We start from the raw sequence: 115,343 nt of genomic DNA, 5'->3' as shown, positions 1-115,343 counted from the left end.
TTCGGTCATCGTCGCTTCCTCGTCGAATACTCGTCGCGACACTGTATCCCGCCAGTGTCGCAGTGACCCGCATCACAGCGCAGCCAATTGCGGACGATCGTCCTCAGTTATAGTGTGACGACGCACGTCATCACTTACGAGGACAAGGAGGTCCGCTGTGGCGAATCGCGTATTTGTGGTCGGCGTCGGCATGACCAAATTCGAAAAGCCGGGCGCACGTGAATGGGATTACCCGGATATGGCGCGCGAATCGGGAACGAAAGCGCTGGAAGACGCCGGTATCGACTATCGCGAGGTCGAGCAGGGCTACGTCGGCTACGTCTATGGCGAGTCGACCTCCGGGCAGCGAGCGCTGTACGAACTGGGCATGACCGGCATTCCGATCGTCAACGTCAACAACAACTGTTCGACGGGATCGACCGCGTTGTTCTTGGCCGCGCAGGCCATTCGCGGCGGTCTCGCGGACTGCACGATTGCCCTCGGATTCGAGAAGATGCAGCCGGGTTCGTTGGGCGCGACCTACAACGACCGCGAGCAGCCGATGGAAAAGCACATGATGCTGCTCGCCGAAATCTCTGAAGTGCTCTTCCCGCCCGCACCGTGGATGTTCGGTGCTGCCGGCCGTGAGCACATGGAGAAATACGGCACTACTGCAGAGCATTTCGCGAAAATCGGGTACAAGAACCACAAGCACTCGGTCAACAATCCGTACGCGCAGTTCCAGACCGAATACTCGCTCGACGACATTCTTGGTTCGCGGATGATCTACGACCCGCTGACCAAGTTGCAATGCTCACCGACCTCGGACGGTTCGGGTGCTGCGATTCTCGCCAGTGAGGACTTCGTCGACAAGCACGGTCTCGCCGGTCAGGCTGTCGAAATCGTCGGTCAGGCAATGACCACGGACTTCCAATCCAGCTTCGACCGGACGTGCAAGAACCTGATCGGCTACGACATGAACGTCCAAGCCGCACGCAAGGTGTACGACCAATCCGGTTTGGGCGCAGACGACTTCCAGGTCATCGAATTGCACGACTGCTTCTCCGCCAACGAACTGCTGCTGTACGAAGCACTCGGACTGTGCGGCGAGGGTGAAGCTGGAAAGTTGATCGACAACGACCAGACCACCTACGGCGGCAAGTGGGTCGTCAACCCGTCGGGCGGCCTCATCTCGAAGGGGCATCCGCTGGGTGCGACGGGCCTCGCGCAGTGCTCCGAGCTCACCTGGCAGCTCCGCGGCACAGCCGACAAGCGCCAGGTCGACGGCGTGACGGCTGCCCTCCAGCACAACATCGGTCTCGGCGGCGCCGCCGTCGTGACCGCATACCAGCGCGCAGACCGCTAGCTAGATCAAAAACCAGCTACGCCAACAACTCTCGACAACAAGGAGACACATCATGGGTCACATCGAAGCTTCGAAGGAACTGTCCGCAACGCCCGACGCACTCTGGGCAGTGGTGTCGGATCCCCAGACCTGGGACAAGTGGTTCACCATCCACGAGAAGTGGATGCAGGAGCCCCCGGCCGTTCTGACCACCGGCGCCACGCTTGTCGCGAAGATCGTCATGCTCGGCATGGCCAACAAGATGGAATGGGTGGTCGGCGACGTCGACGCGCCACGTTCGCTGGCGCTGGCAGGCACCGGCATGGCAGGTGTGAAGTGTGAGTTCACCTTCACCATCGAACCGGCCGACGCGGGCTCGAAGCTCACTGTCGCAGGCGATTTCGAAGGTGCCCTCATCAAGGGCGCGCTCGGCAAGGCTGTCGAGAAGGACGGCACCAAGCAGATCGACCAGACGCTCGAGAAGTTGGACGCGCTCGCAACCGCGGCGGCCTGACATGACGCTGCAGGTAATGGAATTCGACGATTCCGGGCTCGACACCTGGACCGACGAGGACCGCTTCGAGGTCACTGCCGAGCGAATCGCCGAATACGCTGCGGCGACCAACGATCCGATCGAGGCGCACCGCAACGGCAGCATCGCGCCACCGGTGTTCGGGATCGTTCCCGTCTTCGAATCGCTGATGACCCCGGCGGTCGATGTGCTGCCGATCGAGTCGATTCCGCGGATTGTCCACGGCGAGCAGGACTTCCACTTTCACCGCCCGATCAGGCCCGGTGACACGCTGGTCTCGCGCGGCAAGATGATCGGCTACGAAAGTCTCGACAACGGCACTCGCGCAGCGATTTTGCTCGAATGCCGGACCGAGGACGGCGAGCTCGTCAACGAACAGTACGTCACGACGTTCGTCCGTGGGATGAGTGCTGGCAGGACGGTCGGTGAGTTGAGTCCGACGCACAAGTTCGATGCCGCACTGCGCGATGCAGCGCCGGTGGCGAAGGTTGTGCAGCACGTCGACCTCGACCAGACGTTCCGGTATTCGCCGGCGTCGGGCGACCCGATGCCGATTCACCTCGACGAGGAGGTCGCGAAGTCGGCGGGCCTGCCGGGGATCATCGCGCACGGACTGTGCACTATGGCGTTCACGTCATGGGCGGTACTGACCGAGGTTGGTGGCTCGGATGTCAACCGGCTGAAGCGATTTGCCGTCAGATTCTCGAAGATGGTGATTCCAGGCGACGACCTGGAAACCCGTATCTGGCGCAAAGGTTCGGCAGACGGCATTACGTCCTACGCATTCGAGACCGCACGAGGCGAGGACTTCGTCATCACCGACGGCCTCGCCGAAATCAGAGACTAAGGCAAGGGAGCCATAGAAATGGGAGCACTGGACGGCCGCATTGCCGTCATCACAGGCGCTGGGCGCGGCATCGGCCGCGAACATGCGTTGTTGTTCGCACAGCAGGGCGCCAGCGTCGTCGTCAACGACCTCGGTGGCAGCAATTCCGGCGAGGGTGCCGACGCAGGCCCCGCGCAGGAGGTAGTGAACGAGATCGTCGCGGCAGGTGGCAAGGCTGTCGCCAACACCGACAACGTCGCCACCTGGGACGGAGCGAAAGGGCTTGTCGATCAGGCAATCTCGGAGTTCGGCGGGTTGGACATCGTCGTCAACAACGCGGGCATTCTGCGCGACAGCTTCATCGCAGGTCTTGACGAGGCGCAGTGGGATTCCGTCATCGCGGTGCACCTCAAGGGTCATGCCGCGGTCCTCCATCACGCCGCCGCGTATTGGAAGTCGCAGTCGAAGGCAGGCGACCAGCCGAACGCGGCCGTGATCAACACGGCCTCGGCGTCGGGTGTCACTGTGCCCAACGCAGGCCAGGCGAACTACGGTGCTGCCAAAGCGGGTATCGCCGCACTGACCCTGGTCGCGGCAGATGAGTTGGAGCGCTACGGAGTTCGCGTGAACGCGATCGCGCCGATCGCTCGCACTCGGCTCACGCTGGCAACGCCGGGCATGGGCGCCATTCTCGGTGCAGCCGTGGAAGAGGGCGAGTTCGACGCGTTCAGCCCGGCGAACATCTCGCCGGTCGTCGCCTATCTCGCGACCGAGAAGTGCCCTATCACCGGCAAGGTTTTCGCGGTGCAAGGTGGTGCGATTTCCGAGCTGGCGGGTTGGCACGACATCAAGACCATCGAGACCGAAGGTCCGTGGGAAATCGACGACATTGCGAGCAGGTTGCCATGATCGAGTGGTCCGAAACTGATCTCCTGATCCAGGGCGCAGTCCGCGAGTTCATCGACAAAGAGATCCGTCCGCACACGGACGCTCTGGAGTCCGGTGAAATGTCGCCGTACCCACTGATTCGAAAGTTGTTCGCCTCCTTCGGTATCGACGAGTTGGCGCGAGAAGCGCTGGACAAATACCTCGCGAAGGAAGCTGCGCGCGCGGATGGCGCTCCCAAGGAGGCCAAGAAGTCCGGCGGCGGGTTCGAGATGAGCGGTCAGGAGGGGATGGCGATAATCCTGGTCAAGGAACTGTCCGCCGTCAGCCTCGGCTTGGTCGCCAGCGTCGGGGTGAGCCTCGGCCTCGGTGCCGCGACGATTCTCCAGCGCGGCACTCTCGACCAGAAGAAGCGTTGGCTGCCCGATCTGGTGACGTTCGACAAGGTCGCCGCCTGGGCATTGACCGAGCCGGACTCCGGTTCGGACGCCTTCGGCGGCATGAAGTCCTCCGTGAAACGCGACGGTGAGGATTACATCCTCAACGGGCAGAAGACGTTCATCACGAACAGCCCGGACGCAGACACCATCGTGGTCTACGCAAAGCTGGACGAGGGGAATTCGGCGGTCGACAAGCGTGACCGTAAGGTACTCACCTTCGTGCTCGACAAGGGTATGGAAGGCCTTACCCAGCCGCCTGCATTCAAGAAGATGGGCATGAACTCCTCGCCCACCGGCGAATTGTTCTTCGACAACGTTCGCGTCGGCAAGGACCGTTTGCTCGGCGAGACGGAGGATCACAAGTCCGGCGACGGGCGCGACAGCGCGAAGTCCGGCTTCGTCGCCGAGCGCCTCGGTGTCGGAGCGCTCGCGCTCGGCATCATCGAAGAATGCCTTCGGCTTTCGACGGACTATGCCAAGAACCGCAAGTTGTGGGGTCAGGAGATCGGCCGCTTCCAGTTGATCCAGCTGAAGCTGGCGAAGATGGAAGTCGCGCGAATCAACGTGCAGAACATGGTGTTCCGCACGATCGAGATGGCTCGGGCGGGCAAGGTGCCGAGTCTCGCGGAATCGTCGGCCGTCAAGTGGTACGCGTCGGAAGCGGCTACCGAGGTCGCGATGGAGGCCGTGCAATTGTTCGGTGGTAACGGCTATATGCGCGAGTACCGTGTGGAACAGCTTGCGCGCGATGCGAAGTCGTTGATGATCTACGCAGGCAGCAACGAAATTCAGATCACGCACGTCGCGAAAGGACTGCTGGCAGGATGACGGAATCGAACGAGGCGCCACCCTTCGTGGACATCATCAACGGTGCAATGGAATTCACCATTCCAGCCGCAGCGAAGATGGGTGTCCAAGCGGTCGAGGTGCGGCGCGGCTTCGCCGCCACGACCGTTCCCATCGAGGGCAACGGTAACCACTTCGGGGTGATCTATGCCGGGGTGCTGTTCACCGTCGCCGAGGTTCTCGGTGGAGCGATCGCCATCGCCTCGTTCGATACCTCCGCGTACTACCCGCTGGTCAAGGAGCTGACGATCAAGTTCACCCGTCCTGCCAAGACGGATGTCCGTGCGCAAGCACAGGTTTCGGACGACGAGCTCGACCGTATCGCGAACGAGGCCGCCGAGAAGGGCAAGGCCGATTTCGAGCTGGAGGCGGTCGTCACCGACGCGAGCGGTGAGACGGTCGCGGTGACCAAGGGGCTCTATCAAATACGAGCGATCGGACGTTGACGATGGGGCCGTTGTCCGGAGTTCGCGTAGTCGAGATGGCAGGACTGGCACCGGTGCCTTTCGGCGGGATGATCCTCGCCGATCTCGGTGCCGACGTAGTGCGGATCGACCGCCCGGGTGGCAGCGCAATAACGCCGCCACCCGGTCCGGTCGATCGTGGAAAGCGAAGCCTGACCATCGATCTCAAGGATCCAGCAGGCTTGGCGTCGGTCCGTGCTCTTGCCGAGAAGGCCGACGTGTTCGTCGAAGGCTTTCGTCCGGGCGTCGCAGAGAAGGTCGGTATCGGTCCGGCTGACCTGACTGCGGCGAATCCGCAACTCGTCTACGTGCGAGTGACCGGTTGGGGGCAAGAGGGTCCGCTTGCTCCGCGCGCAGGCCACGACATCAACTACATCGGGCTCACCGGCGCACTCAGCCTGATCGGCAGAGCGGGCGAGCGCCCAGTGCCACCCGGAGTTCTGCTGGGCGACTTGGCAAGTGGCGGCATGCTGATGGCGATGGGCGTCATGGCGGCGCTGTACGAGCGCGAACGGTCCGGTGTCGGTCAAGTCATCGATTCGGCGATCATCGACGGTGCGTCGATGATGATGGCGTTCTACCACGGTCTGCGAGAGGGTGGTTTGTACGAAAACCCCCGTGGTGAAAACCTTTTGGATGGTGGCAGGTCCTTCTACGACACCTACGAGACCGCCGATGGGCAGTACGTCTCCGTCGGGCCGATCGAACCGCAATTCCACGCCCAACTGGTGGCGGCGTTGGAGATCGACGACGAGGATCTGTCCGTCTACCTGGATCCGGCGGGCGACAAGGCGTGGCGAGATGTGCTCACGGCCAAGTTTCTGACGAAGACCCGCGACGAGTGGTCAGAGGTGTTCGACGGTGTGGATGCCTGTGTAGCACCAGTGCTTTCGCCGTGGGAAGCGCACGAGCATCCGCACAATGTCGCGCGCAACAGTCACATCGACGTGGGCGGACTGGTGCAGCCGGCACCCGCGCCGCGTTTCACCCGGACTCCGGCCGACACGCCGAAGCCACTCGGCGATTGCGGCAGCGACGCCGCAGCAGTCGTGGCCGGCTGGGCTTAGCCCGGTAGTGTTCTTGGGCGTGACGGTTGCCTTGAAAACAGTGAATCAACGTATTGCCGAAGAGCTCGAAGTCAGAGAAGAGCAGGTCAAAGCCGCGGTCGATCTGCTCGATGCGGGGTCCACGGTGCCGTTCATCGCGCGGTACCGCAAAGAGGTCACCGGCGGCTTGGACGACGCGCAGTTGCGGCTGCTCGACGAGCGGCTCCGGTACTTGCGTGAACTCGACGAGCGCCGCGAGGCGATCCTCGAATCGATCGAGTCCCAGGGCAAGCTCGACGACGCGCTGCGCGATCGGATCATGCTCGCGGACACGAAAGCTCGGCTGGAAGACATCTACCTGCCGTTCAAGCCGAAGCGCCGAACCAAGGCGCAGATCGCGCGCGAAGCCGGTCACGAGCCGGTGGCCGATGCGCTGTTCAACGACCCGACCACCGACCCCGCAACGTTTACCGCCGAGCAACTCGATGGTGCACGCGCGATCCTGGTCGAACGATTCGCCGAAGACGCGGACCTGGTCGGTGAGTTGCGCGAGACGATGTGGAAGCGCGGTCAGGTCAAGTCCGGCGTGCGCAAGGGTAAGGAAGTCGAGGGCGCCAAGTTCAAGGACTACTTCGAATTCTCGGAGCCGTTCGAATCGCTGCCGTCGCACCGGATCCTTGCCGTCCTGCGCGGTGAGAAGGAGGAGATCCTCACCCTCAGCATCGATCCGGAGCGCGAAGAGCCGGTGCCGGGGGAGCGGTCGGTCTACGAGGGCCGGATCGCGCGGCAATTCGGCATCGCCGATCGTGGTCGTCCCGCTGACGCCTGGTTGCTCGACACGGTGCGCTGGGCGTGGAAGACGAAGCTGCAGGTCACGCTGGGAATCGACACGAGGATGCGGCTGCGGCAGCTGGCCGAGAAGGACGCCGTCGACATCTTCGCCTCCAACCTGCGCGACCTGCTGCTGGCCGCACCCGCAGGCACGCGGACCACGATGGGCCTGGACCCGGGCTTCCGCACCGGCGTGAAGGTCGCCGTCGTCGACAACACCGGCAAAGTGGTGGCGACCGAGGTCATCTATCCACACAAGCCGCAGGGACAGACTGATCGCGCGCTCGCCGTCCTCGGCGCCCTGGTCGCACGATTCGGTGTCGAGCTGATCGCGATCGGCAACGGCACGGCGTCTCGCGAGACGGACGCGCTTGCCGCCGAGCTCATTTCCCGTATTCCGGAGAACAAGCCCACCAAGGTCGTCGTCTCGGAGGCGGGGGCGTCGGTCTACTCTGCATCGGCGTATGCCTCGGCCGAACTTCCCGACATGGACGTGTCTCTTCGTGGTGCGGTGTCCATTGCGCGGCGTCTGCAGGATCCGCTCGCCGAGCTGGTCAAGATCGATCCGAAGTCGATCGGAGTCGGGCAGTATCAGCACGACATCTCCGAGACGCTGCTCGCCCGCTCGCTCGGGGCGGTCGTCGAAGACGCCGTGAACGCTGTCGGCGTCGACGTCAATACGGCGTCGATCCCGCTGTTGTCCCGCGTCTCCGGCATTACCGGGTCGCTTGCGGATGCCATCGTCACCCAACGCGACAAATGCGGACCGTTCCGCAGCCGCAAGGCGCTCAAAGAATTGCCACGGCTGGGTCCGAAGGCGTTCGAACAGTGCGCGGGGTTCCTCCGGATCGGTGGTGGCGACGACCCCCTCGATTCCTCGGCGGTCCACCCGGAGGCCTACCCGGTCGTCCGCCGGATCATGGAACGGACCGGCAAGGGAGTTGCTGAACTCATCGGCAACACCGCCGTGCTGTCCAGCATTCGGCCTGCGGACTTCGTCGACGACAAGTTCGGCCTACCAACCGTCACCGACATCATCGCCGAGCTGGAGAAGCCGGGCCGCGACCCGCGCCCCGAATTCAAGACTGCGACCTTCGCGGCCGGTGTAGAGAAGGTCGCCGACTTGAAACCGGGCATGACTCTGGAAGGTGTCGTGACCAACGTTGCCGCGTTCGGTGCCTTCGTCGACGTTGGCGTCCATCAGGACGGCCTGGTCCACGTGTCCGCTATGTCGCATAATTTCGTCAAAGACCCCCGCGAAGTCGTCAAGTCTGGTGACGTCGTACGGGTGAAGGTGCTCGAGGTGGATACCGAGAGGCAACGGATTGCGCTTACGCTCCGGCTCGACGACGAGATCGGCGGCAAACCTGCGCGTGCGAAGCAACCACCCAGGCAGCCACAGTCACCCCGGCAGCAGTCGCCTCGCAAGGCTCCCGATGCGGGTAAGCAACGCTCACGGCCGCAATCGGCGCCGAGCGGATCGATGGCCGACGCGCTACGTCAGGCCGGCTTCGGGCGGTAGGCGAACAACGGATGCGTAGATGGCTCGACGAGGAGATCATCGCCCACGGGCGGTTGCCGCTCCTCTTCTTCCTGATCGGGTTCATTGTCGGTTTTCTACTCATTCGGCTCAGCGTGCGGTTGATTCGCGCGAAGGTCCGTTGGTGGCCGGGCAACGTTGTCACGGGCGGCCACCACGTTCACCACGTGGTGTTCGGCGTAGTGGCGATGCTGATTTCGGGTGTATCGATGATCGCGATCTATGTCGACGGCACTCAGACGAGTGGGGCGTGGCTCGCTGCGCTCTTCGGCGCGGGGGCGGCGTTGGTGCTGGACGAGTTCGCGTTGATCCTGCATCTGGAGGACGTCTATTGGGAGGAGGAAGGCCGTGTTTCCGTCGACGCGGTCTTCGTCGCGCTCGCCGTCACGGGCCTCTTGCTGCTTGGTCTGCGCCCCTTGGAGTTGATCAACGCCACGGACTTTCGCAAGGATCCGAATCCGTGGGCTCGCGGTCTGATCGTCGTCTCCTCGATCTTCAATCTCGGGCTCGCGGCGATCGTGCTGGCGAAAGGCAAGATTTGGACCGGCTTGGTCGGCCTCTTCGTGGTGCCGCTGCTCCTGATCGGCGCAATTCGGTTGAGCAGGCCTGGGGCGCCGTGGGCGCGCTGGCGTTATACGACGCGGCCGAAGCGAATGCAGCGTGCGTTGAACCGTGAGCGGCGCCTGCGACGGCCGCTGATCCGGGCAAAGATCTACGTGCAGGATCTCATCGCAGGCAAGCCGAGCATCGCTCATGCCCGCACCGAAGCGGAGGAGGAGCTGGCGCGCATCATCCACGCAGCACCGCCGCCGCCGAGCGCGATTTCATTACAGGGTGCCGCGTCTGGCACAATTGACGGGTTGCCTACTGGCGACCTGACCTGACCTGGGTACGAACCATTCGAGCTATTGCCGTTAGGTTCCTCTGCTCTCGCGAACGCAAGGATGACGTAACCACATGAACACCCTGGATTTCCTGGACGAAAAGTCTCTCCGCGACGACATCCCAGAGTTTCGCCCCGGCGACACCCTCAATGTCCACGTGAAGGTCATCGAAGGCTCGAAGGAGCGCGTCCAGATCTTCAAGGGCGTCGTCATTCGACGTCAGGGTGGTGGCATTCGCGAGACCTTCACCGTTCGTAAGGTCTCGTTCGGTGTCGGCGTGGAGCGCACGTTCCCGGTGCACAGCCCCAACATCGATCACATCGACGTCGTCACCCGCGGTGATGTCCGTCGCGCCAAGCTGTACTACCTCCGTGACCTGCGCGGTAAGGCCGCGAAGATCAAAGAGAAGCGCTGAGCGACTCGCAGGTAGTTCCAAGCCGGTGCTGTTATCGCCGAGCGGGCTAACCTGTCTGACGTGGCGGACGAAGAGAACGTGACTGACGACAAAGACTCTGGGGCAAGCGAAACCCCAAAAAAGAAGAAGAAGCAGGCAGGTAAGCAGCGGTCGTTCCTTCGGGAACTTCCGGTGCTTATTGTCGTCGCGTTGGTGCTGAGTTTCTTGCTCCAAACGTTCGTTGCGCGCGTGTATCTGATTCCGTCCGAGTCGATGGAACCGACGTTGCACGGCTGCGACGGGTGTACGGGTGATCGCATCGTCGTCGAAAAGATCGGTTATCGGTTCGGTGACCCGAAACAGGGCGATGTCATCGTGTTCCTCGGTCCCGATTCGTGGAACGAGCGCTATAAATCGATCCGGTCGTCCAACGCCGTCATCCGCGGATTGCAGAATGTCGGTTCATTGATCGGCGTGGTCCCGCCGGACGAGAACGACCTGGTCAAGCGCGTGATCGCCACTGGCGGTCAGAAGGTCGAGTGCTGCGACGACCAAGGTCGCGTCCTGGTCGACGGCAAGCCACTCGACGAGCCGTATGTCATCAACGATTTCACGTTCACGCCCGGCACTCTGACCTGCACCACGCCGCAGCAGTCCCGGCGTTGCTTTGCGCCGGTGACCGTTCCCGATGGGAATCTGTGGATGATGGGCGACAATCGGTGCAATTCGGCCGATTCCCGCTTCCACGTGCAGGACGAGCGTCAGGGGACGATCCCGATCGACAATGTGCGTGGGCGTGCCATCTTCATCGCTTTGCCGCTGAGCCGCATCGGACTGATCAGAACCCCTGACGATCCACCAAAATTGCGCTGCCCAGGCCAATGACGCGTTGGCCGCCACGAGCCGTCATCCGTCGATCCGGTGGCTTGCGAACTCTCGAATCGGCCTTGGTCCGTAGTGGGCTAGGTCCGGTCGCGGGTGTCGACGAGGCTGGTCGTGGCTGCTGCGCGGGCCCGCTGGTTGTTGCGGCGTGTGTGTTGGCGCCGAAGCCGCATCCGGCACTCGACGGTCTCGACGATTCGAAAAAGCTGACCGAGCGTGCGCGTGAGCAGCTGTATCCGGTGATCACGCGGTTGGCACTGGCCTGGAAAGTCGTGTCGATTCCAGCATGGGAGATCGACTCGATCGGCATCCATGTCGCGAACATCGAAGGGATGCGCCGCGCGGTTGCCGGACTGTCGGTGCAGCCTGGGTACGTGCTCACCGACGGCTTCCGTGTCCCGGGAATTCCCGCGCCGGCGTTACCGGTGATCGGCGGTGACGCGAACGCCGCGTGTATCGCGGCGGCGAGCATCATCGCCAAGGTCACGCGCGACCGGATGATGGTCGAGATGGACAGCAAATTCCCTGGTTACGGCTTTGCCGCACACAAGGGTTACAACACGCCCGTGCATATGGCCGCGCTCGCAGCCTTGGGTCCGAGCAGCGAACACCGGACGTCGTGGCGCAACGTGCCCCCGGCTTCGCTGGTCGATGGCACCGAATTGGACCCTGTGGCTCTCGACGTCGGCGAATGCGACATGATGACTGTTCATAGCAGATCAGGAGGATCTCCCACCCGATGAGTGCCGAGGATCTCGAGAAGTACGAAACCGAGATGGAACTCTCGCTGTATCGCGAGTACAAGGACATCGTCGGCCAGTTCTCGTATGTCGTCGAGACCGAGCGACGCTTCTATCTAGCGAACTCGGTCGAACTGTTGCCGCAGAACGCCGACGGCGAGATCTATTTCGAGGTTCGGATGACCGACGCCTGGGTGTGGGACATGTACCGCCCCGCGCGCTTCGTCAAACAGGTCCGCGTCATTACGTTCAAGGACGTCAATATCGAAGAGCTGGACAAGCCGGATCTGCGCCTGCCCGAGTAGTTTCCAGGCGCAGGGTCGTCCTGGGCGGTCCCAGGACTCTTCGTGCGCAAAATTTCTGCGAGATCGCGATCTCATGGTAGGCCCCGTGTCAGACACCTTGGACTAATGCTTCGGCGTGTCCCTTCGCTGCTACGGCGTGTTGTCCACAGCCCTGAATTCATCCACAGGGCAATCCGTTTGCCCAGGTCGCGGCGCTGAGCTGTCGGATCGGTCCGGTTGAGTGGAATTCGTGGCACACAACTTGACGCTCGGCGCTCGCGGGGAAGACCTCGCAGCGCAATACCTGACCGCGGCCGGCATGACGGTCATCTGCCGAAACTGGCGGTGCCGATACGGCGAACTCGACTTGATCGTGCGTGAGGGCGACACGGTGGTGTTCGTCGAAGTAAAGACGCGCACGGGTCTGCGGTTCGGTCTTCCCGCCGAAGCTGTCACTTTTGCCAAACAGGTCAGGATCAGGCGACTGGCCGCGATCTGGCTGGCCGAACAACCCGGAGCGTGGGCGCCGATCAGATTCGACGTGGTGGCGGTGTTGATCGAGCGTGGAGCAGATCCCGTAATCGAGCACCTGCCGGCGGTGTTCTGATGGCGCTCGGTCGGGCGCACTCGGTGGCAGTGTGCGGCGTCGACGGCACCCTGGTCGAGATCGAGGCGGATATCGGCAGGGGACTGCCAGGCGTTCACCTCGTCGGCTTGCCGGACACCGCGCTGCAAGAATCTCGCGACCGGGTCCGGGCGGCGGTGACCAATTCGGACGAGAAATGGCCCGATTCTCGCGTGATCCTGGCGTTGTCACCTGCCACATTGCCGAAGGTCGGGTCCGTCTACGATCTCGCTCTGGCTCTCAGCGTGCTCGACGCTGCGCGCGAAGTCCCGCGGGACAAATTGGAAAAGACCGTACTGCTAGGCGAATTGGCGCTCGACGGTCGGCTCCGGCGTGTTCGAGGCATCCTTCCTGCGGTGCTCGCTGCGAAGAAAGAAGGGTGGCCGCGGGTAGTCGTACCCGCGGCCGGGCTTGCCGAAGCAGGGCTGGTCGACGGTATCGAGGTGTTCGGCGCGACCTGCTTACGCGACGTCGTGCTGTGGCTGCGCGGTGAGGTGATGCTGTCCGAACCTAGCGGTCGCGCTATCGGAGCCGATGTCTCCTATGGCGACCTCAGCGAAGTATCGGGCCAGGTCGAAGCGCGGTGGGCTTTGGAGGTCGCCGCCGCTGGTGCACACCATCTCATGCTCACCGGCCCGCCAGGCATCGGCAAAACTATGCTTGCGCAACGGCTTCCAGGGTTACTGCCAAAGCTGTCCGAGCAGGAGTCACTGGAGGTGACAGCCATTCATTCCGTTGCAGGGTCGCTGGCGGACGACAACCCGTTGATCACGGCGGCGCCATTCATCGCGCCGCATCACACGACGTCGGTGACGGCGCTGGTCGGGGGAGGGGCAGGTATGGCGCGCCCGGGCGCAATCAGCCGCGCGCACCGCGGTGTCTTGTTCCTCGACGAATATCCAGAGCTTGGCACGAAAGCCTTGGAAGCCTTGCGAACTCCGCTGGAGGAAGGTGAAGTACGCATCGCTCGACGTGACGGAGTCGCGAAGTATCCGGCGAGATTTCAGCTCGTGCTCGCAGCAAATCCGTGCCCATGTGCACCGGCACGAGAGGTTGATTGCGTGTGTGCCCCGATCGCTCGGCGGCGCTACCTCGGCAAGCTTTCGGGTCCGCTCGTGGACCGGGTCGATGTGCGGATCAAGATGCAGGCGATGTCGACCGGAGCGTTCGATACGCAGGCTGGGGAGGGCAGCGCAGTCGTGGCCGAGCGGGTGGCGGCGGCTCGGTCGGCTGCGGCGCAGCGCTGGGCCGAGTATGGCTTCACGACTAACGGGGAGGTGCCAGGCTGGCTCGTGCGGAGCACAGTTCGGCTGCCTTACAAAGTAATTGCGCCGATCGACCTCGCTCTGCGGCATGGCCAGCTCACTGCACGCGGTGCGGACCGAACCATCCGCGTCGCATGGACGTTGGCCGACTTGCGCGGTGCACACCTGCCCAGTCGCGCCGATGTCGAACAGGCGCTCGCATACCGGAACGAGATTCACGCATGAACGACGATTCGAGCAGGTCCGCCTGGGCCTACCTCTCCAGTGTGGCGCAGGGTCCGTGCGGGCCGTTGAGCGATCTGGTGGCGGCAGTCGGCGCTGACGACGCCGCCCGTGCGGTCCGGGAGTGGGACCTACCGCCCGCCTTGCAGAAGGTCACGCAGTCTCGCCGCCATCTCGACACTGCCGCAGACGATCTGGAGCTGATCGAGAGTCTCGGCGGACGGTTCGTGACGCCGGACGACGCGGAATGGCCGAGCTGGCGCATGCTCGCGTTCGACGGCTGCGATAGCGGACGCGAATCCGAACTTGTTGCGCCACTCGGCCTGTGGGTCCTGGGTACCGCGTCGCTGGCCGAACTCACCGACCGTGCGATCGGTGTGGTCGGGACGCGCGCGCCGAGCAACTATGGCACCAGCGTCACCGCAGACATCGCGAGCGATCTCGCGGCACAGGGTTGGACGATCGTCTCCGGCGCGGCATTCGGCGTCGACGCGGCGGCGCACCGAGCCGCGTTGGCGGTCGAAGGAGCGTCGATAGCGGTGTTGGCATGCGGGGTCGATCGCGCCTATCCGGCTGCGCACCAAGCCCTCCTGCGACGGATCGCCGAGGACGGACTGGTGGTGAGCGAGTACGCGCCGAACACGACTCCGCAACGGCATCGCTTCCTAGAGCGGAACCGGCTCATCGCCGTGTTGTCGGATGCTGTCGCGGTCATCGAGGCAGGTCGGCGCAGCGGAGCGCGCAACACGGCGAAATGGGCACGGCGGCTGGGTAGGCCGGCGTTGGCTGTCCCCGGCTCGGTCAACTCGACCACCTCGGTCGGGTGCAATCAGATGATTCGGGAGGGTGAAGCGATCTTGGTAGCAAATGCGAGCGACGTGCTGGTCGAGGCTGGACCGCTGCGGTTACCCGTGGACGAAGTCACGCTCGACCAGCGCGTGACCGATGGCTTGGTCGGCGACCAACTGCTGGTCTACGAAGCGTTGCCTGTCGTCGGCGGGCTCGCGCCTCAGCAACTGGCCGAAGCGTCGGGGCTGCCGATCGGCAATGTGCGCGCGGCGCTGCCGATGCTCGAGCTCGCCGGCTTCGTGGTCTCCGACGAGTCCGGGTGGCACCGGGTTCGGCAGCGGCGGGCGAGCTGATGCCTTTCCAATCGCGCTGCGCACAACTCGTGGATGAGGCGGCAGAGTGGGCGACGATTCGAACCATGACATCGACTGCCCCGAAGCTTGTGTCCGACACCGAACTGGATGAGATCTTTGCGCCGATCTTCGAGCGAATCGCAGCCGGCGCCGTCGAGCGCGAAATCGACCGCAGGCTCCCGTACGACGAGGTCGGCTGGTTGAAGGATGCGAAGTTCGGCGCGCTGCGCGTTCCCGTCGAGCACGGCGGCTACGGCGTCAGTGTGCGGCAACTCTTTCGCCTGCTCATCGATCTCGCGGCGGCGGAATCCAACCTCCCGCAGGCCCTTCGCGTGCACTTCGTGTTCGTCGAAGATCAGCTGCTCGCCGAACACGGTTCGGCGCGTGACGGTTGGCTGAGTGCGGTCAGCGAGGGCACGCTGGTCGGCAATGCGATCACCGAACCCGGAGTCGGCGCAGTGGACCGGTATCGCACTACGCTCACCAAGGCTGGGGAGGAGTGGGCGCTCAACGGTGTGAAGTACTACAGCACCGGCTCGCTGTATGCGGACCACATCTTGGTCGCCGCGGATCGTGACGGGGAGCGCCTCGGCGTTCTGGTCGATGCGAACGCCGACGGGGTCCGGCAACACGACGACTGGGACGGCTTCGGTCAACGACTGACTGCCAGTGGCACAACCGAATTCACCGACGTCGCCGTCACCGAGGACCGCATCCTCGGGCCCGGCTACGGCGGTCCGGGCGCGACGTATTCGACCTCCTACCTGCAGCTCTTCCAGCTCGCCGTGTTGGCGGGTATTGCCCAGCGCGCCGAGCGCGATGCTCGCGAATACGTCGCCGCCCGCACCCGGACCTACACCCACGCCGCCGCCGACCTGCCACGGCAGGATCCACTGGTTCAGCAGGTCATCGGCCGGCTTTCCGCCGCGACCTTCGCCGCGCGGGCAAGCGTGCTGGCGGTTGCCGATGTTCTCGACCAGGTGCTCGCTGGTGATGCGAAGGACGAAAAGCTGCTCGTCGCAGCAGAACTGGCTGCCGGGCAAGCGCAGTTGAGCATCATCGACACTGTCCTCGCCGCGACCACCCAACTCTTCGAACTCGGGGGTGCCTCGATCGTGTCGGAGCGACTGCGTCTGGATCGCCACTGGCGCAACGCCCGCACGATCTCGGTGCACAACCCTGCGATCTTCAAGGCGCGCTCGATCGGTGACTACCTGCTGAACGGCACGGACCTCCCCTTCGCCTGGAGTGCAGGAGAACGCAAGACCACGCAGGAATCCACCCGATGACCCGCCGAATCCGGTTCAACGCGTTCGACATGAACTGTGTCGCACATCAATCACCGGGCCTGTGGCGCCACCCCGACGACCAGTCGCATCGCTACAAGGATCTCGACTACTGGACCGAACTCGCAAAGCTGTTGGAGCACGGTCGATTCGATGGGATCTTCATCGCGGACGTGCTCGGCACGTACGACGTCTACGGCGGCGACGACGTCGCAGCGTTGCGCCAGGGCGCGCAGATTCCGGTCGCCGACCCGCTGCTCCTCGTATCGGCGATGGCGGCAGTAACCGAGAACCTCGGCTTCGGCATCACGACCGGCACCGGCTTCGAACATCCGTATCCGTTTGCTCGTCGGCTGTCGACGCTCGACCATCTGACGAAAGGACGTATCGGCTGGAACGTCGTGACCGGCTATCTGCCCTCGGCGGCACGGAATTTCGGCGCCGATGATCAGCTCGATCACGACACCCGCTACGACCACGCTGATGAGTACCTCGAGGTGCTGTACAAACTGTGGGAAGGATCGTGGGAGGACGACGCTGTCGTCCGTGATGCGGAGAACGGCATCTATGTCGATCCGGCCAAGGTTCACCACATCGGCCACCAGGGAACGCATTTCACCGTTCCGGGCGTCCACTTGTCCGAGCCGTCGCCGCAGCGCACGCCGACGATCTATCAGGCAGGCGCGTCGACTCGCGGCGTGAAGTTCGCTGCGGAGAACGCTGAGGCGATCTTTGTTGCGGGGCCGTCCAAGCGGATCCTCGCGCAGACTGTGTCGCGCATCCGTGACGCGTTGGAAGCCGCAGGTCGAGGCCGATATTCGGCGCGGATCTACGCCTTGGCCACCATCGTGACCGACGCGACAGACGACGCCGCCAGGCGCAAACACGAGGAATACCTGTCCTACGCGAGCGTCGAAGGTGGCCTCGTGTTCATGTCAGGCTGGATGGGGATCGACCTGTCTCGCTACGACTTGGACGATCCGATCGGGCAGGTCGAGAGCAACGCGATCCAGTCCGCTGTCGCCGCGTTCCAGGAGTTCGACGACGACGGTCGCGAGTGGACCGTGCGCGATATCGGACGTTGGGCTGGAATCGGCGGGATGGGTCCGGTGTTCGTCGGGTCCGGCGTCACAGTCGCCGATGAACTGCAGGACTGGGTCGAGGCGACCGACCTCGATGGCTTCAATCTCGCGTACGCGATCACGCCCGGATCGTTCGAAGACATTGTCACGCATATTGTTCCGGTGCTCACCGAACGCGGCGTCTACGCCTCCGAGTACGCGCCCGGCACGCTCCGCAACAAGCTACTCGATGCGGGGGATCGCCTACCGGCGAGCCATCGCGGCGCGAACTACCGGCTCGGTGCGCCAGGCTCGACCGCGTTGCCGGACTCCGAAGTACGCGCGAGTGTGGTAACTGTCTGAGTCAGGAGCGATCGCCGAGGGTTCGAAGGTATATCTCGGCGATCGCTTCCAAACCGGCTCGATCCGTCTCGTCGAATCGGCCCGGCAGCGGGCTGTCGAGGTCCAGCACGCCGATCAGCTCGCCCGCATGCACAAGTGGGACAACGATTTCCGATCGGCTGTCCGCGTCGCACGCAATATGTCCGTCGAATGCGTGAACGTCCGGGACGAGCTGCGTTTGCCGCGTCGTCGCAGCTGTCCCGCATACCCCTCGACCGAGTGCGATTCGGACGCATGCGGGCTTGCCCTGAAACGGGCCGACGACCAGTTCGCGTCCGTCGTAGAAATAGAAGCCGACCCAGTTGACGTCCTGCAACGCGTTGAATAGAAGCGCAGAGATGTTCGCGGCGTTGGCAATTCGGTCGGATTCGCCGACAACCAAGGCCTCCGCCTGTTCGCTGAGCTCACGATACTGTTCGGACATGCTGCAATCCTATGCAGTTGGCAACCGTCGGCACGGCATCGATTCGCGGTGATCGGAACTCTGCTGAAACACCCACGGCGCAGCAACAATTCGAAGTATGACAACACAGAACACCCCATCCACCCGCAAAGCCGCAGTGATCGGCGCCGGCCAGACCGGTGTGACCGCTGCTTTCGGCCTCCTCGACGCCGGATTCGAGGTCACCCTCTACAGCGACCGCGACCAGCGATCGTTACGCAACGATGTGCCCGCCACGGGAACCGCGCTCGAGTTCGGTGAAACACAGCAGGCCGAGGTCGCGCTGGGCCTCGACACCTACACCGCGCGTGCCCCTCGCCACTCCGGTTTGAGCGTTCGCATTGCAGGCGAAGCGAACGCCGAACTGATCGGCTTCGACGGCAACTTCGACGGCTATGTCGGTGTCGCGGTCGATACTCGCCTCAAGGCTGACGAGCGGCTCACGGCCTTCCTCGAGCGCGGTGGCAAGTTCGTCGTCGAGCCCGTCACGCCCGAGTCGCTGGACGGCATCGCGGCAGCCAACGACCTGACGCTCGTCGCCACGGGTCGCGCCGGGTTGTCCGACCTCTTCGCCATCGACACCGACCGCACCGTCTACGACGCCCCGCAGCGCAAGCTGCTGACCGTCACGGTCAAGGGCCTCGGCTTCGACGAGGGCGTCTTCGCGCACCGCAGCCCCGCGGGCGGCGCGCACAGCCTCTTCTCCATCTTCGCCGAGCAGGGTGAAGCGTGGTGGGGGCCGTACCTGCACAAGGACGCCGGTCCCACCTGGGCATTCCTCGGTTGGGCGCGGCCGGGCAGCGACTGGGAAACCCGTTTCGACGCAGCCGATTCCGCCGAGTCCGCGCTGAACATCGTCAAGGATTTGTACCGCGATTACATCGACTGGGACCTGCCCGAGGTGGAGGCCACCGAGGTCATCACCGAGGATCCGCACTCGTGGTTGAAGGGCGCCGTCAAGCCCGTCGTCCGCGCGGGCATCGGCCACACTGCGAGCGGTCACGTCGTCGGCTCGCTCGGCGATACGTCGGTGGCATACGACCCGATCGCCGGGCAGGGTGCGCAGAGTGGCCTCATCCAAGCGCAACGCCTCGTGGCGGCCGCGGCAGTCCACGACGGCGCATTCGACGAGGCATGGTTGGCGGAGCAGTACTCGTCGTTCCTCGCTGCACGGTCCGACGCAGCGAACAAGGTCACCCGCCTGTTCCTGAGCGATCCCGCATTCGCCGACATCGGCGGCCAGTTCTTTGCGACGGCCGCAGTCGATCCGAAGTTCGCCGCCGCGCTGGTCGGCTTGCTGCATCGGCCGCAGCCGTTCCTCGGTATCAATTCCGTCGAGGATGCCGGCGCGTACATCGCGCAGGTCACCGGACAGGACCCGGCCGAGTTGTTGGCACGCTTTACACCCGCAGGCAGGTTCGAACGCTCCACGTTCGCTCCCGCGCTGGTCTGATACGGCTTGGCCAGCTACCCGGACCCACGGGTAGCTGGCCTAGAAGCCGGCGGCTCGGATGACGTTGGCCGCGAAGTCGGCGATCTCGTCACATTTCGCGTTGACCCTGATGGTGGGGTAGACGATGCCGTCCTCTGTTCTGTCCTTGCCTGGCAGGTTGAGGTCGATCTCGTCGTCGGTCGAGTAGAAGGCGACACAGGTGCCATCGGTGTCGTGGTTGTCGACGACGTTCAATTCGAAGCCGTCTTTGTGCACCACGGTGAAGCCGGTGCCGGTGGAGTCCGCTTTCCTCCTGGATCCGAACCAGACGGCCCGCTCGTTCGTCTCATGATCGATGGTGCATTCGAAGGGGCTGTTCGATTCGACGGTCGTGGCACCGACCGCATGCGGCAGGACTCGGGCCACCGCGCAGGGGTGCGCGTTCGCAAGTCTCGTCCAGGGATCCGCGGGGTCGCGAGCGGGAAGGGACTTCGCGTAGTCGATCGGCTTCTTCAAAATTTGCCGCGCGATGTCGCACGGATCGACGCCGACCGCGTCGCTGACCGACGCCGAGATGACGGGTTTCGACTTGTGCCCGCTGGCGGGTTTGTAATGCTCTTTCAGCGGCAGCTCGATCGGAAAGGCATAGGAGCAATCCGTGCTGGTCGAATGGCCCTTGTAGACCGTGGCACCGCGGACCTTTTCCTTGTCCTCCTCATCGAGATAGGTCGACGTGTCGAAGCTCAAGCGGATCAGGGTGTTGTTGAGTGGGGCGGGGTTGGAGCCGACGGCGACCGTGCAGTCTGCAAGGTCGTAGAGCGGCGCGGGCTCGAGCCGGAGCTCGCCGAGTTTGGTCGCAACGTCTGGGTCGACGAGTGCGCACGGATCGAGTTCACGCAGTTCCGAGGCGATTTCGAGTTCGCTGACCGTCTTCTGGTCGAGGGTGAGCCCGAAAGTCTCGATGGTCGGTTTTGGAGTTCCGACGACGCTGGAGCATCCCGCAAGCAGCAGGACCGCCGCGACCGACCAGTTGCGCATTCTCATGCGTCGAACCTCCTCGCCGCGTCGAGCGCAAGTTGTTGCGCGTAATCACATTGCGGCGAATCGACGGCGACAGCCGACTGATATTCGTAGATTTCGCTCCCGGTCGGCGGGTCTTTCGATCCGGGATAGACGTTGTCGAACGTGCGCTTGAAGTATGCAGTCACCCCGCACGAGCTGCCGCTCTTGTCGATGACCAACTGCCGCCCGTCCTTTTCGATCGGCTCAGGGTCGGAGCTGTCCGAACTGCGTTCGAGCACCAGCTTGGTGACGAATCGGACCGTCGTCCGGGTATCGATGTCGCCAGTCGAGAAGCTGCACGAGTACGGGGAGTAGGTGCTGATGTCCCAGGTTTTCACCTCAGGCGACAAAGGCGCGATGTCGATGACTTCGCATGGGCTGTGGCCCAGCAGCGACGACTTCGCCTTGACCGTGTCGTGTTGCGGCAGGCCCCTTTTCAGCGTCGTGTTCGCCGATCGAATCAGATCCGCAGCAAGCGGACACGAGTCCTGTTCCTCGCCGTACTCCCGCACCTGCACGGAAAGGAAAGGCTCGATACTGGCGTCGGCTAGCACGGCAGGAACGGGCAGCGGGAGCGGGAGGTAGTAGCCGCAGCCGCCGCGTCCGTTGGGCTGGGTCGCGAAAGTGTCGATGAGCACGGAAATGCCGTCCAGCGTCGTCGGAGTATCGGACTGCGACGGTCCGAGCAGGTCGACCTCCACTATCACGCTCGACGACGAATACGATTTCGTTCCCGACCGAGTGAAACGCGCTGAACAACTGGACAAGTCGTATTCCGGTCCCAGTGTCTTGACGTCTCCGACTTTGGTGACTGCCGTGGTGTCGAGCAACGCGCACGGGTCGGTCCGGAGGATCTGCTGGGTTAGTTCGACCTGGGCCTTTTCCTTCGCGTCGAGGTCGAATCCGTGGGTGTTCAGCACAGCTGGATCGGACGGCACGTTCGCAGTTGGGCGCGCATGCCCGCCGACCGAGCATGCGGACAGCATTGCTGCTCCGACGACTGCTCCCACTGCCACACGCAGCGATTTCCCCATGAACCCCACCCCCCCAGGCACCAACAATACTGGCCGACCTTGGAAAACCCTTGGGGCGGCCTTGCAGTCGCGATGATCGAAATTCTTTCGTGCCATGGCCGTCGCCGGAAGGATTGTCTTATGCGAATTGCGACTGTAGCCGGAATTGCGTTGCTCGCGTCGCTCGGCAGCACAACCCTCGCGCAGGCTGACACGATCGACTACGCGGTGCCGCCGAACGGTCAGTGGGTCGCCGGCGAGGAGAAGGGCGCCGACGTGACACCGGCATTCAGCCCGATCCAAGTTCCGGCTCCGGAGGTGACGGCAAACCAGATCGAGGTCTACCCCTACCTCTCGCCGTGGCTGCACAACGTGATCGCGGCCGTGCTTCCTGCCGGTCGGACTCTCGAGATCCAGGGCGCAATTCACGCCGCGTTGCCGGATAAGCCGGTATCGCTGAACGGTCACTGTCTGGTCGGCGACGAGAATGCTCGCGCAGGCGCGCAAACGACTCTCGTTCATGTCGACGCCGGACCGATTTCTGGGGACTTTCGGCCGACCTACGGCTGATAGGGCAACGCCGATCGGCGCGGCTCGTTGCGCTCGGGCCGCCTGACAGCGACTGTGGGCGTATGGAAACCGAGCTGCCGGACCGATTGGTGGCGCATCTCGACGCCTACGCGGAGCACCTTCGGCTCGAACGCGGGCGTTCCGAGCACACGATTCGCGCTTACGTGACCGACGCGTCTTCGTTGCTTACCCATCTGACGACGCAGTCGCCCGACGCACAGCTGACCGATATCGACCTCCGCTTGCTGCGGTCGTGGCTGGCGAAGCAGTCGAATGCGGGAGCCGCGCGGACCACGATGGCTCGGCGCACGTCGTCGGCGCGAACCTTCACTGCGTGGCTGCTACGGACCGAGCGCATCCCGACCGATCCCGGCACGCGCTTGGCCTCGGCGAAAGCTCGCCGGACCTTGCCCCAGGTGCTGCGGCAGAAGCAAGCGGCAGAGGCGATGGATGCCGCAGAATCCGGTGCCGCACAACACGACCCGCTGGCGCTTCGCGACCGGCTCATTGTCGAGTTGCTGTACTCCACCGGCATCCGGGTCGGCGAGCTATGTGGCCTCGACCTCGACGACGTCGATCGCGACCGGCAACTCGTCCGCGTGATCGGCAAGGGCAACAAGGAACGGTCCGTGCCGTTCGGTCGACCCGCTGCCGAGGCAGTCGAGCTGTGGGTGCGGCATGGCAGACCTGAAATCGCCAACGAAGAATCGGGAAAGGCGCTACTCCTTGGCCGGCGCGGCAAGCGACTCGATCAGCGGCAGGCCCGGACCGTTGTGCACGAGACTATGTCGGCCATACCCGGTGCACCCGACATCGGACCGCACGGGTTACGCCACTCTGCGGCAACGCATTTGCTCGAAGGTGGTGCTGACTTACGCGTTGTCCAAGAACTCCTGGGCCACGCGAGCATGGCGACTACCCAGCTCTACACCCACGTATCGGTGGCGCGGTTGCGCGCGGTCCACGATCAAGCCCACCCGAGAGCTTAGGGAGGCGCGACCGGCTTCAGCCGTATGGGCACGGCGTGGATGAGCCCGAGCGGATCGAGATAGTCTCGGCCCCTTCGTAATCCCCAATGCAGACATGCCGCGACCGGGCAGCCGAGGTGGCCGGCTTGCAGCGTGCCGATGACAGCGCCCCGCTCGACCCGACGTCCGACTTCGACGGACGCCTCGACCGGCTCGTAGGTCGTTCGCAAGCCACCAGGGTGGTCCACGGACACAACGGGTTTGCCCGCGACGTCACCGGTGAACACGACGACGCCTGCTCCAGCCGACAGCACGGACTGACCAGGGCTTCCTGCCAGATCGACGCCGCGATGCCCGGGAAGCCAGTTGTGACTTGGCTTGTCGAACCGACGGACCACGCTGGGCCGGGGTTGCAGCGGCCAGTCGTATTCGCTCGTTGCAGCGTCGGCAGGCACGGCGACCAGCACGACGCACACCATTGCAACCACCGTCCAAATCCATCGCATCACACGACTCTGGCGCAGAAAAGTGCACGGCGGGAACGAGGTTCAGTGAATGTGGATAACTTTCTACTTATCCACAGGCCTGATCACAGCTTCGCGATGATGTCGTCCGCGAACCGCTTGATCCCGTCCTTCTTCGCTTCCAGTGTGCCGTCGAAGCCGACGCCGTAGAAGAGCCATGGCACGACGACTGCGTCGGTGACGCCGATCGCGGCCTGATCGCGGTACCCGTCGAGACCGAATCGGTCGACGCAGACGGCCTGAATCTCGAAAGGCACGTCGCTGCGACCGTAGTCGGCGCGCAGCGCGTCCAGTCGCTCGATGACGCTCTGCAATTCGTCGAACTTGATCATCGCCGACGTCCAGCCGTCGCACATCCTGGCGGCGCGGCGCAGTCCGGGTTCGGTGTGGCTGCCGTAGTAGATCGGCATCGGTTCGGTCGGGGCAGGGCTCATCAACATTTTGTCGAACGAATAGAACTCGCCGTGGTATTCGACCATTCCGCCACCGAGGATGAGCCGAAAGATCTCGATCGACTCCTCGCATCGTTTGCCGCGATTGTCGAACGGCGCACCGCACCATTCGGATTCCTCCAGCATCCAACCGAGGCCGACGCCGAGACCGAAGCGGTTGTTCGTCATCCAGGCCACCGACTGTAGTTGTCGTGCAAGCAATACCGGGTTCCGCGGATTGAGCTTGAGCACCTGGGTGTAGAAGCGCAGGTGCGTGGTGACCGACGCCATTGCCGCCGCCGCGATGAACGGATCCACCCAGGGTGTGCCTTCGTTCCAGAACCGGTTTCCATCAGCGGTGTACATGTACGTGCCGGTGGGATTTTCGGGATAGAGGATCGAGTCCGGCAAAGCGACGGAGGAAAACCCGTTCTCCTCAGCAGTTCTCGCCAACTCGGTCAGCTCGTCGAGCGGGCTCATCGCGATCGACATGGTGAATTTCATGCTGTTGCTGCCTTTCGTCCTGCTCGGCGCCCGAAGAACGAGCTTTCCCCGATGCATGTTCCGCTCGAGTAGCCGGTGCTGTCCTGAGCGATGTTCGACGCACACGCGCCTGCGGCGAACAGTCCCGGAATCGCGACGCCTGCAGCGTCCAGCACCTCTGCGTCGATCGACGTGGTCAGGCCGCCGAGCGTGAAGCCGACGTACATCGCCTTGCCGATCGTCAAATCAAAAGCGGCCCATGGGCCCTGCTCGAGCGGGGCGACCCAATCCGGGTGCTTGTGGAACTCGGGATCGTCGCCGTCGGCGGCGTACTTGTTGTACTCGTCCAGGGTCGTCTGAACCGAACCGGCAGCAAGGTTCAAGCCATGTTCGAGTTCGGCGATCGTGTCCCACCCATCTATGAAGGGTGTCAACGGAATCTCCGGCCTACCGAAGTTGGGTTCGTCGATGATCAGATATGCGACGCGATCCGGTTGCTGCACAACGTAACCGCCGGTCCGACCGTGATAGGAATCTTCCGCGACGAATCGTTTGCCGTGCTTGTTGACGATGATCCCCTTGAGGAGCGAACCAGGCGGGTAGAACGGTGCGCTGATGAAGGCGCCGTCCATGTGTATCGGCACGCCACCCGCCGACTGGCCCAACCGACTTCCCAGGCCATCGTCGTTCGGCGTGCCGAGTTCGATGAAGCCGCCGGACAGTTGCGGCGTGTATTGCGCGAGCATCGCCTTGTTCATTACATAGCCGCCCGCCGCGAGGACGACACCGCGCCGGGCGCGCACATGTGCGACTGCACCGAACGAGTTCGTCCGAACGCCGATAACGCGTCCTTCGTCCATGACCAGTGCGACGACTCCGGTGTCGTATTGCACTCGCGCGCTGAGTGCTTCGATGCGCTCGGTCAGCGCGCGGATGGCCTCGCGACCGCCGGTCTCCGCGGGCGCGGCGACTTTGTGGCCACGCGGTGCAGGTGCGGCTTTGTCGCGGAACGGCCAGACTTTCTCGTTACCCGTGTACATGACGCCCTCGGTCCCGGGCTGGAACACGGCCTTGCCTGCGTAGTAGGTCCGCTCGAACTTCACGCCCTGAGCTTCGAGCCACCCGAAATGCTCCACGCTCTGCTCGCAGTAGAGGCGGATCTTGTCGAGATCCGGATCGGGTGTCACGGCCTCGAGATAGGCGAACATCGCGTCGACGGTGTCGTTGTGGCCCGTTGCGACCTGCGTGGGCGTTCCGCCGCCGAGATAGACCTGACCCGCCGCCAGCGCTGTCGTTCCGCCTGCGGCACCGGCCTTTTCGAGCACCAGGACGTCTGCACCGGCGCCGACGGCGTCGATCGCCGCGCAACACCCCGCCATTCCCATCCCGGCGACGACAACGTCGGCGGAGTCGGTCCACGCGTCGACGTCATCGAGCGAAAGCACCTGAGGTATCGACGCATCCATCACACGCTCGCCTTCGACGCGGCGCACATCGAATCGAAGAACGCGCGCATGTTCGGCCCGAGTTGCATCAGTTCGACGTAGGGGGCGCCACCGGCGCTGAAGTCGAGGTAGGCAAATTTCATCTCTTCGCCGAAGTCGCCCTGCTGGTTCACGGGAATATCTGCTGCAGCAGCAATTTTCAGCGTCTCGACGAGGTTGTCGACCAGCCACGCCGTGTGGTGCAGCCCGCCGCCACCGTTGCGGTCGAGAAACTCGGTGTACAGGTTGGTGCCGGATACGGGTTGGATCAGCTCGATTTGCTGGTCGCCGAGGTAGCCGAGAGAGACGTGAATGACGTAGTCGGCAGGTTGGCCGCGATAGCTCGCCGTCTCGGGTGTAAACGCAACGTTGGGCATTCGATTCCATCGCATTACGCCCAGTTGCTCGGTGAACACCCGCTCGGACGTCTCGATGTCTTCGACGACCCACGCGACCTGGTAGATCGGTCCGGCGACGATGCTCACAGGTCCGACATTAAGCACGCCGTCTTAAAGAGTCAATGTCAGTGCCTTAATGTGGGGCTAGACTCCGCCTGTGGACGGTTCGGATACTCGGTCGCTGTTACTCGCCGCGGCCGAGCGAATGATCGCTGAGCACGGAATCGATGTCCCGTTGCGAGACGTCGCGGCAGCGGCAGGTCAACGAAACAATTCCGCCGTGCAGTACCACTTCGGCTCGCGCGACGGGTTGATCGAAGCGATCGTCGAGCGACGCATGGTCGCATTGGAGCGAGCGCGGCTCGAGCTGCTGGCCGAAGACGAGGCGAATGGCGCAAGTACGGACCCGGCGGCCTTCGTGACAATGCTCGTCGCCCCGCTGCTCGACGTCCCCTACCGCGATGGCGCGACCCACTACGCGCGTTTTCTCGAACAGACCCGCAGGCACCCCGCAGTCATCGATCCGACGCGACTCGACACCGAAAGTTGGGTCGCTGCTCGCATCATCATCACGCGGTTGGAGCGCTCGCTGCGCCACCTCGGTCCAGAGGTTCGGCGAAAGCGACTCGGATCGATGACGACCGCAATGTTCGCCCTGCTGGCCGATTTCGAAGGCGAGATGTCCGACGTCGATGCGGCCGGTCGTGACGTGTTGGCCAGGGAGATCGTCGACATGCTCGTAGGAATGCTGATGGTGCCGCAGCGCTGACGGCCCCCGATGTCACGGCAGTCGCGACACCGCCTCGACGAACAGGACCTGTAGCTCGCCGACAGCGAATCCGAGCAGGGCGCCGCAGGCGATGACGATCGGTTCTTGCTCCTTGATGATCGGACGTAGCAAGTGTTCGAATTCTTCGTTGGTGAGGTTGTCGAGCTTCGCCAGAACGCTGGTTTTCACGTCGATCACATCCGTGGCGTACTGCTCGACGTGCTTGATCGACTGCGGTGCCATGTCGAACGCCTTCTGCGCGACAAGCACTTTCATCTTCTGGAATTCTTCGCTACCGACCTGCAGAATATCGAGAGCTTTGAGCGGGTTGCGCAATTGCAATCCGCCGACGGCGAGGACCGCAAGTGGTTTGGCGATGCTGAGCTGTTCGTCGATTGCAGTGGCGACGTGACGCTGGACCATCAGGAAGAGATTGTTCGACGTGGGGCCCGCGAGAACGATTTCGAGTACGTTCGCGGGCGTCAGGATCTCGTCGGCGATCAAACCGGCGTAGTCGCGCGCTATTTCCCGACGTCGCTTGATGAAGAGGCCCTGGAATTCGAATACGCCGAAGAACTTCCTCGGATTATGTGGACGAAAGATCATGTTCAGCGCAATCCAGTCGGTCACAAAGCCGCAGGCGAGGCCGAATATCGGCATGATGATCGGGTCGTGAACTACTGCCCAGCAAAGCATTTGGATGACGCCGATCGCAGCGCCGAAGTAGATGCCCGAGTTGGCCATGAAGCGAAATTCTGGCGCAGAGATCTTGCGGACCAGGCGGACGAGGAGCGCCTTGTCCCGGGTCAATGCGGTGACGACAACGTCCTTGATGTCGACGACTTCCTCGAAGTCGCGTTTGACGTCGGCCATCATCCGGTCGAGGTATTTGGGTGCTTCGGCCAGTACGCGGGCACTGACGAGTCGACGGGCTTCCGCCGGCATCATCTCCCACAATGCCGGTTGAATTTCGCGAGCAATGTCGTCGACCATCTCCTCGACGACAGCGTTGAGCGGTCCACGCAGGTCGGTGATCAACCGGCCCATATCGAGCTTGTCGGCCAGTTCGCGCGGATCGATGACCTTGGGCACGAGTACATCGACGGCGATCGCTGCGATCCTTCCCGCCATCGCCGGGAGAACACCCTGCCAACCGAGCGGGATCGGCCCAAGCCTGACGCCGCGGAAATTCAGCGGCCGAAAGATCATCTCGATTGCGAGCAACTTCGTGGTGTATCCAATGAATGCTGCGATGAGCGGCATCGAGAGATACACGTACCAGTTGAGTTGGAAGTCTGCGGTGATCTCCGACCAGTTTCGGAGAGCGACGACGTCGATCATCGATATGTCTGTTACTTGACCGGTAGTGCGCCGGCCATCCCGCCGACGTCGGTGATCTTCCAATCGGCATTCGTATCGATCGTGATGTTGTAGGTGACCGTCGTCTGGCCACCTTGTGGTGTCTGCGCGCTGGTGGACGTCACGTTGAGAAACACGTCGACTTGGTAGAGGCCACCGTTCTCGGACATAACTTTCGCCGCGATGGGCGTGGCCGTCGAGGTCCACTGCAACGGTGTCAGGATTTCCTGCAGTTTCGGCGCGGTGGCGTCGAATTTGTTCGACAGCGTCGGCGCCGTGTTGGCTTTGAGTTTGCCGAGCCAGGTGGGGAAGTCCTTGAAGTCGATGGTGGACGCGCCGAGGGCATAGTCGGTGGCGATTTGCTCGGCGCGTTGGTTGTCAGCTGTGGCGGCATCTCTTGCGCGCGCATCCGCGTTCGCAGTGTGCAGCTGCCACGCCAGAACACATGCGATGACGACGAGTGCCGTCGCAATCAGCGCAGTCAGGACGGTCGACAGTCGCAGCGAGATCGTCCGGTCGCGCGCGGCCGGGGAGGTGGCATCGTCGTCTGCCGTCTTGGAATCTTGCATTTCGAGTGTCATGTTGTGCTCCAATATCTTTCGAGGTAGGTCGCGTCAATTGACGTTGACGTAGAGGTGCAACGCGGAGTCACCGGTGGCGTCGAGTGCTTGCGCGATGAGTGCACTGAGATCGATCCGTCCCAGCGAGGTTTCCGCCTCGGCGGCAAGGGGTTGCAGGACTGGGACCAAAGGCGCCAGGTCTGGGCCGACGCGGTCGATCCACGCTGACAGGCTTTGCAGGAACGGCAGCAGTCCGGTGCCCTCGGTGTAGCTGTCCGGCATGCCAGGAGTACGCGCAAGTTCTGCGAAAGCGGCGACGACCTTGTCGATGAGGCGGCCCATCTCGGTCCACGTCGGCGCGGCGTCCGTGAGCGACGGGCCGACCCACTCCATGTCCGAGGCGATGGTCTGCATGTCTATGAGCGCACTGTTTATCTGGGGGGTGCGGCTGAGCAGGGTGGCCGCGAGCAGGCTCGTCGATCTGGCGAGGGTGGGCACCACTGAAGCTGTGCCCGACAACGCCTGCGTGAAAGTGTCGACGATGGACGAGACCGCGTCGGGGTCGAGTTGGCCGAGCAGGTCGGTGACGGTGCGGGCCATCTCCGGAATCGACAGCGGCACTTGAATTGCTGCGGTGTCGATGTGTTGACCGTTCTCGAGGAACCGCCCATCGTCGCGCACGGGCTTGAACTCGACATAGGGCTCGCCCAGTGCAGACAGGATCTCGATCGAGACTTCACTCGCCACCGGAATCCGATAGTCGTCGGAGACTCGGAACGCCACCTCGACGCCAGTTTCGGTGTTCTCCACAGTGGTCACTTCGCCGACACGCAGGCCGGAAAGCAGTACGGGAGAGCGTGGGACCAGGCCGCCGGAATTCGGGAGCGTCATCGTGGCGGTCGTGTAGTTCTTGAACCAATCGACGTGTACTACATCGAAAGTCAGGTAAGCGCTGCCGACAACGAACACGGTGGCGATCGCTGAGAGGGAAAGGGCAGAACTCGGTTTCATCGGACTGCTCCGATCATCCGCAGGGTCCCGACGATGCGGTCGACCTGTTCGGTGGGAGGCACCGACGGCGCATTTCCGGTGTCGATGCCGACGACGTTCACTTTCGGCCCGCGTTCGACGAACGGAATGATCCGATCGCGGATCAGAGCGACAAGTGCGTTCAGGTTCGACGGAGCGGAGAGATCGAATGGTCTCGACGTGAAAATCAACGGCACGAATGCGGCTGCGGCGGCATCGCCGGCAGTGACGAGTGGGGCGATCCATTCCAGCGCATGCGCGATCTTGCCGATTTCGCCGAGTACGCCGACCGCCTCGACCAGTGAGCCGGCCGCCGAAACCACATGGTTCGCGGTCTCTTCGGTGAGTAGGTTGCTCACGGTGTCGCCTCGCTCGCGTAACAGCGCGACAAGGTCCTCGGTGGCGCGGCCGAATTGCGAAACCTGGTCCAGGTGGTTGGCGACGTCGGTGAGATCTGTTGTGAGTGTCCCGAAGATCCGCTCTGTCTCCTTCGGGTCCGCCGGCAGTACCGCGTTCATGCGGTTCACGATTTCTTGGAACTCGTGCACCACGCCGCCTTGAACGAAGGTCGCCATCCCCGCCATCGTGTCTTCGATCTGCAGGGCCGGCCTCGTTTGGCTCAGCGGGATCGTCCCGTCCGCCGGGATGGTCTTGTCGAACCCGTCGGGTGGGGTGATCAGCCCGATGTACAGGTCGCCGAGGATGGTGCTTTGTTGTAGTTGCGCAATGGTTTTCGTCGGTAGCGGCACCGTTTCGGCGATGTCGACGTCGGCGACGATGTAGCCGCCACCGTCGAGGCCGGGATTGACGATTGTGACCTTATCGAGGGTGCCGACGCGGATACCGTTGGCCATGACCTTCGCTTTGGCCGGCAGGTTCAACGCGTTCGTGAACTGGATATGGACCGGGTAGCTGGGACCCGGCACTGAACTACCCGGCACCGGGATGGACGCCGGGTCGAAGCCGCAGCCACCGAGCGAGAGGATCGCCCCGAGCACCATTGCGAACACGGTTGCTGCCCTCATCGCGCGCCTGCCAGTCCGAGTACGAGCGGGATCAGGTCGATATCGGTCATACCGTTGGTCGCCGTTGCGCAGCGGCCGGGTGTCAACACATTGACGGCCGTGCACACTTGCTGTGCATCCTGTTGTGTCAGTGCAACTTTCGGTGGTGCGTAGCTGAGGGCGGGTCTGCCGCTGGTCGGATCGACGGAGTGGGTGAATGCGGTGACGATGGGCGGGATCATGTTGATGATTTCCTGCAGGGTGCCGACGTTGGCGCCAACGAAGCGGATGAAAGGGATGGTTGCATCGAGCCCGCCGAGTATGGGTCCGCCGAATTCGCGAGTGATGTCGTTGAACCACGGCAGGATCACTCGCAAGGAATTGACGACGTCGATGACCGGCAGCCACACATCGGTGTTGACCTGGGTGAAGAGGTCGTCCAACCGGGGCAGGAAGTCCTTGATGTCGGCCCAGTTGGTCGAGACACTCGCACTCAACGAACTTAGGGCGGTGATCAGCTCACCGACGTGGCCGACAGCCGCATCCGGCGATTTCATGGCCGCACCGAGTTTGGTGATCATCGCGTTCAGCCGCGGACCGGTACCCGACGTTGCGTCGGCGATGGCGGCGACCCCGCCTCGGATTCGGTCCTGCTCGGCGGGATCACTGCTGCCGCCGAGTTCGCCGGTGATCTTCTGGATCGCGCGCAGCGTCTCGGTCATGCTCTTCGGGGTCAGCGTGTCCGTCACACATTGCTGGGGATTCCATTCCGCGCCAGAGCTGGTTCCGGACAGGATCGCCAGGTCACGGTCGGCGACCAAGGTATCGGAGACGGTCGTCGCAGACACGTCGCCGCGTAATGGGTGGGTAGCATCGACGGCGAATTCGACTCGCATCGATGTCCCTTGCGGCTCGATGCTGCTCACGGTCCCCACTGCAATTCCGCGGATCGTGACGTGGTTGCCGGTGTAGAGGCCGATCGCGTCGGGCATGATCGCGCAGTAGCTGATCATCTTCTTTCCAGGCTCGAAGACGATGACATAGGCGACAACCACGGCTGCGATCACCGCCAGCACGCCGACGATCGACATGAAACCCCGGGTGGCGAGAAGTCGTTTCATTCTCAGCACGCCCGTCCGGGGAGCGGAATGCACAACTGCGGTAACTCGACAGTCGCAGCTGACTGATCAACCGCGACAACGCCTTGCGGCGTGATCATTGCTTGCAACGATCGACCGATGCCAGCGACATTTGCCAGCACGCCATCGAGCCGCTCGCCGAGGCGTTGCAACTCGGGTATCGCCTCGCCGAACTTCTCCACCAGCGGTCGCAGGGTCTGCTGATAGGACGGCTCGAGGGCGGCGATGCGGGACAAGAGCCGCGCGATGAGAGCGAGCGATGAACGAATTTCTTCCCGCTTGTCTTCCATCGTGGTCTCGAGCGAGCTGATTTTGCGGATCAAATCACCCACAAGCGATTTCGTGCTATTGACCATCGTGAGATATTCGTCGGCGAGTGCCAGTGTGTCGGAAATGTCCTTGTTCTGTCGGTCCAAGACGTCCACGAACGAATCCATCGCACGTCCGATCTCCCGGAGGCCGTCGGGACTTGTTGTGAGCGATGCTTCGAGCGAGGCCAAATTCTGGCGGAAAGTGTTTCCGTCGACCTCGGCGATCGGGGTTGCCGCATCCTGAAACGCCCGCATGAGGCTGTACGGCAAATGGACGTGATCGGCCGGGATCGGCTTGGACCCCAACGGTTTTGTGCCCGAGGGAGTCACGGCGAGATAGTGGCCGCCCGCGGCGGTAAGCATTTTGATGTCGAGAGTTGTTGCATCCCCGATGAATACGTCGTCGTCGACTGTGAACTTCATCGTGACTGTGTCCGAGTCCAGTTCGACAGACTTCACCTCGCCTACGGGGATTCCCGCGATGCGCACGTTGTCGCCCGCCTTGATCGCTCCGGCTTCGGACATATGGGCGATGTAGGTCGATTTCCCAAGTGGGAGAACATAGAACAGACCGGCCGCAGCGAGCAGTGCCGCGACCAGGGCTGCTCCGACGATTCCCATTCGCAACTCGCGACGCTTGGTCTCGGCGGCGTTGGGGATGGGCTTGTTTGTGCCGAATCGACGCCGTGGCCGTTGTGGCTTCATCGATTGCATATCGCCACCCGCTGACCGGCGAGCAGGATTTGCAGACTGCTGGGCACGACGGCTGCACCGTTGGCGCAATTGAGGTCCAGGCCCGAAACCGCAATCGGGAGTAGCGCGTTCAGTGATTGGAGGAGCCCGGGCAACCGCCCGAGGACCTCTATCGCAGTGTCAGGATCGGGAAATGCTGCGCGAACGGCGTTGTCGAAATCGGAGTTCGTACCGGGTGTCAAGCCGAGAGTTGCGGCGATGCTGTCGATCGGCTCGAACACCGGTGGAGCGGTCACCGCGAAGTCGATCAGCCCCTCGACCTTCTGCGCCAGCGACGAGAAGACGTTCGTGACGCCCGAAAGCAGGGTGATCGCCTGCGCTGACCGGCCGGTCAGCTGCTGGGAGATCTCATCGAGATTGTGTACCAGGGTGGAGATGACTGACTGTCGGTCGGTGACGTAGGTGCTCAACTTCGAGATCTCATCGAGCGCCGGACCTACCCCAGAACTGTCGCCGTCGATGATCGCCAGCATGCTTTCGGTGAACCGATTCAGCGCGCTCGGCGAGAATTCGGCAAGCACCGGTTCGAGTCCGTTGAACAACGTCGTGATGTCGAACGAAGGGATCGTACGGTCCGTGCCGATCGTGTCTCCGGACCGCAATTCGCCCGCGGGCTTCTCCGGCTGCCGGATGTCGACGTAGCGCTGACCTGCCAACGTCTGATAGCGAATCGCAAAAGTCGTTGCGGCGTAGATGGGGTGCGCCCGCTGCACCGTGAGCCTGACCTGGGCTTGATTGTCACGAAGGCTGACGGACTCGACCTTGCCGACCTGAACTCCGAACATTCGAACGTCGTCGTTGGTTTTCAGACCGTTCGCATCGGTGAAGATCGCGGTGAAGGTGCTGGTGTCGCCGGTTACCGGGCGTCGAACCGCTGCGACGGTGACTGTCAGCAGCACGAGCATGGCGGCGGTGAACACGGCGAGGCGCAAGAGCACGCCGATGATCGGTTTCATCGCACACCGCCTGGGGTGAGCCCGAGAAGCGGGACTGCGACCGCGGGTACGCCGCGCAAGGTGAGTTCCAGGTCGAGCATCGGCCCGTCGGGGGTGTCGGTGAACGACCGGTCGAGACGGCTGAGAAGTTCACGTAACTGTGCGCTCGACACGGCGGGGGTCGGCACCGACTGTGCAGACGCGGCGAGGAGCGGTGTAAGCACGTCCGCGTAACCAGCGAAATGCTGTTGCAAGGTGTAACCAAGGGTGGTGACTTCGGGAAGTAGTTGGTGCACAAGCATGTTGACTATCGAGTCGAAGAGTTCTGGTTGTGTGCGCAAGATTTCTAGTCGGTCGAGATATTCGATGAAATCGAGGACGCCACCGCCCATAGGTGCGAATCCCGCGACCGCGGACGCGTATTGCTCGATCAAAAACGACGACGGGAAACGCTGTGTGTCGGCGATCGTTCTTGTCAGCGAGACGATTGCTTCCAGCATCGGTGTGAACGCTTCGAGGTTGGTCCCGGCCTCGGTGATCAGGTCGGTGAACTGTGGAGTGAGCACCTTGTCGGTGGTCTGCGTCAACGACCGCATCAGGGCGCCCATCGTCGCATCGGTCACCCGATTTCCGCGTGTGCCAGTCAGGTCGATTTCCGTGCCGTCGACCAGTGTCGATCCGCCTGGGGCGGGCTTCAATTCGACTTCACTGATTCCGAAGAGGTTGGCGGGTGCGTAGTCGACGGTCAGGCGATCGGTCAGTCCGAAGAGCCGAGATCGGTCCAGTGCGAGGGTGATTCGCTGCGTCCCGTGTTGTTCGCTGTCGACACTCGTCACGGAGCCGACCTTCACTCCGTTGAGAGCAACTGTCGTTCCCGCACCGATTCCTGCACCGATCGTCTCGGTAAGCACAGCGACGTGCATGTGGTCGTCTTCACGAAAGTGGTTGTAGCCGAGCCAGACTGCGGTCACGAGGACAGCGACGCCGAATGCGACGAACCCGACCATCTGCGATCCGCGATTTGTGATTGCAACACCGGGCATCCCATAGTTCGGCATGGCGCTATCCCGTGAATTCGATGGGGGAGTTGAAGCCCCAGAGCAGGATGCTCAGCACCATGTCGAGGCCGATGATCGCGACGAAGCTTGCGCGGACCGCTCGCCCGGAGGCAATTCCGACGCCTTCAGGGCCGCCGGTCGCGAAAAACCCTTGGTAGCAATGGATCAGAATCACTGCGGTGCCGAACACCAGCACCTTGATCACCGCGGCGCTGATGTCCCAGCCGCTTACGAACTGGTCGAAGTAGTGGTCGTAGGTTCCGCTGGACTGGCCGTGCAACAGCACGATGACTCCGCCGCACGACGCGTAGCCGAGTATCAATGCAATAAGGAAGGTAGGGACGATCGCGATCGCGCCTGCGATCACTCGTGTCGTGACAACGAACGGAATCGACCGTAGACCGAGAGCTTCCAAGGCATCGATCTCTTCGGAGATTCGCATCGAACCGATCTCCGCCGTCATTCGGCAGCCTGCTTGGGCCGCGAACCCGATTCCCGCGGCGATCGGGGCGAGCTCCCGGGTATTGGCGAACGAGGAAACGATCCCGGTCAGCGGTCCCATGCCGAGCATGTCGAGGGTCGCGAAGGCCTCGATACCGATCCCCGCGCCCATCGCGAAACCCAGCACCATCAGCATCGGCACGGTGCCACCGCCGACTATGATCGACCCCCTTCCCCACGTCATGTCGGTGATCGCACGCATCGTCTGCGACCGATAGTGGGTCAGCGTCAACGGAATCGAGCGAACTACCTCCCAGATGAAGCTCAGGACGAAACCCGTTGTCTCGAAGGGGGCGACGGCTTTGCCGCGAGCTCGGCCGACGCGATACAGCCAACGCAGACCGGTTGGGCCTTCGTACTTCGTCGCTGTCATGCCAACCTCACCGGCATGAACATGGAGGTGACTTGGGTAATCAGCAAGTTCACCAACACGATGGCCACCACGGACAACACGACCGCTGCATTCACACCGTCCGCGACTCCGCGGGGACCGCCCTTGGCCTCGAGGCCGCGTTGGCAGGCAACGATTACCACCAGGAAACCAAAGAGAACAGATTTGCCAAGGGAGACAAAGATATCGGCCGCCACGGTGAACGATCCGAACGTCAACCAGTAGCTTCCGGACGTGACACCTTGGGCGCCGATCGCGACACCGTAACCTGCGAGGACGCCGACGGTGATCATGAGGATGTTCAGCAGGGGAGCGACCAGGATCATCGCGACCATCCGCGGTATCACCAGCCGATGGACCGGGTTGATGCCCATCACTCGCAGTGCGTCGATCTCCTCGCGGACGGTCCGTGCACCGAGATCGGCCGCGATCGCCGCGGCGCCAGCGCCGCCCAACAGCAATCCGGTGGCCATCGGCGCCCCTTGCTTGATGACACCGAGCCCGCCGGTCGCCCCGAGCAGCGAGTCCGCGCCTAGTTGATGGATCAGGTTGCCGACCTGAACCGAGACGATGACGCCGAACGGAATCGCCATGAGAATGGCGGGAAATGCCGTGACCGCGATGAAATACCAAGCCTGAAAGAACATTTCGCGCCATTGGAACTTCCCGCGGACCAGGTCGCTTACCGCTCCGGCGACCGCTTCGAGCGCCATGCTCACCGACCGGCCGAAAGTCCTCAGGCTCGACACGACGGTGTCGGAGAAATTCGTCCTGATGATCTGCCCGGCGGACGGTTCACGGACTGCAGGAGCAGGGAGTGTCTGAACCATTGCTACCAACCACCGATGTCGAGAATTTTCACGTCGTCGTGCTCAGCGATTCGCCAGCGCAAGACGCTTTTCCTCGAGCGTCACGACTGCCTGCTTGTTGTTGAGCGGGATCGACATCATTCGCGCACCGTCGGGAGTGGCATTGCGGCTCAGCATGCGGAGCATTGGTACGACCGCTCGCTGGAGTGTCGCCGATATCTTGATTGCGCGTTCGCTGACGCTCGACGGCGCGATCGGCGCGAGCTGAATCATGGCGAGCACGATGTCCCAGTCCGTGTCGATGTGCGCGATCTTCAATTCGCCGTCGACGCGACGCATGACGTACCGATCGACTCCGATGAAATTCAGGCATCGGCCCGTCGGTGCCATCGTCGCTGAATCGACACCAGGAACCCGCAGCGGTCCGGTCCAGCGGCCGACGCCGCGCCACGGAATCACCAGGCGCAGAGTGTCTTCGAAGTAGTCGACGTAGGGAAGCGATTTGACGCTGCCGTCCTGCGGATAGAAGGCGAAGTCGGGAAAGACTTCGAAGCTGGCGAGGCAACTGTCGACGGTTGCTGCTCCGCCGACGACGTTGCGCTGGAATGTCGAGCTGTCGATGTGGCCGCAGTCTTCGGTGAGGCAGTCGGCGATGAGGTCGATGTTCTGCGTCGACCAGGCGTCGAACCACTTCCTCGCGAACGCGTACAGACCATCCACCGGGACGCCGGCGGCGAGTGCGGTCTCTTCCTGACGACGCACCCGGTCCCAGAATTGTGGAAGCAGCGCTTGGTATTTCGCGTGTTCGGGTGAAGGTCCGAGGTGGGACAGGTTCTTCATGGTTTGCCTTTCTGGCGGGGTGGTGGAGTTAACGGAGCGCAAGCTTGGCGGGTAACCCACCGGCGAGGCCCGTGGACACGCGAATGCGGTGGCGCGGGGTCCATCCGTCGCGGATCTGCACGGTGAACTTCTGCAGAATCGTCGCAAGCGTCAGCAGGCCCTCGATGTAGGCCATGCGGCTGCCCATGCACTTGCGCGGACCGATATTGAACGGAATGAAGGCATTTCGGTTGATCTTGTCCTCGATGAACCGGCGCGGCTCGAACTGCTCGGCGTCGCGCCAGAATCGTGGGTCACGTTGTAGCCCGTACGGCGAGATCACGACATGGGAGCCTGCCGGGATGAAGTAGCCACCGATTTCGTCTTCTTCGGTCGCGGTCCGGACATTAGCGGGCGCTGCCTGAAAACGTTGCGCTTCGTCGAAGCACGCGCGCAGGTAGGGGAGTCGTTCGAGGTGCTCGTATTCGACGCGCCCGCCACCTAGTGCGTCCACCTCCGCATACGCTTCGCCCAAGGCGCGGGGATTGCGCGCGAGGAGCGCGATAGTCCAGGCCAACGCCTCGGCGGTCGTCTCGAATCCGGCAAATACCAGACCCGAGAGTTCTGAGCGCATTCGCGCATATTGCTGGTCGGGCGTTCCGGGGAACTCCATCTCGAGCAAGGTCTGAAAGATGTCGGGCCGTTCGCGGGGCGGTTGTGCCCTGCGCTCGGCCACCCACCGGTCGAGCTCGCCGAACATGATGGTTTTCGCAGCGGCGCCGCGCCTGCCGAACGGGCGCGGAACGAATGCCGGGAACTTGTACATCGCTGCCCGCCCAACGACCCACTGGCCGTAACTCCTTGCACCGTCCACATATTCGTGCAGCTGCTCAGGGCTGAGCGCGAGATCCGCGATGGAGCGCAGCAGGCCGTCCATCACGACCGGGCCGATCTCGTGTTCGAGGTCGACCCAGCCACCGGACCGAGCATGTACCTCCCAGTCAGCAACACGCTCCGCGATCGCCTCGACCATCGGCGTGCTGTTTGCGGCAAGTGCTCGCTCGCTGAAGAAGGGGTTCAGCGGACGGCGTGTGCGCTTCCATTCCTCTCCTTCCAGCAACGGCAATGCCGGCGGCTCGCCCGTTACGAGCTCCGCGGTACCTTCGTGTTTGTGATAGCGCAGGTGGTGGCGCGTCATGATGTGGTCGACGTGGTCGGGGTGGCTGACCAGCGTGACCGTCACTCCGGGCACTGGAACCGGGATGTCGACGACATCTCCGTAGCGCCTCGCGATCTCCGGCAGGAAGGCGTACGGCTCTGTCGAGAACCGCGCCGCGATTGCACTCATGCGCAGCAGGCCAGGGCCTGGTGGCCGGTGAGTCGTGGCGGCGGGCGGCGGGAGTTCGCCGGGAGGTCGCACGGGACAGGCTGTCAGCGTCGTTGGTTCAGCCATAGCGTTTCCTTTGGTGGTGTGACGATGAATCATTTATAGTGCACTGTAACACCAGCGTCAACGGGGTCGACCTGAGCGGACGGATAGGGTGAGCAACGTGCCAGATTTGGGTTTGCAGTTCGCGCAGCTGATGAGCGCCTCGCCGGCTGACGACGACCCTGAGCGGACGCGCATTCTCGATGTCGCGCGCGAGGAGTTCGTCAGCCATGGGTTCCGCCGCACCTCGATCAACGAAATCGCCCGTCGTGCAGGAGTTTCGCGTCCCACGATCTACCGGCGCTGTGGCGACAAGGACGAGATCGTGCTCGCCGTCGTCGTTCGCGAGGTTGTGGAATTCTTCGGCGAGCTCGTCGAAATGTTGTCCGCTGTGGATTCGCCGGGCGAGCGCGCAGTGGAAGCGTTCGTTGCGGGGATGCGGGCAACTCGCACCAATCCGCTCGTCGCGGCCATCAAGGAGTTCGAGCCGGACACGCTCACCTCCCTACTGGCCAATGGGTCGCCGGATGGCGTGGGGCCTGTTCGCATGGCCATCGCCGTCGGAATTGTCGACGAGACGCTGCCGCTGGACGCCGCGATGCGGGCCGCCGAGTTGATGATTCGCATTACCGCTTCGCTACTCATGAGTCCTGCGGACATCATGCCGACCGATACCGATGAGTCAGCGCGATTGTTCGCTCGCACGTTCTTCATCCCGTTGATCGAGGCGTCGTCCCGCTACGAAACCCCCTGACGACGACTACAAGATCGCGGGTCGTCCGGTTCAGATTCTTCTGCAGTCCTCGCTTCGCCAGCGAAGCCAGCGGTCGAGCCAATCCGCCGAGAATTTCCACGCCTACTCGCACCCGGGTGCGTTGGGGCGCAACGGGATCGACGCTGAACGTGAGCCGCGCATCCGCACCGTAGCTACCGTGCGCCAATAGCACGAACCGCTGGTTGGCGGTGTTCTCTGTGACCGTGACGCTGACGGTGTCGTAGATGCCGAGGTGGCCCAACCGCTGCCGAAACTGTGTGCCCTTGTCAAGCGTCGGTGGCGGTCCGTCCGGCCAGCCGCCGTGGAGTGGCAGCCACTGCTCCCAAAGCGGAAAGTCGGTGAGCAACTCCCAGATTCGCGCGACCGGTACGTCAACGATGGTCTCGCTGTGCGCGGCGATCACCGGTGGTCCTCGATGTAGATCGCAGCTGCCGGACAGTTGAAGGATGCGCGCCGAACGGACTCCTCCGCGGTCGGAGCGACGAGCACCTGCGCTGTGGGATCCGCACCGACCAAACCCACGACATCGTCGAAGGTGAACACGGCGGGGACGGCACGCGCACATTGTTCGGACCCCAAACACAGCTCCGCATCGACGCTGACGGTCATCATGACGACACCGCGACTCTCCGGGGGGCGTGCGCAGGCTCGCGCAGCTCGAGTCGAACCGGGAGCCCGCCCTCGATCGTGCATGAGAACGTCGACGCATGTTTAGGCCGCCAGTCGGGGGCGATGTTCACGCGGTAGCGCTGATGAAGCAGCGTGAGAATGAATTGTCCGTTCATGTAACCCATTTGGGAGCCGATGCAGCGGTGTGGTCCGGCGCCGAACGGGATAAACGCGAGCGGCGGACGTGCCGCGACCGCGGCCTTGTCGGAAAAGCGGGTTGGGTCGAATCGGTCCGGGTCGGCCCACCACCTGGGGTCGCGGTGCAGTGCGTACATCGACACACCGACCACCGTGTATTTCGGGATGAAGTAGCCGCCGATGTCGTCGTCGCGGGTCGCGATCCGCGGATGAAAGGGATGTCCCTGCATTCGTTGGCCCTCGTCGAAGCAGGCCTTGACCCAGGTCAGCCGACCCAGGTCCGCGAAAGTCGTTGGCTGCCCGTCCAGTTCGTCGACCTCCGCGAGCAGCTTGGCCTGCGCGTCACGATTTTCCCGCAGCATGGCCAAGGTCCACGATGTCGAGGCGACGACTGTTTCGTATCCGCCCGCGATGAGGATGAAGAGTTCGGCGATGAGGTCCCGTCGGCCGATCGGTGAACCATCCTCGTTTCGGGCGTCGAGCAGAATTTGCAACAGGTCCGAACCGTCGATCGGATTCGCGAGCCGATCCTCGATCTTGCGGTTGATCCACCGGCGGGTCCGGGCGAGCGCCGCAAACACGTTCTTCCCGCCCGGGACCGGCAAGAGTCCCGGTGGGCGATTGAGCATGACGCCAGCGCTGAACAGGCGAAGGACCGTCCGAATATCTTCGTCGAGCACAGTTATTTCTTTGTAGCTCAACCGAATTCCGAACATTGCGCGCATGAACGCGGGCATGGTGAGCCACGCGATTTCGTGTTGGAGATCGACGGTCTTGCCGGTGCCCGCCCATGCGGACCAGGCGTCTATTCGAGTCGTGAATTCGTCGACGATCTCGGTGGCGAGTTCCTCGAGCGACTTGTGCCGGAACATCGGGGTGATCAACCTTCGTCGCCGCTTGAAGGGATCGCCTTCCATGTACGGGATCGAGGCGCCGATCATCGCGTGTGCGGCCGCCTCGAGCGGCCCGACCATGCTGTAGCCGCCCGAGGTGTCGCCCATGATCTGCGCGACGTGGTCGGGGTGATTCACGCAGACCATGTCGACCAGCGGCATCGGCACACGAAAGACGTCACCATAGGTAGCGGCAGACTGGCGCAGAAACGTGAACGGGTCTGCTTGAAATTGGGGGAGTACGCCGATGATGGGGTAGCCGGTCGGGCCGGGCGGGAAGGTCAGGCCGCGGCCACGGGTCCGCAGGGCGAGACTTGCAGCGCGGTAAGGGTTTCGCGTGAAGTGCAGGAGGTCGGTCATGATCGGCTCCCGACCTGTGACGGCTGTTCGACCTTCGCGGGCAGCGACTTTCGGAGCGCGGCGTCGTCGCGGTACTGCTTGGGGATCGGCAAGTACAAAACTGCAAGTGCGACAAGGCCGTTGAGGAAAGTCGATAGTGCGGCGAGCACCCAGAACAGCACAGGTCCGGCTTGACCGTGAATGGCGAGGAAGTTCGGCAGCGTGCACGAAACGACGTAGCCGATGTACAGCATCGGTGGCACGAACGGGACGATCAACCATCGCCAGCCAGAGAGGTGCGGGACGATCATCGCGAGTGCGACACCGATGATCGAGAACATGCCGGCGTTCTGCACGAGCGTCGGGACCGGAACGTCGAAGATCGTCGCGAGGTTGCCGTAGTACCGCATGACCTCGAAGTGTGAGGCGACCATTTCGCCGATGCCTTCGATGACCGACAGTGCGCCGAGGAACAGCACCATGGACCGGACGGATACGCCGGCCACGACCATTCGGTATGTCACATAGCAGGTGAGCGATACCGACGATGCGTACATCAACGGCACCATGATGGCCATCGGACGGCCGAGGATCGTCACAAGTTGGATCGGCAGGTCCGGCGGATACCAGGTGGCCATGATGATGTCGTAGGCCGGCTCGATCGCAAATGGAAAGATTGTCAGCCCGCTGACCAGCAACAACGCGAATAGAGGGCTGCGAGTCCGGCGAGCGTCGTCCACGGCGTAGGCCAGCGCGATGACCAGGCCAACTCCTGTGAACGCCACATAGATCCACGCAACGGTCATGTTCGGGTGCATGTCGGTCGGCGGCGGAAGGACGCCCGAATTCGCAGCGGCGAGAAGGCTCATGTGTAAACACTCCATATCTGGCACGAGGTCGTACCAACTAGCGATCAAGCTATTTCAGGTACGATGCCGTGTCAAGAGTGATCGGAGGGTCGATGGCTGAGCCGGCGGGGTTGCATCGTCCGAGGATGGGTGTGAGTGCCGTTGAACGGCAACGGATTCGCAAGCATGCACTTGTGAGCGCGGGTTTCGACTTGTTCGGAACGCGCGGGATCGCGGCGGTCACCATCGAAGAGGTCTGTCGAAACGCGAAGCTCAACAAGCGGTACTTCTACGAAAGTTTCGAATCGATCGATGCTTTGGCGACAGCCGTCGTGAACAAGACCTTGCGTGACCTCGGCACTGGCCTCATCCCGCACGTCCTCGCAGGCGGCATGGCGAATCCACGCCCCGCCGTCGACTACTTCGTTCGAACTGTCATGTCCGATCCGAGGCTCGCTCGACTGCTGTTCGTCGAGGTCGATACGGGCGGGCTCGCGCACCAGCGCAAACGATTCATCGATCTCGCTGTCGATTTGTGGACCGGCGCGGACCCGAAAATGCCGAACGATCCGCGGCAGCGGGAAGTCGTGCGGATGGGTGCCTACGGCTACGGTGGAGCCTGTCGCGAAATTATCATCGCGACGCTCAACGGCAAGCTGAACTTTACCGTGGACGAGGTAGTCGACCATCTGACCAAGCTCCTGGAAAAGCTTGTCGCTCAGCAGATTTCGTAGCAAGCGTGAAACGTCGATACGAAAGGTAGTTGACCGTGTGCATTGCCTGCCTTGGCGCGACCCCGATGATGACCGCACCTGCCGGCGCTGAACCTGAGATCTTCCCGACGGAGGCGCCTGCGCCGGGCTGGCTCGGTCCGGAGCCCATCGGCGCCAGGATCACCTGGACCGGTTGCGCGGGCATCATCCTCGAGTACGACGGGACCAAGATCTGCTTCGACCCGTTCGTCAGCAATCCGGGATTCGTCGACACCTTCTTCCGCTCGGCGAAGACGGATAGAGCGCTTGTCGAGCGAAAATTCGGCGGCGTGTCCGCGGCGTTCGTCGGCCACACCCATTGGGACCATGCGATGGACGTCGCCGTCGTCGCCGCCACGAATCCGGGCGCGGTCGTCTACGGCAGCAAAACGACGACCGAAATCTGCCGTAGGCAAGGGGTTTCGGACCAACAAGTGCACACCGTCACCGACGGAGAGGTCGTGACGATCGGTCCGTTCACGGTCGAGGCTGTGGCGTCCCAGCACGGCATCGTTCCGCTTGCGGGCAAGATCGACGTGATCGACCTGAGCGGAAAAGGTATGCCGCGTGCGCCTTTTCGCTGGCCGCGGGGTCAGGTGTTCTCGTACCGCGTCGCGTTCGGTGGCGTGACGTTCTACTTACACACCAGTGCGGGATTCGAGGACGCGCCGTTCGCGCGCCAGCAGCCCGTCGACGCCCTCGTCGCATGCCTGGCTGCGCGGCAGGGAACGCCGAACTACTTCGGCCGCCTCGGCGATCAGCTCCAACCGAAGGTGCTCATCCCGTGTCACCACGACAACTTCCTCAAGCCGGTCGATGAGCCGCCGCATCCCGTACCGAGGCTGGAATGGCCCCAATTCCTCGACGACGTCGCTGCGCTCACCGACAAATTCGGGACTCGATTGGTGCAATTGGTCCGAGGTGTCGACTCGGCCTTCTAGTAGTAACTAGAACACGTTACAATTCGAGAGTCACAGTGCGTCGACTCCCGAATGGAGAAAAAGCATGACCGAGGCCGACTACGTCGTTGTAGGAGCAGGCAGTGCGGGGTGTGCGGTTGCCCGCAGGCTCGCTGAAAGCGGCGCGTCCGTGGTGCTGCTCGAAGCGGGGGGAGTGGACAACAAAGGCTGGGCCAAGCTGATGTTCCAGATCCCGGGCGCGATCTCTGTCATGCACTCGACGCCACAACTGAAGAAGCTGTTCGACTGGGGCTACAAGTCGACGCCGCAACGCAATGCGCTCGACCGCAAGATCCCAATGGTGCGGGGTCGAATACTCGGCGGATCGAGCTCGGTCAACGGACTGTTGTTCGTCCGTGGCAACAAGAAGAATTTCGACGACTGGGCCGCCGAAGGCTGTAAGGGTTGGTCCTACGAGGACGTCCTGCCGTACTTCAAGCGAATGGAAGATTGGGAAGACGGCGCCAGCGAGTTGCGCGGGTCTGGCGGTCCGATCAAGGTCACTCGCCAGCACACCATCACCGACGCGGCGCACGCTTTCATGGACGCCACCGCGACGCGGCTGGGTGTGCCGAAGCTCGACGACTACAACGGTGCGAGCCAGGAAGGCGTCGCCGTCTTCCAGCAGAGCGCCGCGAACGGTAAGCGGTACTCGACGTCGAAGGGCTACCTGCACGAAGATCCGTTGCCCAATCTGACCGTGCTCACGGATGCGACGGTCACGAAGATCGTCATCGAAGGCTCGCGCGCGACGGGGGTGGAAATCCTGGTCAAGGGCGGCAAGCAGGTGATCGGCGCGTCGCGCGAGGTCGTGGTGTCCGCTGGCGCGTACGGGTCACCGCAGATTCTGCAGCTGTCGGGGATCGGTCCGGCAGGTCATTTGAAAGAACACGGTATCGGTGTGAAGGCCGATCTGCCGGTTGGTGACAACCTGCACGACCACCTCTTCGTTCCGCTGTCGTTCAAGATGAAGTCCGCGCTGCGTAAGCCGACGGCGCCGTACTTCATGCGCGGACTGGCGACCGAGCGCTTTCGGCCAGGAACGTCGTGGGCGGCAGGGTCGTCGTTCGAATCCGTCGCGTTCGTTCGCACCTCGCATGCGCAGGAGATCCCCGACCTGCAATTGCTCAGCTTGTACTGGGTGTATCCGTCCCCGAACTCGGACTCCGACGCGCGAGTCGTCCCCGAGAGCAAGAAGCCAGGTCAGAGCATTTTCCCGGCGCTCATCTACCCGGAGAGCCGAGGGACCGTTCGGCTGGCCTCTGCCGATCCGTTGGCCGCACCACTCATCGATCCGGCGTATTTGACGGCGCCCAAGGACGCCGAGGTGTTGCTCGAAGGCATCAACATGGTCCGGGAGATCATGGCGGGAACCGGCGACAACGAGGGCGAAATCATCCCGGGTCCGAAGTACAACAGCGAAGCGGCTTTACGTGAAGAGCTGCCGAATCGCATCCACACCGTCTATCACCCGGTTGGTTCGGTCCGGATGGGTGTCGACGAGCGAGCGGTCGTGGATCCGCAACTTCGAGTGCTCGGAATCGACGGTCTGCGCGTCGCGGACGCATCGATCATGCCCAGCGTGACCGGCGGCAACACCAACGCTCCGGCCATCATGATCGGCGAAAGGTGCGCCGACCTCATCCTCAATCCCTGACGCCTCAGCGCTCGCTGATTGCCCGATCGATTTCCTGGGCGAGCACGTCGCCCGCCGACTCCCAGGCGATGGGGCGAAAGCGGTCCAGGTGCTGCGCTAAATCGGTCGCTGTTCCCTCGCCTGCGTAGCCGGCGCCGGCTTCCGACTCGACCACGTCGACAAGCTCGTCTGCGAGACTGGCGAGCCTTGTGCGCAACACCTTGCGCATCCTGGCGGCGACTGCCACGCTCACGCCCGCGTCATAGAGCACCAACGCCGCTTTGAACACTGGGAAGTCGTCGACGTGCCACTGGCCTTGGGCGAAATGCAGATAGTTCTCGGCAACCAGGTCGTCGAGGATCTCTGCGCGACGGTCACCGAGTAGTTCGGTCAGCGTGGCTTCGTCGTAGCTTCGGGAGCGGCTCTCCGACCACGGGCCGACCCGCAAGTTGTCGAGTCCGAGCCAGTCGGCGGCGGAATTGCGTGTGAGAGCATCGGATTCGAAGACGTCGGCGATCGCGTCGAGCTTCATTCGCCTTGCGCGCATGTCGGCAATCAATTGCAGCCGTTCGGCATGGCGGTCGGTGTACAGCGCCTCTTTGCCGTTGCGCGCGGGCTTTGTCAGCAGTCCGATCGATTGGTAATAGCGAATCGTGCGGGTCGCTACCCCGGTGTGCTCGGACAGCTCGCCAATCGTGAACTCGGCCACCGCTGCAGGGTAACAGCCAATTCGGCTCATTGACAGTAGTTACTGTCATCGATAGTGTCAGCGATCACAAGCGTCTTCTCCCAGCCCTGGAGGAACTGTGTCGAGTGACCCCGATTACGACGTGTTGATCGTCGGATCAGGATTTGGTGGCAGCGTGTCTGCGCTGCGTTTGACGGAGAAGGGATACCGGGTCGGCGTGCTCGAAGCCGGTCGCCGTTACTCCGACGACGAACTACCCAAGACGAGTTGGGATCTGCGCCACTTCATTTGGGCGCCCAAGCTGAAGATGTTCGGCATCCAGCGAATCCATCTGTTGCGTGACGTGCTCGTCCTCGGTGGCGCCGGCGTCGGCGGCGGGTCGTTGAACTACGCCAACACGCTCTACATCCCGCCGGAGCCGTTCTTCGCCGACGCGCAATGGTCCGGGATAACGGACTGGCGCGACGAGTTGACGCCGCACTATCAGCAGGCGCAACGCATGCTCGGCGTGGTGACGAACCCGCATATGACCCCGGCCGACGATGTCATCAAGGCAGTCGCAGACGAGATGGGCGTGGGCGACACGTTCGTGCAGACCCCGGTCGGCGTCTTCTTCGGTGAACCGGGAAAGACGGTGTCGGACCCTTACTTCGGCGGCGTCGGTCCGGACCGTACGGGGTGCACCGAATGCGGCTCGTGCATGACCGGCTGTCGCGTCGGAGCAAAGAACACGCTCGTGAAGAATTACCTAGGGCTCGCGGAAACCGCAGGCGCGCAGGTGCATCCGTTGACGAAGGTCACCGCGCTGCAGCAACGAGACGACGGTATCTGGGAAGTCTCGACCGAAAACACCGGCGCGTGGTTCCGCAAGGGCAAGGCCACGATGACCGCGCGCAACGTGGTCTTGGCGGCCGGAACGTGGGGCACCCAGAACTTGCTGCACAAGATGAAGGACGAGGGCAAGCTGCCTGCGATGTCCGACAAGCTCGGCGTCCTGACGCGGACCAACTCGGAATCCATCTGCGGCGCAGCGAAATTCAAGGTCGATCCGGATATGGACCTGACGCACGGTGTTGCGATCACGTCGTCGTTCCACCCCTCGGCGAATACGCATATCGAGCCGGTCCGCTATGGCAAGGGCTCCAACGCAATGGGTCTGTTGCAGACGTTGATGACCGATGGCGGCGGCCGCATCCCGCGGTGGCTGAAGTTCTTCGGCCTGATGTTCGCCCATCCGCTGCAGTTCGCGCGCGTTCTGTCGGTGAAGAACTGGAGCGAGCGCACGATCATCACGCTGATCATGCAGCACCTGGACAACTCCATCGTCACGTTCACAAAGCGCGGCCTGTTCGGTCGGAAGTTGTCGAGCAAACAAGGTCACGGCGAACCGAACCCGACCTGGATTCCTGAAGGCAACGACGCGACCCGCCGGATCGCCAAGAAGATCGACGGCATTCCTGGTGGAACCTGGGGTGAACTGGTCAACATCCCGCTTACCGCACATTTCCTGGGTGGCTGCGCCATCGGAGCGGATGCCTCGACCGGTTTCATCGACCCGTACCACCGCGTCTACGGCTACCCCACGCTCAGCGTTGTCGACGGTTCGTCCGTCTCCGCCAACCTCGGTGTGAATCCGTCGCTGACGATCAGCGCGCAGGCGGAACGCGCGGCGTCGCTGTGGCCGAACAAGGGTGAGGTCGATCTCCGGCCGCTGCAGGGCGACGGATATCAGCGGATCCAGCCGATCGCTCCGAATCACCCGGTCGTTCCCGAAGGTGCGCCCGGCGCGCTGCGGTTGCCGATCATCGAGGTCAAGCACCCGACAACGGCCGTATAGCTCCACCCTTGTGAGTCTTTAGGAGTCCCTGGACTCCTAAAAGACTCACAAGGGTGTGGGGGGAAGTTGCCCGGTTAGGCCCTGCTCATTCGAAGCCGTACACTAACGACGCGGTCTGTGCTTGACACAGTCCGACTTCGCGCGCCCGCATTGAATGGTCGCTGGCTGGTCCCGATTCGTCGGGTCCTGCGGCCAGGCGGGTGCCAGGGCAGGAACGACACCGTCTACCTGCGACAACCGGCAACGAAAGAGAGTAAACACAGCTATGGCTGTTGTAACAATGAAGCAGCTGCTCGACAGCGGCGCGCACTTCGGGCATCAGACCCGTCGTTGGAATCCCAAGATGAAGCGATTCATCTTCACCGATCGCAACGGCATCTACATCATCGACTTGCAGCAGACGCTGACGTACATCGACAAGGCGTACGAATTCGTCAAGGAGACCGTTGCCCACGGCGGCACGGTCCTGTTCGTCGGCACCAAGAAGCAGGCCCAGGAGTCCATCGCGGCCGAGGCAACCCGAGTCGGGATGCCTTACGTGAACCAGCGCTGGCTCGGCGGCATGCTCACCAACTTCTCGACCGTCCACAAGCGCCTGCAGCGCCTGAAGGAGCTCGAGGCCATGGAGCAGACCGGTGGCTTCGAGGGTCGCACCAAGAAGGAAATCCTCATGCTCACGCGTGAGATGACCAAGCTGGACCGCACCCTCGGTGGTATCCGGGACATGGCGAAGGTTCCGTCGGCGATCTGGGTTGTCGACACCAACAAGGAGCACATCGCTGTCGGCGAGGCTCGCAAGCTGAACATCCCGGTCATCGCGATCCTGGACACCAACTGCGATCCCGACCTGGTCGATTACCCGATTCCGGGGAACGACGACGCGATCCGTTCGGCCGCTCTGCTCACCAAGGTCGTCGCGTCTGCGGTTGCCGAGGGAGTTCAGGCCCGTGCAGGGCTGAGCACGTCGGACGACGCAAAGCCTGAGGTCGGCGCGGGCGAGCCCCTCGCCGAATGGGAGCTCGAGCAGCTCGCCGGCGCAACTCCCGCCGTCGACGCAGCAGCACCCGCCGAGGCAGCAGCACCGGCAGAAGCCGCACCGGCAGAGGCACCAGCCGAAGCCTGATCCACGCAGTTATGTCGAGCGTTCACCTTGCCGACCATTCCTCGCTGGAATGGTCGGCAAGAGTGCGCTAGCAGACTTTCTAATTCTGAATTCGATACGAATGGAGGCTCGCCCAGATATGGCGAACTACACCGCGGCCGACGTCAAGCGGCTTCGCGAGCTCACCGGATCAGGCATGCTCGCCTGTAAGAACGCGCTCGCCGACAACGATGGCGATTTCGACAAGGCCGTCGAGCAACTGCGCATCAAGGGTGCAAAGGATGTCGGCAAGCGTGCCGAGCGCACCACGGCCGAAGGGCTCGTCACTGCGAAGGGTGGCGTCCTCCTCGAGATCAACAGTGAGACGGACTTCGTCGCAAAGAACGCCGAGTTCCAGGGTTTCGCCGAGTCGGTCGTCGAAGCAGCTGCCGCTGCCAAGCCTGCCGATCTCGACGCACTGAAGGCGCTCGAGCTCGACGGTAAGACGGTCGACGCTGCGGTTGCCGAGCTGTCCGCCAAGATCGGCGAGAAGCTGGAACTGCGTCGCGTCGTGTCCTACGACGGTCCGGTTGCGATCTACCTGCACAAGCGTGCATCGGACCTGCCGCCCGCCGTCGGCGTACTCGTCGAGTACACCGGTGAAGGCGAAGCTGCGGCCGAGGCCGCTCGTGGTGCTGCGATGCAGATCGCCGCGCTGAAGGCCAAGTACGTCACGCGTGACGAGGTGCCCGCCGACATCGTCGAGAGCGAGCGTCGCGTCGCCGAGCAGACCGCACGTGAAGAAGGCAAGCCGGAGCAGGCACTGCCCAAGATCGTCGAAGGCCGCGTCAACGGTTACTACAAGGACGTCGTGCTGCTCGAGCAGTCGTCCGTGCAGGATTCCAAGAAGACGGTCAAGGCGTTGCTCGACGAAGCCGGCGTCACCATCAGCCGCTTCGCCCGCTTCGAGGTTGGCGCAAGCTAGCTCTCGAACCGCAGAACCCAAGCCCCGCACTCCCACCCGGAGTGCGGGGTTTATGGTTTCCGATGGAACCGCCGGCCGACTCGGCGCGTCCAAACCCGTTGAAGAGGAACACCACTCGGGGGAGGCGCAGGTATGGGGTACACGACTACGTTCACAGGATCGGTACGGATCGATCCGCCGCTCAACAGCGCTGAGCAGTCCTATTTGCGGCAGTTTGCGAAGAGTCGGCGGCAGACCTACGGCGGCGGGCCGTACGTCGTCGACAGGTCAGACGTACAGAGCTCGAATTGGCCAGCCGCCGGTCAACCAGGATTGTGGTGCCAGTGGGTCTCGACCGACGACGGCGCGGCGCTCGAGTGGGATGGCACCGAGAAGTTCTACCGGTCGTCCGGATGGATGGAGTACCTGATTGGGACCTTTCTCGCGCCAGGCGCGACGCTGCAGAAGGAGTTGCGGAAGCGGGTGCAGGGACGCACGTATCCTGACGAATTCGAGCAATTCACGTTCAACCACGTGTTGAACGGTGTCATCGAGGCTCGCGGCCAGGATGGCGCGAGGTGGCACATCGAGGTCGTGGACAACGTAGTCGGAGTCCGGGAAATCGAGGGCAAACACCCGACCGAATACGTGGTCTTCGTGATGAATCGGCATGAACGCCACGATTTGGACCGAGAGTTCGACGATCGATTTGATCCAAGGTTTCATGGAGGAACCGGACGGTCGATACAGCTGGTCGGTGGTGTGATGACAGATCCTGCGACGGTGTCGGTGTGCGCCGTAAGATCTCGAACATGACGGCGACCCTCGCTGAGCTTGAAGCGCGTTTGGCAGTTCTCGAAGCCGACCGGGCTGACTACAAGGCAGTGCTTGCCACGATCAATGCACTGAGTCAGCAAACACGCGAGCGCCTTGATGTCATCGATGGAAGATTCGATGCGGTCGACGCACGGTTCGATGCTGTCGAGGAGCGCCTTGGGAGCAAGATCGACAATACGAATGCGCGAGTTCGGTCGATCGAGGAGAGTGTCGCGGAAGTCAAGGACCTCCTAGTGGAAGCGCTCGGTCGCGGGTAAGGCAGGATGTTGGAGGGCCGACCTGGGAGTTCCAGGATGGCCGTTTCACGCTGCGGACACCGAGGAGACCGATGACGGAACCGGCTGACGACCGATCTGGGTTCTCGCGAGTCGTGCTGAAGCTTGGTGGTGAAATGTTCGGCGGCGGAAAGGTCGGACTCGACCCCGATGTCGTGATGAAGGTCGCGGAGCAGATCGCCGAAGTGGTGAAGTCGGGTGTGCAGGTCGCGGTGGTGATCGGCGGCGGCAACTTCTTCCGCGGCGCCGAGCTCGAGGAGCGCGGTATGGAACGCGCCCGGTCCGACTACATGGGCATGCTGGGCACCGTGATGAATTGTTTGGCCTTGCAGGACTTCCTGGAGAAGCAAGGCGTCCACACCCGGGTGCAGACCGCCATCACGATGGGTCAGGTCGCCGAGCCCTATCTCCCATTGCGCGCACGGCGACACCTCGAAAAGGGCCGGGTCGTCATCTTCGGTGCGGGCATGGGAATGCCCTACTTCTCGACGGACACCACTGCGGCACAACGAGCGCTCGAGATCGGCGCCGAGGTGGTGTTGATGGCGAAGTCCGTCGACGGCGTGTACTCGGCCGACCCGAAACTCGACGCCGACGCAACCATGTTCACCGAGATCTCGCATCGCGAGGTAATCGAGAAGGGTTTGAAGGTCGCAGATGCGACCGCGTTCAGCCTCTGTATGGACAACCAGATGCCGATGCTGGTGTTCAATCTGCTCACCGAAGGAAATATCGCGCGCGCGGTGTCGGGTGAGAAGATCGGGACACTGGTCAGGTCATGAATCGCTTGGAGGAACGACCGTGATTGACGAAGCGCTCTTCGATGCCGAGGAGAAGATGGAGAAAGCCGTCTCCGTCGTGAAAGACGACCTCGGCTCGATCCGGACCGGCCGGGCGAACCCTGGAATGTTCGCGCGGATCGTCATCGACTATTACGGCTCTCCGACGCCGATCACCCAGGTATCCAGCATCAACGTGCCCGAGCCCCGCATGGTGGTCATCAAGCCGTACGAGCAGTCGACGCTCGGCGCGATCGAGACGGCGATCCGTAATTCCGATCTCGGCGTCAACCCGACCAACAATGGCGACATCATCCGAATCTCCGTGCCCCAGCTGACAGAGGAACGTCGACGGGAATTGGTGAAGCAAGCAAAATCCAAAGGCGAGGACAGTAAAGTTGCGATCCGCAACGTTCGTCGCAAAGCCATGGACGAGCTGTCGCGAATCCAGAAAGATGGCGAGGCCGGCGAGGACGACGTGGTCCGGGCTGAAAAGGAGCTCGACAAGACGACGGCGCGCTACGTCGCGATGATCGACGAACTCGTCAAGCACAAAGAGGGCGAACTGCTAGAGGTCTAGCTGGTATCGAGTGGAGCGACGGGAATTTATGACGGTGGCCACTGACAAGGTGTCGGAAGAGTCGACAGCGGCTGAATCGGCGACGGCCGAGCCAACCCCGGTTGAGTCGACGCCTGCCGAGCCGGCTCCAGCTGAGCCGGTACCCGCTGATCCGACACCCGCTGAACCTGCTCCCGCGAAGTCGAAGGCGGGCCGGAATCTGCCAGCCGCGATGGCGGTGGGATTGACCCTCGGTATCTCGCTGGTCCTCATCCTGGTGTTCGTTCCGAAGGTGCTGATCGGCGTCATCGCGGTTGCGATCGCGGTGGCGACGTGGGAAGTCGCACGACGGCTCCGCGAGGCCGACGTGCTGGTACCACGCATTCCGTTGCTGGTCGGTGGCCAGGCCATCGTGTGGTTGAGCTGGCCCTACGGTCCGACTGGCGTCGCCGGGGCCTTCGCGGGCACCGCGCTCGTCTGTATGGTCTGGCGGCTGTTCGACCACGGCCTACGTGCGACGCCGCGAAACTTCCTGCGCGACACATCCATCGCTGTCTTCGTCGCCGCCTGGGTGCCGTTGCTTGCGTCGTTCGCGACACTGCTGCTCCTCGAGGACGACGGCGCAATGAAGGTGCTGTGTTTCATGATCGGCGTCGTCTGTTCGGACGTCGGTGGCTACGCGGCCGGTGTCCTGTTCGGCAAGCATCCGATGGTGCCTGCGATCAGTCCGAAGAAATCCTGGGAGGGATTCGCGGGGTCGATGCTGTTCAGCATCATCGGCGGACTCCTGACTGTCACGCTCATCCTCGACGCGAATTCACTGATCGGTGTCGTGCTCGGCGTCTCGCTCGTCATCGTCGCAACGCTGGGCGATCTCATCGAATCGCAGATCAAACGCGAACTCGGCATCAAGGACATGGGCACGCTGCTGCCGGGCCACGGCGGAATCATGGACCGCCTCGATTCGATGCTGCCTTCGGCGTTCGTCTCCTGGGTGGTACTGACCGCGCTGGTATGACGCCGTGGCTGTGATTCCCAGTCCGAACATCTGGCACTGGCCAGATGTCTACGAGCTGGAGAACAAAGTCCAGGACGTCGACGGCGCTGTGTTCGCCGCACTCGAAAGCATTGCGCCTTGGGCAGGTCGAGACGTCGTCGACGTCGGCTGCGGTGCGGGATTCCACCTCCCGATCTTCGCGGGCTCTGCACGAACGGTCGTGGGCGTCGAACCATATCGACCCCTGGTCAAAGCTGCGAAGCGACGGACCAGCGACGACGACCGAATTCGTGTGGTCCGCGGATCTGCCGAGGACCTCTCGCTGCCCGACGCGAGCGCCGACGTCGTCCATGCTCGGACCGCTTACTTCTTCGGTCCCAAGTCCGCGCCGGGGATCGAGGAGGCGATGCGGGTGCTTCGGCCTGGAGGAGCGCTGGTGATCGTCGACCTCGACGCGACCGCGCATCCGTATGGCGAGTGGATGTGCACGGACCTACCGCATTACAGCCCCAAGGCAGCCGAATCCTTCTTCCTGACGACAGGTTTCGACATCACGAGGGTCGACACTCGCTGGGTTTTCCCGGACCGTGAAGCTCTTGCGGCGGTGCTCGGCATCGAATTCAGCAAGCGAATCGCGGCGCGTGCACTGGCCGAGACGCCAGGACTGGCACTCGATGTGCGGTACCGAATTCACTGCAGACGCAAGGCGCGCGGATTCGTGGTGTAAGGCACGATTCGGTTTCGGAGTCCACACAATGGGACACTGGAGGCACTATGGCTGTTCCAGTACCCCTCGTCTTCGATGCTCCTCGCCGTGGCATGCCGCCGCGGCACCTCGCGGACCTCGATTCCGCCGAGCGCAAAGCCGCGGTGACGGAGCTTGGGCTGCCGGCTTTCCGCGCCGACCAACTGGCTCGCCAGTACTACGGCAGGTTGGAAGCCGATCCCGAGAAGATGACGGATTTGCCTGCGGCAGTGCGCGACAAGGTTGGCGCCGCGTTGTTCCCGACGTTGCTGACGCCGCTGAAGCACATCATGTGCGACGCCGGTGAAACCCGCAAAACGCTGTGGAAGGCGAACGACGGAACGCTGCTGGAGAGCGTCCTCATGCGGTACCCCGACCGTTCGACGCTGTGCATTTCCAGCCAAGCCGGCTGCGGTATGGCGTGCCCGTTCTGCGCGACCGGGCAAGCGGGACTGACGAGGAATCTGTCGACCGCCGAGATCGTCGATCAGGTCCGCGCGGCTGCTGCGGACCTTCGCGACGGCGATGTGGCAGGCGGTCCGGGACGGCTGTCGAACATCGTGTTCATGGGCATGGGGGAGCCGCTCGCCAACTACAAGCGAGTGGTGGCCGCGGTCCGTCGGATCACGTCACCCGCACCGGACGGACTGGGGATTTCGGCGCGGTCGGTGGTGGTGTCGACAGTCGGTTTGGCGCCTGCGATCCGCAAGCTCGCGGACGAAGGGCTTTCGGTGACGCTCGCCGTCTCCTTGCATACCCCCGACGACGAACTGCGGGACACGCTCGTCCCGGTGAACAACCGGTGGCCGATCGCCGAGGTGCTCGACGCCGCGCGGTATTACGCGGACAAGTCCGGGCGTCGAGTGTCGATCGAGTACATCTTGATCAAGGACATGAACGACCAGCCGTGGCGCGCAGACTTGCTGGGGAAGAAGCTACGCAAGGCGCTTGGACAGTTCGTGCACGTCAACCTGATTCCGCTGAACCCAACGCCGGGCAGTAAGTGGGACGCAAGCACTAAAGCTGTGGAACGCGAGTTCGTCCGGCGCGTCATTGCCCAGGGCGTCACATGCACCGTCCGCGATACCCGCGGCCAGGAAATCGCCGCCGCGTGTGGGCAGCTCGCCGCGGAAGGCTGATCGCCCGCGACGAGCTACCGGCAACGTAGTTACCCGACGGACCGTGCGACCGCTTCGTGTGCGGCGAATGCCGACTCGACGAACTCGGTGACCTCGGTCAATGCGCGTGCGGCCTCGGGGACGATCGAGGCGGCCGCTTGGAAGACGTGCACCTGGTCCAGCCAGACCTGCAGCTGATGCGGTACGCCCGCCTTCGCCAGTTCGACAGCCAAGCGTTCCGCGTCCGGGTACAGCAGTTCGGTCGAGCTGACCTGTATCAAGCTCGGCGGGAGGCCACTCAGGTCTTCGTCGACAATCTGTCTGCGTGTGTGGGGCATAGGGCAGTGGTCCAGGACCAAGCGGTGCATAGTCCGCGCAAAGCCCTTCGTGAACAGCGCGTCGGTTGCCGCGCTCGGGGCGTCGAGCTTGGCGTGTAAGTCGAAATCGATCACCGGTGCCATCGATACGATCGCGCCCGGCATCGGCAGGCCCTGCTCACGGGCAACGACTGCGGCCATGAACACCAGGTATGCACCCGCGGAGTCGCCCATGAACGCAATCTGCTCCGGCGGGATGCCTTTGGCGAGGGCGAATCGGTAGGCGTCGACACAGTCCTCCACGCCGTCGGCGATGGTGTGGTTCGGCAACATGCGGTAGTCGACGGCGACGACCTCGGACGACAGGGCTGCTGCGATCCGCGAAATCAGCTGACGGTGCAGGTAGCGACCGCCGACGAGGAACGCGCCTCCGTGCATGTAGACGACGTAGCGGTCGGTGCGTGTGGTCGCGGGTCGTGTGGTCTCAGCGGAGCAGTTCCGCAGGGTGGCCGAACGTCGGGTGGTACCCGGCACGGACCGCAGCACTCGGCCGATGTGATCGACCACCCCATACGGCCAGGGCAGGCCGGGCGCCAGTGCCCACAGATGGATAGCGGGCTTGAGTGTCGCACTAAGGGTCGATGCGAGAAGCTTCGATGCGACGCTGCCGCCCTCGAACTCGACGCGATTCGATTCCCGCGCATTCCGCGGACCGGTAACTAGGGATTTGGCAACCACGTTGTAGCCCTCCTGATCAGTTCGGCCCGCACGACAAGGCCGCGACAGCGCCAGTGCTGTCTATCTCCAGTCACAAGTATCGATGACTGACGCTTCGCAGTCTCTGCATGAATTGGAAGAGTGTTGCGGTCGGGTTTGGTACTTGTCACAATCAGCCGCATGCCAATCGAGCTGCCACGTCTTTCGTCGAACGCGCCGATCTTCGTGCGATTGCTGCCGAGGCTCGCCCCGATTGTCGAAGCCGCGCTGGCTGCCGGCGTCGCCGCCGTTCCCGAAGGCGCAGCCATGCCTGCGAACCATTTCGCCGACGTCGTTCCGCTCTCGATGGAATACGCCGCGTTGTTTCTGCAGCGGATCGACGACGGCAAGTCGCTCACCCGGGAGGACCTGTCGAAACTCGAGGTTCTCGTGACGAGCTTCGCCGAAGACAGGGTGCCGTTGCGTTCGCTTACCGACGGCTACCTCGGCGGATTGCAGGTCTTCTGGCAGATGATCATGGAGGAGGCGGAGCCGAGCGACATCGGAGACCTTGCGGCGTTGGGTGCGCACCTCATCGCGACCATCGGCATGCTCACCACAACGATCACCGACGCGTACGTAGACGTGCAGCAATCGATCTTCGGTCTGGAACGGGAATCGCGACGAGTGCTGTGTGCGGCGTTGCTGCGTGGCGAGCCCGCCGTCGATCTTGCCGCCAGGGCCGGCGCGGCCATCGCGGAGAGGTACGACGTGATCTCGATACTCGCTGGAGCCGGTCTGCCGCCGACGGAAAATGCAGACGCGATCGTGAAGCGACGGTGGGCGCGCTGGGCCCAGCATGCGCTCGAAGACATCGCGGGAGCATCTGTTCTGAACACGTTCGACGGCAGCAGCGGAGTGGCGCTGTTGCCAGCCGCTGTTGACGGACGCGAGCGTGCGATGCGTGACCTCGCTACGTCGCTTGCCGGCCGCTTCGGAGTGAACGTGTATGTCGTCGAACGGCTTTCGGTGCCTACGGCGCAATTGCCGGACGCGGCGCGGGAATGCGCCGAGGTCGTCGAGTTGGCCCGTGTGCTCGGCCGCCCGACCGGCCTGCACCGGCTCGAGGACTTGTTGCTGGAGTACCAGATGACACGACCAGGGCCCGCACGCGACATGTTGGCACGCCAACTCGAACCCGTACTCGACCAGCCGCATCTGATGGAGGCACTCGACGTCCTGATGCGGCACGGTCTCGACCGCAAAACCGCTGCCGCTGAACTCCACATTCATCCGAACACGTTCACCTACCGACTGCACCGGATCACCGAGCTCACCGGCATAGATCCCAGCGACGCGCACGGATCACGATTGCTCGCCGCCGCATTGACGGTCCATCGCGCCTACCCATCACAGCGCTCGTAGTCCCGTTCGGTCGATCTTGCCGGTGGTCGTCCTGGGCAACTCGTCGACGAACACGACATCGCGCGGAGCCTTGAAACGGGCGAGCTTCGCCTTCACGTAGTCCCGGACGCCTGCCTCGTCGATCTCGCCATCGCCGCCGCGGACGACGAATGCGGCGAGGCGTTGGCCGAATTCGTCGTCGGGAACGCCGAGCACCGCTGCTTCGGCCACGGCCGGGTGCCCGTACAGCAGGTCTTCCACCTCGCCAGGGAAGACGTTCTCGCCGCCGGAAACTATCATGTCGTCGTCCCGCCCGTCGATGAAAAGTCTTCCAGCGGAATCGAAGTGGCCGAGATCGCCGGTGCTCATCATCCCGTCGACCGTCTTCTTCGAGCCGCCGCCGGAGTAGCCCGCGAACGCGATCGAGTTGCCGACGTACACGGTGCCGACGTCCCCCGGCCGGGTGACGCGGCGCCCAGCTTCGTCGAAAAGCGCGACCGTGATCCCGATCGGTGGGCGACCGACCGTGCCCGGCGCGGCTCGCCAATCGTCAGGTGTAGCAATGGTTGCGGTCCCGGTTTCCGTCGAACCGTAGAAGTTGTAGAGCACCGGACCGAACGTGCGTTGGGTGCGGTCGCCGAGTGCTGGCGGCAGTGCCGCGCCCGCGCTGAAGATGATCTCCAGCGACGATGTGTCGTGACGAGCGAGCTCGTCGTCGCCGATATCGAGGATTCGCCGCAACATTGTGGGCACCAATACAACTGCGTCGCAGCGGTGCCGGGCTATTTGCGCTACAGCATGTTTCGCGTCGAACCGGCCATGCAGGATGATTGTGCAACCCAAGTTCAACCCGAGGATGAACTGGGACAACGCCGTGCCGTGAAACAGGGGCGCGCACAACAGAATCGTCCGGCCGCGGTGCAACGGCACTCGGTCGAGGAACTGGGCCGCGGCGAGCGGAGACTCGATGCGGCGTGGTGCGCCCTTCGGCGTCCCGGTGGTGCCGCCCGTCAGCAACACGAACCCGCCTTGCCGCGCGGGCGGCTGAATCCGGCCTTGACCGACCACGTGTTCGCGCACTACCGCGCTGGCATCGAGGCGGACGAACGATTCGGTCAGTTCCGCTGCAGTAGAGGCTAATTCGGGATCGAAGACGATCGCCGTCACACCCTCGCGGCCGGCGACGTCGGACAATTGCGTTGCACTGAAACCTGTGTTCAACAAAACCAGGCGAGCACCAATTTTGGCGGTGGCGACCATCGTCTCGACCAGGGTGCGGTTGTCGCGGCACAGCACCGCGACCACGCCCGTCGGCGCAATTCCCTCGCGCATCCACCGGCGCGCGAGTTGGTCTGTGCGCTCGTCGAGTTCGCGGTAGGTCAACTCGCCGTCGGCATCGATGAGGGCGACGGTGTCAGGACAGACGTCCGCGCAGGCGCGGACACCACCCGCAATAGGGCCGAATTTTCGTACGTTGCGTGCCTTCCGGGCCGCGGTCAACGGCCGGCGTAGATCGATCAGTCCCGACCGCTGCAGTACGCGGAGTTGGCCAGCCGCAAGCATTGGATGTGGTTGCACGCGAACTAGAACACCGCATCTGCGCAGGTGAGCGCTACCGGCAACTACACAGGGCTGCCTGGTTTGTGTTGTGAAACTGCACAGCACTCACTGGTGCGGGGCGGCGTGCAGGCGAGCCGCCAACAGCACCATGGCGTCGCGCGGACGGAGCGGATCGAATCCGGTCAAGGCGGCGATCCGAGCGAAGCGGTAGGTCACGGTGTTGCGGTGCACATCGAGCCTGCGGGCCGTCGCGAGCTGGTTGAACTCACAGTCGAAGAACACCTCCAGGGTCTGCGCGAGCGCGGGTTGCTCGGTCAATGCATCGCTGACACTGGAGATTTGCCGTCGTGCGTCCGGGCCCGCCGTCAGAACGAACTCGAGGAGAAGGTCGCGTGGCCTCATGACCCGGGAGGCGCGCTGCGTCCGCCGGCACAATGAGGCGACTCTGTGGGCGTCGGCGGCGGCAGCAGGTACGTCATCGTGCGACGGTGCCGCAGCGGCGCCGACCCACAGCTCTCCACGAGGGACCCCCAACTCGTCGACAATCTTCTGCAGCGCGGTCACTGCGGTAGCTTCGTCGGCGATCATCGGAGTAAGCGCGGTCCAGCCGGTGGTGTCCAGTTGTAGAAACGCACCGTCGATCCGGTCCAGCCGGTTGCGTAAAGCCCCTGCCTGTGCCGGGTCGACGACCGATTCGACGTCGAAGACCGATACGAGGAATGAGCGGGCGATCGGTGCCATCGTCGACGCGTTGATCGGCGCGCCCGACAACAGCGCAGCAGCGACCGCACGTTTGCGTTCGCGCTGCTCCCACAGTGGGTCGCCTGCCGGCTCGACACACGCGATGGCAACCTGCTCCGTCATCGATGCGACGTACTGCATCAACCCCGGACCGACATCGCGCATCGCGGCTAGTTCGTCCGGGGACGCGGACTTCGCAAGTTCGTCCCAGATGACAGTCGCGCCGTTGCGGTACATCCCGAGGACAGCGGAAAGTGGCACGCCTTCACGGACCCTCGCCACCGCGAGTGCGATCACTTCTACGAGGTCGTCGGAGTCCGGCAGTGTGCCTGATTCGATGAAGTCGAAGAACAAGTCGACGTTCGCTCGGGCGCCGCGAGCGAAGTCGCCCTCGACGAGTGCTGCGGGTACTTGCTCGTACGCGGGCAGCGCATCCGAAAACCCGACGACCATCGCCATGGCGCGTTCGCGCAATGACGTTCGAGCTGCTGTCGACGACGAGTCCATTTTGGGCAACCTCACAAATCGTGTCGCGATGTTCGCTGTTCGACAATTGCACATATTGCACGACGTGCATCTGACTCATTGCCTAATGACGGTTCCGATCGGTCGCTGGAAGCATCCTCAACCATGAACAGAGTTGTTCGCGCATCGATCGCTGCGCTTGTCGCCGGGACCGCAATTCACGTGGCATTCACGCCATCGGCCAATGCGGAGCCGGTATCTTCTGCGACGGATCGGCAGGAACGAGTGCTCGCCGAGCGCGACGGGATCGTCGTGTCGGTCGTCAGCTATCGACTGCCGCTCGCCGCGGACGCGCCCCCACATCCGAGCGATTGCGATCGGACCGGCTTCCTTCGCTACCGCCCAGCGGATGGTCCCGCGAATTCGCGCGACGCCGAACACGTCGTGGTGCAGGAGCAGGGATTGGGTGGCGGGGCAACCAACTCCGACAGCGTCGCCACCAATACGGTGCGGTCCGCGATGCGACTCGGCCACAACATCGAATTCTGGGCACTCGCACGTCGCAGTCAATGTCTCGACGAGACAACCGGTTTCGACTTCGCGCTGCGCAGTGGCAACTATCTCGACGCCGTGGACTACTACTTCAACGGCAAAGAGATCGACGGCCGGAAGTTCCCGGGATTCCGGCAATCGTCGAACCTGCAAGTGCTGGACTGGATGGGCCTCGACCGCGTCGTGCGCGACCAGTACGAGCTGATGCTGGCGGAAATTCCCGATCAAGCCGTGCGGCAACGGAAGTTCGTGTGCACCGGCATCTCGCTCGGCGGGCTGGTCACCGGGTTGTTCGCCGACTGGGACTTCGACGGTAACCCCGCGACCCAAGACGACGCGGGGTTCAACCAGTGCGCAGCATTCGCAGCCCAAGATTCGATGGTCTCGTCCGATCCAGCGGCGATCCAGAACACACCCTTCTTCCGTGACGTCACCAACGTCATCACCGGGGGAGCGAACGACGTCCTCAAAGCGGGGTTCCGAGCCGACGTCATGCCGCGAATCTTCGGTCCTGTGCCTGTGACCGGGACAAAAGCATTCCTTATTCTGCGCCTGGCCGGTCTTGCGGCACACCTGGCCCCCGATGCGGAAAGCCAGCTACTGCAACATCTTCCGCGCGATCTCGACATCGACCTGACACTGAACACACTGTTCGCCCCGACCTGGGCGGCGTTCGCCACCAATGGCGCCGACGGTTCGGGAACCATCCGCGACTTTCGGTTCACCAACACCGCACTGCTCGGTACGCTAATCGACAACAACTCCACCAACTTTTCCCTCCTGCAACAAGGAGTCGGAGCGCTTGCCGGCGGGCCGGTTCAGGACAAGTCCTTCCCCAATCCGGGTGAGGCGACACAAATTCCGGTGCTCGGCGGCTATCTGCGAATCAGCGCGGGACCACAGCGGCGCGTCGCACCGACCGATCATCACGCCCTCTACACCTGGCGCAATTACGACGATGTCGCCGGCGTGCCCTACACCGCACCGAACCATGAGGTCGCCGACATCCGTGATGTCGCTCGACAATTGGCCGCCGGATCACCGTATGCCTACTGGGAGACGTACTTTCCGTTGCGCGTCGTCGTCGACATCGGCGCGGCGTACGGAGGAGCCCGCAGCGGCGACATGAGCAATCTGCGCTACGCCGGGATGAGCCGCACGAAACCGAACCTGGCGGTGTTCGGCGGCGACAGCTCGGTACAGAACACTGCGGGTGCGCTGTTCCCGCCACCGATGTTGGCGCAGGTCCAGACGATGCCGGGCTACAACCACATCGACACCATCGGTGCCGCCGCGGTGCAGAACAACGGCGCGCTCGACTACAGCGGTCAGTATCTCGCCGAGTTCGTGGCAGGTCTGTGATGCGCCGCCTGGTCAGCGCCGTCGTCGTCGTGGGCGTCGCCGCGTCGGTCGTACTCACAGCCGTGCCAGTCGTTGCACAGGGCGCTCCGGCGGGGGTGCCCGATCGTGAAGTCGTCACACCAGTCAGCGGCGATCCCGCTCTCGGCGACGACATCGAGAAAACCTATGTGCAACTGCACTATCCGAGTCCGTACTCGACCATGGCACATCCCGAGCAGTGTGATTGGATCTCGTACTACCGCTATCGCGCGAAGACGGGCCCTGCCGGCACTGCCGATGCTGATGCGGTGTTGACCATGCAGCCGGGTCTCTATTCCGGTGCGGCGAACCTCGACGCGCAGGCCCCACAAGTCGTTCGGAAGGCAGCGGCGCAAGGCAAGTTCGTTGAATACATCGCGCTGGATCGTCGAGCGAACTGCGCGGAGGACCGAACGGGTTGGGATGCCGCCGCCAAGGCCGGTGATTACCACGTCGCCGGCGACTACTACTTCCGCGGCTCGACCATCGACGGCAAGCAATACCACTACGAAACACCGACCGACCTTTCTTACATCGGTGAGTACGGCCTCGCGCTCGCGCTCGACGATTGGCGCGCCGTCATCGAGCACCTGCTGCCAACCATTTGGTGAAGGAGCCGCCGAACGCATCGGCGACCCCTTCGATATGGAACAACACCAACGTGGCATCGAGAAGGTCCATCACGGCAGCCGATCTGAGCATGGACTAATCCAAGCCCGGTCTCAGGTGCCATCACCTACCCATCCAACAACCTGTCCCACATGTGGGTAGACATCAGATGTCCCACATGTGTCGAGACTGGACAGAGTCCCTGGACTCCAAAAAGACTCACGAGGGCTTGGCGGGGTTGACGCGATAGTGGTTGTACTGCAGCCTGTTTCGAGTACAATGGAATGTATGTTCGATAGTCGGATCCTGGAGTTGGCCACCAAGGTGGCCGGCTTGGATGACGACGCGCATGTCGATCGAATCGCCGCGCTGGAGGAGTTGAAATCGGCGTGTGCTGCAGTCCAAGCCACGGCAGCGCTCCAGTTGGATACTGCTCGTCGTGTCGAGCGCGCTGAGCGCGGTGTGCCGAAGCGATTGCAGGGCAGGGGGATCGGCACCGAGGTCGCGTTGGCGCGGCGGGAGTCGCCCAACAAGGGTGATCGGCTGCTCGGATTTGCGCGGGCGATGGCGGAAATGCCGCACACCCATGCACTTCTCGCGGCCGGCAAGCTCAACGAGTGGCGGGCTACCTTGTTGGTGCAGGAAACCGCCTGCCTGACAAAGGAAGACCGCGCCACGGTCGACGAGCAATTGTGTGCAGACCCGACTGTGCTCGACGGACTCGGAGATCGGGCGGTCGCAGCAAAAGCTCGCGAACATGCAGCACGGCTGGATGTCGAAGCATTGGTGCGTCGGGGGCAACGTGCAGTCGGTGACCGTCACGTGAGTGTGCGCCCTGCGGCCGACTCCATGGTGCGGCTATCCGCGTTGGTTCCTGTGGTCGCAGGCATCGGTGCGTACGCCGCGCTGCGCCGCGATGCAGACGCTCTGGTCGGGACCGGAGCTGCGGGGGAGCGTAGCCGTAGCCAAGTCATGGCCGATCTGCTGGTCGAACGCCTCACCGGTACCGGGACAACCGCCGCGCAACCTGTCAGTGTGAACGTTGTGATCTCCGACGAAGCTCTCTTCGGTGACGCCGAAGCCCCAGCGCATGTCGATGGGTACGGCGATCTTCCGGCCGCTATTGCTCGTACGTGGATTAGCGAAGCCGTCGAGGGCGATGTTGCCGAACTACGACGGGTCTACGCGCACCCGGGCAGCGGGGCGTTGGTCAATCTCGAATCTGTTGCGCGGTGCTTTCCGAAAGGGTTGGCGCGCTTCATCAATTTGCGCGACAAGGTGTGCAGAACACCGTGGTGTGATGCGCCGATCAGGCACAGCGATCACATCGAACCCGTCGAAAATGGTGGTGCCACAACAGCATCGAATGGTGCAGGTCTGTGCGAGGCTTGCAACTACGCCAAGCAAGGCCTCGGTTGGCACACCGAACCGCTTCCGGGTCTGGCGTTGCATCGCATCAGTGTGATCACACCCGACGGTCACACCTACCTGTCTACCGCGCCGCCTCTGCCGCGCCCCGCCACCACTTACGCGCGGATGGTCCAGGCTCTCCGCGACGTCACGAGAGCAGCGTGAGTTCACGGATGGCACTTCTTCATGACACTCGATCGGTGATCGCCGCCGGGCGGCGCCACTCGGTCGGATCGCGCTCCGACGGGTCAGTAATGACGGCGGGGATTCCCAAGGCACCAGAGTGCGGAGTCGGCACCTGGAAGGACATCGTGGCCGTGGCAGCAGGGAATGTGCACACGTTCTCGAACACTGGTCGCTCGCACACGGTGGGCCTGCGCGCTGACGGCACCGTCGTTGCCGTCGGCTGGAACGGGGACGGTCAGTGCGATGTCGCCGATTGGGAAGGCATCGTTGGCATCGCGGCCGGGTGGCGTCGCACGCTGGCGGTCCACGCGGACGGCACGGTCCATGCCGCTGGACGGGAGAAAGAGGGAGCGTGCAACGTCAGCACGTGGCGCGAGATCGTTGCGGTTGCCGCTGGCGATTGGCATTCCGTAGGCGTTCGCGCCGATGGCTCGGTCACGGCGGTGGGGGTCAACAGACGAGGACAGTGCCAAGTCGCAGGCTGGCGCAACGTGCGAGCGGTCGCGGCGGGCTATCTCCACACCGTGGCCGTCACCGAAGACGGACGGGTGCTCTTTGCTGGAGACGCATCTTGCGGTAGCGCGCAGGTGTCGAAGTGGCGTGACGTGGCCGGAGTGTCGGCGGGGAGCTCTCACACGGTTGCTGTCGACATCCGGGGTCGAGTCTGGGCCGCAGGAGATGACAGCCGTGGGCAATGCGATGTGTCGTCATGGCGGGAGGTCGTCGCAGTCGCTGCCGGGTCGGCACACACCCTAGGGCTGCGCGAGGACGGAGTTGTTCTCGCAGTCGGCAACAACGACCACGGTCAGTGCGACACGACGACGTGGCAACTCCGGCTCCGCTGAGTTCGGCCCCCGACCAACAGCGAGCACTGACAAACTGAGCGCGTGAAGATCGACACGACAATCACCACCGGGCTTGGCCGCATGGCAGAGGATGCGCGTGCCGCGGAGGAGGCGGGCTACTCGGGAATCTGGACGTTCGAGGGCGCGCACGATCCGTTCCTGCCATTGCTGCTCGCGGCGGAACATACCGAACGAGTGGAATTGGGAACGTCGATCGCGGTGGCGTTTGCCCGCAACCCGCTATTGATTGCGACTGTTGGCTGGGATCTGCAGGCCTATTCTCGCGGACGCTTCATCTTGGGTTTGGGCAGTCAGATTCGTGCGCACATCACGCGACGGTATTCGATGCCGTGGAGTAGGCCTGCCGATCGAATGCGCGACATGGTGCTCGCGGTTCGAGCGATCTGGGAAACCTGGGAGCACGGTGGCCGGCTCGACCATCACGGCGAGTTCTACCAACACACGCTCATGCCGCCGCTGTTTCGGCCCGCAGCCGCCGAGGTCGACGGTTTCGGTCCACCGCCGATCTATCTCGCTGGTGTCGGTCCACACATGACGCGAGTAGCGGGCGAGGTGGCGGACGGCTTCATGTCGCATCCGTTCTGCACGCCGGAATTCCTCCGGACCGTTACCCTCCCCATGCTGGCCGAAGGTGCAGCAGTGACTGGAAAACGTCTGGACGAGAAAGCAATCCATCACTCTGTCATGATCGCGACAGGCAATACGGCGGAGGACGTCGCCGCCGCGCGGCGGGCAATTCGGAAGCAGTTGGCGTTCTACGGTTCGACGCAGGCGTATTGGCCGATCCTCGAACTTCACGACCGTGGCGAACTAGGTCCGCGGCTGAAGGAACTCTCCAAGCAGGGGGAGTGGGATCGGATGACCGAGCTGATCGACGACGAATTCCTCGACGCTGTCGCCGTCACCGTCGACGACCCTGCCGATGCTGCGGCACAGCTACATCGTCGCTACGACGGCCTCGTCGGGCGACTCGGATTCAGTACGCCGTACCAGGTGGATTCCACCTTGCTCGAGGTCTTGATGCGCGAGTTTTTGCGCTGAACCAGTGCAAGTTTCGATCACATTCGTGATTGTTTCGTGATAAGTTCGTTATCTTGCTGGTCCCGCGTGAGTTTGGTGAGTGAGGGTCGACCGGATGGCTGTTACTTTTGAAGACGGAGTCCGTCTTGCAATCGATGCTGTCGCAGATCCGGTAGATCCGGAACGCTCGCGCCGACTGCGCGAATGCATCGAGTTCTACAGCCTTCCCGAGTTGTCGCACCTGCCGTCGAGTCGCCTGCGTCAGGTGCTGCGTGAATTCAGGCGGACCGGCGATTACGAACAGTCGCCCGAGGAAATCCTCATCGGCGCGAAGCTGGCGTGGCGCAACCACGCTCGCTGTGTTGGCCGAAAGCACTGGCGCACACTCAAATTGATCGACGCCCGCGATGCGACAACCGCTGAAGACCTTGCAGAGGCGTGCTTTGCGCACTTGAAGGCCGCAACGAACGGCGGTGCGTTGCAGTCCGTCATCACGGTCGGTCCGCGGGCACTACCGGATGGCCGCGAATTCCGAATCGTGAGTCCGCAGATCATTCGGTATGCGGGTTACCGGCAGCCGGATGGCACGGTCGTCGGCGATCCTGCACAGATGGAAATCACCGAGTTGCTGCACCGCCTCGGCTGGCGCGGCAAAGGTACAGCCTTCGACGTCCTTCCCTTGATGATCAGCACGCCGTCCGAACCGCTGCGCTGGTTCGAGATCCCGGCGAAACGAGTGCTCGAGGTCGACATCATCCATCCCGAGTACGCCTGGTTCGCGAGCCTCGGCCTGAAATGGCATGCAGTGCCTGCGGTTTCCAACATGGACCTCGAGATCGGTGGTCTCACGTATCCCGTTGCGCCGTTCAGTGGCTGGTACGTCAGTACAGAAATCGGTGCGCGCAATCTCAGCGACACCGACCGCTACAACATGCTCCCCGAGATCGCGCGATCGATGGGCCTCGACATGAGTTCCGAACGCACATTGTGGCGCGACCGTGCATTGGTCGAACTCAACCGGGCTGTCATCCACAGTTACCGGACCGCCGGCGTCTACATGGTCGACCACCACACTGTGGCGAAACAGTTCATCGACCACGTCGAGCGCGAATCGAAGGCCGGTCGCGAGTGCCCCACCGATTGGTCGTGGATCAATCCGCCCATGTCGTCAGGCGTGACGCCGACTTTCAATCGCGTCTACGACCCGCCCGACCTGGACGTGCGGCCCAACTTCGTCTCACGCGCGAAGCGAGACCGCTGCCCGATGATGTAAGTCCTTGCGCAGCGCTTAGCGCGCGAGCCTGGACCGAACCGCGTCGCGAATCAGGATGATGGCGATCAGCACGGCGAAGCCGATGCAGAAGAGATCTTCGACCTTGCCTTGGTGATTGCCGATCAGGAGGGCCAGCAAGGCGATGATGACGAAGATCGCTGCGGCCTTGGCAGCCTTGGGTGATTCGCCGCTCCAACCCCATTCGGCGGAAGGAACGTCCGCGATATCGACCTTGGTCGCTGGCGCCTTCTCCTTGGCATCTGTACCGGCCACGATCGCTCCTTCAGTTCACTCGAAATCTGCTCGCATCATCCTGGCATACGACGGTGTGTCGTAGCCAGCGAACGGGGCCGTAGCTCCTCGGAGAAGTGTCGGTCGCCCCCCGCCCAATCGTCGAATGTGCACTTTCGTGCCGACTCACTCGACCGATGCGACAGGAAGTGCATTCTCGCCCTGGCGCGGAACGGGCCGTAGCTCCTCAGTTTTGGCGAGCCGGAAGTATGCGGGTGTCCGAGGTGCCGTCGGGGTAGGTGATCGTCACCTCGGAAAAGTGGTGATCGCTGCCGGTGACGGCGCCGAGTTCGACGGTCACAGTCGACCGGGTGTAGTTGCCGGCCGCGCAATTTGGCACGCAGGTATTGGCGATGAGCGTCCCCGAGCCCGTCGCGTGGCCGTCGCCCCAGTTCTTCCAGACGACGTTCTGCAACACGAGCCCGCGGTCCGCGCACGCCAGGATCAACATGGCCGGCTTCACCTGGCCGACGTTGTCGCAGTCTTGGACGACCGGGTTGGGCTCGGCGGCACCGGCCGCGTCCGCCGCGAGGAGCGCACTCCCGCCGGCGACCATCGCCACTGCGAAGGTGGTAGCGACCATCCGACCCACACCAATACGGTTCATGTCTGCTCCTCCCGGGCTCGTGAGTCAATTCTGCGAGCGAGCGCTGACGCGGCGCTTAACCGTCGGTTAGCCCCATCGGGAACAATGGCTGTGTGACGAACCAAGCACCAACACGCGTCCTGCTGCTCGGCAGCACGGGGTCCATCGGGACTCAGGCGCTAGAGGTCATCGCCGCCAACCCGGACAAATTCAGCGTCGTGGGCCTGGCGGCGGGAGGCGGCAAGGCCGACCTGCTGGCCGAACAGATCGCGGCGACCGGGGTACGCAACGTCGCCATCGCCGATGAGGCGGTCGGGGAGCGACTCGGTGTGCCGCTGTCGGGCCCAGGTGCTGTGACCGAGTTGGTCCGGAGCACCGAAGCCGACGTCGTACTGAACGCGTTGGTCGGTTCGCTCGGACTCGAACCGACGTTGGCTGCGCTCGAATCGGGGACGCGACTCGCGTTGGCCAACAAGGAGTCACTCGTTGCGGGCGGGTCATTGGTCACCCGTGCGGCGGCGCCCGGCCAGATCGTTCCGGTCGATTCCGAGCATTCGGCGCTCGCCCAGTGTTTGCGCGGTGGTTCGGCAGGCGAAGTCGCGCGACTGATCCTGACCGCGTCCGGCGGACCGTTCCGCGGCTGGACCGCGGAAGCCCTCGAAGCGGTGACGCCGGAGCAGGCTGGAGCCCATCCGACGTGGTCGATGGGCCCGATGAACACGCTGAATTCGGCGACGCTGGTGAACAAAGGCCTCGAACTCATCGAGACTCATTTGCTGTTCGGTATCCCGTACGACCGCATCGACGTCACCGTCCACCCGCAGTCGATCGTTCATTCGATGGTCACGTTCACCGACGGCTCGACGCTGGCGCAGGCGAGTCCGCCCGATATGAAGCTTCCGATCGGACTTGCGTTGGGCTGGCCGGATCGGATTCCCGGGGTTGCGGCTGCCTGTGATTTCGGCATGGCCTCGACCTGGGAATTCGAGCCGCTCGACAGCACAGTTTTTCCAGCAGTCGATCTCGCACGCGAAGCCGGAACTCGCGGGGGCTGCCTGACGGCGGTGTACAACGCGGCCAACGAAATCGCCGCCGAAGCGTTCCTCGACGGGGTGATTCGCTTCCCTGCGATTGTCCGGACGGTAGCTGCCGTTCTCGCCGCGGCGGACGAATGGTCGGCGGAACCGGCTACCTTGGACGACGTACTCGCAGCCGACAGCTGGGCGCGCCAGCACGCGCGAGAACTTGTGAAGCAGGAGGACTAGAGCCGGATGGTGTTCGTTTTCGGGGTCGTGCTTTTTGCGATCGGTATTGCCGCGTCGATCGCTCTGCACGAATGCGGGCACATGTGGGCAGCTCAACGTCTGGGCATGAAGGTGCGCCGCTACTTCGTCGGATTCGGGCCGAAGGTGTTCTCCGTACGACGTGGGGAGACCGAGTACGGGCTCAAGGCGATCCCTCTCGGCGGGTTCTGCGACATCGCGGGGATGACGGCTCTCGAAGAGTTGGAGCCTGACGAGATCGACCGTGCGATGTACCGGCAGAAGGCGTGGAAGCGCATCGTCGTGATGATTTCCGGCATCGGCATGAACTTCATCGTCGGCTTCGTCTTGATCTTCGTTCTCGCAGTCGGGTGGGGCTTGCCGGATCTGTCGCCGTCGGACAACGCGGTGGTCGGCAGCGTCGGTTGTGTTGCGCCGCAAGACAAAGACGGCAAGTTGGCAGAATGCACAGGTGAAGGTCCGGCGCAGCTTGCCGGCATTCGAGCGGGCGACGAGATCGTCGCCGTCAACGACAAGTCGGTCAGTTCCTTCGCCGACCTCATCGACATCACACGAAAGCTCTCCGGCCCGGCCACCTTCACGGTGAAGCGCGACGGCGAGCGGCTGAGCTTCACGGTCACCGTGCAGCAGGTGGCTCGGCTCGTGCAGAAGGAGGGCGACGCCGAACCGCACCTCGAATCGGTGGCGGCCATCGGCGTGAGTCGCCAAGAGGTGAAGATCGAGCCCTACAGCGTGCTCGGCGCGATTCCGGCCTCTTTCAGTTTCACCGGGGACATGTTCGCCAAGACGATTCAAGGTCTGGCGCAGATGCCGAGCAAGGTGGTCGATCTGTGGCATGCGGTCACTGGTGGAGAGCGTGACATCGACACCCCGATCAGCGTCGTCGGCGCGAGTGCGATCGGCGGTCAGGTCGCCGAGCGCGGGTATTGGGACACGTTCATTCTCCTGCTCGCCAGCCTCAACTTCTTCCTCGGCGCGTTCAACTTGCTGCCGTTGCTGCCGCTCGACGGCGGGCACATGGCGGTCACGATCTACGAGAAGATCCGCAACAGCCTGCGATCACGGCGCGGACTTGCCGCTGGACCGCCCGTCGACTACCTCAAGTTGCTGCCGATCACCTATGTGGTTGTTGTCATAGGTGGCGCATACATGCTGCTCACGCTGACGGCGGACATCATCAATCCGATCAAGCTCTTTCCGTGACGATAGAATCGCGGTCATGACCAGCACAGTTGGATTGGGTATGCCTGCGCCGCCGGCTGCCGTCCTCGCACCGCGACGCAAGACGCGCCAATTGCAGGTCGGTTCGGTAGGTGTCGGCAGCGATTTCCCGGTTTCCGTGCAGTCGATGACCACGACCAAGACTCACGACATCAACGCCACGCTGCAGCAGATCGCCGAACTCACTGCGAGCGGCTGCGACATCGTCCGGGTGGCCTGCCCGCGTCAAGAGGACGCGGACGCGCTGGCAGTTATCGCCAAGAAGAGCCAAATCCCAGTCATCGCCGACATTCATTTCCAGCCCCGCTACATCTTCGCTGCCATCGATGCGGGCTGCGCGGCGGTCCGCGTGAACCCCGGAAACATCAAGGAGTTCGACGGCCGCGTCGGCGAGGTCGCCAAGGCTGCGGGTGCCGCCGGCATTCCGATCCGGATCGGCGTCAACGCGGGCTCGCTCGATCCGCGCCTGATGCAGAAGTACGGCAAAGCAACTCCGGAAGCGCTCGTCGAGTCGGCGCTCTGGGAAGCGGGGTTGTTCGAAGAGCACGGTTTCGGCGACATCAAGATCTCGGTGAAGCACAACGACCCGGTGATCATGGTCGAGGCGTATCGCCAGCTCGCGGCGCGGTGCGATTACCCGCTGCACCTGGGCGTGACCGAGGCGGGTCCGGCCTTCCAGGGAACCATCAAGTCTGCCGTCGCGTTCGGCGCATTGTTGGCGGAGGGAATCGGCGACACGATTCGCGTGTCCCTCTCGGCCCCGCCCGCCGAAGAAGTCAAGGTCGGCGCCCAGATCCTGCAATCGCTCAACCTGCGGCCGCGGAAGCTGGAAATCGTGTCGTGCCCGTCCTGCGGTCGCGCGCAGGTCGACGTCTACACCTTGGCGAACGAGGTCAGCGCTGGGTTGGAAGGCATGGAGATCCCGCTGCGCGTCGCGGTGATGGGCTGTGTCGTCAACGGTCCAGGCGAAGCACGCGAGGCCGACCTCGGCGTTGCCTCGGGCAACGGCAAGGGCCAGATCTTCGTGAAGGGCAAGGTGATCAAGACCGTGCCGGAAGCGATGATCGTCGAGACGCTGATCGAAGAGGCGATGCGGATTGCCGAGGAGTGGGACGACGCTGAAACCTCCGGCGCGCCGTCGGTGACTGTTTCATAATTCTTCCGCTAATGGCCCTTTTCATGGCACGCTGATGACGTGCTGAAACTGCTCGGTGCAAAGCCGCTGGGCATCCGCGACGAAGCTCAGGTCCTTCGGGTGCTGGACGCTGATGCGATCGCGTCATGCATGGTCGCCGCGCGCGTCCAAGAATTCGGACTGAGTCCCGGTGCATTTCCCGGTGAGCTGTGGAGCCGCGGCGGACCGTCCGAGTCCCTGTGTTACAGCGGCGCCAACCTGGTTCCGTTGCGCGGCAACGCCGATGACCTGCGCGCATTCGCCGAGCGGGCGAGCCGCGGTTCCCGGACCTGCTCATCGATAGTCGGGCGCCGTGAGCTGGCGCTTCCACTGTGGGATCTCCTGTCCAACGATTGGGGCCCGCCGCGCGAGCTCCGTTCCGAGCAGCCGTTGCTCTCGCTGCGGCATCCGTCGCTCATCCACCCGGACCCGCTTGTTCGACTGGCGACGATGTCCGAACTCGACAGCTACCTGACCGCGGCGATTGCGATGTTCATCGAGGAAGTCGGTGTCGATCCGCGGACCGGCGATGGTGGCGGCGGGTACCGGCGACGCGTTGCGAACCTCATCTCGACCGGCCGCACCTGGGCGCGGTTCGAAGACGGCCAGGTCGTGTTCAAAGCCGAGGTCGGCGCGCTGTCTCGCACGGTCGGCCAGATTCAGGGCGTATGGGTTCATCCCGACCGTCGCGGTCACGGAATCGGCGCCGCCGGCACAGCGGCGGTCGCGAATCTGATCGTCGCATCGGGACGAACGGCCAGTTTGTACGTCAACGACTACAACATCGCTGCTCGGCGTGCGTACGAGCGAGTCGGATTCCGGCAGGTCGCGACGTTTTCTACGGTGTTGCTGGACTGACCGCTCACCGGTCGGCCCTGCCTCCACAGCTTGACCGCTCCGCCGAATTATCATGGCGGCGATGAACATCCGTAGTTTGCGCACGTCACCCGGTGCCCGAGGCCTGGTGTGCGGCACGGTTGTCCTGTTGACCTTCGGATTGTCGTCGTGCACACCCAAGCCCGCCGGTCCGTCGCCGGCTGCCGAGGCCTTCGTCGAGGCGTTCGCCAAGAAGGACATCGCGCGTGCCGCGAAGGCAACCGACGAGCCCCAAGATGCACAGATCGCGCTCGCCCGGACCTGGCAAGACCTGCAAGCCGAGTCGATGACGGCATCGACCGGCTCGGCCCGCATCGACGGCGATACTGCGGTGGTCGAATACACCTACGAGTGGCAGCTGCCGAAGAACCGCGTCTGGACCTACTCGGGCACTCTGTTGATGGGTCGCCGAAACGGTGACTGGACGGTCCGGTGGACATCGGCCGACATTCACCCGAAGCTCAGCGAGACCCAAACCATGTCACTGCGCGCGACGCCTGCACCGCGAGCGCGAGTGAACGAACATTCGGGCTCCGACGTGCTGGTTCCCGGCACGGTCCACCGCATCAGCATCGATGCGTCGAAGACGGGCAACATCGTCGCGGTCGCGAATTCGCTCGCCGGCGCGCTGAGCAGGTTCGACCCGACGATCACCGCACAGTCCATCGTCGAATCGGCGACGGCCGCAAAAGGCGACTACCGCGTCGCGACCCTGAAGCAGGAAGATTTCGACACGGTCGAGCTGGTGTTGTCGACGATGCCCGGCGTCACCAGTCACGACGAGGCGGACCTGGTATCCACCGACCGCAGTTTCGCCCCGGACCTGATCAGCCAGGTCAAGAAGACGATCATCGACGACGTCGACGGCAAAGCCGGATGGAGTGTCGTCACGGTCAACCCGGATGGCGTCGACACCGGTGTGCTCACGGAGACGAAGCCGCAGCCGTCGGCGTCGTTCACGATCAGCCTGGACCGACCGATCCAAGAGGCGGCGCAGGCGGCTGTCAACGTCAGCGCTGATCAGGCGATGATGGTCGTCATTCAGCCGTCGACCGGCGCGATTCTTGCTGTGGCACAGAACAAGGCCGCCGACCGCGACGGTCCGGTGGCGACGACAGGTCTCTACCCGCCTGGCTCGACGTTCAAGATCATCACCGCTGCTGCCGCCATCGACGGCGGGCTTGCGACGCCGGATTCGTCGGTGCCGTGTCCAGGTCGCATCGAGATCGGCGATCGCAGCATCCCCAACTACAACGAATTCTCCCTGGGCACAGTGCCGATGGCGACCGCGTTCGCGCGATCCTGCAACACCTCGTTCGCCAAGCTCGCGAGTGAGATGGCGCCGAATGCACTCAACGTCGCCGCGTCGGAACTCGGGATCGGCCCGGACTACACAGTCGTCGGGCTGCCCACGGATTCAGGCTCGGTCCCGCCCGCCACCGAACTCGTGCAACGAACCGAGGACGGCTTCGGCCAGGGCAAGGTCGTGGTCAGCCCGTTCGGAATGGCCCTCGCCGCAGCGACAGTGGCTCGCGGATCGACGCCCGTGCCCCAGCTCATCAACGGATTCGACACCAAGATCGAAGGCGATCGTCCGCCGATCAAACCGCCGATGATCGACGGCTTGCGCGACATGATGCGACTCGTCGTCACGAGCGGTACCGCAACCCGCATCGCCGACCAAGGCGAGATCTACGGCAAAACGGGGGAGGCCGAAGTCGAGGGCGGTTCGCACGCGTGGTTCGTGGGCTACCGCGGCGACATCGCGTTCGCGACCCTCGTCGTGCGCGGCGGCAGCTCCGACAACGCGGTCGCGGTGACCCGGGACATGTTCGCCGCGTTGCCGGACGGCTACTGAATCACTGGAATATCGGCGGTAATTCGGTCCATCAGCGCGGGGTAGAGGTTCATTCCCTTGTGCGGTCCGGGCTTGCCGCTGCTGATGAGGCCGCCGGACAGGCCACGTTCGGGGTCGGCCCAGACGGCGATGTCGAGTAGTCCGAGATGGCCGAACGATCGGCCTGCGCCGCGACCGAACGGACCGAACCTGGTGGAGCCGAGCATGTAGCCCACACCCCAGCGCAGCGGCATGAGACCGGTTGCGAAGTCCGGGCGCAGGCGGGTCTGGGGCGTCAGCGCATTGCTCAAGGTTTCCGGCTTCAGCACGCGGACCCCGTCGAGTTCGCCACCACGACAAAGGATTTCGGCGAACCTCGACAACTCGAACGCCGTCGAGACCGTGTTCGACGAGGGGAGCACACCGGTCAGGAATCGGGGATCGTTCGTGATCGGGATGATGTCCTCGAGGGTGCCGCCGAGTGTCTTCCGCATCGCCGCTTCGATCGGTCGCGGAAACGGACGACCGGTCACGTAACTCAACGCCACCTTCGAAACATCTTGCGGCGCAACGCCATAGTTTGTCCACTGAAAACCGAGCGGACCGAGGATCTCGGCGGCGAGCAGGTCACGAATGTTTTTGCCCGTGGCGGCGTGGATGATCTCTCGGGTCAGCGGTCCCCACGTCGCGGCGTGGTAGGTGTGGAACCTGCCCGGCTTGTAGACCGGCTTCAGTGCGTACAGCGCGTCGAGGGTGAACTCGCTGTCGTCGATGCGATCGAGGTCGAGCGCGCTCGCGGGGAGGAATGGCACGCCTGCGCTGTGGGTGAGGACGTGGCGGATGGTCGTGCGGTCCTTGCCGTGGGTCGTGTAGCCCGGCAAGTAGTCGCACACCCGGTCTTCGAGCGACAGCGTGCCGCGCTCGACCAGCATGTGGAACAACGTCGTCGTGATCGCCTTTGCCGCCGAGTACACGCAGTACGGGGTGTCAGGAGTGGCGACGACCTTCTCGGCGTCAGGCGAATCGGTCGGAGCGTTGCCTGTCGAGTGCCCGATCGACCGGTTGAGAACGACACTGCCGTTGTGCCGCAGGCACAACTGGATCGCGGGATGAGCGCCCGCGCTGTACCAGGTGCGGACCGCGTCCCAGATTCGTTCGACGTCGACCCCCTGCGATGTGTCCTCGGCACCGACCGTGGTGACAGCGTCGAGATCGGCAGGGACCGTGACCATCCGGACTGGCTGCTTCGGCATGCCCGCCATCCTGTCACTGTGTCGGCGGCTGCCTTCGCAAGGTCGCGGCGAGGTGATGCTGCAACGGCTGGCCGACTGCCCCCATCTGGACCTGGTAGGTCAGCTCGTCGCCGCTGATCGTGAACGAACGGGCAAGCGCGGTTACCTCCTTGGCGGTCGAGCTGCGGCCGATCGACGTGGTCTGCAGCTCGATATGCAACGTCCCGTCCGTCTCGGTGACGGTGCCTTCCTCGATTTCCGTGATTCCCGTCGGATGCGCGAGGACGAGTTCGACCCGTCCAGCTGTGGGAACTCGCAGGTAGCCGGTCTCGGCGTGTAGCGGTCGACCGTCGTCGGCGGCCTTCGTGCGCTGGCCGTACGCGAGGAACGGCTTGCCGACGTGCCCGAACGTGATGGTCTCGAGGTAGCCGAACGACTCGATCGTCGGATATTCGCCAGCCCCCTCACCCGCCCACGAGCCGAGCAGTGGGGCTAGCGCGATGAGGTTCGGATGCAATTCGGTCACGCGGTGAGCCTATGGCCTCTTAGCCGGCAGCAACACGCGATACCTAGGGGTGAACAACACCCACCCTGAGGGCGTGCACCCCACCCCTGTGGCACCTATTTCGGGGGACCCGAATCGACAAGATTGGAGTCAACAAGAAAAGCAGTCAAGACGGAGGAACCACGATGACCACCACCACGATCCAGACGCAAACGGCAGCATCTTTCATCACCACCCTGACCGATGCTTCCGACATCGCACTGCCGGTCGAGCTGGAGCTGTGGACCAACCGCCTCGCCCGCCTGCTCATGAGCCTCGGCGCACGCGAAGGCGCTCCTGTCGCGATGGTGCTCACGGCCTCTGTCGAGTCGCTCGTTTCCCGCAGCGCGATCACCAAGACCGGCGCCACGGTCGTCCACGGCGACTCCGTTGCTGGTCAGACGATCAAGGTCGGCGTCACCACCAAGTCGCACCGCCCGGCGCTGTCGAACGACATCGACTGGCTGCTGCTGGACGACCTGTCGACCGTTCGCCGCTACATGACCTCGTCCGACGCGCCGGTCACCGCGGTCGAGCGCGCACAGGCCGCCTGACCAGCTTCAAGATTCAGGAGCTCACGATGCCCGACACTGTTGCGCAGTCGGCAGTCGCGTCGTTCATGTCGACGTTGACCGACGCGTCCGCTGTGCGCGTACCTGCCGAGCTCGACCGCTGGTCCAACCGCCTCGCCCACCTGCTGATCAGCCTCGGGGCAACCCACGGCACGGCGGTCGCTGTGGCGCTGACGCCGTCGGTCGAGTCGATCGTTGCTCGGACGGCGATTTCGAAGGCCGGCGCGAAGGCCGTCGCCTCCGAACAAGGCGTCGAGCCTGGTGCAGCAGCGCCGATCGTCGCCGGAATGACGACAAAAGCCCAGCGTGCGGGACTCTCCGACGCGATCGATTGGCTGATCCTCGACGACGTGGTCACTGTCCGTCGCTATATGACAATGCCGGACGTCGCACCTTAGGGGTGAACAACACCCACCCTCAGGGCGCTCCACCCACCTCTTGGGCACCTAGTTCTCACCGCTCGTTTCGACAAGATTGGAGTCAACAAAGAAACGACGGAGGAACTTCGATGACCACCACCACGATCCAGACCCAGACCACCTTCGACCTCGCCGCTGCTGACGTTGCACTACCGCTCGAGCTGGAGCTGTGGTCCAACCGCCTCGCCCGCCTGCTCATGAGCCTCGGTGCCCGCGACGGTGCTTCGGTCGCCATGGCCCTCGCGGTATCCGTCGAGTCGGTCGTGGCCCGCGCCGCGATCACGAAGATCGGCGCCATCGTGGTCCAAGGCGATGCGGCCGCCGACGCACCGATCAAGATCGGCGTCACCACCAAGGCGCGGCGCGCGACGCTCTCGAATGACGTCGACTGGCTGCTGCTCGACGATCTGTCGACCGTTCGCCGCTACATGACCACCTCGGACGCCCCGGTCACGATCAACGAGCTCGCACCGGCTGCTTGACAGCGGGCGGCACCTCGCGCCGCTGATATTCCGCGAATGCTCCGGCAGGGTTTCCTGCCGGAGCTCGTCGCGCGCGCGTAGCGTTTGAACCCATCCGCTTCCGCTCATCGTTGACCTCGGTACCTACCCAATCGAGTGCTCTCGCAATGCGAGTAAGGGAAATTCAATGCATCAGGGCTCGGCTCCATTTCCTCTCTCGGCCGCGCAGCGCGGAATCTGGTTCGCTCAGCATTTCGCAGGCAGCGCGCCGATTTCCATCGCGCAGTACGTCGAGCTGAACGGCGTGTTGGACGTCGGGCTGCTCAACGAGTGCAGCCGGATCGCCGGACGTGAATTCGGAACGGGCTTCCTGCGTTTGATCGAAATCGACGACCTGCCTTTCCAAGTCGTCGATACGACGCAGGACGAAGAGGTCGTCGAGATCGACCTACGGACCGAGCAGGACCCCGAGGCAGCCGCGCACGAATGGATGCGCGAGGAGTACAGCGCACCGCTGGACCTGATCGCTGACCGCCTCGTCAACGTCGCGCTGCTGCGCGTCGGCGACGACCGCTATTTCTGGTACACGCGCATTCATCACATCGTGCTCGACGGGTTCGGTGCGGTCACGCTGATCAACCGGATCTCGGATCTGTACAACGCCGTCGTGGAAGGGCGAGAGCCAGAGGCGTCGAAGGCCGACGATCTCGTGAAGATCGTCGACGCGGACTCGGCGTATCGGTCGTCGGATCGGTTCAAGGCCGACGGTGAGTACTGGCGTGAGCATCTGGCCGGGATGGCGGATGCGGTGAGCCTCGCTGGACGGACCGCAGAGGTCGATGCGCACCCACGGCTCGTGACGGGGTCGTTGCCCGCTGAGACCGCGGAGTTGTTGGACGTGGTTGCGAAGGCACAGAACTCGAGCATCGCGCCGATTGTCGTTGCGGCGTTCGGCGCGTATCTGGGCCGGATGGCCAGTGCCGACGAGGTGCTGTTGAGCCTCCCTGTGTCGGCGCGAACGACGGCAGTGATGCGTCGGTCGGGCGGCATGCTGGCGAACGTCGTGCCGCTGCGGCTGCAGTTGGGCCAGCTGACCGTGGGGGAGCTCATTCTCAAAGCGCAGTCCGAGTTGACGGGCGCTTTGCGTCGGCAGCGGTATCGGCAGGAAGACATCGTCCGCGATCTCGGGTGGGCGATGGACGAGGCGGCGTCGTTCGGTCCGTCGGTGAACCTGATGATGGTCGACACTCGGCTGAACTTCGGCTCGGTCACCGGCAGATTGCACGTTCTCACTTCGGGTTTGATCGACGACCTGTTCATCAATCTGTACCCCGGCATGGGCGGCGAGAGCACCCACATCGATTTCCAGGCCAACCCGAACCTGTACACCCGCGATGAATTGCAAGCCCAGCACAGCCGCTTCGTCGCGTTCCTGCACACGTTCCTCGCCGCCGGCGTCGATGCCGCGCTCGCATCGCTCGACGTACTGACCGACGACGAACGGGCGATGCTCCTCCCGGTCCGCGGACCTGCAAGTGAGCAAGCACGAACGCTGCCCGACTTGTTGGCCCGTGGTGTCGCGGTGGATCCCGACCATGTTGCCGTGCGATGGAATGCGGAGTCGCTGACGTATCGCGAGCTCGACGAGTTGTCGAATCGGTTGGGTCGCAAGTTGATCGGCTTGGGTGCAGGTCCGGGTTCGACGGTGGCGGTGGCGATCGGTCGGTCGTTGGAGTCGGTGGTCGCGACGTGGGGTGTGGTGAAGTCTGGGGCGGCGTTCGTGCCGGTGGATCCCACGTATCCGGCGGACCGTATCGAGCACATGGTGTCCGACAGCGGTGCGGTTGTGGGGCTGACGGTTTCGGCATCGCGGGAAGGGCTGCCGAACAACGTCGAGTGGATCATTCTCGATGCCGTCGAAGGCTTCTCGGCGGCGGCGATCACCGATGCCGAGCGGCTCGAGCCGATTCGGCTCGACGACGCGGCGTACATGATCTATACGTCCGGGTCGACGGGGTTGCCGAAGGGCGTGGTCGTCGCCCACCGCGGTCTGGCGAACATGGTTGCCAGCGGTGCCGAGGCGTTGCAGGTGAGCGCGGCGTCGGTTGTGGCGCATGCGGTATCGCCGAGCTTCGACACTTCGATCGAAGAGTTGTTCATGACGTTCGTGGCGGGTGCGACGCTGGCCGTCGTGCCGCCGGGACTGTACGGCGGTGACGACCTCGCCGACGTCCTGTCAGCACACCGCGTGAGCGTGCTGGAAGGAACCCCGTCGGTTGTCGCGACGCTGGATCCGCAGCGCGTCCCCGACCTGCAGTCCGTGGTCGTCGGTGGTGACGCGTGTCCGCCGGACCTGGTGACGAAGTGGACGGGTAAGCGGCTGCTCAACAGCTACGGTCCGACGGAAGCGACTGTGGCAGCCACCTTTACACCTCCGATGGTGCCGGGTGGTCGGGTGTCGATCGGCAGCCTCGTTCGTGGTCACGAGGGGTTGGTGCTGGACGGTCAGTTGCGGCCGGTGCCGATCGGTGCGGTCGGAGAGTTGTATTTGGCGGGGCCCGGTTTGGCTCGCGGGTATCACAATCGGTTTGCGCAGACGGCGGATCGGTTCGTGGCCAATCCGTTCGGTGCGCCTGGTGCGCGGATGTATCGGTCCGGCGACTTGGTCCGCTGGAACCGTGGCGACGACGAATTGTGGTTGGAGTTTCTGGGTCGCAGCGATTTCCAGGTCAAGGTCCGGGGATACCGGATCGAGTTGGGTGAGATCGACGCAGCCTTGCAGGCGCACGACGACGTCGACTTCGCGATCACCATCGGCGTCAAGACTCCCGCCGGCGCCACGGCACTCGCGGCGTATGTCGTGGGAACGCTCGACGCGGCGATCGTTCCCGACCAACTCAAATCGTTCGTCGGCGAGTTCCTGCCCGCCTACATGGTGCCCGCGTCGATCATGGTGCTCGACGCGGTTCCGCTCACCCCGGTCGGCAAAGTCGACCGTAAAGCGTTGCCTGCACCCGACTTCGGCTCACGATCGACCGTCGGGCGAGCGCCGACGAACGCGCGCGAGGAGGTGTTGGAGCGGTTGTTCGCGGACGTGCTGGGGTTGGAATCGGTGGGGGTCGACGAGAGCTTCTTCGCCCTCGGTGGCGACAGCATCGTCTCGATTCAGCTGGTCGCGCGGGCGAAGGCTGCCGGTCTGGCATTCTCGGCCCGGGATGTGTTCGAGCGCAAGACGATTGCCGGTCTCGCGGCGGTGGCGACCGTAGTGGATGCGGCACAAGCGCTTGTGGAGTTGCCGGGCGGTGGCGTGGGCGAGGTGCCCATTACGCCGGTGATCGCGGCGATGGTCGAGACGGCCGGATCCTTCGACCGCTTCAGTCAGTCGGTGTTGCTGCCGTTGCCGCCTGGTGTGGACGAGGCGAATCTCGCCGGTGCGGTGCAGGCCCTGCTCGATCGGCACGACATGCTGCGGTCGCGGCTGGTGACCGACGCCGACGGTGGTTGGCAGATCGTCGTCGATCCGCCGAGGACCATCGATGCGGCAACACTGCTCGATCATGTCGTCGGCCCTATCGACGAATTCTCGGTCGAGCGGGAGTTGCAGCGCGCCGCGGACCTGCTGAATCCGCACGCGGGCGCGGTCGCGCGATTCGTGTGGCTTGACTCCGTCGGCGCCGACGGACTCTTGTGGATGGTGTTGCATCACCTGGTGGTCGACGGTGTGTCTTGGCGAATCCTGTTGCCAGACTTCGCGACCGCATGGACGCAGATCGTCGGCGGCCAAGAGCCCTCGTTGGCGCCGGTCGCAACGTCGTTCCGGCGCTGGGCGCACGGGCAGCGCGACACCGCGCAACTTCTCATGCGCACAGCGGAACTCCCTGCGTGGCAGGCGATTCTGGCCACGGAGGATCCGATCCTCGGCGAGCGGGCGATCGATCCGGTGGTCGACGTGTATTCGACGATGCAGCACATCGAGACGACGATTCCTGCGAACGTCGCAGGCGTTCTGCTGACCCAGGTGCCGGAGCGCTTTCACTGTGGTGCCGACGACGCATTGCTGACGGCGCTCGCGATGGCTGTGACGCGGTGGCGTTACAACCGCGGAATTCACAGCACGTCAACGCTTCTGACGCTCGAAGGGCATGGTCGCGAAGAGAACGTTGTCCCCGGCGCCGACATCGCTCGGACGGTCGGCTGGTTCACCAGCGTGTATCCGATCGCGCTGGACCTCTCAGCCATCTACCTCGACGATGCGTTTGCCGGCGGTCCGTCGGCGGGTGCGTCGATCAAGGCGATCAAGGAGCAGTTGCGCTCGGTCCCGGACCGTGGTGTCGGCTACGGAATGCTGCGCTACCTCGACGCTGAGGCCGGATCGCTCCTCGCGGCAGGTCCCACACCGCAGATCAGCTTCAACTACCTGGGCCGCTCGGGAACCGGAGGCTCCGACGGACCGTTCGTCCCGCGCAGATTCGCCTCGACGCAGGACCCGCAGATGGCTCTGCCTGCGGTGATCGACATCAACGCGATCACCGAGGACACCGGCGACGGCGCGCGAATCGCGGTCACGTGGGCTTATGCGTCGAAGATCATCGATGCCGAAGACGTCGCTGAACTCGCTGAATTGTGGGGCGAGGCGTTGGCCGCACTCGCCGAGCACGCGCAGACCGAGTCTGCAGGCGGACGCTCGCCGTCGGATTTCGGTCTGATCGATGCGACGCAGGCGCAGATCGAGTTGTGGGAGGCCAAGTACCCCACCATGATCGACGCCTGGCCGCTCTCGCCGCTGCAGTTCGGCCTGTTGTTCCATGCGCTCTACGACACCGACACCGCCGACGGTTACACGGTCCAGGCAACCCTGACCCTCGAAGGTGCCGTCGATGCGCAGCGCCTGCGAAAGGCCGGGCAGGGCTTGGTCGTCCGGCACGAGAACTTGCGCGTGGCGTTCGTCGAGACCGTCGACGGACCGCGCCAGATCGTGCTGCCCGAAGCCGAATTGCCCTGGACTGAGGTTGATCTCACGACGATCGCGGACGAAGACGAACGCGCACTCGAGCTGGAACGGGTCGTCGCCGCCGACGCGAGCACTCGTTTCGATCTCACGCAGCCACCGTTGCTGCGCTTCACATTCATCCGCACCGGCGCCGATACGTTCAAGTTGTTGCTCACCAATCACCATGTTGCGCTGGATGGTTGGTCGACACCGCTGCTGGTCAAAGAGTTGTTGACGCTGTACGTGACCTCGGGTGACATGTCCGTACTGCCGCCCGCACGGTCCTACAAGGAGTTCCTGGCGTGGCTGAACGACCAGGATTTGGCTGCGTCGAAAGCGGCGTGGGCGGAGGCGTTGTCCGGAATCGATGCACCGACCCGCGCAGTCCCGAGCCTGGCCGATATCGAGTCGACGGAAACCGGTCAGGTCGAGACCGAGCTTTCGATGGACACGGCTGCGGCACTGACCGACCTGGGCAAATCACTTGGCGTCACAGTCAATACGGCGGTCCAGGCGGCGTGGGCGTTGCTGCTTGCCATGTTGACCGGTCGGACCGATGTGGTGTTCGGTGGGACGGTCTCGGGTCGGCCGCCGCAGCTGGCGGGTGTCGAGGACATGGTCGGGTTGTTCATCAACACCGTTCCCGTTCGGGTGCAGTTGAACCCGGCCGAGACGGTGACCGAGTTGCTGGTGCGGATTCAGTCGAACCAGGCGACGATGCTGGACCATCAGCACATCGGGTTGGCCGATATCCACCAGGCCGTCGGTTTGCCCGAATTGTTCGACACTCTCACGGTTTTCGAGTCGTACCCGATCGACACTGATGCGCTTGCGGCGACGATGGACATCGCCGGGATGCGGATCGTTGCGATCGAAGGCACGGACGCGACGCCGTATCCGTTGAACCTCATGGTGATTCCCGAAAATTCGGGCACCCTGCGGATCGCGCTGAAGTACATCGCCGACGAAACGGGCCGTACAGCAGCCACGGTGCTGCTCGACCGGTTCGTCAACATGCTGACGCAGATCGCCGAAAACCCCACGGCGCGAGTGGCGTCGCTGCAGTCCTGCGATGCGGCCGAGCGGAGTGAATTGCTTCCGGTGGTCGGGCCGCCGTCGATCGACTTCGTCACCATGCCGGAGATCTTCGCCAACGCTGCTCGCATCGATCCCGATGCTGTCGCGGCGATTTCGGGTGACACGGCGCTGACGTTCCGCGAGCTGGACCGCTGGTCCAACCGGCTCGCCCGCGTGCTGCTGCGCCGCGGCGTCGGCCCGGACCGGTTCGTTGCGCTTGCGTTGACGCGGTCCATGGAATCGGTGGTCGGTATCTGGGCGGTCGCCAAAACCGGAGCGGCCTTCGCACCGATGGATCCCAATCATCCGCCGGAGCGCATCGAACATATGGTGACCGATTCGCAGGCGACGATCGGCATCACCACCACAGCATTGGGGCAGAGCCTGCCCGGCTCGATCGACTGGCTGTTGCTCGACGACATGAACACGATCCGTCGTGTCATGACGATCTCCGATGCGCCGATCACGGACGCGGAACGCGGCGCAACGATCCACGTCGACCAGACCGCGTACCTGATCTACACGTCCGGCTCGACGGGCAAGCCGAAGGCGGTGCTGTTGACGCACCGTGGTCTGGCGAATCTGACCGAGGCGCAACGGGAATCGCTCGCACTGACCGCGTCGTCGCGCGTCCTGCAGGTCGCCTCGCCGAGCTTCGACGCGTCGGTGTTCGAGCTGCTGTGCGCACATGGTTCCGGTGCACGGGTCGTCATCGCGCCGCCGGAGGTATACGGCGGCCCCGACCTCGAGAATCTCTTGCGGACCGAGGGCGTGACGCACGCTGTCATCACACCGTCGGCGTTGGCCACGATGGACCCTGCCGGCCTCGACGACCTGCAGACCCTCGCGGTTGCAGGCGAAGCATCTGGGCCGGAGCTGGTCGAGCGCTGGTCGCCCGGCCGGTCACTGGTGAACCTGTACGGACCGACCGAATTCAGTATCTGGGCCACCGGGTCGGGCAAGATGGCCGCCGGCCAGGTCGTCACGATCGGCGGACCGATCCGTGGCGCATCGCTGATGGTGCTCGACTCGTGGTTGCGTCCGGTCCCGAGGGGAGTGTCTGGCGAGCTGTACCTCGCCGGACCAGGTCTTTCCCGCGGCTACTTCAACCGCATGGAGATGACCTCGACCAGGTTCATCGCGAATCCGTACGGTGCGCCGGGGGAGCGGATGTATCGGACCGGCGACATGGTGCGCTGGGCACCCGATGCGCTCGAGTTGGAATACATGGGCCGCAGCGACTTCCAGGTCAAGATTCGCGGTCTGCGGATCGAGCTCGGCGAAATCGATGCCGTGCTATCGCGTGACGACGAGGTCGAGTATGCGGCGACGATCGGTCGGGCGGGTCCGGCGGGGTCGACCGTACTGGTGTCGTATGTGCTCCCTGCACAGGGGATCACGCTGGATACCGAGCGCTTGCGGGAGCGGATCGCGACGACGTTGCCCGGCTACATGGTGCCTGGCTTCATCGTCGTACTCGATGACATTCCGCTGACCCCCGTCGGCAAGCTGGACCGGAAAGCGTTGCCAGTGCCGGACTTTGCGGCCACGAGTCGCAAGTACCTCGCGCCGCGCACCGACGTCGAGCGTGCGGTGGCAAACGTGATCGCCGAGGTGCTCGAGGTCGAGCGGGTCAGTATCGACGCGTCGTTCTTCGATCTCGGCGGTAACTCGTTGATCGCGACGCGGGTGATCGCCCGGATCAATGCCGCATTGGGTTCGTCGGTGACGCTGCGTGACCTGTTCGACGCTCCGACGACGGCGCTGCTCGCGATGCGAATCTCCACCGGTGGCGGCACCGAACGCCAGGTGCTGATGGCTCGCGAGCGGCCGGACCGAGTGCTCTTGTCGTTTGCGCAGCAACGGATGTGGATCATCAATCAGCTCGATCCCGGCTCTGCCACGTACAACATCACTGCGGCGCTTCGCTTGACGGGACCGCTGGACGTCGCTGCGTTGCAGACCGCGGTCGCCGATGTGATCGAGCGGCACGAGACGCTGCGGACGGTCTACCCGTCCGACGACGCCGGTCCGGTCCAGCAGATCGTGGCTGCAAGCGGATCGACTCCGGACCTGATGCCTGACATCATCACCGACCTGGGCGAATTGAGCGCTGCGGTCCGCCAGGTGGCGGGGACCGGGTTCGACATCACCCGTGAAACGCCGTTGCGGGCGAGGCTGTTCCAGGTGGCCCCACAGGTGCACGTCGTGGTGTTGGTCGTGCATCACATCAGCGCCGACGGCACGTCGATGACGCCGTTGGCACGCGATCTCGTCAGCGCGTACGCGGCGCGGGCCGCGGGCGTGGCACCGTTCTGGGATCCGCTCGAGGTGCAGTACGCGGACTTCGCGTTGTGGCAGCGGGAGGTCCTCGGCGAGGAATCAGATCCGGAATCGTTGTCGGCCAAGCAGATCGACTTCTGGAAGACGAACCTGGCCGACCTGCCGGACCAGCTCGAGTTGCCGATCGACAAGCCGCGGCCTGCGGTGCAGTCGGCACACAGCGTGGACCTGCCGTTCGCTATCGATGCGGGCACCCATGCCCGCGTGGTCGAGCGGGCACGAGCCGAGAACGTCAGCGTGTTCATGGTGGTGCACGCCGCGCTCGCAATACTTCTCGCGCGAATCGGCTCGACTCAGGACGTCACGATCGGCACACCTATCGCGGGTCGAGGTGAGCAGGTCCTCGACGATGTGGTCGGGATGTTCGTCAACACACTCGCCTTGCGAGCGCAGCTCGAGCCGGACATGACGTTCGCCGAGTTGCTCGACCAGGTCCGCACCAGGGATCTCGATGCGTTCGCGAACGCGGATGTGCCGTTCGAGCGGTTGGTGCAGGCGCTGAATCCGGTGCGGTCGACGGCGCACCACCCGATTTTCCAGGTGTCGTTGTCGTTGCAGAACTTCGCCGAGCCGGTGATCGATCTGGGTGGATTGACCGTCACCGTCGAAGATCTGCAACGGGATTCGTCGCAGTTCGATTTGTCGTTGACGTTGCGGGAGCGATTTGCGGCCGATGGGTCCGAGGGCGGGCTGGACGGTGAATTGACCTACGCGACAGACTTGTTCTCCCCCGACACAGCCCATCGCTTCGGCACGTGGTTCACCCGAATCCTGGAGGCGATCTGCACGAATCGGGAAATGCTGGTCGGCAGCGTCGATCTACTCGACGACATCGAACGAGCGGCCCTGGTGCCCGTCACCGGCAGCGCTGGCGTGGAGCCGATCACGCTTGCCGAGCTGTTCGGGGCTGCCGCACAGACTTACGCTGAACGGACGGCCGTCGTCGCCGGGTCGACAACGTTGACCTTCCGCGAACTCGACGAGCGATCCAACCAGCTTGCGCGGCTGCTGATCCAGGCAGGAGCAGGTCCGGAGTCGGTCGTTGCGCTTGCCCTCAAACGGTCGCTGCAACCGATCGTCGCGGTCTGGGCTGTCGCGAAGACCGGGGCTGCGTTCGTCCCGATCGACCCCAACCATCCGGCGGAGCGGATCGAACACATGCTCACCGATAGCGGTGCCACCGTCGGTGTGACGGTGGAGGTCGATCGACGCCGATTGCCGGACAACGTCTCCTGGCTCGTCGCCGACGACGACAGCGTCGTCGAGCGCATGGCGACGGTGTCTCCGGCACCGATTGCCGCGAGCGAACTACTCGGTGCAACTCGGCTCGACACCGCTGCGTACGTCATCTACACGTCGGGATCGACCGGGCTGCCTAAGGGTGTCGTCGTCACGCACCGCGGTATCGCGAATCTGGTTCGGGCACAGCGCGAAGGGATTCAGCTCGACGCCGAGTCGCGTGTGCTGCAGGTCGCGTCACCCAGCTTCGATGCATCGTTGTTCGAGATGACGATGGCATTCGGAGCGGGGGCGGCCCTGATCGTCTCGCCGGCAACCGTGTTCGGCGGTAGCGACCTGGCCGATCTCATCCGCGAGCACGCGGTCTCGCACGCGGTGATCACGCCGTCCGCGCTGTCGTCGATCGACCCTGCCGAGGTCGCGGGGCTCGCTGTTCTGGCCGTCGCCGGTGAAGCAGTCAGCCCGGACCTCGTCGGCCGGTGGGCCGATGGGCGTGCGCTGATCAACCTGTACGGCCCGACCGAGTTCACCATCTGGGCAACGGGTTCGACGCCACTGAAGAACGGTGCGCCGATCACCATCGGCGGACCGGTGACCGGCAGCGCTGCGCTCGTGCTCGACGAGCGGCTGCGGCCGGTCCCGATGGGCATCGCGGGTGAGCTGTATCTCGCCGGTCCGGCGTTGGCGCGTGGCTATCACCTCCGCCCGGACCTGACCGCGAGCCGCTTCGTGGCCAATCCCTTCGATCCGTCGCAGCGGATGTATCGCACCGGTGACGTCGTGCGCTGGACCCACGACTACACCCTGGACTACGTGGGCCGCAGCGACTTCCAGGTCAAGGTGCGCGGGCTGCGCATCGAGCTCGGCGAGATCGACGCCGCCCTGATGCGCGAGGACGACGTCGAATTCGCCACGACGCTCGGCGTCGACGGACCATCCGGCGCCACCGTGCTCGTCTCCTATGTCGTCCCGACCTCGGGCGCCACGATCGATCCGACCGGCTTGAAGGAGCGCCTTGCCGCCCAGTTGCCGAACTACATGGTGCCGACCGCGATCGTCGAGCTGGCTGCAATCCCGCTCACTGCGGTCGGCAAGCTGGACCGAAAGGCATTGCCAGCGCCGGTATTCGAGACGCGCGCGTTCCGTGCGCCCGAAACCGACGCCGAGCGTGCGCTGGTGGAGGTGTACGCGCAGGTGCTCGGGATTGCCGATGTCGGCGTCGACGATTCGTTCTTCGAGTTGGGCGGCGACAGCATCCTCGCGATCCAGCTGGTGTCGAGGGCGAAGGCGCGTGGCTTCCTGATCACGGCGGGCGATGTGTTCGAGCGACGGACCGTCGCGGGCCTGATCGAAGCGGCTGCCGCGAATCTCGCCGATGCGGTGCCGCCCCTGGATGAGATGCCCGGCGGCGGTGTCGGTGACATCCCGTTGACCCCGGTGATGGAGTACCTGCTTCGCCAGCCTGGCGGCAACAGCCGCTTCGCACAATCAGTGGTGCTGCGCTTGCCGGTCGGCATCGACCGCGACGGTGTCGTCGCCACCGTTGCGGCCGTCGTCGACCGGCACGACATGCTGCGGGCCAGGTTGACCGACGAGGAATCCGGGTTGCGGCTGGAAACCTTGCCGCCAGGCTCGGTCGATGTCGACAGCCTGGTGCATCGGGTCGAGGTCGACGCGACCATGTCGCCGGCCGAACTGACGACGATCGCGACGGCCGAACTGAATGCGGCGGTCGGACGGCTGCAGCCTGCCGACGGTGTTGTGCTGCAGTGCGTGTGGCTGGACCCGATCGGTCGATTGATCGTCGTCGTGCACCACGTCGCCGTCGACGGTGTGTCGTGGCGAATCCTGGTGCCGGACTTCGTGACAGCGTGGGCACACCGGACTGCAGGCCAACAGCCCGAGTTGGCTGCTAGCGGAACGTCGATGCGGACCTGGGCGCATGCGCTGCGTGAGCCGGAGCGAGTCCACGCGCGTGCCGAAGAAATGCCGCTGTGGCGCGACATCGTCGACGGGCCCGACCCGTTGCTGTCGACGCGCGCGTTCGACCCGGCCGTCGATGTGAAGTCGACGGTCCGGGAGATCCGCCTCGACGTCTCGGGCGAGATCACGAGGTCGCTGCTCACCGCGGTCCCTGCCGTGACGCGCGGCGGCGTCAACGACGGTCTCCTCGCGGCGCTCGCGGTCGCGGTGACGGCGTGGCGTGCGCGGCGAGGCGTCGACGAGCCATCCGCGTTGATTCGAATCGAGGGTCACGGTCGCGAAGAGGCCGCGGTGCCCGGGGCGAATTTGGACCGGACCGTCGGCTGGTTCACGACCGTGTTTCCTGCGCGCTTCGACCTGACGGGGATCGATACCGACGACGCGATGGCAGGCGGTCCAGCGATGGGTGCGGCGCTCGAGCTGGCTGGTCAGCGGCTCGCCGCGCTGCCGGACAAGGGCATCGGCTACGGCATGCTGCGCTACCTGAGCGAAGAGACGAAGGCCGAGCTGTCGGCACTTCCCGCAGGTCAGGTGAGCTTCAATTACCTCGGCCAGGTGTCCGGCGGCGACCTGCCACCTGAGGTCGCGACCTTGGGCTGGGTTCCTGCCGACGACCTGACTGATTTGGTCGCCGAGCCGGACCCCGACATGCCCGCCGCCGCGTCGATCGATATCAATGCGGCTGTCGCTGACGGTCGGCTCAATGCGACAGTCGGCTTCCCGGCGGGTTTGTTCGACCACGCCGACATAGAGGAGCTCGCACAGCTGTGGAAGTCCGCACTGGGCGCAGTCGCCCACTACGCAGAAACCGCAGAGCCTGAGCCGGAGCCGGACTCGGACGCCGCGATGTCGGACGCACTCATCGGAGTCGTCCTGCCGATCCGGCTGACAGGCAACGGCGCACCGCTGTTCTGCGTCCACCCCGCGTCCGGACTGTCGTGGTGCTACGCCGGATTCGCGCAATTGATAGAGCCGGGACGTCCCATTTACGGCCTCCAGGCGCCGGAACTCAGTGGTGGCGATGCCTTACGGTCGGTCGAGGCATACGCCGATCGATACGTCGCGGAGATGCGAACAGTGCAGCCGAAAGGCCCGTACAACGTGCTCGGCTGGTCGCTCGGCGGGTACATCGCACAAGCGATCGCGGTTCGACTGCGAGAGTTGGGCGAGGACGTCGACCTGCTGGCAGTGCTGGACGCGGACCTGGACAAGCGTGACGTCGACCTCGGCGCTCCGGTGACACCGGGTGAACTCGTATACGAATACGCGCCGATGTTCGGTGTGCAGGCCGAACGCATGGACCTCACGGCCGCGGAAGCTGCGAATATTCTCAGCCAGGCCCTGCCGGGAGCGGCATTCGTGGAAGCGGAGCACATCGAGCGGTTGACCGAGTGCTACAACGGATCTCGCGGGATGCTCGCCGGCTACGAACCGACGCATTTCGACGGTGACCTGGTCTTCTTCACACCGACGCAGGACAACGACGATCTCGCGTCGGCGTGTGCGAGCTGGCGGGGCTTTATCGGTGGCGAACTGGCGAACCACCTCGTCGACTCGACGCACGACCGAATGGCTGCCCCTGATGCCTTGCCCGAGATTGCTCGGGTCATCAATCAGTTCATCGGCAGCGCGCGGACCACGGCCTGACCCGACCTTGCCCCCACCCAGGGGTGAACAACCCACACCCTGAGGTTTGGGTGTCCACCTCTGGGGTTCCTGGTCGGCGGAGCCGATTTCGACAAGGGTGGAATCAACGAACAAGCAAGGGGAGGAACTGAAAATGAACACCACAATCCAGCCGTCAGTAGTCACCTCGTTCATGTCGTCGCTCTCGGACACTTCGGCCGTTCGCATTCCCACCGAGCTCGACCGTTGGTCGAACCGGCTCGCTCGTCTCCTGATGAGCATCGGCGCCGGTCAGGGCACTGCGGTCGCCGTCGTACTGTCGCCGTCGGTCGAACTTGTCGTGGCTCGCAGCGCGGTCTCGAAGTCGGGCGCGAAGATCGCCCAGGTCGATCCGGCGTCGGTGCGTGATGGTGTCGAACCACTTGCGGCCCAGCCGATCACCGTCGGCATCACGACCAAGTCGCATCGCGATGGCCTTTCCGACGCGATCGATTGGCTACTGCTCGACGATCTGTCCACGGTTCGTCGGTACATGACCGTGTCCGACGCGGATGTCACCGAGATCGAGCGTGCGAAGAGCGCCTGAGCGGTACCAGGACGTCCGTCCAAAACGGTCGTAATATTTGCGGTGCGTCGGCAAGCGTTTGTCGGCGCACCGCGTTCCTGCGTGTGTGCACAGGGTGAATCGACCCCCAACCGGGGGGCAGCCGAATACGCTCGATTCCACACCTCCGACGGGGTCGGATCGGTCAAATCCGACACGCGTGACGGGGGCCTGCGACACACTGCTTGACTGTTCGAGTGAGGGAGTTCATGCACACGGGATCCACACCGCTAGGCGGCGACGAGTCCGGCATTCCGGCCGGAGCGTTTCCGCTTTCGGCGGCGCAGCGCGGCATCTGGTTCGCTCAGCATTTCGCTGGTAGCGCGCCTATTTCGATCGCGCAGTACGTGGAATTGAACGGCGATCTCGACATCGATCTGCTCGAGCGGAGCTGCCAGCAGGCGGGGCGCGAGTTCGGGACCGGCTTCCTTCGGCTGATCGAGATCGATGATCTGCCGTTCCAGATCATCGACACCAGCCTCGACGATCACGTCGAAACCGTCGATCTGCGTGCGGAGGCAGACCCGGAGGCAGCAGCACACGCATTCATGGCGGCGGAGTACAACGCACCGCTCGATTTGCTGCGCGACCGGCTCGTCGGAATGTCGTTCCTTCGCCTCACCGATTCTCGCTATTTCTGGTACTCGCGCATTCATCACATCGTGCTCGACGGGTTCGGCGCCGTCACGCTGATCAACCGGATCTCGGATCTGTACAACGCCGCGGTCGAGGGCCGGGAGCCGGAGCCGTCGAAGGCGGAGGATCTACGCAAAATCGTCGATGCCGACGTGGCGTATCGGTCGTCGGATCGGTTCAAGGCCGACGGTGAATACTGGCGAGAGCACTTGGCCGGGATGGCGGATGCGGTGAGTCTGGCGGGCCGCACCGCTGAGGTGAACGGCCATCCCCGATTGGTGACGGGTTCATTGCCTGCCGACACCGCCGAGTTGCTGGATGCTGTAGCGAAGGCACAGAACTCGAGCATCGCGCCGATCGTCGTTGCGGCGTTCGGCGCGTACCTCGGTCGGATGGCGGGTGTCGACGAGGTGCTGTTGAGCCTCCCGGTGTCGGCGCGGACGACCGCAGTGATGCGTCGGTCGGGCGGCATGCTCGCGAACGTCGTCCCGCTGCGCCTCCGGTTGGACCAGCAGACGACTGTGGGGGAGTTGATCCTCAAGGCGCAGACCGAGCTGACGGGGGCGCTGCGCCGGCAGCGGTACCGCCAGGAAGACATCTTCCGCGATCTCGGGTGGGCCTTGGACGAGGCCGCATCGTTCGGTCCGTCGGTGAACCTGATGATGGTCGACACCAATCTGAAGTTCGGCTCGGTCACCGGCCGGTTGCGCGTTCTCACTTCGGGTTTGATCGACGACCTGTTCTTGAACCTCTATCCCGGCATGGGTGGCGAGTCCACCCACATCGACTTCCAAGCCAACGCGAATCTCTACAGCGCTACAGAACTCGCCGACCATCACGCCAGGTTCGTCGCGTACCTGCATCGGTTCCTGGCGGCCGGTGGCGCTGCGCCGCAGGCAGGGGTTCAGGTACTCACCGACGAAGAGCGACGCGAGCTGCTGCCCGTACGTGGCCCGGAAAGCCAACGCCCGCAGACGCTTCCCGAGCTGCTGGCCGGCGGCGTCGCGGTCGATCCGGATCATGTTGCGGTGCGGTGGCATGCGGAAACGTTGACCTATCGCGAGCTCGACGAATTGTCGAATCGGTTGGGTCGCAAGCTGATCGGCTTGGGTGCAGGTCCGGGTTCGACGGTGGCGGTGGCGATCGGTCGGTCGATGGAGTCGGTGGTCGCGACGTGGGCAGTGGTGAAATCTGGCGCCGCGTTCGTGCCGGTGGATCCGACGTACCCGGCGGACCGGATCGAGCACATGGTGTCCGACAGCGGCGCGGTCGTCGGGTTGACGGTCGCTTCGTCGCGGGATGCGTTGCCGGACACCGTCGAATGGGTTCTCCTCGATGACGATGTCTCTGGGTTGTCCGCGGACGCGATCACCGACGACGAGCGGCTCGCGCCGGTTCGGCTCGATGATGCGGCGTACATGATCTACACCTCGGGATCGACGGGATTGCCGAAGGGCGTGGTCGTCGCTCATCGTGGCTTGGCGAACATGGTGGTGTCGGGCGCAGAAGCCCTGCAGGTGAGCGCGGCGTCGGTTGTGGCGCATGCGGTATCGCCGAGCTTCGATACCTCGATCGAAGAGCTCTTCATGACGTTCGCGGCAGGTGCGACGCTGGCTGTCGTACCGCCGGGACTGTACGGCGGCGACGAATTGGCGCAGGTGTTGGCGAGCCATCGGGTTTCCACTCTGGAGGGGACGCCGTCGGTGGTGGCGACCTTGGACCCGGCGTCGTTGCCGGACCTGGTGTCGGTGGTCGTGGGCGGTGACGCGTGTCCGCCGGAGCTGGTGACGAAGTGGACGGGTAAGCGGCTGCTCAACAGCTACGGTCCGACGGAAGCGACTGTGGCAGCGACGTTTACGGGTCCGATGGTGCCGGGTGGTCGGGTGTCGATCGGCAGCCTCGTTCGTGGTCACGAGGGGTTGGTGCTGGACGGTCAGTTGCGGCCGGTGCCGATCGGTGCGGTCGGGGAGTTGTATTTGGCGGGTCCGGGTTTGGCTCGCGGGTATCACAATCGTTTTGCGCAGACGGCGGATCGGTTCGTGGCCAATCCGTTCGGTGCGCCTGGTGCGCGGATGTATCGGTCCGGGGACTTGGTCCGCTGGAACCGTGGCGATGACGGCCTGTGGTTGGAGTTCCTGGGTCGCAGTGACTTTCAGGTCAAGGTCCGCGGTTATCGAATCGAGTTGGGCGAGATCGACGCGGCATTGCAGGCGCACGAGGATGTCGACTTCGCGATCACTGTGGGCGCGAAAACCCCAGCGGGTGCAACGGCGTTGGTTGCCTACGTCGTCGGCAAGCCGGGTGTCTCCCTGGTGCCGGAGCAATTGAAGGCCTACGTCGGCGAGTTCCTGCCCGGCTACATGGTGCCGGCGTCGATTATGGTGCTGGACACGGTTCCGCTGACTCCGGTCGGCAAGGTCGACCGTAAAGCGTTGCCTGCACCCGACTTCGGCTCCCGGACCGTGGCTGGCCGCGGCCCGTCCAACCCTCGGGAAGAGGTGTTGGAGCGGTTGTTCGCGGACGTGCTGGGGTTGGAATCGGTGGGGGTCGACGAGAGCTTCTTCGCCCTCGGTGGCGACAGCATCGTCTCGATTCAGCTGGTCGCGCGTGCGAAGGCTGCCGGACTAGCATTCTCGGCCCGGGATGTGTTCGAGCGCAAGACGATTGCCGGTCTGGCTGCGGTCGCGACCGAGGTGGACGCGGCGAAGCAACTCGTCGAGTTGCCTGGCGGTGGCGTCGGCGACGTGCCGATCACACCGGTCATCGCGGCGATGGTCGAGACGGCGGGGTCCTTCGACCGGTTCAGCCAGTCCGTGTTGCTGCCGTTGCCGCCCGGTGTCGACGAAGTGAATCTCGCCGGGGCAGTGCAGGCCCTGCTCGATCATCACGACATGCTGCGATCGCGGTTGATCAACGACGCCGACACCGGTTGGCACATCGTCGTCGAACCGGTCCGCACTATCGACGCGACCACGCTGGTCGAGCATGTTCGAGCCGGCGCGGACGAAGACATCGACGTCGTCGCCGATCGCGAACTGCAGCGCGCGGCCGACTTGCTCGATCCCGGTTCGGGTGCTGTCGCACGGTTCGTCTGGATCGATCGGGATGGCGCCGACGGCTTCTTCTGGATGGTGCTGCACCACTTGGTCGTCGATGGTGTCTCATGGCGAATCCTGTTGCCGGACTTGGCAACTGCATGGACTCAATTCATCAGCGGGCAGCAGCCGTCGTTGCAGCCGGTCGCGACGTCGTTCCGGCGGTGGGCGCACGGCCAACGAGACAGCGAGCTGCTCGCGGCACGCGCCGCGGAACTTCCTACGTGGCAACGCATGCTGGAAACAGAAGACCCCGCGCTCGGTGCACGAGCAATGGATCCCACGGTCGACGTGCATTCGACGATGAAGCAACTGCAGACGACGATCCCGTCGAAAGTTGCGAGCGTGCTGCTGACGACGGTGCCCGAACGGTTCCATTGCGGCGCGGACGATGCGTTGCTGACCGGCTTGGCCATGGCGGTCATGCGGTGGCGGCGTGATCGTGGCGTCGACACGACGAAGACCCTGATCACCCTCGAAGGGCACGGCCGCGAAGAGGCCATCGTTCCCGGCGCCGACATCGCTCGCACCGTCGGCTGGTTCACCAGCGTGTATCCGATGGCGCTCGACTTGTCGGCCATCTATCTCGATGATGCGTTTGCCGGCGGTCCGGGAGCGGGTGCGTCGATCAAGGCGATCAAGGAGCAGTTGCGCTCGGTGCCGGACCGTGGTGTCGGCTACGGAATGCTGCGCTACCTCGACCCGGAAGCCGGACCGTTGCTCGCGGTGGGTCCGACACCGCAGATCAGCTTCAACTACCTGGGCCGCACCGGAACTGGAGGTCTGGAAGGTCCGTTCGTTCCGAAGCAGTTCGCGTCGACGCAGAGTGCGGACATGGCGTTGCCGGCCGTCATCGACATCAACGCGATCACCGAAGATGCCGACGACGGCGCCCGAATCGCGGTGACGTGGGCCTATGCGTCCGAGGTGATCAGCGCCGCCGAGGTGACCGAACTCGCGGAGTTGTGGGGTGTGGCGCTGGCAGCACTCGCCGATCACGCCCAAACGGAGAATGCGGGTGGACGGACCCCGTCCGACTTCGATTTGGTCGACGTGACGCAGGCGCAGATCGATCTGTGGGAAGCCAAGTACCCCACGATGGTCGACGTGTGGCCGCTCTCGCCGCTGCAGATGGCGTTGCTGTTCCACGCGCTCTACGACACCGACACTGCCGACGGTTACACGGTGCAGGCGACGCTGACGCTCCAGGGCGCGGTCGATGCGCAGCGGTTGCGGCAGGCCGGGCAGGGCTTGGTCGTCCGGCACGAGAACTTGCGCGTGGCCTTCGTCGAGTCCGTCGACGGACCACGCCAGATCGTGCTGCCCGAAGCCGAACTGCCATGGGCCGAAGTCGATCTCACGACGATCGAGGACGAGGCCGAGCGCACGCTGGAGCTGGAACGGGTCATCGCTGCCGACGCGACGACACGCTTCGACCTCACCGCGCCGCCGTTGCTCCGGTTCACGTTGATCCGAACCGGTGAAGACACCTTCAAGCTGTTGCTGACCAACCACCACATTGCGCTCGACGGCTGGTCGACACCGCTGCTGGTGCGAGAACTGTTGACGCTCTATGTCACCTCGGGTGACATGTCGGTGCTGCCACCGGCACGGTCCTACCGGGAATTCTTGGCGTGGCTGAAAGATCAGGATTTGGCAGCGTCGAAAGCCGCGTGGGCGGAGGCGCTTTCCGGAATCGACACGCCGACGCGTGCGGTCCCGACGCTGGCTGACATCGAAACCCCTGAGACGGGCCAAGTTTCGCTCGAACTGCCCGCCGCAACGGCGACCAGGCTTGCCGACCTCGGCCGCCAGTCCGGTGTCACGGTCAACACAGCGGTCCAGGCTGCGTGGGCGTTGCTGCTGGCCTTGCTGACCGGTCGGACCGATGTGGTGTTCGGTGGGACGGTCTCGGGTCGGCCGCCGCAGTTGGCGGGTGTCGAGGACATGGTCGGGTTGTTCATCAACACGGTCCCTGTCCGAGTGGAGTTGAACCCGGCCGAGACGGTGACCGAGTTACTGGTGCGGATTCAGTCGAACCAGGCGACGATGCTGGACCATCAGCACATCGGGTTGGCCGACATCCACCAGGCCGTCGGGCTGCCCGAATTGTTCGACACCCTCACGGTTTTCGAGTCGTACCCGATCGATACCGATGCGCTCGCGGCAACGATGGATGTCGCCGGGATGCGGATCGTCGACATCGAGGGTACCGACGCGACGCCGTATCCGTTGAACCTCATGGTGATTCCCGAGCATTCGGGCGAATTGAAGCTCGTCTTCAAATACTTCGCAGACGATTTGAGTACCGATGCGGCACAAGGATTGCTGCACCGTTTCGTGCGTCTGCTCACCCAGGTTGCGGAGAACCCCACCGCGCGGGTTGCGTCGCTGCAATCGTGTGATCCCGACGAGCGCGCCCAGTTGTTCCCGGTCGTAGGCTTGCCCGAGCTGGACGTCATCACGCTGCCAGAGATCCTCGCAGCCGCCGCGCAGGTGGATCCCGATGCTGTTGCGGCAATTTCGGGCGACACCGAGCTGACGTTCCGTGAGCTCGACGGCTGGTCCAACCGGCTCGCCCGCGTTTTGCTGCGGCACGGCGCACAGCAGGACCGGTTCGTTGCGTTGGCGCTGACGCGATCGGTCGAGTCGGTGGTCGGCATCTGGGCTGTCGCGAAGACCGGTGCGGCGTTCGCGCCGATGGACCCGAACCATCCGCCCGAGCGGATCGAGCACATGGTGTCCGATTCGCAGGCGACGATCGGCGTCACTACAACGACTCTGGGTGCGAAGCTGCCGGGTTCCATCGACTGGTTGCTGCTCGACGATCTCAACACCATCCGTCGCGTCATGACCATTTCAGACGCACCGATCACCGACGCCGAACGTGGTGCACCCATCCATGTCGACCAGACCGCGTACCTCATCTACACCTCGGGTTCGACCGGCAAGCCGAAGGCCGTCCTGCTCAGCCACCGTGGTCTGGCGAACCTGACCGAAGCGCAACGCGAGCAGATGAACCTCACGTCGACGTCGCGGATGTTGCAGGTGGCGTCGCCGAGCTTCGACGCGTCGGTGTTCGAGCTGCTGTGCGCGCACGGCTCAGGCGGTCGCGTGGTGATCGCACCGCCCGATGTCTACGGCGGCCCCGACCTCGAAAACCTGTTGCGCACCGAGGGTGTCACTCACGCGGTCATCACGCCGTCGGCACTGGCGACGATGGACCCTGCCGATCTCGACACCCTGCAGACGTTGACCGTTGCCGGCGAGGCATCGGGTCCTGAGCTGGTCGACCGCTGGTCGGTCGGGCGGACGTTGCTGAACCTTTACGGACCGACCGAATTCAGTATCTGGGCAACAGCTTCGGGCAAATTGCTGCCAGGTGAGCCGATCACGATCGGCGGCCCGATTCGTGGCGCATCGCTGATGGTCCTCGACACGTGGCTGCGCCCGGTGCCGCTCGGCGTGTCCGGCGAGCTGTATCTGGCAGGTCCGGCGCTGTCGCGCGGCTACTTCAACCGGATGGAAATGACGACCACCCGGTTCATCGCCAATCCGACCGCGCCGGGGGAGCGGATGTATCGCACCGGCGACATGGTTCGCTGGGTCGAGGCGACCGGTGCCACCGCTGAAGCCGGACCGCTCACGCTGGAATACATGGGCCGCAGCGACTTCCAGGTGAAGATCCGCGGTCTGCGGATCGAGCTCGGCGAAATCGACGCGGTGCTCGCCCGCGACGAGGAGGTCGAGTACGCGGCGACGATCGGTCGAGCAGGTCCGGCAGGCTCGACCGTGCTGGTGGCGTATGTGCTTCCCGCACAGGGGATCACGCTGGACACCGAACGATTGCGGGAACGGATCGCCGCATCTTTGCCGGGCTACATGGTCCCCGGTTTCATCGTCGTGCTCGACGATATTCCGTTGACACCGGTCGGCAAGCTGGACCGTAAAGCGCTGCCAGTGCCGGACTTTGCGGTAACAAGCCGAAAGTACCTCGCGCCGCGCACCGACGTCGAACGTGCGGTCGCGAACGTGATCGCGGAGGTACTCGAGGTCGAGCGGGTCAGCATCGATGCCTCGTTCTTCGATCTCGGTGGCAACTCCTTGATCGCGACCCGGGTGATCGCACGGATCAATGCCGCGTTGGGATCGTCTGTGACGCTGCGTGATCTGTTCGACGCTCCGACCACTGCCCAGCTCGCGTCGCGGATCGCCGATGGTGGCGGGACCGAGCGGACCACGTTGGTGGCAGGTCCGCGCCCGGCTCGAGTGCCGTTGTCGTTTGCGCAGCAACGAATGTGGATCCTCAACCAGCTCGATCCTCGGTCGGCGACCTACAACATCACCGCGGCCTTGCGACTGACCGGACCGGTGGATATCCGTGCGCTGCAGACTGCCGTCGCCGATGTGATCGATCGGCACGAGAGCCTGCGGACCATCTATCCGGCCGATGCCCAGGGCCCGACCCAGCAGGTGCTCGACGCCACTGCTGCCGCACCGGATCTGACGCCGGTGGTCGTTGCCGACGGTGAGGAGCTGCGGGCGGCCGTCGCTGAGGTCGCAGGTGCCGGTTTCGACGTGACGCGCCAGACGCCATTGCGGGCCAAACTGTTCCAGTTGGGTCCGCAGCTGCATGTCGTCGTCTTGGTCGTGCATCACATCAGTGCAGACGGCACGTCGATGACGCCGTTGGCGCGCGACTTGGTGAGCGCCTACGCGGCGCGAGCCGCAGGAGTGGAACCGTTCTGGGATCCGCTCGAGGTCCAGTACGCGGACTTCTCCCTGTGGCAGCGGGAGGTGCTCGGCGAGGAGTCGGACCCGGAGTCGTTGTCGGCCAAGCAAATCAATTTCTGGAAGACGACGCTCGCTGATCTGCCCGATCAGTTGGAGTTGCCTATCGACAAGCCGCGACCCGCGGTGCAGTCGGGGCACAGCGTGGACCTGCCGTTCGCCATAGACGCAGGTACACATGCCCGCATCGTGGAGCGCGCGCGGGCCGAGAACGTCAGCGTGTTCATGGTTGTCCACGCCGCGCTTGCGGTGTTGCTGTCACGTGTCGCCGGTTCGCCGGACGTGACGATCGGAACGCCGATCGCGGGTCGAGGTGAGCAGGTCCTCGACGACGTGGTCGGGATGTTCGTCAACACCTTGGCGTTGCGGGCACAGGTCGATCCGAATATGACGTTCGCGCAGTTGCTCGAGCAGGTCCGTACGTCGGACCTGGATGCGTTCGCGAACGCCGATGTTCCGTTCGAGCGGCTGGTGCAGGCGCTGAACCCGGCGCGGTCGACGGCGCATCATCCGATCTTTCAGGTGTCGTTGTCGCTGCAGAACTTCGATGAGCCGGTGATCGATCTCGGCGGATTGACCGTCACCGTCGAAGACCTGCAACGGGATTCGTCGCAGTTCGATCTGTCGTTGACGTTGCGGGAGAAGTTCGGTGCCGACAACGCTCCAGAGGGGTTGGAGGGCGAGATCACCTATGCCACCGACTTGTTCGAGTCGGAGACGGCTCGCCGATTCGGTGGTTGGTACACGCGGATCATCGATGCGTTGTGTGCCGACCGCAACGTCGTCGTGGGTACCGTCGATCTTCTCGACGACGACGAGTTCGCAGCGCTCGTTCCCGTGCACGGTCCGGCCGCGCCGGAGCCGGTCACGTTCGCGCAGATGTTGGCCACCGTAGCGGCGGCCAACGCCGACAAGCCGGCGATGACGTACGGCGAGTTGTCCGGTCGGCACTCGATTCGCGACAGCCTGACCTACCGCGAACTCGATGAACTCTCGAATCAGTTGGCGCGGTTGCTGATCGACGCGGGGGCAGGTCCCGAGACGGTCGTAGCGCTCGCGCTGAAACGGTCGATGGAGTCCATTCTCGGTGTGTGGGCTGTCATCAAGACCGGCGCCGCCTACGTTCCGGTCGATCCGAATCATCCGCCCGAGCGGATCGAACACATGCTCAACGACAGCCGGGCAACCGCCGGACTCGCCATGGCCGCCGATCGAGATCATCTGCCCGACACCGCGTCCTGGATCGTCATGGACGATCCCGCGCTGGCGGACCGGCTCGAGAAGATTTCGTCGGCACCGATTACCGACGCAGACCGGACCAGCCCGATCCATCTCGACAGCGCCGCGTACCTGATCTACACCTCAGGCTCGACGGGACTGCCGAAGGGCGTTGTCGTCACAAACAGCGGGCTGATGAACGTCGTTGCGATGGTGCAGGATTGGATGGGCATCGACTCGTCGTCACGCGTCCTCGCCGTTGCGTCGCCGAGCTTCGATGCATCGGTGTTCGAGGTGCTGATGGCCTACGGTTCCGGCGCGGCGCTCATCGTGTCGCCTGCTGATGTGTTCGGCGGCTCCGATTTGGCGCGGTTGATGACGCGCGAGAAGGTGTCGCATGCACTGATCACGCCCTCTGCGTTGACCACACTCGACCCGACGGAGGTCGACGGTCTCGACGTCCTGGCGGTCGGTGGCGAAGCCGTCAATGCGGACCTCGTGTCGCGGTGGGCGCCGGGACGCACGATGGTGAACCTCTACGGACCAACCGAATTCACGATCGTTGCCACCGGCATCAACCCACTGGTCCCAGGCGAGCCGATCACGATCGGTGGTCCGGTGCACGGCTCGACGTCGTTGGTGCTCGACGCACGGTTGCGTCCGGTCCCGATAGGCGTGGCAGGCGAGCTCTACATCGCCGGTTCGTCGCTGGCGCGCGGCTATCACAACCGCCCGGACCTGACCGCGAGCCGTTTCATCGCCCATCCCTACGATCCCGGCCAGCGGATGTATCGCACCGGCGACGTCGTCCGATGGACCCACGATCTGAAGTTGGATTACGTGGGGCGCAGTGACTTCCAGGTCAAGGTGCGCGGTTTGCGAATCGAGCTCGGGGAGATCGACGCCGCCCTCATGCGCGAGGACGACATCGAGTTCGCGACGACAATGGGTGTGCCAGGCCCGACAGGGGCCACGGTTCTTGCGTCGTATGTCGTTCCGGCAGAAGGTGTCACACTCGACATTGCCGACCTGAAAGAGCGGGTCGGCGCGACGCTGCCCAACTACATGGTGCCGAGTTCGATCGTGGCGCTGGACGCGATTCCGATCAACGCGGTCGGCAAGCTGGACCGAAAGGCGTTGCCTGCGCCCGTGTTCGAGGCGCGCGAGTTCCGGGCTCCGACGACAGAGAACGAGATCGCCTTCGCCGAGGTGTTCGCGGAATTGCTCGGCGCGGCGCAAGTCGGCGCCGACGATTCGTTCTTCGACCTCGGCGGCGACAGCATCATGACGATCGGGCTCGTCTCAAAGGCGAAGGAGCGCGGTCTCGTCATCTCCGCGGCCGACGTGTTCGAGCGCCGCACGGTCGAGGGCTTGGCCGAGGCTGCCGAAGCGAACGCCAGAGCGGGCGTGACCAGTGACGATCCTGCCGAGGCATTCCTCGGTGTGATCCTGCCGATCAGGGCGACCGGCGACGGGGAGCCGTTGTTCTGCGTTCACCCAGCGTCCGGATTGGCCTGGTGCTACGCCGGATTCGCCGAACTGATCGATCAAGGACGGCCGATCTACGGTCTGCAGGCTCCCGAACTCACCGGTGGCGACCCGTTACGCACGCTCTACGCGTACGCCGACCGCTACGTCACCGAAATGCGCGCCGTCCAGCCGAACGGTCCGTACAACGTGCTCGGGTGGTCGCTCGGCGGATTCATCGCCCAGGCGATCGCCGCGAAGCTGCGCGAGGAGGGCGAGGAGGTCAACCTGCTCGCGAACCTCGATGCGGGCCTGGACAAGCGGTCCGCCGATCCTGGTCCGCAGATCACGCCGGGCCAGCTCGTCTACGAGTACGCGCCGATCTTCGGCTTCGAAGCCGAGCGTGAGGACCTCACCGCAGAAGAGGCAGCAGCGGCTCTTCGCGAAAAGCTTCCAGGTGCTTCGTTTGTGGATGCAGTGCTCATCGATCGACTGACCCACTGCTACAACGGATCTCAGTGGATGCTTGCCGGATACGATGCGCCGACCTACGACGGCGACATGGTGTTCTTCACACCCACGCTCGAGAACGACGACCTGAATTCGGCAGTGGAGTCGTGGCGGGGCGTCGTTTCGGGTGAAATCACGAATTACTTCGTCGAGTCCAACCACGACAGAATGACCTCTCCCGCAGTTCTTCCCGAAATCGCACGCGTAGTCAATGAATACCTCGCCCCACGAGTGGAGTCCTGATGTCAGAATCCGATCAAGCCGTCATCGTCGAAGGGATCGAAAAGTCCTTCGGGAAGGTGAAGGCGCTGCGGGGTGTCACGTTCGAGGTCGAACGCGGCCAAGTGCTCGGCGTCCTCGGACCCAACGGCGCGGGTAAGACCACGACCGTCAACATCCTCACGACGTTGATCCAGCCGGACAAGGGCCGCGCGGTCGTTGCCGGGCACGACGTCGTGAAGGACGCGTCCGCGGTCCGCCGGTCGATCATGCTGACCGGGCAGTACGCCGCGCTCGACGACATGCTCACCGGTGCCGAAAACCTCGTCATGTTCGGGCGGTTGATGGGGTTGAGCAAAGGCGAGGCGAAGGCGCGGTCCAAGGAGTTGCTCACCGAGTTCGACCTCGAAGCCGCTGCAGGCCGACGCGTCTCGACGTACTCCGGCGGTATGCGTCGTCGTATCGACATCGCGTGCGGGCTCGTCGTCCAACCCGATGTCGTGTTCCTCGACGAGCCGACGACCGGTCTGGACCCACGAAGCAGGCAGAGCGTCTGGGATCTCGTCGCCGGCTTCAAGAACCTGGGCATCACGACGTTGCTGACGACGCAGTACCTCGAAGAGGCCGACGCGCTGAGCGACAAGATCATCGTGATCGACCACGGAACGGTGATCGCCGAGGGCACCGCGGACGAACTGAAGTCGCGCACCGGCGGCAGCTACTGCGAGGTGGTGCCGCTCAACCTGAAAGACATCCCGTCGATCGTTGCCGCCCTCGGATCGCTGTTGCCCGAGGACTATCGGAGCGCCATCACACCGGAGTCCGACCGGCTCGCCGTACCTGCCCCGGACGGTGCGAAGACGCTCGCCGAAGCGTTGCGCAGGCTGGACGACGCGAACATCGACCTGGTCGACATCGCACTTCGGCGGCCCTCGCTCGACGACGTTTTTCTCTCGCTCACCGGTCACGTTGCCGAGGTGGCCGACGACTCCGCGGACGCCAAAAGCTTGGCGGCGAAGCAGTGACGACGCAGGTCAAGGCCAAGGCGACGACCCGGCCTGAACTGTCGTCGTTCCAGCAGTGGTGGGTGCTCACGCTGCGGTTGATCGCACCCTCGTTGCGGTCGGGCGAGGTGTTGACGGCGATCCTCGCCCCACTGGTCTTCACCGTCGGCTTCTTCATCCCGCTGCAGAAAGTCATGGACCTGCAACTCGGGGACTCGATCTCCTACGCCCAGTTCCTGATGCCGCTGATCATGCTGCAGTCGTTGTCGTTCACCGGCATCACTGCAGCGTTTCGGGCGTCGACCGATGCCGTCGAGGGGATCAACCGCAGATTCGGCGCGATGCCGATCGGCGCCGCAATCCCGCTCGCGGCACGCATGGCGTCGAACATGTTCCGGTGCATCGTGTCGGTCATCGCGGCGATCATCTGCGGGTACGTGATCGGCTTCAGATTCACCGACCGCATCGAATACACAGTCGGCTTCCTCGCTTTCGCGTTGCTGGTCGGCGCCGCGCTGGCTCTCGGTGGTGACGTGCTCGGTTCGCTGTCGTCGAGTCCGGAAGCCACCACGCAGATCCTGACCCTGCCGCAGCTGATCCTCGGCCTGTTGTCCTCAGGCTTCGCGCCGGTCAGCATCTTCCCGAGCTATCTGCAAGGTTTCGTGCGCAATCAGCCGGTGTCGCAGTTCTCCTACGCGCTGCGCGGGCTGGGTGGCGATCCGACGCTCGGCGAAGGCGTGACCTGGGGGTTGATGGGTCCGCCGCTCGCCTGGGCGATCGGCATGATCGTCGTGTTCGTCCCGATCTCCATCCGTGCGAATTCCCGGAGGGCCTGATGACGTCTGCTACGAAAAACGGCGCCACCGCGGTCGAGCGGGCGCCCGGTAAACGGATCGATCGCACCAAGAAAGAGAACTCGCTGCTGCAGTTCTTCCCGCAGACGCTGATTCAGGTCCAGCGGCTGCTGTTGCGTTGGTTGCGCGACCCACTCACGGTCATTCAGTCCCTGGTCTTTCCTGCGCTGCTGCTGATCATCCTGAACATGGTGCTCGGCAACCAGATTCAGACCTTCGCCAACCTGTTCAAACTGTGCGAAGGCAAAACCGAGCATTGCGCGCTGTACGGCACGGTTCCGATGACGGCCCTGGCTGGCATCATGGCCGGCTCTACGGCGGGTGCGATCACGCTCGGTCGTGAAGGTGCGGCAGGCTTGTTGGCCAGGTTCTGGGTGCTGCCTGTGCACCGCGCATCCGGTTTGGTGTCGCGAATTCTGGCCGAACTGGTCCGAATCACGATCGGTACCATCGTGATCGTCATCGTCGGGTATGTGCTCGGTTTCCGGTTCGAGCAGGGCCTTCCCGCCGCGCTGTTGTTCATCGGTGTGACGCTGATCTTCGGTCTGGGCTTCGCCACCCTCGTCACCTCGATCGCGGTGTTCAGTGCGAAAGCAACCTTGGTCGAAGGTGTTTCGCTGCTGAGTTCGCTGCTGATGTTCTTCAGCACCGGGTTCGTGCTGCTTCCCGCGTTCCCGGAATGGATAAAACCGCTCGTGCAACACCAGCCCCTGACCTGCGCGATCGACACCATGCGTGCACTGTCGCTGGGTGGTCCGTTGCAAGGTCCGTTGATCGGCACGTTGCTCTGGTCCCTCGGTGCGGTCGTGGTGTTCGGCATCCCCGCGGTCATCGGCTTCAGCCGAGCGAGCCGTCGCTAGCCGCTAACCCTCGTGAGTCTTTTCGGAGTCTATAGACTCCGAAAAGACTCACGAGGGTGGGTGATTCAGCGAAGTGCAGCCTTGCCTCGAATCCGGCCGAGCAGGAGCAGGGCGAGCAGCGTGACCAGAAGCAGCAGCGTCGTGTCGGCTGCGGCGAGGAACACCTGACCACGGTCGGTCAGCCCGAAGATGCTGACCGGCAGGGTCTTCCACGTCGCCGGATACACCATGACCGTGGCGCCGAGCTCGCCCATCGACAGCGCGACCGCGAGGCCTGCGGCAGCACCGAGAGCAGGCAGAAGCAGCGGGAGCGTGACCTGGGTCAGCACGCGCACCGGTCCTGCCCCTAGCGACTCGGCGGCGTCGCGGTATGCCGGGTCCAGGCGGTCGAGCGCTGCGGAGACCGCGCTGAATGCGAAGGCCAGCACCAGAACTGCGTGCGCGATGATCACAAGCCATTTCGTGCCGCCCAACAGCAGGGGCTTCGAATTGAACGCGATCAGCAGGCCGAGCCCGATCGCGACCGACGGAATCGCGATCGGCAAATGGAACACCGCATCGGTAATTCGGCGCAGCCACATCGGGGCCTCGCGTGCCGCCAACGCTGCCCACGTGCCGAGCACGAGAGCGAGTCCGCCCGCGATGAACGCAGTCTGCAGGCTCACGGTCATGCTCGCGACGTTGTCACCGGACAGGGCTTCGTCGAAATGGGAGAAGCCGAGGTCCGACGGCAACGGACCGGTCCACGAACCCGCCAGTGCCGCAGCGACAACCGTCGCAATCGGTGCGACGAATACGACCAGCACGATGAGCGCGAAAACGCCGAGCACCACTGCCTTGCTACGAGTGGTCCACAACAGCATCTCAGGCCTCCTTCGTTCCAGTGCGACCTGCCATGACGCGGGCGAAGATCAACCGATACAGCCCGTACAGCGTCAACGACAGCGCCACCTGGACCGTGGCAATCACGGCAGCGCCGGGTAGGTCGAACGTGACGATGCCACGGGTGTAGATCAGAACCGGCAAGGTGATGACATCCTTTGCGCCGGTGAACAACACGATGCCGAACTCGTTGAGAGTGAGCAGCAGCACGAGGCTGCCGCCGGCCATGAGAGCAGGCCACGCTTCGGGCAACACGACCGTGCGCAACACGGTCCAGGGTGAGGCGCCGAGACTGGCTGCGACGTCGAGCTGCTCGCGCGGTAGTTGCGCGAACGACGCGAGTAACGGACGAACGACGAACGGTGTGAAGAAGGTGATTTCGGCGACGATCACCCCGGTTGGTGTGTTGAGGAAATCCAGCAGCGGCTTGTCTTGGCCCGAGATATTCATGTATAGGGCGTTGAACGCGCCCGCGGTCCCATAGAGGAAGGTGAAGGCGAGGGTGATCAGGAACGACGGCAACGCCAGGATCGTGTCGATGACGCGGCCGACGAACCTCGACCCCGGAAACGGCACGAACGCAAGAACAATCGCGATGAACGTGCCCAGCACGAGGCAGCCCAATGTGGACAGGACTGCAATCTCGGCGGTCCGCCACAGAGCGCTGCGGAAGAGGTCGGAGCCGAGGACTCCGCTCCACGTGCTGCTGCCTTCGCCATCGAGCGACACGGCGAGCACCTTGGCGACCGGATAGACCGCGAACACGAGCACCGCGATCAGTGGCGGGAGGGTCCAGAGTGCACCGCCCCACTTCGACGGTTCTTTGCGGGTTGCGGGCGGTGGCGCGACGGGCCGATCCAAGACGGTGGTCACGCCGGCACCTGCACGAGTACCCCGGCGACGGCGGGAAAGCGCACGCCCACTTCGTTTTCCAGTGCGAACTGCGCCTGACCGGGTACGTCGGCCTCGATGAGCTGGTCGGGCAGTCCGGCGACAGCGAGCGTCAGTCGCGTCGAGGAGCCACGCCACACCGCCGCCGTCACCCGTGCCCGCAGCGCACCGGCCTCCGTCGGCGGTCCGACGGTCAACGCGTGGGGACGGACGCACAGCAACGCGGAACTTCCTGGTGACCAATCGGTTTTGCCGACACTCGGCTGCGGGGCCTCGGCGGGCAGCGTCGAATCGCCGACCGTCACCAACGCCGACGTGCCGATGACTCGCCCCACCGTGCACGGAATCAAGTTCGCACCACCGAGGAATGCGGCGGTGAAACTAGTCGGCGGACGGGTCCACAGGTTGTCGGCGGTGTCGACGTCGACCAGTTTGGCGTCACGCATGACCACGATGCGATCTGCGAGCGCGAGCGCTTCGGACTGATCGTGCGTGACGTACAGCATCGCTGTGTCCGGCAACGCTTTCCGCAATTGCTGCAGTTCGGCGACCATCGAGATCCGCAGCTGTGCGTCCTGCGCGGCGAGCGGTTCGTCGAGCAGCAGGACCTTCGGGCGGATCGCCAGTGCTCGTGCGATGGCGACCCGTTGCTGCTGACCGCCGGAAAGCTCGCGCGGTAGCCGCGTGGCGTACGCGGACATGCCGACCATCTCCAGCGCTTCGGCAACCCGACCGGCGATGTCGGCGCGAGGCACCTTGTGCGCCTTTAGTCCGAATGCGACGTTCTCGCTCACCCGCATATGCGGAAAGAGTGCGTAGGACTGGACGACGACGCCGATTCCGCGTTTGGCGGGTGGGAGATTCGTGACGTCCTTGTCGCCGAGCCGCACGGTCCCCGAGGTCGGGCGCGCGAACCCGGCCAGTGCCTTGAGTGCGGTCGACTTGCCCGACCCGCTCGGTCCGAGCAGCGCGACCGTCTCGCCCTGTCCGACCTTGAGGTTGAAATCGACGAGGGCGTGGGTGGCGTTCTTGCCGCGGCCATAGGTGACGGTCACTCGATCGAAAATGATTGCGGGAGTGGAGTAATCAACCGCACCCTTGACGGCGGCCGGCGTCGAAACCTTGGTCTCCGACATGATCAGCTACCTGTGGCTTTCTGATATGCCTCGACGTCGGCTTTCAGGTCGGCGCGCACCTTTTCCCAATCGGGCTGCCAGACGTCGACACCGTCGAGCAGCGCCGTCGGGGTGACGCCCTCGGTGGGTCCGCTTGCCTTGCGCACCGCATCGAGGACCGAAACGCCCAGTGCCTGAGGCCCAACCGTCTTTTGCGATTCCTCGGAGAGAAGGAACTCCATGAGCTTGCGGGCCTTGTCCGCATGCGGAGCGTTCTTCGCCAGGCCGGTGAAGTAGGGGATCGCGATGGTGGTGCGCTTGCCATCGGCGGCGGCGGGGAAGAAGACGTTGAATTTGGAGCCGCTGTTCTTGATCGACGCAAGGTTCATCTGCACATCGCCGTTCGCGACGAGCAGTTCACCGTTGCTCACCTTCGGCTGGAGCTTGCCGGTCGAGGACGAGGGACCGACGTTGTTCGCCTGCAAGCTGCTCAGGTACGCGAGGGCGCCTTCCTTGCCGAGCAAGTGCTGGAGCAGCAGCAATACTGCTGTGCCGTCACCGGACTGGCCGGGGGTCGAATACTGGAGCTTGCCCTTGAACTGCTCGGTCAGCAGGTCGTCCCACTTGACCGGTGCCGGGTTGGCGGCCGGATTGGCGATGAAGCACAGGAAGTTGTTGATGATCGGGAAGTACTTTCCGGCGGAATCCTTTTCGTCGGCAGGTATTGCCGAAGTGTCGATTCCACTCGGTACCAGCAGATCTTTCTGTGCCGCTTCCTGAATGAACGGTGGCAGCGTGATGATCAGGTCTGCCTGCTGGTTCGCCTTCTCCTTCTCCAGCCGGGCAACCACCTCACCCGATCCCGACTCGACCACGTTCACCGAGATGCCGGTCTGGGTCTTGAACTTGTCGAAGCGGTCCTTGTACCAGTCGGCGAGTCCGTCGACGCTGTAGAGGGTGATCGAGTCGGCGTCGGAACTGCCGGTGCCACCACAAGCTGCGGTGAGCGAAAGGGCTGTTGCGGCAACGGCAATGACCGCGACCTTGGGAAGGAGGCTACGCATTCGCATGGAATCGGCTTTCTGTGTTTGTGGGGGAGTGATGATGCGAGAGAACGAGTTCGGCGAAATCGGTGACGGAGGCTACAACGTGGGTGGCGCCGGCCGCTCGGAGTTGCTGTTCGTCGTGCGCGCCGGTGAGGGTTCCGGCGACGATTTGCGCGCCTGAACGCAGTCCGGTCTCGACGTCGCTGGTCGTATCACCCAGCACGGCAACGTTGTCGACGCCGTCGATGCCTAGGCGGAGGAGGGCGGTCAGAACCATGTCGGGGTAGGGCCGGCCGCGACCGGCGTCGGATGGGGCGAGGGTGAGGTCGGCGATGTCTTCCCAGCCGAGGGCGGCCAGGAGTTTGTCCTGAGTCCCGCGACTGAAACCTGTTGTAAGGGCGACCTTGATGCCCGAAGAGCGAAGTCTCTCGATGCTCTCGACGGCTCCTGCGATCGGGGCTGCGGCACCCTCTTCGATCAGCGCGTTGTACGCGTCTTCGAAGGCCTGGTTTGCCAGTTGCGCGCGCTCTTCGTCGCCGAGAATTGCGCGGAACACGACGATCTTGGATTGCCCCATCGTGTCGATCACGTACTGGCGAGCGCGCTCGCGTTCGTCGCCGGAGTCAGGAATGCCCGCAGCGTCGGCGGCCTTCTCGAAGGCACTGATGACGAGCCCGCCGTCTTCGACCGTGGTGCCAGCCATGTCCAGCACGGCTAGTTGAATTGGGTTGGTGGACAATGTGACTCCTGTTGATCAGAGGTTGATGAGGTCGGCGGTCTGCTCGCCGAGAAACGGGCCGAGGGTCATGCCTCGGCCGCCGGGTCCGGCGACGACCCAGATCGAGTCGTCGACCTGCTTGCGGTGCACGAGCTCGGTGCGGTCGAGGCATTGGCTGTACACACCGGCCCAACGCCTTACGACCGGTGGGAGCTTGCGACCGAGCAGTTCCTCGACCACGCCGGTCAGGTAGGCGTAGGGCGCCTCGTCGACGTCGAAGGTGAACGGCTCGTCGTACTCGTGGGTGTCGCCGATCGTCAGGCCGCCGTGGACGCGTTGAACGCAGAGGAGTTGCATGCGGTGCTCGTCGGCGATGGCGTCTTGCGGCTGAGTTGCTTGCAAGGTGTCCACCGCGCTGCCGTGGTAACCGGGGTAATAGCGGAAGCTGTCGCCGTCGGCGATTGCGGTGGTGAGCGGTTCGCCGAGTGGAGCGGTCTGCATCATCTGCAGACGCACGCGGCGAATGGGGAGTTCGCCCGCCAGCTCGCGGGTCAAACCGCTCAACTGCGCTCCGGGGCAAAGCAATACGATGTCGGCCTCGAAGGTGCGGCCCTGATCGTCGCGGACGGTCGCACCGTTCGTCGTCGATGTGACCGCTCGTGCTTCGGTGCCCGCATGGAAGGTGTAGCGGCCGGACCTGTCCAGGTACTTGCGAATGGCCGGCAGTGCAACGCGCGACTCGACGGCAGCGTCGCGGGTGCAGTGCAACCCGGCGAGGAACTTACCGCGCAGCGCTGGGTTGATCGCTGTGACTTCGGCGGGATCGAGCATTGTGAATCCGCGCACGCCCGCATCGGAGCGTGCCGCGACTTCTTCAGCGACAGCAACTTCGGCGTCGGTCCGCAGCAGAGTGATGGAACCCGTTGGGCGGAAACCAATCTCGGACTCCCTTCCGATCTGTTCCCACAACTCGCGGGAGCGAAGCGTCGCGTCGATCTCGTAGTCCGCTCGGCCGGATACCCAGACCAGTCCGAAGTTTCTGACCGTCGCGCCGCGCGCTTCTTTTTCCCGCTCGAGCTGTACGACGTCGTGACCACGTCGTATCGCTTCCAAGGCATGTGCGGTTCCGAGGATCCCGCCGCCGATGATGACCAATCGCATGCGAGAGACATTGCCAGATTGGTCTAGACCAATGAGTGAGCGAACTGAAAACTTCCGGTTAACAATTGGTATAGACCAATCTCGGGTAGCCTGTGCGGCATGAATTCGACCGAGCGGCTGCCGAAGCACTATCACGTGCGGACAGAGCTCGACCACATCCTCGCCGAACTGTCGGTCGGCGACTCGGTCCCGCCGGAGCGTGAACTCGCAGCGCGGTTCGAGGTCGCCCGCGAAACGGTCCGGCAGGCGCTGCACGAGCTACTGGTCGAGGGGCGGATCGAGCGGCGCGGCAGAGGTACGGTCGTGTCCAAACCAAAACTGACGCAACCGCTTTCATTGCGCTCGTACACCGAGGGCGCGGTGAGTCAAGGTCGAACCCCGGGCCGAATTCTGGTCGGCCTGGACGACGTCGTCGCCGACGACGATATTGCCGCCGACCTGGGGATCGCGCCGGGAGCATTGGTCATTCATCTCGAACGCGTCCTCCTGACCGACGGCGACCGCGTCGGGCTCGAAAGCACGTACCTGTCCAAGGAACGCTTCGGCGATCTGGTCGCGAACTTCGACCCGCTGACGTCGTTGTACGCAGCCCTTCGAGAAGGCGGAGTTCGGTTCTTCTCGGCCACCGAACGCATCGAGACCGTGCTCGCCTCGCCACGCGAGGCCGCACTGCTCGAGTCGAACACCGCGATGCCGATGTTGCTGATGCATCGCCGGACGATCGATGATGCTGGTGTGCCGATCGAACGAGTGCGGTCCTTGTTCCGCGGCGACCGTGTCGCGTTCGAAGCAACGCTCCGTGATTAGGCTGTCGCAGTGTCCAAAACTGTCGTTGTAACCGGAGGTAATTCCGGCATCGGGCTGGCGTCCGCCCACGAACTGGCCAGCCGAGGGGCGAAGGTGGTGCTGGCCTGCCGCAACCAGACCAAGGCGGAGGCTGCGCGCGACGAGATCGTCGGTCGGACGCCAGGCGCCGACGTCGACATAATGTCGGTCGACCTGTCGTCGTTCGAGCACATTCACCGCTTCGCGGCAGACCTCGCACAGCAACATCCCAAGGTCGATGTGCTGGTCAACAACGCGGGTGCGGTCCCGCAGAAGCAGCAGTACACCGAGGAAGGTTTCGAGCTGCAGTTCGGCGCGAACTACCTTGGCGCATTCCTCCTGACGCACCTCGTCCTGCCGCAGCTCGAAGCTGCCGCAGCCGACACCGGTGATGCGCGGATCATCCATCTGTCGTCGATCGCGCACAACGTCGGCAGGATCGACCCGAGCACGTTCCGTGGTCGCAAGCGCTACATCTCGTTCAACGCCTACACGCAGTCCAAATTGGCCAATCTCATGTTCAGCAACACGCTCGCTCGGCGGCTGCCCGATGGCATCAGTACGTACGCATTGCATCCCGGCGGCGTCGACTCCGAGATCTGGCGTGAACTACCGTCCCTCGTCTACCGAGTGATCAAGCTCGGCCTCATCTCGCCCGAGAAGGCCGCGAAACTTATTGCGGACCTGTCGCTTTCGAGCGAGTACCTAGGCAAGTCCGGCAGCTTCCACAC

At 63.8% G+C, this 115,343-nt stretch carries 98 protein-coding genes (2 of these 98 only partly in view); 59 read left to right on the top strand and 39 right to left on the bottom strand.

Features of this window, described 5'->3' with window-relative positions; translation table 11 throughout:
- On the bottom strand, positions 1–9 hold the start of the coding sequence (locus FGL95_RS04635) for a TetR/AcrR family transcriptional regulator (RefSeq protein ID WP_169584982.1). Its footprint begins 615 nt before the window's first position; 9 of the gene's 624 nt are visible here — the first part of the coding sequence; the start codon lies at positions 7–9; the stop codon falls past the left edge of the window.
- A gap of 148 nt (positions 10–157) precedes the next feature.
- On the opposite strand from FGL95_RS04635, the gene FGL95_RS04630 reads away from it, so the two are divergent.
- From FGL95_RS04630 to FGL95_RS04545, 18 genes are all read left to right on the top strand, one after another.
- Positions 158–1,345: a thiolase C-terminal domain-containing protein gene (locus FGL95_RS04630; protein ID WP_169584981.1), complete on the top strand. Its 1,188-nt coding sequence runs from the start codon at positions 158–160 to the stop codon at positions 1,343–1,345.
- A gap of 52 nt (positions 1,346–1,397) precedes the next feature.
- Positions 1,398–1,838 (top strand): type II toxin-antitoxin system Rv0910 family toxin, encoded by a 441-nt coding sequence (locus FGL95_RS04625; protein ID WP_169584980.1) that lies wholly within the window; start codon positions 1,398–1,400, stop codon positions 1,836–1,838.
- Between the two features lies 1 nt (position 1,839).
- Complete coding sequence (locus FGL95_RS04620; protein WP_169584979.1) at positions 1,840–2,703, top strand: MaoC/PaaZ C-terminal domain-containing protein; 864 nt, start codon at positions 1,840–1,842, stop codon at positions 2,701–2,703.
- 18 nt (positions 2,704–2,721) lie between these two features.
- Entirely contained in the window at positions 2,722–3,591 is an 870-nt protein-coding gene (locus tag FGL95_RS04615; RefSeq protein ID WP_169584978.1) for an SDR family oxidoreductase, read from the top strand.
- The gene (locus tag FGL95_RS04610; protein ID WP_169584977.1) at positions 3,588–4,835 is read left to right on the top strand and encodes an acyl-CoA dehydrogenase family protein; all 1,248 of its coding nucleotides are present in this window, start codon (positions 3,588–3,590) and stop codon (positions 4,833–4,835) included. Before FGL95_RS04615 ends, FGL95_RS04610 begins: the two co-directional genes overlap by 4 nt.
- Complete coding sequence (locus FGL95_RS04605) at positions 4,832–5,299, top strand: YiiD C-terminal domain-containing protein (RefSeq protein WP_169584976.1); 468 nt, start codon at positions 4,832–4,834, stop codon at positions 5,297–5,299. Before FGL95_RS04610 ends, FGL95_RS04605 begins: the two co-directional genes overlap by 4 nt.
- A gap of 35 nt (positions 5,300–5,334) precedes the next feature.
- Complete coding sequence (locus FGL95_RS04600) at positions 5,335–6,384, top strand: CaiB/BaiF CoA transferase family protein (protein ID WP_240962655.1); 1,050 nt, start codon at positions 5,335–5,337, stop codon at positions 6,382–6,384.
- Positions 6,385–6,403: 19 nt separating this feature from the next.
- A complete protein-coding gene (locus FGL95_RS04595) occupies positions 6,404–8,716 on the top strand; it encodes a Tex-like N-terminal domain-containing protein (protein WP_338079706.1) in 2,313 nt (770 codons plus the stop codon).
- Positions 8,717–8,727: 11 nt separating this feature from the next.
- Positions 8,728–9,618: a hypothetical protein gene (locus FGL95_RS04590; protein WP_169584974.1), complete on the top strand. Its 891-nt coding sequence runs from the start codon at positions 8,728–8,730 to the stop codon at positions 9,616–9,618.
- A gap of 73 nt (positions 9,619–9,691) precedes the next feature.
- Entirely contained in the window at positions 9,692–10,033 is a 342-nt protein-coding gene (gene rplS / locus FGL95_RS04585) for a 50S ribosomal protein L19 (protein ID WP_169584973.1), read from the top strand.
- Between the two features lie 78 nt (positions 10,034–10,111).
- Positions 10,112–10,897 (top strand): signal peptidase I, encoded by a 786-nt coding sequence (gene lepB, locus FGL95_RS04580; RefSeq protein ID WP_169585243.1) that lies wholly within the window; start codon positions 10,112–10,114, stop codon positions 10,895–10,897.
- The gene (locus FGL95_RS04575; protein WP_169584972.1) at positions 10,894–11,637 is read left to right on the top strand and encodes a ribonuclease HII; all 744 of its coding nucleotides are present in this window, start codon (positions 10,894–10,896) and stop codon (positions 11,635–11,637) included. The genes lepB and FGL95_RS04575 overlap by 4 nt, the downstream gene beginning before the upstream one ends.
- Complete coding sequence (locus FGL95_RS04570) at positions 11,634–11,939, top strand: DUF2469 domain-containing protein (protein ID WP_169584971.1); 306 nt, start codon at positions 11,634–11,636, stop codon at positions 11,937–11,939. The genes FGL95_RS04575 and FGL95_RS04570 overlap by 4 nt, the downstream gene beginning before the upstream one ends.
- A gap of 229 nt (positions 11,940–12,168) precedes the next feature.
- Positions 12,169–12,525 carry a YraN family protein gene (locus FGL95_RS04565; RefSeq protein WP_169584970.1) on the top strand — a complete coding sequence of 119 codons (357 nt, stop codon included), beginning with the start codon at positions 12,169–12,171 and terminating at the stop codon, positions 12,523–12,525.
- The gene (locus FGL95_RS04560; protein ID WP_169584969.1) at positions 12,525–14,033 is read left to right on the top strand and encodes a YifB family Mg chelatase-like AAA ATPase; all 1,509 of its coding nucleotides are present in this window, start codon (positions 12,525–12,527) and stop codon (positions 14,031–14,033) included. Before FGL95_RS04565 ends, FGL95_RS04560 begins: the two co-directional genes overlap by 1 nt.
- Positions 14,030–15,172, top strand: a complete 1,143-nt coding sequence (gene dprA / locus FGL95_RS04555; protein ID WP_169584968.1) for a DNA-processing protein DprA — start codon at positions 14,030–14,032, stop codon at positions 15,170–15,172. Before FGL95_RS04560 ends, dprA begins: the two co-directional genes overlap by 4 nt.
- A gap of 65 nt (positions 15,173–15,237) precedes the next feature.
- Positions 15,238–16,461 (top strand): acyl-CoA dehydrogenase family protein, encoded by a 1,224-nt coding sequence (locus tag FGL95_RS04550; RefSeq protein WP_169584967.1) that lies wholly within the window; start codon positions 15,238–15,240, stop codon positions 16,459–16,461.
- Positions 16,458–17,882 (top strand): LLM class flavin-dependent oxidoreductase, encoded by a 1,425-nt coding sequence (locus FGL95_RS04545; RefSeq protein WP_169584966.1) that lies wholly within the window; start codon positions 16,458–16,460, stop codon positions 17,880–17,882. Before FGL95_RS04550 ends, FGL95_RS04545 begins: the two co-directional genes overlap by 4 nt.
- Before the next feature lies 1 nt (position 17,883).
- Here the strand turns inward: FGL95_RS04545 and FGL95_RS04540 are convergent, their stop codons facing one another.
- Positions 17,884–18,345, bottom strand: coding sequence for a GAF domain-containing protein (locus FGL95_RS04540; protein ID WP_169584965.1), 462 nt, complete (start codon positions 18,343–18,345; stop codon positions 17,884–17,886).
- Positions 18,346–18,442: 97 nt separating this feature from the next.
- On the opposite strand from FGL95_RS04540, the gene FGL95_RS04535 reads away from it, so the two are divergent.
- Positions 18,443–19,816 (top strand): styrene monooxygenase/indole monooxygenase family protein, encoded by a 1,374-nt coding sequence (locus FGL95_RS04535; protein ID WP_169584964.1) that lies wholly within the window; start codon positions 18,443–18,445, stop codon positions 19,814–19,816.
- 39 nt (positions 19,817–19,855) lie between these two features.
- Here the strand turns inward: FGL95_RS04535 and FGL95_RS04530 are convergent, their stop codons facing one another.
- Entirely contained in the window at positions 19,856–20,839 is a 984-nt protein-coding gene (locus tag FGL95_RS04530; RefSeq protein WP_169584963.1) for a hypothetical protein, read from the bottom strand.
- A complete protein-coding gene (locus tag FGL95_RS04525; RefSeq protein WP_169584962.1) occupies positions 20,836–21,891 on the bottom strand; it encodes a hypothetical protein in 1,056 nt (351 codons plus the stop codon). The genes FGL95_RS04530 and FGL95_RS04525 overlap by 4 nt, the downstream gene beginning before the upstream one ends.
- A 120-nt stretch (positions 21,892–22,011) precedes the next feature.
- Here FGL95_RS04525 and FGL95_RS04520 point away from each other — a divergent pair, with 120 nt between their 5' ends.
- Positions 22,012–22,440 (top strand): hypothetical protein, encoded by a 429-nt coding sequence (locus FGL95_RS04520; protein ID WP_169584961.1) that lies wholly within the window; start codon positions 22,012–22,014, stop codon positions 22,438–22,440.
- Positions 22,441–22,502: 62 nt separating this feature from the next.
- Positions 22,503–23,429: a tyrosine recombinase XerC gene (locus FGL95_RS04515; protein WP_169584960.1), complete on the top strand. Its 927-nt coding sequence runs from the start codon at positions 22,503–22,505 to the stop codon at positions 23,427–23,429.
- Here FGL95_RS04515 and FGL95_RS04510 read toward each other — a convergent pair.
- The 4 genes from FGL95_RS04510 to FGL95_RS04495 all read right to left on the bottom strand — a co-directional run bounded on the left by FGL95_RS04510 (position 23,426) and on the right by FGL95_RS04495 (position 26,815).
- A complete protein-coding gene (locus FGL95_RS04510; protein ID WP_169584959.1) occupies positions 23,426–23,914 on the bottom strand; it encodes a M23 family metallopeptidase in 489 nt (162 codons plus the stop codon). The two genes, FGL95_RS04515 and FGL95_RS04510, sit on opposite strands and share 4 nt — an antisense overlap.
- Positions 23,915–23,997: 83 nt before the next feature.
- Positions 23,998–24,867 (bottom strand): TIGR03619 family F420-dependent LLM class oxidoreductase, encoded by an 870-nt coding sequence (locus tag FGL95_RS04505; RefSeq protein WP_169584958.1) that lies wholly within the window; start codon positions 24,865–24,867, stop codon positions 23,998–24,000.
- Positions 24,864–26,312: an FAD-binding protein gene (locus tag FGL95_RS04500; protein WP_169584957.1), complete on the bottom strand. Its 1,449-nt coding sequence runs from the start codon at positions 26,310–26,312 to the stop codon at positions 24,864–24,866. The genes FGL95_RS04505 and FGL95_RS04500 overlap by 4 nt, the downstream gene beginning before the upstream one ends.
- On the bottom strand, positions 26,312–26,815 hold the full coding sequence (locus FGL95_RS04495) for a VOC family protein (protein WP_169584956.1): 504 nt from the start codon (positions 26,813–26,815) through the stop codon (positions 26,312–26,314). Before FGL95_RS04495 ends, FGL95_RS04500 begins: the two co-directional genes overlap by 1 nt.
- A 70-nt stretch (positions 26,816–26,885) precedes the next feature.
- Here FGL95_RS04495 and FGL95_RS04490 point away from each other — a divergent pair, with 70 nt between their 5' ends.
- Positions 26,886–27,497, top strand: coding sequence for a TetR family transcriptional regulator (locus tag FGL95_RS04490; protein ID WP_169584955.1), 612 nt, complete (start codon positions 26,886–26,888; stop codon positions 27,495–27,497).
- A gap of 12 nt (positions 27,498–27,509) precedes the next feature.
- Here the strand turns inward: FGL95_RS04490 and FGL95_RS04485 are convergent, their stop codons facing one another.
- The 12 genes from FGL95_RS04485 to FGL95_RS04430 are packed head-to-tail and all read right to left on the bottom strand — an operon-like array spanning position 27,510 to position 39,618.
- The gene (locus FGL95_RS04485; protein ID WP_169584954.1) at positions 27,510–28,838 is read right to left on the bottom strand and encodes a DUF445 domain-containing protein; all 1,329 of its coding nucleotides are present in this window, start codon (positions 28,836–28,838) and stop codon (positions 27,510–27,512) included.
- A gap of 11 nt (positions 28,839–28,849) precedes the next feature.
- Complete coding sequence (locus tag FGL95_RS04480; protein WP_240962654.1) at positions 28,850–29,437, bottom strand: hypothetical protein; 588 nt, start codon at positions 29,435–29,437, stop codon at positions 28,850–28,852.
- 33 nt (positions 29,438–29,470) lie between these two features.
- Positions 29,471–30,427, bottom strand: a complete 957-nt coding sequence (locus FGL95_RS04475; RefSeq protein ID WP_169584953.1) for an MlaD family protein — start codon at positions 30,425–30,427, stop codon at positions 29,471–29,473.
- Positions 30,424–31,470: an MlaD family protein gene (locus FGL95_RS04470; protein WP_169584952.1), complete on the bottom strand. Its 1,047-nt coding sequence runs from the start codon at positions 31,468–31,470 to the stop codon at positions 30,424–30,426. The genes FGL95_RS04475 and FGL95_RS04470 overlap by 4 nt, the downstream gene beginning before the upstream one ends.
- The gene (locus FGL95_RS04465) at positions 31,467–32,570 is read right to left on the bottom strand and encodes an MlaD family protein (protein ID WP_169584951.1); all 1,104 of its coding nucleotides are present in this window, start codon (positions 32,568–32,570) and stop codon (positions 31,467–31,469) included. The genes FGL95_RS04470 and FGL95_RS04465 overlap by 4 nt, the downstream gene beginning before the upstream one ends.
- Positions 32,571–32,572: 2 nt before the next feature.
- Positions 32,573–33,613, bottom strand: coding sequence for an MlaD family protein (locus FGL95_RS04460; RefSeq protein WP_169584950.1), 1,041 nt, complete (start codon positions 33,611–33,613; stop codon positions 32,573–32,575).
- Positions 33,601–34,608, bottom strand: coding sequence for an MlaD family protein (locus FGL95_RS04455; protein WP_169584949.1), 1,008 nt, complete (start codon positions 34,606–34,608; stop codon positions 33,601–33,603). Before FGL95_RS04455 ends, FGL95_RS04460 begins: the two co-directional genes overlap by 13 nt.
- Positions 34,605–35,645: an MlaD family protein gene (locus tag FGL95_RS04450; protein WP_169584948.1), complete on the bottom strand. Its 1,041-nt coding sequence runs from the start codon at positions 35,643–35,645 to the stop codon at positions 34,605–34,607. The genes FGL95_RS04455 and FGL95_RS04450 overlap by 4 nt, the downstream gene beginning before the upstream one ends.
- A gap of 4 nt (positions 35,646–35,649) precedes the next feature.
- Complete coding sequence (locus tag FGL95_RS04445; protein WP_169584947.1) at positions 35,650–36,519, bottom strand: ABC transporter permease; 870 nt, start codon at positions 36,517–36,519, stop codon at positions 35,650–35,652.
- Positions 36,516–37,367: an MlaE family ABC transporter permease gene (locus FGL95_RS04440; RefSeq protein ID WP_169584946.1), complete on the bottom strand. Its 852-nt coding sequence runs from the start codon at positions 37,365–37,367 to the stop codon at positions 36,516–36,518. Before FGL95_RS04440 ends, FGL95_RS04445 begins: the two co-directional genes overlap by 4 nt.
- Positions 37,368–37,409: 42 nt before the next feature.
- Entirely contained in the window at positions 37,410–38,186 is a 777-nt protein-coding gene (locus FGL95_RS04435) for a nuclear transport factor 2 family protein (RefSeq protein WP_169584945.1), read from the bottom strand.
- A gap of 28 nt (positions 38,187–38,214) precedes the next feature.
- On the bottom strand, positions 38,215–39,618 hold the full coding sequence (locus tag FGL95_RS04430; RefSeq protein WP_169584944.1) for a cytochrome P450: 1,404 nt from the start codon (positions 39,616–39,618) through the stop codon (positions 38,215–38,217).
- A 97-nt stretch (positions 39,619–39,715) separates the two neighbouring features.
- Between FGL95_RS04430 and FGL95_RS04425 the strand changes: the two genes are divergently transcribed.
- Entirely contained in the window at positions 39,716–40,348 is a 633-nt protein-coding gene (locus FGL95_RS04425) for a TetR/AcrR family transcriptional regulator (RefSeq protein WP_338079705.1), read from the top strand.
- Here FGL95_RS04425 and FGL95_RS04420 read toward each other — a convergent pair.
- From FGL95_RS04420 to FGL95_RS04405, 4 genes are read right to left on the bottom strand one after another with little or no spacing between them, the layout of a single operon-like run.
- Positions 40,305–40,772, bottom strand: coding sequence for an SRPBCC family protein (locus FGL95_RS04420; RefSeq protein WP_169584943.1), 468 nt, complete (start codon positions 40,770–40,772; stop codon positions 40,305–40,307). The two genes, FGL95_RS04425 and FGL95_RS04420, sit on opposite strands and share 44 nt — an antisense overlap.
- Entirely contained in the window at positions 40,769–40,981 is a 213-nt protein-coding gene (locus FGL95_RS04415) for a ferredoxin (RefSeq protein WP_206071426.1), read from the bottom strand. The genes FGL95_RS04420 and FGL95_RS04415 overlap by 4 nt, the downstream gene beginning before the upstream one ends.
- Positions 40,978–42,429 (bottom strand): cytochrome P450, encoded by a 1,452-nt coding sequence (locus FGL95_RS04410; RefSeq protein ID WP_169584942.1) that lies wholly within the window; start codon positions 42,427–42,429, stop codon positions 40,978–40,980. The genes FGL95_RS04415 and FGL95_RS04410 overlap by 4 nt, the downstream gene beginning before the upstream one ends.
- Complete coding sequence (locus tag FGL95_RS04405) at positions 42,426–43,277, bottom strand: hypothetical protein (RefSeq protein WP_169584941.1); 852 nt, start codon at positions 43,275–43,277, stop codon at positions 42,426–42,428. The genes FGL95_RS04410 and FGL95_RS04405 overlap by 4 nt, the downstream gene beginning before the upstream one ends.
- Positions 43,278–43,408: 131 nt before the next feature.
- Between FGL95_RS04405 and FGL95_RS04400 the strand changes: the two genes are divergently transcribed.
- The 3 genes from FGL95_RS04400 (at position 43,409) to FGL95_RS04390 (ending at position 46,624) form a co-directional block, all read left to right on the top strand.
- Positions 43,409–43,990, top strand: coding sequence for a TetR family transcriptional regulator (locus FGL95_RS04400; protein WP_169584940.1), 582 nt, complete (start codon positions 43,409–43,411; stop codon positions 43,988–43,990).
- A 68-nt stretch (positions 43,991–44,058) separates the two neighbouring features.
- A complete protein-coding gene (locus FGL95_RS04395) occupies positions 44,059–44,949 on the top strand; it encodes an MBL fold metallo-hydrolase (protein ID WP_169584939.1) in 891 nt (296 codons plus the stop codon).
- A gap of 64 nt (positions 44,950–45,013) precedes the next feature.
- Positions 45,014–46,624, top strand: a complete 1,611-nt coding sequence (locus FGL95_RS04390) for a GMC family oxidoreductase (RefSeq protein WP_169584938.1) — start codon at positions 45,014–45,016, stop codon at positions 46,622–46,624.
- A gap of 4 nt (positions 46,625–46,628) precedes the next feature.
- Here FGL95_RS04390 and FGL95_RS04385 read toward each other — a convergent pair whose 3' ends face one another.
- Complete coding sequence (locus FGL95_RS04385; protein ID WP_169584937.1) at positions 46,629–47,312, bottom strand: MerR family transcriptional regulator; 684 nt, start codon at positions 47,310–47,312, stop codon at positions 46,629–46,631.
- Positions 47,313–47,409: 97 nt separating this feature from the next.
- Here FGL95_RS04385 and FGL95_RS04380 point away from each other — a divergent pair, with 97 nt between their 5' ends.
- From FGL95_RS04380 to rlmN, 10 genes are all read left to right on the top strand, one after another.
- On the top strand, positions 47,410–49,128 hold the full coding sequence (locus tag FGL95_RS04380) for an FAD-dependent oxidoreductase (protein WP_169584936.1): 1,719 nt from the start codon (positions 47,410–47,412) through the stop codon (positions 49,126–49,128).
- 265 nt (positions 49,129–49,393) lie between these two features.
- Positions 49,394–50,251, top strand: coding sequence for a 30S ribosomal protein S2 (rpsB, locus tag FGL95_RS04375; RefSeq protein ID WP_169584935.1), 858 nt, complete (start codon positions 49,394–49,396; stop codon positions 50,249–50,251).
- Positions 50,252–50,369: 118 nt separating this feature from the next.
- Positions 50,370–51,194: a translation elongation factor Ts gene (gene tsf / locus FGL95_RS04370; RefSeq protein ID WP_169584934.1), complete on the top strand. Its 825-nt coding sequence runs from the start codon at positions 50,370–50,372 to the stop codon at positions 51,192–51,194.
- Positions 51,195–51,326: 132 nt separating this feature from the next.
- Complete coding sequence (locus FGL95_RS04365) at positions 51,327–51,989, top strand: hypothetical protein (RefSeq protein ID WP_206071425.1); 663 nt, start codon at positions 51,327–51,329, stop codon at positions 51,987–51,989.
- Positions 51,986–52,267 carry a hypothetical protein gene (locus FGL95_RS04360; protein WP_169584933.1) on the top strand — a complete coding sequence of 94 codons (282 nt, stop codon included), beginning with the start codon at positions 51,986–51,988 and terminating at the stop codon, positions 52,265–52,267. Before FGL95_RS04365 ends, FGL95_RS04360 begins: the two co-directional genes overlap by 4 nt.
- A gap of 71 nt (positions 52,268–52,338) precedes the next feature.
- Positions 52,339–53,067, top strand: coding sequence for a UMP kinase (gene pyrH / locus FGL95_RS04355; RefSeq protein WP_169584932.1), 729 nt, complete (start codon positions 52,339–52,341; stop codon positions 53,065–53,067).
- Between the two features lie 19 nt (positions 53,068–53,086).
- Positions 53,087–53,644 carry a ribosome recycling factor gene (gene frr / locus FGL95_RS04350; protein WP_169584931.1) on the top strand — a complete coding sequence of 186 codons (558 nt, stop codon included), beginning with the start codon at positions 53,087–53,089 and terminating at the stop codon, positions 53,642–53,644.
- Between the two features lie 28 nt (positions 53,645–53,672).
- Positions 53,673–54,641: a phosphatidate cytidylyltransferase gene (locus FGL95_RS04345; RefSeq protein ID WP_169584930.1), complete on the top strand. Its 969-nt coding sequence runs from the start codon at positions 53,673–53,675 to the stop codon at positions 54,639–54,641.
- 10 nt (positions 54,642–54,651) lie between these two features.
- Positions 54,652–55,347: a methyltransferase domain-containing protein gene (locus FGL95_RS04340; RefSeq protein ID WP_169585239.1), complete on the top strand. Its 696-nt coding sequence runs from the start codon at positions 54,652–54,654 to the stop codon at positions 55,345–55,347.
- Between the two features lie 47 nt (positions 55,348–55,394).
- Positions 55,395–56,504 carry a dual-specificity RNA methyltransferase RlmN gene (gene rlmN, locus FGL95_RS04335; protein ID WP_169584929.1) on the top strand — a complete coding sequence of 370 codons (1,110 nt, stop codon included), beginning with the start codon at positions 55,395–55,397 and terminating at the stop codon, positions 56,502–56,504.
- A gap of 29 nt (positions 56,505–56,533) precedes the next feature.
- Here the strand turns inward: rlmN and FGL95_RS04330 are convergent, their stop codons facing one another.
- Positions 56,534–57,538: an alpha/beta hydrolase fold domain-containing protein gene (locus tag FGL95_RS04330; protein WP_169584928.1), complete on the bottom strand. Its 1,005-nt coding sequence runs from the start codon at positions 57,536–57,538 to the stop codon at positions 56,534–56,536.
- A gap of 159 nt (positions 57,539–57,697) precedes the next feature.
- Here FGL95_RS04330 and FGL95_RS04325 point away from each other — a divergent pair, with 159 nt between their 5' ends.
- Positions 57,698–58,921, top strand: coding sequence for a PucR family transcriptional regulator (locus FGL95_RS04325; protein ID WP_169584927.1), 1,224 nt, complete (start codon positions 57,698–57,700; stop codon positions 58,919–58,921).
- Here FGL95_RS04325 and FGL95_RS04320 read toward each other — a convergent pair.
- Positions 58,907–60,463 carry an AMP-binding protein gene (locus FGL95_RS04320; protein ID WP_169585238.1) on the bottom strand — a complete coding sequence of 519 codons (1,557 nt, stop codon included), beginning with the start codon at positions 60,461–60,463 and terminating at the stop codon, positions 58,907–58,909. The genes FGL95_RS04325 and FGL95_RS04320 overlap by 15 nt on opposite strands.
- Positions 60,464–60,565: 102 nt before the next feature.
- Entirely contained in the window at positions 60,566–61,708 is a 1,143-nt protein-coding gene (locus tag FGL95_RS04315; RefSeq protein ID WP_169584926.1) for a PucR family transcriptional regulator, read from the bottom strand.
- A 123-nt stretch (positions 61,709–61,831) separates the two neighbouring features.
- On the opposite strand from FGL95_RS04315, the gene FGL95_RS04310 reads away from it, so the two are divergent.
- The gene (locus tag FGL95_RS04310) at positions 61,832–63,580 is read left to right on the top strand and encodes a hypothetical protein (RefSeq protein ID WP_206071424.1); all 1,749 of its coding nucleotides are present in this window, start codon (positions 61,832–61,834) and stop codon (positions 63,578–63,580) included.
- Positions 63,580–64,209 carry a hypothetical protein gene (locus tag FGL95_RS04305; protein WP_169584925.1) on the top strand — a complete coding sequence of 210 codons (630 nt, stop codon included), beginning with the start codon at positions 63,580–63,582 and terminating at the stop codon, positions 64,207–64,209. Before FGL95_RS04310 ends, FGL95_RS04305 begins: the two co-directional genes overlap by 1 nt.
- On the opposite strand, the gene FGL95_RS32720 is transcribed toward FGL95_RS04305, so the two are convergent.
- Entirely contained in the window at positions 64,178–64,300 is a 123-nt protein-coding gene (locus FGL95_RS32720; RefSeq protein ID WP_277351728.1) for a hypothetical protein, read from the bottom strand. The genes FGL95_RS04305 and FGL95_RS32720 overlap by 32 nt on opposite strands.
- Positions 64,301–64,495: 195 nt before the next feature.
- Between FGL95_RS32720 and FGL95_RS04300 the strand changes: the two genes are divergently transcribed.
- From FGL95_RS04300 to FGL95_RS04285, 4 genes are all read left to right on the top strand, one after another.
- Positions 64,496–65,782 carry an HNH endonuclease gene (locus FGL95_RS04300; protein ID WP_169584924.1) on the top strand — a complete coding sequence of 429 codons (1,287 nt, stop codon included), beginning with the start codon at positions 64,496–64,498 and terminating at the stop codon, positions 65,780–65,782.
- An 89-nt stretch (positions 65,783–65,871) separates the two neighbouring features.
- Complete coding sequence (locus FGL95_RS04295) at positions 65,872–66,648, top strand: RCC1 domain-containing protein (protein WP_240962652.1); 777 nt, start codon at positions 65,872–65,874, stop codon at positions 66,646–66,648.
- 42 nt (positions 66,649–66,690) lie between these two features.
- Positions 66,691–67,710: a TIGR03617 family F420-dependent LLM class oxidoreductase gene (locus FGL95_RS04290; RefSeq protein ID WP_338079704.1), complete on the top strand. Its 1,020-nt coding sequence runs from the start codon at positions 66,691–66,693 to the stop codon at positions 67,708–67,710.
- Positions 67,711–67,804: 94 nt separating this feature from the next.
- Complete coding sequence (locus FGL95_RS04285) at positions 67,805–68,962, top strand: nitric oxide synthase oxygenase (protein WP_169584922.1); 1,158 nt, start codon at positions 67,805–67,807, stop codon at positions 68,960–68,962.
- 15 nt (positions 68,963–68,977) lie between these two features.
- On the opposite strand, the gene FGL95_RS04280 is transcribed toward FGL95_RS04285, so the two are convergent.
- Complete coding sequence (locus FGL95_RS04280) at positions 68,978–69,235, bottom strand: DUF2631 domain-containing protein (RefSeq protein ID WP_169584921.1); 258 nt, start codon at positions 69,233–69,235, stop codon at positions 68,978–68,980.
- Positions 69,236–69,440: 205 nt separating this feature from the next.
- The gene (locus FGL95_RS04275) at positions 69,441–69,860 is read right to left on the bottom strand and encodes a hypothetical protein (protein ID WP_169584920.1); all 420 of its coding nucleotides are present in this window, start codon (positions 69,858–69,860) and stop codon (positions 69,441–69,443) included.
- A 92-nt stretch (positions 69,861–69,952) separates the two neighbouring features.
- Here FGL95_RS04275 and dxr point away from each other — a divergent pair, with 92 nt between their 5' ends.
- The 5 genes from dxr (at position 69,953) to FGL95_RS04250 (ending at position 76,251) form a co-directional block, all read left to right on the top strand.
- A complete protein-coding gene (gene dxr / locus FGL95_RS04270; protein ID WP_169584919.1) occupies positions 69,953–71,104 on the top strand; it encodes a 1-deoxy-D-xylulose-5-phosphate reductoisomerase in 1,152 nt (383 codons plus the stop codon).
- Between the two features lie 6 nt (positions 71,105–71,110).
- Positions 71,111–72,325, top strand: coding sequence for a M50 family metallopeptidase (locus FGL95_RS04265; RefSeq protein WP_169584918.1), 1,215 nt, complete (start codon positions 71,111–71,113; stop codon positions 72,323–72,325).
- Positions 72,326–72,341: 16 nt separating this feature from the next.
- A complete protein-coding gene (gene ispG, locus FGL95_RS04260; RefSeq protein ID WP_169584917.1) occupies positions 72,342–73,499 on the top strand; it encodes a flavodoxin-dependent (E)-4-hydroxy-3-methylbut-2-enyl-diphosphate synthase in 1,158 nt (385 codons plus the stop codon).
- Between the two features lie 39 nt (positions 73,500–73,538).
- Positions 73,539–74,375: a GNAT family N-acetyltransferase gene (locus FGL95_RS04255; protein ID WP_169584916.1), complete on the top strand. Its 837-nt coding sequence runs from the start codon at positions 73,539–73,541 to the stop codon at positions 74,373–74,375.
- A gap of 61 nt (positions 74,376–74,436) precedes the next feature.
- Positions 74,437–76,251: a penicillin-binding transpeptidase domain-containing protein gene (locus FGL95_RS04250; RefSeq protein WP_240962651.1), complete on the top strand. Its 1,815-nt coding sequence runs from the start codon at positions 74,437–74,439 to the stop codon at positions 76,249–76,251.
- Here the strand turns inward: FGL95_RS04250 and FGL95_RS04245 are convergent.
- Positions 76,245–77,483 (bottom strand): serine hydrolase domain-containing protein, encoded by a 1,239-nt coding sequence (locus tag FGL95_RS04245; protein ID WP_169584914.1) that lies wholly within the window; start codon positions 77,481–77,483, stop codon positions 76,245–76,247. The genes FGL95_RS04250 and FGL95_RS04245 overlap by 7 nt on opposite strands.
- 13 nt (positions 77,484–77,496) lie before the next feature.
- Positions 77,497–77,988 (bottom strand): peroxynitrite isomerase, encoded by a 492-nt coding sequence (locus tag FGL95_RS04240; RefSeq protein WP_169584913.1) that lies wholly within the window; start codon positions 77,986–77,988, stop codon positions 77,497–77,499.
- 164 nt (positions 77,989–78,152) lie between these two features.
- Here FGL95_RS04240 and FGL95_RS04235 point away from each other — a divergent pair, with 164 nt between their 5' ends.
- The 9 genes from FGL95_RS04235 (at position 78,153) to FGL95_RS04195 (ending at position 107,974) form a co-directional block, all read left to right on the top strand.
- Entirely contained in the window at positions 78,153–78,560 is a 408-nt protein-coding gene (locus FGL95_RS04235) for a hypothetical protein (protein WP_169584912.1), read from the top strand.
- A 26-nt stretch (positions 78,561–78,586) separates the two neighbouring features.
- Positions 78,587–78,976 (top strand): AMP-binding protein, encoded by a 390-nt coding sequence (locus FGL95_RS04230; RefSeq protein WP_169584911.1) that lies wholly within the window; start codon positions 78,587–78,589, stop codon positions 78,974–78,976.
- Positions 78,977–79,086: 110 nt separating this feature from the next.
- On the top strand, positions 79,087–79,479 hold the full coding sequence (locus FGL95_RS04225) for a hypothetical protein (protein WP_169584910.1): 393 nt from the start codon (positions 79,087–79,089) through the stop codon (positions 79,477–79,479).
- Between the two features lie 166 nt (positions 79,480–79,645).
- Positions 79,646–92,737 carry a non-ribosomal peptide synthetase gene (locus FGL95_RS04220; RefSeq protein WP_169584909.1) on the top strand — a complete coding sequence of 4,364 codons (13,092 nt, stop codon included), beginning with the start codon at positions 79,646–79,648 and terminating at the stop codon, positions 92,735–92,737.
- 133 nt (positions 92,738–92,870) lie between these two features.
- Positions 92,871–93,302, top strand: a complete 432-nt coding sequence (locus FGL95_RS04215; RefSeq protein ID WP_169584908.1) for an AMP-binding protein — start codon at positions 92,871–92,873, stop codon at positions 93,300–93,302.
- Between the two features lie 227 nt (positions 93,303–93,529).
- Entirely contained in the window at positions 93,530–105,280 is an 11,751-nt protein-coding gene (locus FGL95_RS04210; RefSeq protein ID WP_169584907.1) for an amino acid adenylation domain-containing protein, read from the top strand.
- Positions 105,280–106,281, top strand: a complete 1,002-nt coding sequence (locus tag FGL95_RS04205; RefSeq protein ID WP_169584906.1) for an ATP-binding cassette domain-containing protein — start codon at positions 105,280–105,282, stop codon at positions 106,279–106,281. Before FGL95_RS04210 ends, FGL95_RS04205 begins: the two co-directional genes overlap by 1 nt.
- Complete coding sequence (locus tag FGL95_RS04200; RefSeq protein ID WP_169584905.1) at positions 106,278–107,096, top strand: ABC transporter permease; 819 nt, start codon at positions 106,278–106,280, stop codon at positions 107,094–107,096. Before FGL95_RS04205 ends, FGL95_RS04200 begins: the two co-directional genes overlap by 4 nt.
- Positions 107,096–107,974 carry an ABC transporter permease gene (locus FGL95_RS04195; RefSeq protein ID WP_169584904.1) on the top strand — a complete coding sequence of 293 codons (879 nt, stop codon included), beginning with the start codon at positions 107,096–107,098 and terminating at the stop codon, positions 107,972–107,974. Before FGL95_RS04200 ends, FGL95_RS04195 begins: the two co-directional genes overlap by 1 nt.
- A gap of 65 nt (positions 107,975–108,039) precedes the next feature.
- Here FGL95_RS04195 and FGL95_RS04190 read toward each other — a convergent pair whose 3' ends face one another.
- From FGL95_RS04190 to FGL95_RS04165, 6 genes are read right to left on the bottom strand one after another with little or no spacing between them, the layout of a single operon-like run.
- Positions 108,040–108,837: an ABC transporter permease gene (locus FGL95_RS04190; protein WP_169584903.1), complete on the bottom strand. Its 798-nt coding sequence runs from the start codon at positions 108,835–108,837 to the stop codon at positions 108,040–108,042.
- A gap of 1 nt (position 108,838) precedes the next feature.
- Positions 108,839–109,729 (bottom strand): 2-aminoethylphosphonate ABC transporter permease subunit, encoded by an 891-nt coding sequence (locus tag FGL95_RS04185; protein WP_169584902.1) that lies wholly within the window; start codon positions 109,727–109,729, stop codon positions 108,839–108,841.
- Positions 109,726–110,883 (bottom strand): ABC transporter ATP-binding protein, encoded by a 1,158-nt coding sequence (locus tag FGL95_RS04180; RefSeq protein WP_169584901.1) that lies wholly within the window; start codon positions 110,881–110,883, stop codon positions 109,726–109,728. Before FGL95_RS04180 ends, FGL95_RS04185 begins: the two co-directional genes overlap by 4 nt.
- A 2-nt stretch (positions 110,884–110,885) precedes the next feature.
- Positions 110,886–111,932 carry a 2-aminoethylphosphonate ABC transporter substrate-binding protein gene (locus FGL95_RS04175; protein ID WP_169584900.1) on the bottom strand — a complete coding sequence of 349 codons (1,047 nt, stop codon included), beginning with the start codon at positions 111,930–111,932 and terminating at the stop codon, positions 110,886–110,888.
- Positions 111,919–112,647, bottom strand: coding sequence for a phosphonatase-like hydrolase (locus FGL95_RS04170; protein WP_169584899.1), 729 nt, complete (start codon positions 112,645–112,647; stop codon positions 111,919–111,921). Before FGL95_RS04170 ends, FGL95_RS04175 begins: the two co-directional genes overlap by 14 nt.
- A gap of 15 nt (positions 112,648–112,662) precedes the next feature.
- A complete protein-coding gene (locus tag FGL95_RS04165) occupies positions 112,663–113,787 on the bottom strand; it encodes a TIGR03364 family FAD-dependent oxidoreductase (RefSeq protein WP_169584898.1) in 1,125 nt (374 codons plus the stop codon).
- 99 nt (positions 113,788–113,886) lie between these two features.
- Between FGL95_RS04165 and FGL95_RS04160 the strand changes: the two genes are divergently transcribed.
- Complete coding sequence (locus FGL95_RS04160; protein ID WP_169584897.1) at positions 113,887–114,594, top strand: GntR family transcriptional regulator; 708 nt, start codon at positions 113,887–113,889, stop codon at positions 114,592–114,594.
- Between the two features lie 9 nt (positions 114,595–114,603).
- On the top strand, positions 114,604–115,343 hold the 5' portion of the coding sequence (locus FGL95_RS04155) for an SDR family NAD(P)-dependent oxidoreductase (protein ID WP_169584896.1). 112 nt of this gene lie beyond the right edge of the window; only the first 740 of its 852 coding nucleotides appear in the window; its start codon is at positions 114,604–114,606; the stop codon falls past the right edge of the window.

It is taken from the genome of Antrihabitans stalactiti, from assembly GCF_012932915.1.
Lineage (GTDB): Bacteria > Actinomycetota > Actinomycetes > Mycobacteriales > Mycobacteriaceae > Antrihabitans > Antrihabitans stalactiti.
This window is presented reverse-complemented; position numbering and strand designations above follow the sequence as displayed.

Excerpts from the sequence above, each read along its gene's own strand:
- rplS (WP_169584973.1), top strand. The coding sequence starts at position 9,692 with ATGAACACCCTGGATTTCCTGGACGAAAAGTCTCTCCGCGACGACATC.
- FGL95_RS04160 (WP_169584897.1), top strand. The coding sequence starts at position 113,887 with ATGAATTCGACCGAGCGGCTGCCGAAGCACTATCACGTGCGGACAGAG.
- FGL95_RS04395 (WP_169584939.1), top strand. The coding sequence starts at position 44,059 with ATGACCGCACCTGCCGGCGCTGAACCTGAGATCTTCCCGACGGAGGCG.
- FGL95_RS04215 (WP_169584908.1), top strand. The coding sequence starts at position 92,871 with ATGAACACCACAATCCAGCCGTCAGTAGTCACCTCGTTCATGTCGTCG.
- FGL95_RS04515 (WP_169584960.1), top strand. The coding sequence starts at position 22,503 with ATGGAAACCGAGCTGCCGGACCGATTGGTGGCGCATCTCGACGCCTAC.
- FGL95_RS04300 (WP_169584924.1), top strand. The coding sequence starts at position 64,496 with ATGTTCGATAGTCGGATCCTGGAGTTGGCCACCAAGGTGGCCGGCTTG.
- ispG (WP_169584917.1), top strand. The coding sequence starts at position 72,342 with ATGACCAGCACAGTTGGATTGGGTATGCCTGCGCCGCCGGCTGCCGTC.
- FGL95_RS04410 (WP_169584942.1), bottom strand. The coding sequence starts at position 42,429 with ATGACCGACCTCCTGCACTTCACGCGAAACCCTTACCGCGCTGCAAGT.
- FGL95_RS04570 (WP_169584971.1), top strand. The coding sequence starts at position 11,634 with ATGAGTGCCGAGGATCTCGAGAAGTACGAAACCGAGATGGAACTCTCG.
- pyrH (WP_169584932.1), top strand. The coding sequence starts at position 52,339 with ATGACGGAACCGGCTGACGACCGATCTGGGTTCTCGCGAGTCGTGCTG.
- FGL95_RS04180 (WP_169584901.1), bottom strand. The coding sequence starts at position 110,883 with ATGTCGGAGACCAAGGTTTCGACGCCGGCCGCCGTCAAGGGTGCGGTT.
- FGL95_RS04165 (WP_169584898.1), bottom strand. The coding sequence starts at position 113,787 with ATGCGATTGGTCATCATCGGCGGCGGGATCCTCGGAACCGCACATGCC.
- FGL95_RS04325 (WP_169584927.1), top strand. The coding sequence starts at position 57,698 with ATGCCAATCGAGCTGCCACGTCTTTCGTCGAACGCGCCGATCTTCGTG.
- FGL95_RS04600 (WP_240962655.1), top strand. The coding sequence starts at position 5,335 with ATGGCAGGACTGGCACCGGTGCCTTTCGGCGGGATGATCCTCGCCGAT.
- FGL95_RS04265 (WP_169584918.1), top strand. The coding sequence starts at position 71,111 with ATGGTGTTCGTTTTCGGGGTCGTGCTTTTTGCGATCGGTATTGCCGCG.
- FGL95_RS04345 (WP_169584930.1), top strand. The coding sequence starts at position 53,673 with ATGACGGTGGCCACTGACAAGGTGTCGGAAGAGTCGACAGCGGCTGAA.
- FGL95_RS04245 (WP_169584914.1), bottom strand. The coding sequence starts at position 77,483 with ATGCCGAAGCAGCCAGTCCGGATGGTCACGGTCCCTGCCGATCTCGAC.
- FGL95_RS04235 (WP_169584912.1), top strand. The coding sequence starts at position 78,153 with ATGACCACCACCACGATCCAGACGCAAACGGCAGCATCTTTCATCACC.
- FGL95_RS04440 (WP_169584946.1), bottom strand. The coding sequence starts at position 37,367 with ATGGTTCAGACACTCCCTGCTCCTGCAGTCCGTGAACCGTCCGCCGGG.
- FGL95_RS04415 (WP_206071426.1), bottom strand. The coding sequence starts at position 40,981 with ATGATGACCGTCAGCGTCGATGCGGAGCTGTGTTTGGGGTCCGAACAA.
- FGL95_RS04460 (WP_169584950.1), bottom strand. The coding sequence starts at position 33,613 with ATGCAATCGATGAAGCCACAACGGCCACGGCGTCGATTCGGCACAAAC.
- FGL95_RS04525 (WP_169584962.1), bottom strand. The coding sequence starts at position 21,891 with ATGGGGAAATCGCTGCGTGTGGCAGTGGGAGCAGTCGTCGGAGCAGCA.
- FGL95_RS04590 (WP_169584974.1), top strand. The coding sequence starts at position 8,728 with ATGCGTAGATGGCTCGACGAGGAGATCATCGCCCACGGGCGGTTGCCG.
- rlmN (WP_169584929.1), top strand. The coding sequence starts at position 55,395 with ATGGCTGTTCCAGTACCCCTCGTCTTCGATGCTCCTCGCCGTGGCATG.
- FGL95_RS04315 (WP_169584926.1), bottom strand. The coding sequence starts at position 61,708 with ATGGACTCGTCGTCGACAGCAGCTCGAACGTCATTGCGCGAACGCGCC.
- FGL95_RS04220 (WP_169584909.1), top strand. The coding sequence starts at position 79,646 with ATGCATCAGGGCTCGGCTCCATTTCCTCTCTCGGCCGCGCAGCGCGGA.
- FGL95_RS04435 (WP_169584945.1), bottom strand. The coding sequence starts at position 38,186 with ATGAAGAACCTGTCCCACCTCGGACCTTCACCCGAACACGCGAAATAC.
- FGL95_RS04500 (WP_169584957.1), bottom strand. The coding sequence starts at position 26,312 with ATGGATGCGTCGATACCTCAGGTGCTTTCGCTCGATGACGTCGACGCG.
- FGL95_RS04295 (WP_240962652.1), top strand. The coding sequence starts at position 65,872 with ATGACGGCGGGGATTCCCAAGGCACCAGAGTGCGGAGTCGGCACCTGG.
- FGL95_RS04605 (WP_169584976.1), top strand. The coding sequence starts at position 4,832 with ATGACGGAATCGAACGAGGCGCCACCCTTCGTGGACATCATCAACGGT.
- tsf (WP_169584934.1), top strand. The coding sequence starts at position 50,370 with ATGGCGAACTACACCGCGGCCGACGTCAAGCGGCTTCGCGAGCTCACC.
- FGL95_RS04560 (WP_169584969.1), top strand. The coding sequence starts at position 12,525 with ATGGCGCTCGGTCGGGCGCACTCGGTGGCAGTGTGCGGCGTCGACGGC.
- dprA (WP_169584968.1), top strand. The coding sequence starts at position 14,030 with ATGAACGACGATTCGAGCAGGTCCGCCTGGGCCTACCTCTCCAGTGTG.
- FGL95_RS04285 (WP_169584922.1), top strand. The coding sequence starts at position 67,805 with ATGGCTGTTACTTTTGAAGACGGAGTCCGTCTTGCAATCGATGCTGTC.
- FGL95_RS04175 (WP_169584900.1), bottom strand. The coding sequence starts at position 111,932 with ATGCGAATGCGTAGCCTCCTTCCCAAGGTCGCGGTCATTGCCGTTGCC.
- FGL95_RS04535 (WP_169584964.1), top strand. The coding sequence starts at position 18,443 with ATGACAACACAGAACACCCCATCCACCCGCAAAGCCGCAGTGATCGGC.
- FGL95_RS04190 (WP_169584903.1), bottom strand. The coding sequence starts at position 108,837 with ATGCTGTTGTGGACCACTCGTAGCAAGGCAGTGGTGCTCGGCGTTTTC.
- FGL95_RS04225 (WP_169584910.1), top strand. The coding sequence starts at position 79,087 with ATGACCACCACCACGATCCAGACCCAGACCACCTTCGACCTCGCCGCT.
- FGL95_RS04230 (WP_169584911.1), top strand. The coding sequence starts at position 78,587 with ATGCCCGACACTGTTGCGCAGTCGGCAGTCGCGTCGTTCATGTCGACG.
- rpsB (WP_169584935.1), top strand. The coding sequence starts at position 49,394 with ATGGCTGTTGTAACAATGAAGCAGCTGCTCGACAGCGGCGCGCACTTC.
- FGL95_RS04545 (WP_169584966.1), top strand. The coding sequence starts at position 16,458 with ATGACCCGCCGAATCCGGTTCAACGCGTTCGACATGAACTGTGTCGCA.
- FGL95_RS04470 (WP_169584952.1), bottom strand. The coding sequence starts at position 31,470 with ATGAGGGCAGCAACCGTGTTCGCAATGGTGCTCGGGGCGATCCTCTCG.
- FGL95_RS04540 (WP_169584965.1), bottom strand. The coding sequence starts at position 18,345 with ATGTCCGAACAGTATCGTGAGCTCAGCGAACAGGCGGAGGCCTTGGTT.
- FGL95_RS04445 (WP_169584947.1), bottom strand. The coding sequence starts at position 36,519 with ATGACAGCGACGAAGTACGAAGGCCCAACCGGTCTGCGTTGGCTGTAT.
- FGL95_RS04390 (WP_169584938.1), top strand. The coding sequence starts at position 45,014 with ATGACCGAGGCCGACTACGTCGTTGTAGGAGCAGGCAGTGCGGGGTGT.
- FGL95_RS04455 (WP_169584949.1), bottom strand. The coding sequence starts at position 34,608 with ATGAAACCGATCATCGGCGTGCTCTTGCGCCTCGCCGTGTTCACCGCC.
- FGL95_RS04250 (WP_240962651.1), top strand. The coding sequence starts at position 74,437 with ATGAACATCCGTAGTTTGCGCACGTCACCCGGTGCCCGAGGCCTGGTG.
- FGL95_RS04475 (WP_169584953.1), bottom strand. The coding sequence starts at position 30,427 with ATGAAACCGAGTTCTGCCCTTTCCCTCTCAGCGATCGCCACCGTGTTC.
- FGL95_RS04485 (WP_169584954.1), bottom strand. The coding sequence starts at position 28,838 with ATGATCGACGTCGTCGCTCTCCGAAACTGGTCGGAGATCACCGCAGAC.
- FGL95_RS04480 (WP_240962654.1), bottom strand. The coding sequence starts at position 29,437 with ATGACACTCGAAATGCAAGATTCCAAGACGGCAGACGACGATGCCACC.
- FGL95_RS04615 (WP_169584978.1), top strand. The coding sequence starts at position 2,722 with ATGGGAGCACTGGACGGCCGCATTGCCGTCATCACAGGCGCTGGGCGC.
- FGL95_RS04465 (WP_169584951.1), bottom strand. The coding sequence starts at position 32,570 with ATGAAACGACTTCTCGCCACCCGGGGTTTCATGTCGATCGTCGGCGTG.
- FGL95_RS04575 (WP_169584972.1), top strand. The coding sequence starts at position 10,894 with ATGACGCGTTGGCCGCCACGAGCCGTCATCCGTCGATCCGGTGGCTTG.
- FGL95_RS04625 (WP_169584980.1), top strand. The coding sequence starts at position 1,398 with ATGGGTCACATCGAAGCTTCGAAGGAACTGTCCGCAACGCCCGACGCA.
- FGL95_RS04520 (WP_169584961.1), top strand. The coding sequence starts at position 22,012 with ATGCGAATTGCGACTGTAGCCGGAATTGCGTTGCTCGCGTCGCTCGGC.
- FGL95_RS04530 (WP_169584963.1), bottom strand. The coding sequence starts at position 20,839 with ATGAGAATGCGCAACTGGTCGGTCGCGGCGGTCCTGCTGCTTGCGGGA.
- FGL95_RS04510 (WP_169584959.1), bottom strand. The coding sequence starts at position 23,914 with ATGCGATGGATTTGGACGGTGGTTGCAATGGTGTGCGTCGTGCTGGTC.
- FGL95_RS04550 (WP_169584967.1), top strand. The coding sequence starts at position 15,238 with ATGACATCGACTGCCCCGAAGCTTGTGTCCGACACCGAACTGGATGAG.
- FGL95_RS04305 (WP_169584925.1), top strand. The coding sequence starts at position 63,580 with ATGCGCCGCCTGGTCAGCGCCGTCGTCGTCGTGGGCGTCGCCGCGTCG.
- FGL95_RS04320 (WP_169585238.1), bottom strand. The coding sequence starts at position 60,463 with ATGCTTGCGGCTGGCCAACTCCGCGTACTGCAGCGGTCGGGACTGATC.
- FGL95_RS04310 (WP_206071424.1), top strand. The coding sequence starts at position 61,832 with ATGAACAGAGTTGTTCGCGCATCGATCGCTGCGCTTGTCGCCGGGACC.
- FGL95_RS32720 (WP_277351728.1), bottom strand. The coding sequence starts at position 64,300 with ATGCTCAGATCGGCTGCCGTGATGGACCTTCTCGATGCCACGTTGGTG.
- FGL95_RS04275 (WP_169584920.1), bottom strand. The coding sequence starts at position 69,860 with ATGAACCGTATTGGTGTGGGTCGGATGGTCGCTACCACCTTCGCAGTG.
- FGL95_RS04620 (WP_169584979.1), top strand. The coding sequence starts at position 1,840 with ATGACGCTGCAGGTAATGGAATTCGACGATTCCGGGCTCGACACCTGG.
- FGL95_RS04365 (WP_206071425.1), top strand. The coding sequence starts at position 51,327 with ATGGGGTACACGACTACGTTCACAGGATCGGTACGGATCGATCCGCCG.
- FGL95_RS04405 (WP_169584941.1), bottom strand. The coding sequence starts at position 43,277 with ATGAGCCTTCTCGCCGCTGCGAATTCGGGCGTCCTTCCGCCGCCGACC.
- FGL95_RS04430 (WP_169584944.1), bottom strand. The coding sequence starts at position 39,618 with ATGGCTGAACCAACGACGCTGACAGCCTGTCCCGTGCGACCTCCCGGC.
- FGL95_RS04360 (WP_169584933.1), top strand. The coding sequence starts at position 51,986 with ATGACGGCGACCCTCGCTGAGCTTGAAGCGCGTTTGGCAGTTCTCGAA.
- FGL95_RS04505 (WP_169584958.1), bottom strand. The coding sequence starts at position 24,867 with ATGAAATTCACCATGTCGATCGCGATGAGCCCGCTCGACGAGCTGACC.
- FGL95_RS04610 (WP_169584977.1), top strand. The coding sequence starts at position 3,588 with ATGATCGAGTGGTCCGAAACTGATCTCCTGATCCAGGGCGCAGTCCGC.
- FGL95_RS04195 (WP_169584904.1), top strand. The coding sequence starts at position 107,096 with ATGACGTCTGCTACGAAAAACGGCGCCACCGCGGTCGAGCGGGCGCCC.
- FGL95_RS04210 (WP_169584907.1), top strand. The coding sequence starts at position 93,530 with ATGCACACGGGATCCACACCGCTAGGCGGCGACGAGTCCGGCATTCCG.
- FGL95_RS04205 (WP_169584906.1), top strand. The coding sequence starts at position 105,280 with ATGTCAGAATCCGATCAAGCCGTCATCGTCGAAGGGATCGAAAAGTCC.
- FGL95_RS04450 (WP_169584948.1), bottom strand. The coding sequence starts at position 35,645 with ATGCCGAACTATGGGATGCCCGGTGTTGCAATCACAAATCGCGGATCG.